Source organism: Bacillus sp. es.036, from assembly GCF_002563635.1.
GTDB lineage: Bacteria > Bacillota > Bacilli > Bacillales > Guptibacillaceae > Guptibacillus.
Window position 1 is genome coordinate 1436740 of record NZ_PDIZ01000001.1, and the last position, 115343, is coordinate 1552082.

Genomic DNA, 115343 nt, shown 5'->3' on the forward strand with positions numbered 1-115343 from the left:
GAGGAAGCAAAAATAGTGAATAATACGATACTAAATTCAGCTGGTATGTATGGTGAACATATTGGAATTATTGAAGTTGATGTCTCAAATGAAGGCGTAGAACTACTAGCTTCTTCTACCATATCAACAGCTAACGCGGTTGAAGATAAAGAAATACAAAATATATTACAAGTAAGTAGGGAAGAAGCAATCGCTCAGCTAAGTAAACCGCTTTATGCTGTTAGCAAACCATTGTGGCATGACGTACTTGAGGAAAACCCGATGACTAATCTAATCGCAGATGGGTTGAAAGACCGTTTTGATTGTGATCTTGGGCTTATAAACAGCGGAATTGCAAATGGCGGTCTCGTCGACTATGTTTCCAATAAAAAGTTAATTGAAATTTGTCCATCTCCACTAAATCCTACATACTTTGAAATTCTAGGAAAAGACCTTTACTCAGCTCTTGAAAGTTCATTAAATAGCTCGGTTTGTATGGCTGATGGAAAAGGACCTGGTTTTCGAGGGAAGTATGTAGGACGGCTTCATGTATCTGGTGCAAAAATTCAACATAATCAAAATCAAATTAAGATGATTACGATTAACGATGAAGCTTTCGATCCCGACCGGTGGTATCGTGTAGCTTCATCAGATTACTTGCTAAGAGGTTCTGGGTATCCAGAGCTAGCAAACAATCGAAACTTTCATTATCAACCAGATGAAATAAAAGATGTTATTAGAGAATACGCCGAGAAGGAAGCTTTCGTAACAAATGCTTACAAGAAGCGTTGGGTGTAGACTATTTCCGTCTTAAGTCGGAGTAGCTCGTACTCTAGCCGTTTCCAGAAAAAGAAAATGAATCTAAAACTTAGTCCACATCGAAAGGAAGAAGATAAATGCGCGACGAACGATTAAGTCAGTTAGCTAAGACGCTAGTCCATCACTCCATTGAAGTTAAGATTGGTGAACGCGTGATGGTGACGGGTCATCAAATTGCCAAACCGTTAATACGTGAAATCATTAAGGAGATTTATGCAGCTGACGGGGTGCCATTTGTTGAATTACGTGATGATGAAATAGACGTTCACTTGGCTGAATTTGCAACACAAGAGCAAGCAGAGATTCAAAAAGGATGGTATGCGAAACAACTAGAAGATGTTCAATCCTTTATTCACATTCGAGCTGAAGAAAATGATGCGACATTGTCAGAGCTTGCCTCTGATGCAATGAAACTGTATGGAGAAGTTTTCAAAGAGATCGACCATAAAATGGTGAATGAAAGAAAGTGGGTACTTCTTGATTATCCAACGCCAGCAGCAGCACAAAAAGCAAAAATGGGGACACTTACTTATCAAGATTATTTGTTTGAAGTGTGTAGTCTTGATTATAAACGAATGGCGAAAAAGCAGCTGCCGCTTTTTGATTTAATGGAAAAGACTGATCGAGTAAGGATCGTTGCACCTGGTACGGATCTCTCATTTTCTATTTTAAATATCCCAACTATCGCTAGCCACGGAAAGAAAAACATTCCTGATGGAGAAGTGTTTACATCACCCGTACGCGAGAGTGTAAATGGCGTTATTTCATTTAATACACCTTGTTCGTATCGAGGGATTACCTTTCACAACGTAAAATTAACGTTGGAGAAAGGTAAAATTGTCCATGCGGAAGCTGATCAAACAGACAAACTGAACGAGATCTTAAATCTTGACGAAGGAGCACGCTATATTGGGGAATTTGCTATCGGATTGAATCCACTAATTAATCATCCAGTAGGGAATACCTTATTTGACGAGAAAATAAATGGTAGTATCCATTTTACGCCTGGACAAGCTTATGATAATGCAGACAATGGAAACCGCTCAATGATTCACTGGGATATGGTTTTGATATTACGGAATGAGTATGGTGGGGGAGAACTGTATTTTGATGATCAACTCATTCAAAAAAATGGGGTTTTTATGACAGATGAGTTGCTTGATTTAAACCCAGAAAATCTTAATCAAAAAGAAGCAGTACGCTAATCAGCAACCACAGGCAGAATGATGCTTGTGGTTTTTTTATAATAATTAAGTACGATTAATGTATGGGATTCAATTAAACTTAAATAATTTAGGATAGATAGGGGAGAGACAATCCAACATTTTAGTCCTAATGAAGCACATTCAAATAAATAAAATCAGTTTAACGAAGATCGGAAAAAAACAACGGAGATTATAAATTTCAATTACCGTATTAGATTAATATTTTAAATAAATTTTATAAAGAAATATCGCAAAAGATAAACTAAGTCAAGAGAAAAAGCAGACCGAATTGGCCTGCTTTTCATTAAGCTTTATATGTTTTACCAATATACTGAACAATTTTACGTAACTCTGTAACTGTTGGACGACCAAAAGGACTTGTCTGTCTTTGCTGATAGAGAAGTACGCCTTTCTCGTCAATTAAGAAGTAGGCTGGCTCACCATGAGCACCATGATCTTCATAAGGATCATCTTCACGGTGATAGTGAACATCATATGCTTTAAGTGCCTTGTACTCCTCATCTGCGAGTACTGGAAAAGAGAGGTTCTTTTCTTTCGCCATTGCTTTTAGATCTTCGAATTTATCAGTAGAAATGGTGGTGATGTGAACATTTTTACCTTCGAAAAAGCCAGTGCTTTCTTCAAGATTTTCAAGATCACTCACACAGACAGGACACCAAGAACCTCTAAAGAAAATAACAAGGTGCCATCCACCTTTTTCTTTTCGATATGATTCAAAAGAATACTCTTCGCCATTTACTGATGGTAGTGTGAAATTTGGTACTGCGTCTTTCAATGCAAATTTAGACAAACTATTTCCTCCTTTGAATAGAAACAATCGCCTTATCATGTAAGGCAACTCTTATCATATCCCGAATCGAGAATGAATGATGTAAGAAACCTTCCTCCTTTATAATACAAAATAATTGACAAAAACAGAAAGCAACAACCAGATTTTTACTTTTAAAGTTCATTTTGAACGAATGACACAATATGCACGTAAACAAAAGTAAATGCTTCTATTCTCGCACAATGATACAAAACATATATTTTGTATCATTATGAAAATGAATGAAAGCTTATTTTTAAGGGTTTTCCTCTTTTACAGGAGAGGACAGAAGGGTATAATGACACATAATGAGCAAAATCTTATCATTAATGATACATATTGAATAAAGAAAGAAGGGTGCCTTGATGAACACGGTTCAGCCGATTCGAGATCCTCAGAAGATAAAATTAGTAAAACAAAACCTGCGAAAGCGAAATTCCAGAGATTGGTTTTTGTTTAATATGGGAATTAACACTGGTTTACGGATTAGTGATTTACTTCCTTTACGTGTTGGTGACGTTCGTAACCAAACCCATATCATCATAAAAGAAAAAAAGACCGGAAAATCAAAACGCTTTCCAATTAACTATGCACTTAAGGAGCTTATCGAATCGTACACGTTTGATATGGAAGAACGAGATTTTTTGTTTCCGTCAAACAAAACAGATTTACCTATTCAAAGAGGTCAGGCTTATAAGATTCTAAACCAGGCTGCAGCAGAAGCAGGGCTTTCTGAAATAGGAACGCATACGATGCGAAAGACGTTTGGTTACTTTTACTACAAACAGACGAAAGATGTGGCAATGCTTCAAAAGATCTTCGGCCATTCAGCACCATCGATTACCTTAAGATACATCGGAATTGAGCAAGAGCAGATGGATGAATCACTGTTTAACTTTAGTTTGTAAAATTACTTCAAAATCGGTACATGTTATACTTTTTTTGAGAGGAGGGGAATTAAGCTCATTAAAAGCAAATTAGCGTTAATGATTTAATAGGTTACTATATTAATGAAGAAACACGGAGGAAGGTTGCGTTTTGGTTTCGCTTACAATTTAAAGGGAGGTTTTGTCATTGGGAAAAAAAGAGCATCGAGATCCAACGGAAGCGTCCATACATACTGATTTTAAACACAATATGACATATGGAGAATACTTAAACCTTGATAAGATACTTGCAGGGCAGAATAGGTTATCCGACCATCATGATGAAATGCTTTTTATCGTTATTCACCAGGTAAGCGAATTATGGATGAAATTAATCTTGCATGAACTAAGAGGGGCAATTGAAGCAATCAAAAAAGATGAATTATCAACTGCTTTTAAAATGCTTGCGCGTGTTTCGAAAACTCAGACCCAAATCATCCAGGCTTGGGACGTTCTTTCAACGTTAACCCCGTCGGAATACATGCAGTTCCGCGATTCTCTCGGACAGGCTTCTGGTTTTCAGTCTTATCAATACCGTATGATCGAGTTTGCATTAGGCTATAAAACACCTCACGTGTTAAAGATTTATGAGAAAGATAAAGAGCTTCACGAAGAACTAAAAGACGCTTATCAAGAACCCGGTATTTATGATGTAGCGATTAAAGCTCTATCAAGGGCGGGATTACCTATTGATAAGGACGTTCTTCATCGCGATGTGAACGAAACATACAGAAAGAATGACTCAGTGATGCAGGCCTGGCTGACCGTATATCGAGATGTAGAAACGTATTGGGACCTATATGAACTAGCTGAGAAGCTTGTTGATATTGAAGATTGGCTCCAACAATGGCGTTTCCGTCATATGAAAACAGTCGAAAGGATTATCGGATTCAAACAGGGGACAGGGGGCTCGTCTGGCGTTGGTTATTTAAAGAAAGTACTGGATCATCGCTTTTTTCCTGAGCTTTGGGACATTAGAACAGAGCTTTAATATAACGTAATATTATTATGTAAACCATCGTTAAAAATGCCCTTTTGTTAAGGGCATTTTTTTATATTAATACTTCTTGTAACACGTTATCAGTTTCTAAGAAAGAGAGAGCCTTTTGTTGGAAGGTTTGATCATGGAGATATGTGTAGCGACTTGGTTTTACTGATGGTGCGAATAAAATCGCCTCTGCCAGAGTTGACTTTTGAATCTTTTCTTCTTTTACATATTGAAAGAAACCTGTTCGCTCAAATACTTTTTTCATTCGTAATGCTCGATGGTTTTGGACGTTTGCCATAATGTACGTAGCAAGACCAACTTGAATCCCATGCATATAAGGTTTCGACAATTGTTTGTCAAGAGCGTGTGAAATTAAGTGCTCTGAACCACTAATTGGAGCACTATTTCCACTAATCACGGTGGCCACACCGCCCATGGTTAAGGAACTTACAAGCTCTTTAATAAAGATTGGATTTTGAAGATCAGTCATCGGCGTTCGAATGAAGCTATTGACCGCTTTTTTACTAAGCATCGCTGCGAAAGCATTTACATGTCCCTTTCCATGCCTTTCTTCAAATTCCCAATCATACAGAGCCGTAATGTTACTCATTAAGTCACCAACTCCTGCAAGTAAGAAATGAGAAGGAGCCTGTTGAATCACTTCAAGATCCGCAATAATTCCAAAAGGCACCTGTGCAGGAACGGTCGTCTTTTTTTGATTCACGATAAGAGAACAATTGCTGCTAGCAAAACCATCATTGGAAGCAGATGTTGGCATGCTGATAAAGGGGAGTTTTCTAGAAAATGCAATATACTTTCCGTAGTCAATAATCTGACCGCCCCCCATAGCAACGACAACATCATAGGAATCAAGGGTAAAAGCAAATGAAATGAGATCCTGAATGGTTTGACCGGGTTCCATTTTTTGAACGTTTATCGTCACGTGTTTCGATTTCTGAAAGGACTCGGCATAAGCATCGTAAGTAAACGCATCAAACAAAAACAGGGCATGATGAAACCCGTGTTTATGAAGAATAGGATCTAGCTGATGACGGATACCTGAACGAATCTCCAAAATAGAAGGAATCGGAATATTCGTTAATGCATGCATGCTTAAACGGTACCTTTCTCATGCAAAAATTCTTCTATCTGTAAAAACGAATCAACCGCAACATAAGGCACATTATTTTCCTTTAATAAATCTTGAAGTGCATCTTTAGCAAAAGTCAGATCGGCAACTTTCGCAGGATGCGAATCGGGTTCGCTGTCACCAGCAAAATAAACAACATCATATGTTTCCTTTAATTCTGCAATTACTTTCGATTTATCAATGCCGTAACGTCTTGAATAGTGTTTATGATTTTCATCAATCGACAAATGGACATTTTTATCTTCATAATATCCTTTATTTGAGAATACCGGTACGTCTTTAATGCCATAATGCTCGAGAATATGATGAATGTAATAATCGGTGCCGGCACTTAGTATATAGAAATCCCCACCGCTTTCCTGAACCGTTCGAATGAAAGAGGGAACGTGCTCATCAATGGGTAGCGAGAGAATGTCTTGAATAATTTGCTCTTCATGCTGGTCAATCGATTGAAATACCTGGCTAAGAAAATCAATATCCTGCATTTCACCGGCTTTCCATTTCTTATACAATGGTTTACCTTCAGGATAGTAAGTGTCAATCACAAGCCAGTAGAAATCCTTTTTTGAAATCGTTCCGTCAAAATCTGACACAAAAGCCCATTTTTTCATTTATGTATCCTCCTCGTATGATAGCTGATCTCTTAAAATTGTAGCATGCTTTTGGATTCAAAAGAAATTCAATTCTTTTAGAACAATAACGTACAACAGCATTAAATTGTGTTAAAATGATTTTTAAAAAGTTAAACAATTCAATTTAATCTGAAGGAGTGCGAGAATGAGTAAAACAATCAGCAAAGTCCAGGTGGAAGATATCATTATCGCAAACCAGGTTTTAAAAGAAGTCGTTGTTCATACACCGTTACAGCGGAATGAAATACTCTCCGATCGCTATAACTGCAACGTTTATTTGAAAAGGGAAGATTTGCAAAACATCCGTTCTTTTAAAATAAGAGGGGCATATAACCTTATTCAGAGCTTAACAATGGAAGAGAAGGAAAACGGGATCGTATGCGCTAGTGCTGGAAACCATGCACAAGGTGTCGCTTTCTCATGTAAGACGCTCGGCATTCAAGGTCACATCTTTATGCCGGCTACCACGCCAAGACAAAAGATTTCACAAGTTGAATTATTTGGAGGCTCCTACGTTGAAGTGATTTTAACAGGAGATACGTTCGATGATTCCTTCCATACAGCTAAAGAGTTTTGTAACAAACAAGACAAAACATTTATTCATCCATTTGATGATTATCGAACGATTGCAGGTCAGGGAACCGTTGGCCTCGAAATTATGAATGACATTGATGAAGTTGACTACGTGATGCTCGGCATTGGCGGAGGTGGACTTGCTTCTGGTGTCGGATCGTATATTAAAAGCATTAGTCCAGATACGAAAATCGTTGGAATTGAACCCGAAGGTGCTGCAGGAATGAAACGTTCGATTGAACACGATAGCGTCGTACCCCTTGACTTTATCGATAAATTTGTAGACGGTGCAGCGGTGAAACAAGTTGGCAAACTGACGCTGGACATTTGCAAGCATCTTCTTGATGATGTTGTTCTAGTACCAGAAGGAAAGATTTGCACAACTATTTTGGAACTATACAATCAGAATGCGATTGTAGCTGAACCTGCAGGTGCTTTGTCGATCGCTTCACTCGATTTCTATAAAGATCAAATTAAAGGAAAAAACGTTGTTTGTGTCATTAGTGGGGGGAATAACGATATTAACCGGATGCAGGAAATTCAGGAACGCTCCTTGATTTATGAAGGGTTAAAACACTATTTCATTGTCCATTTTCCTCAGCGGGCTGGCGCCTTAAAGGAATTTATGGCGGATGTATTAGGACCAACTGATGATATTACCCGCTTCGAATATACAAAAAAGAACAACCGAGATCGAGGACCAGTCTTAGCAGGGATCGAACTTAAGCATAAAGAAGATTATGAACCTTTGATTGAGCGTTTAAATCGAAAAGGGTTTTCTTATATTGAAATTAATAAAGATCAGGACCTCTTTAACCTACTTATCTAAAACGCCTATAATGGGCGTTTTTCTTCGTCAGTGCTTTCTAGTATAAATGGGGCGCTTCTTTCTATATGATAGGAAGAGATTGTATTAAAAAGAGGTGTGCAATGAAACTAAGTATACTTGACCAATCACCCATTTTTCATGGAGAAACGGAAGGGGATGCTCTACAGTCCTCAAAAGAATTAGCTGTTCTCGCCGATCGTCTTGGCTATACCCGATACTGGGTCACAGAACATCACGATTTAGAACATGTAGCTTGTCCTGCACCTGAAGTACTCTTAAGCTATATTGGCGCGCACACAGAGGAAATCCGCCTAGGTGCTGGAGCGATTCTCCTTCCGCACTATCAACCATATAAAGTCGCTGAAGTTTTCCATACGCTTGCGACGCTATTTCCAGGTCGTATTGATCTTGGTCTAGGAAGAGCACCAGGTGGATCTGCCGAGGCAACAACGGCTCTATCCCCACGGTTCCTCGAAGAAGTTAGGAAGATGCCAGAAAAAGTGGAAGAATTACTTCGCTTTCTTAATCATGATTTTCCGAAAGACCATATGTTTCATAACGTTCAAGCAAAACCTGTTCCGAACCAAAGGCCTGAACCGTGGTTACTTGGAACAGGTAAGAAAAGCGCATTACTTGCTGCAGAAAATAACATGTCCTATGCTTTTGGTTATTTTATGAGTGACCATGATGGAATGGAACTTCTCAACACGTATCGAACCAATTTTGTTGGCGAAAGGCCTTATACGATTTTAGCGGTTTCCGTTATATGTAGTGAAACCACCGCACGAGCAGATGAACTTGCCAATTGGACACACGTTGTTAATGAAGCTCGTACAAAAGGGGAAAAAGCTCTCATATCCGTTGAAGAGGCAAAACGCGTTTCCCTTCCTACTAAATCCAATACAAAACTCATTAGCGGATCATTTGAAACGGTAAAACAGAAGCTAATGAAGCTTGAAAAAGAATATGAACCAGATGAACTTATGATTACGACGATCACGCCTAATCGTGAGGAAAGGTTGACTTCTTATCAGCTTCTAGGTGAAGCTATACAGAAAGAATAGATGATTTTTCACTAATACGAATAAATCTGTTATGATAGAGTTTGGTTTCTTTTGTTTTTATAACACACGTTACGAACTGTCAGCATTTGAACAGTACAAATAGATAAGAAAATAAAAGGACGGATCACGCTAGAAGAGGAGACCGTACATGACTCAATCACTACCTTTCGAAATTACAAAGGAAGATTCTTTTTACGAGAAGCTTGGAGACTATGTTGGCGATGTATTTTACGACATTTTACCTGAACATGGTTACGAGCTTCGCGATGAACAGATCTTCATGGCTTTTCAAATTGAACAAGCCTTTAAGAATAAGAGCGTTGTTTTTGCCGAAGCAGGCGTAGGAACAGGAAAAACGTTTGTTTATTTGCTATATGCGATTTGCTATGCACGGTATACACGAAAACCTGCCATTATTTCCTGTGCGGATGAAACGCTTATTGAGCAGCTCGTAAAAGAAGGCGGAGACATTGAGAAGCTTGAGAAAGCTCTTGGGTTAACCGTAGATGTTCGCCTCGCTAAAGCAAGAGAACAGTATGTTTGTGTAAAAAAACTAGATTACCTTTCACATCGAACAGATGATGAAGATATTCTGAGCGTTCACGATGAAATTCCAGAGTTTGTCTATGAACCTGCTGCGTCGATGAAATCATTCCATCGATATGGCGATCGCAAAGAATACCCTTGGGTACCAAATGATAAGTGGGAAAAAATCGCCTGGGATCCGTTACAACAGTGTTCAACTTGTGATTGGCGCCATCGATGTGGACAAACATTAAATCGTGAATACTATCGACATGCAAGTGATTTAATCATTTGTTCTCATGATTTTTATATGGAACATATTTGGACGAAAGAATCACGCAAACGTGAAGGACAACTTCCATTGCTTCCTGAAGCAAGTACAGTTGTTTTTGATGAGGGACACCTCCTTGAATTCTCAGCACAAAAAGGATTAACTTATCGCTTTCACTCTGAGACCCTCTCAAGTATCCTGACAGGATACATGGACCAGGATGTACGGGAAGAATCCCTCACACTTGTCGAAGAGATTCTTGAGCTTCATGATAACTGGTTTGCTCATCTCAGTGACTCAGCAATAGCCGTAGAAGGTTCAGTTCGTAAGGATGTACCTCGTACAGAAACAATGATTGAAATCGCAAAAGCCATTGCTGAAAAGGTTGATGCATTATTGGAACAGCTTGTTTTTGATTCTGAGCTTCATGTGATGGAAGATTATCACGTCAAGATCATGGAAGAATATCTCGAATTTTTCGCTTATGGATTAAGAACGTTACTTCACGATGGAGAAGGGATTCACTGGCTTGAGGAAACAGAGACACAAACGTCGCTTGTGATTATGCCAAGACTTGTAGAAGACATTTTAAGAAAAGAAGTATTTTCGCAAAAAATTCCTTTTGTCTTTTCATCTGCAACGTTATCTCAGGCAGGGGATTTCTCTTATACAGCAAGTAGTCTTGGTATTCAAAAATACGCCTCATTTTCTGTGAATTCTCCATTTGATTATGAGACACAAATGAAAATGAACGGAACGGTTTCTCAATCTGAGAAAGAGAAATGGGAAGAAATGGGCCATGCACTCAACCATAACAAAGGCCATTCTTTATTGCTATTTTCATCACTTGAAGAAATGAACCGATTCCGCAACTGGGCCGATCAAGAAAGCTGGAATTTCACAATCATCTATGAAGGCGATCGTGAAATCAGTGAAACAGTAAAAGCTTTTCAGCGAGAACATTCCACCGTTCTATGCTCGTATCATCTGTGGGAAGGACTTGATGTACCAGGTGAATCGCTTACGCAGGTGCTTATTTCATCCTTGCCATTTCCACCAAACGACCCGGTATTTCAGGCGAAGCGAAGTCACTCAGAAAATCCAGTAAACGAAGTGGATCTTCCTTATATGTTGCTACGTTTACGACAGGGAATTGGTCGATTAATTCGAAGCAGTGCGGATCGTGGGTCTGTACGGATTTGGATGACAGAAGAACAAATCACCACATACGAAAAGCAAGTCCAAGAAGTGTTGCCATTACCAATTAACTGGAATTAAATCAAAAGCTCTTTCTCCAATGAGAAAGAGCTTTTTTCAATAGGAGTTGGTATGATAGGTAGAGGAGGGATAGAATGAAAACAAATTGGGAAAGACACCAAGCGATCATTCATCTTCCAGATGAAGCCATTACATCAATAGTAAAAAGCTATCATCCGAATGCGAGCATTACATCAACGAGTTACCTTTCTGAGGGCTTAAGTCACACAAATTTGAAAGTCGACATTGCAAATGAAAAGCCTGTAGTTATTCGAATAGCTAGAGATTCTGAGAGTTTATTACGTGAAAAAGAAATCCATCACATTCTTCCTACACGTGTACAAAGACCCGATTTTCTGCACTCGACTAAATGGAATGGGTATAATATTGGACTTTTAGAATGGAAGAAAGGTGTGTTACTACGAGATCAGCTGACGAATTCTTCAGCGCGCGAGATCGGAGAAATGGGGAAATCAATAGGTGAGCAGCTTGGCTGTATTCGGGAAAAGCGTTTTACTACATATGGATTTCTAGACCCGAACCTTATCGTCAGGGAAGAATTTCGGTTAACTCCTCAGTCATTCATCACGACAATCGAATCGTTTTTCAACCATCATGCTTCTAAATGGTTACCGGAACATTTGCCTGAGAAAATTATCGAATTTGCAAAGGGAAATGCGCCCTTACTGCAAAAAGATCAGAGTGGAGCCGGACTTGTTCATGGTGATTTTAATGGATTGAACATCTTAATGACAGGAACGGAAGTGAATGCCATTCTGGATTGGGAATTTGCATTATCAGGGAGTATTTATTTTGACATAGGGAACTTGCTTCGGTACGAATTCAATCACATCGACTCATTTGAACAAGGTTTATTTGAGGGGTTAAAGAATAAAGGGATTTCCCTACCGGAGCAATGGAAAAAGCTCGCGAAGCTTGCTGATCTTGTAGCGCTATGTAGCTTGCTTGACAGAGTTATGTGTGGAGAAAATAGAGTGAAAGATATTACGCGCCTTATCAATCAAACGATTCACTCAGAATAGTTAAAGAGAGAGGGAAAAGACATGAGAATAGGTTTTATTCGCCACGGGAGTACATCATGGAATAAAGAAAAGCGGGCTCAAGGCAGCTCGGATATTCACCTTGATGAACAAGGTCGCCGTGATGCAGCTAAGCTAGGTGAGTCACTCTTAAATGATGAGTGGGATATGATCGTTTCAAGTGATCTATCACGTGCAAAAGAAACAGCTGAAATTATCGGGCGGTTTCTTCATATTGATGTTAAAACGGATCCAAGGTTGCGGGAAGCTGGCGGAGGACAAATTGAAGGCACAACGGAGCTAGAGCGAATAGAGAAATGGGGAGAGAAATGGCGTGAGTTAGATCTCGGTATCGAAAAAGAAGAACTCGTTGTGGCAAGAGCGCATGAAGCATTAAATGACTTACACCACCAACATCCAGGTCAAAACATTCTTATCGTAAGCCATGGATCGTTTCTTCGACATTTCTTTAAAAGCACACTACCTGAACTAAATCATGAAAAGCATATTGTGAACACATCTTTAACGGTTTTAAGAAGAAAAGGAGACGAGTGGTTAAATGAACTTTATCACTCAACAAGTCACCTTGAATAACAAGTAAAGTTGTCTATAGCTCCATTATGCATCTTTAAAAGGATATTCGATTAGCATCAAGAAGTCTTTCAGTGTGTGTAACTTACTTAATGGAGGGAATGAACGATGAAGCTTCCTAACCGTATAGCAGAAGATTTATCTCTTATCGATCTGTACGACCTGTCTCTCGAACAGCGGACAGGTTGTTATGTCCTGCATGAAGAAGAACTAACCGTTATTGAAACAAGTGCAAGTCCTTCGATTTCACACTTAATTAGCGGGTTAGAAAAATTACATATCGACCTGAATGAAGTGCGTCATATCATTGTGACGCACATTCATCTTGATCACGCCGGCGGAGCAGGCCTGCTGCTAAAGAAATGTCCCAATGCGCGTATTCTTGTTCATTCAAAAGGAGCACGACATTTAGAAAACCCAACTCGTTTAATTGAGGGAGCTAAAGCAGTTTATGGCAAACGATTTAAAGAGTTATTTGAACCGATTCTGCCAATACCAGAAGAACGCTTAGTGATTTTAAAAGATTACGATAAAATTAAGATTGGTCAGAATCGGGTATTAACATTTATCGATACACCTGGACATGCAAAACACCATTTTTCCATACATGATTCCAAAACGAACGGCATGTTTGTTGGGGACACACTAGGGGTTTATTATCCACAACTCGATGTCGAAGTATATTTACCCTCAACCTCACCAAACCAATTTGATCCAGATGATATGCTAGCATCTGCTGATAAAATCATGTCTTTTCATCCTAGTCTTATTTACTTTGGGCACTATGGTCAGTCTAACAACCCGGATGAAGTCATTCGGCAACTAACAACATGGTTATCTGTGTTTTTGAGAATAACTGAAGAAGTAACAAGTCAAGAACAGAAGAATGATGAGCGATCAGAACACCTTTTCAAAGCGCTTCTAAGTTATGTTCAAGCCGCTTTATTCAAACAAGGCGTGCCTCTTGATCATCCCGTTTATCAATACATCAAGATGGACTTACACGTGTCGGCACTTGGCCTATTGGATTACGTTGATCGAAAAAAAAGTAAGAACCACTTAGGGGGATCTTAAGTGGTTTTCTTATGGATACTAAGCAAAACCGTTTATGATATAGTGAATAAGTCTACAGACCAACGTGTGGAGAGGTGCTATGCTAAAATCCAAATCAACGATTCAATCATTTCGTTATATTTTTATCACATACGTAGGAACCATCGTCTTATTTGCCATTCTTTATTTGCTGCCTTTTTCGCATTACGGGTCACTACAAGCGGTTGATTCGCTTTTTATCTCAACAAGTGCTCTTAGCGTAACGGGTTTATCTTCAGTAAATATTTCGACAGACTTCACTCGAATTGGACAGGCATTATTGATTATTGAAATGCAGCTAGGCGGCATTGGCATACTGGTTCTAGTCAGCTATCTTTTTCTTATGATGGGAAAGAAGCTAACGATGTCCAGCATGCTTTTAATTTCTAAAGACCAAAATCAATCGCAGCTAAAAACCATTCGTTCGTTAAGTTTGTCGGTATTAATGATTGCGTTAACAGTGGAAGCCATTGGATTTAGTCTCATGTTCAATGCAATTAGTGAACAATATAACTCCGTAAAAGAAGCGGTCTTTGTTACCGTTTTTCACAGTGTTGCAAGCTTTACGAATGCAGGATTCGATTTGTTTGGAGATAGCTTAATTTCTTATCAGCATAATTGGCTATTGCTTTTAACGTCCGCTACAATGATTTTCCTTGGTAGCCTTGGATTTCCCACCATCGTCGAATACATATTAGGCTTTCGTAAAAAGAAAAGTTTATTTACAAAAGTAAATATTAGACTACATAGTTCACTTTTTCTCATTGGACTTATGGTGTATTTCTTTTTAGAGTACAACGGCGTATTTAATCATTTATCTTTATGGGATAAGTTCGTAAATGTGGTTTTCCTTTCAGCCACCTCCCGAAACGGGGGGTTAACGACTGTCGACATTTCAACGCTTGATATCACGACTGTCCTTATTTTAATGAGTTTGATGTTTATAGGTGGATCTTCTTCTAGTACAGGAGGAGGACTGCGCTTAACTACTTTTGCAGTACTTCTCGCAAAGATGGTATCTGTCGCAAAGTCGGAAGAATACACTACTTTATTTAAAAAAACCATTTCTCAGGATTCCATTAATAAATCCTTTCTTATCTTTTTAAGCTTCATCTTTTTATTTGGGTTTTCGACCATTGTACTTTCCTATTTTGAATCTCAAGAAATCCTTTTGGTGGCTTTTGAAGTCATTTCGGCGTTAACGAATACCGGATTATCAATGGGCATCACTGGAGAACTTACAGGGGTATCAAAGCTATTATTATGCATGCTTATGATTATTGGGCGTATTGGCGTATTTAGCTTCATTTACGCTGTATTTAAAATCGATAAATCTAGAACACGTTACATCAAAGAAGATCTGGCTGTTGGATAGAAGGAGTGAGGAACGATGCGTAAACAATTTTTAGTAATCGGTGCAGGAAGGTTTGCAAAAGGCATCATCCGTGAGCTATATGAGCAAAAATGTGATGTTGTCGTGTGTGATAAAGATGAAGGACCATTAGAAGATATTGACGATTATACGACCCACTCCATTGTCGGAGATTTACGTGAAAACCGCGTGATGGATGATCTTAATGTTGAGCAATATGACGCCGTATTTGTCGCGATCGGTACGGACGCGTATTCAGCGATTTTAATTACGAACAGACTTCGTGATCGGAAGGCAAAAAAAATTATTACAAAAGCAGTTAGTCGCGAAATAGGTGAAATTTTATCTAACTTAGGAGCAGATCAGGTCATTTATCCTGAAGAAGAAGCAGGGATGAAAGTAGCGAAACAAATTATGATGCCAAATGTGCTCGAGTATATCGAAATTACAAAAAACGTATCGGCTATTGAAGTTGAGGTTCCGGAAGAACTAGTTGGAAAAACGCTTTTCGAACTCGATTTTTCTAGAAAATATGAATTGAACGTCTCCCTTATCTTGCGGAAGGAAGCACCTATTTTGAGTCGCTATGCAGAAGTCGCGTTCCAAAAAGGGGATGTTATCTTAATGGTTGGAGAAAATAAGAAAATCGAGCGCTTTAAACACAAATTTTCAATCTGAATAAGTAACTCAATAGGAAATGAAAATCCGCATAGTTTTGCGGATTTTTTTATGAAAATACAAAAAAATAAAAAAACATTTGAATGCGTTTACATTGTTGTCCTTTCAGTACAAATCGCTTACTTTTGCATAGAGATCAGGTGTCATAAAAGATGACAAGAATAAAATTTCTTGTTTATAATAAGTTTATTGAAATATTTTTAATATTTGGTATTAAGTTTTTATTAGAAAGGTTGATCGGACATGACAATTGATACGGCACATTCAACGCAACAAAGTCACCACGTTGCCCTAAGGCGTGACATTAACATGCTAGGAAGCCTTCTCGGTGACGTTTTAGTGCAGCATGGCGGCAAAGAACTTCTTGATATGGTTGAATCGATTCGTGAGAAGACGAAATCCCTCAGAACAGCTGCAGATCTCGAAACTTCTCAGCAGCTGAAGGAAACCATTCAGACGCTTCAACCACCTATGAGGAAACAAGTCATTCGTGCATTTGCTCTATATTTTCACCTTGTAAATATCGCAGAACAAAATCATCGTATTCGAAGACGCAGAGACTATCAAATGTTGGAAGAAGAACAGTCTCAGCCTGGATCCATTGCGCACGCAATCTCTTTACTTAAGAAGAACAATGTACCGGGTGAGCTGATTGAAGATACGTTATCTTCTCTATCACTCGAACTGATTTTAACTGCGCATCCAACTGAAGCAACAAGACGCTCAGTCCTTGAAATTCATAAACGTATTGCGAAATCATTACAACAATTGGATAATCCGCTGTTAACAAAGCGAGAACAAAAAGCATTAAAAGCGGATCTACTTAACGAGATTACAATCCTTTGGCAAACTGATGAATTACGACATAAAAAACCTTCCGTTATGGATGAAGTGAACATGGGGCTGTTTTATTTTGAAGAAACCTTATTTGAAGTGTTACCTCAAATCCATCAGGAATTAGAAGAGTGTCTACAAGAACATTATCCTGATGCTAAATGGGAAGTACCGAATATATTAAAATTTGGCTCCTGGATCGGCGGAGATCGAGATGGAAATCCATTTGTAACGCCAGAGGTTACCTGGAGTACACTAAAACGTCAGCGAGAAGTGGTCATTTCAAAATATAAAGAATCAGTGAAAAATTTAATGAGACAGCTAAGCCAATCCACAAACCGCATTTCTATATGTAGTGAGTTGATGGAATCCATTGAGGAAGATAAACGTCAACTTCCAAACGCAAAAGAGTGGGGCGTTCCACACGAGGCTTATCGTGTTAAATTGGCATATGTATTAGAAAAGCTCACTCAAGTGAACGGTGAGAACGGATACAAAAATACGGAACAATTTATCGCAGATTTAAAACTTATTAGCAATAGTTTGCGTCAACATTTTCCGGAAGGTGCCCATTTTTCTGAACTAAATAAACTCATTCGTCAAGTATCCCTTTTCGGATTTCATCTCGCTACGTTAGATGTTCGAAATCATAGTGGTGAACACGAGGGAGCAATCGCAGAAATTTTAAGCCGCGTCAATATGGCAAATAATTATGCAACACTTGAGGAAGAAGAAAAAGTTCAACTACTTACTAGTATTTTAGAGGATCCACGTCCTGTTTTATCGACTTATGAGGACTACTCTGAAAAAACCCGAAAAATCATTGATATCTTTACAATGATTAAAAAAGCTCACCAAGAATTCGGTACAAAGGCAATTTCTGTTTACTTGATCAGCATGACCCGTTCAGCAAGTGATCTTCTTGAAGTGCTTGTTCTTGCAAAAGAGGCGAACATTTACCGATTGCATGCTGATGGAAGTGTTGAAAGTGATTTAAATATTGCGCCTTTACTTGAAACCATCGATGACCTAAAAGCAGGACCTTCCATTATGAAGAGGCTTTTTGAACTCCCGGTCTATAAAAACCACTTAGCCCAGCTCGACAACCGTCAGGAAATTATGCTTGGGTATTCAGATGGAAGTAAGGATGGAGGTACACTTACAGCTAACTGGAAGCTTTATCAGGCCCAGCAAGAAATTAGCAGCATTGCTTCTGAAAAAAACCTTCGTCTTAAATTCTTTCATGGACGTGGTGGAGCACTCGGTCGTGGTGGTGGCCCACTTCGCAGAAGTCTTTTGTCACAACCTCCAGAAACATATACAGCTGGGGTTAAAATTACAGAGCAAGGTGAAGTGCTTTCTTCTCGCTATTTGCTTTACGATATCGCTTATCGAAGCTTGGAACAAGCAACAACGACATTACTTACTTCTGCGGTTTCTGGAATTGAAAAAGATCAGCGTCAGGAAAAATGGCACAAAATGATGGAGGAAATGTCATCTGTTTCACTTAAATCTTATCAGTCGCTTGTTTTTGAAGATGACGGATTCCTTGCTTACTTCAAACAAGGAACTCCACTCCCAGAACTTGGCGCATTAAACATTGGTTCACGCCCTATGAGCAGAAAAGGAACAGATCATTTTGATGATTTACGTGCAATTCCATGGGTATTTGCCTGGACCCAAAGCCGTCAACTTATGCCAGCATGGTATGCTTCTGGCACTGGTTTAACGAAACTTGCCGCAACAGAAGAAGGCTTAAAGAATTTAAAAGAAATGTATCAAAACTGGCCATTTTTTGCTTCTCTTATCGATAACTTACAAATGGGTTTAATGAAAGCAGACCTTTCTACAGCCGAGAAATATATGTTCTTAATCGATGATGAACAACTTGCAAACCGCATTTTTGGTAAAATTGTTGATGAATATCATCTTACAAAGGATGTTATCTTAACCATTACAGATCAAGAAGAGCTTCTTGACGGTACGCCAAATATTAAAGATTCCATTCGTTTACGTAACCCTTATGTTGATCCATTAAGTTCGCTTCAGGTTGAACTAATTTCAACGTATCGTTCTAAGGGTAGCGAGGACGATGAGCTATTGAAAGAAATTCTGTTAACCATTAACGGCATTGCGGCTGGCCTTCGAAATACAGGCTGATACAAATACCCCTCTACATGTAGAGGGGTATTTATTGTAAAGAACGTGCACGGTTCTCGCTATTTACCACAAATACTTTTCCCTCCTTTAGAAAAACTAAGATAGTAACAAAATCATCTAAAGGAGGGCAACGCATGTACAAAAAGATCATACCTTTATTATTGCCAGGATTACTGCTTCTCGGAGCATGTAACGCCAATAACAACGATGAAGAAGCGTTAAATATAAATAAAACAAGCGCGCCTACAGAGGGAATTCAACGGATAAACAGTGGTCAACTTACAATTGATCCCAACTCCTATAGTACAGAAACGCCAAGTGCAAAATTCCCTCATGGAGAAATGGTTCAAGATGGGCAATTTGAATTCAATGAAGTTCTTCCAGGTGTAGATCCGCGAGAATATTTACCCGAAGGTTTCCCAGAACAATATGGCATTGGAGGCAAAGAGGAACAACAGCGTCAACAAAAGGTGAGACCAGATCAAAATACTGGTCAAGCTCAGCCAAATGAAAATGCTGCTCCTGAGCAGGAAGAAGCCAATAAAGAAAAATCACCTACTTCAGAGCCATCAGGTGAAATTACAAAAGAGATTCAACAGGTTATCGACTTAACAAACGCTGAACGAAAAAAGCAAGGACTATCTCCACTAAAAGCCATGCCATCATTAAGTGATGTTGCTCAGGAAAAATCACGTGACATGCAGCAAAAAAATTACTTTTCCCATACAAGTCCCACTTATGGTTCTCCATTTGACATGATGAGGGATTTCGGTGTTGACTTTAACACTGCTGGTGAAAATATTGCTCAGGGACAACAAACTCCCGAAGCCGTTGTTGATGCCTGGATGAAGAGTGAAGGTCATCGAAAAAACATTATGAACAGCAGTTTTACTCACATCGGAGTGGGACTTGCACAAGATGGGCATTATTGGACGCAAATGTTTATCGGAAAATAATGAGAACAAAGAAAAGGGTCACATTTGTGGCTCTTTTCCCTTTTCTAGATAAATATTTAGAAATTACATGAAGAAGAAGGAAGTGGATTCATTTTGTCGAATCAAGATACTAACCGGTCAGTAAGTATGTGGTTTATCAAAATCGAGTTACAAGGAGAGATTACGTATGGATTTACGATTAACTGACGAACAAGTAATGGTGCAAAAAACAATTCGGAAATTTGTAGAGAACGAATTAATTCCATTAGAAAATGATGTGCTTCGTAATGAACGAGCAGGAAAGCCAGGAATTTCTGCCGAAAAAATGGAAGAGCTTCAGCAAAAAGCAAAAAAAGCAGGCTTTTGGGGCATTAATACACCAGAAGAGTATGGCGGGGCTAACCTTGGTCAAATGATGCTGGCGATTGTGATGATGGAGGTTTCTAAAACGTTTGTCCCGTTCCGCTTCGGTGGATCCGCTGATAATATCCTTTATTACGCAAATGACGAACAGAAAGAAAAGTATCTTTTACCAACGATTAATGGTGAAAAGAAATCTTGTTTTGCGATGACAGAGCCTGGCGCTGGATCGGATACGCGTAATATTAAAATGACGGCCGTACGTGATGGGGATGAATGGGTTCTTAACGGTGAGAAAACGTTTATTACTGGTGGAAATGAAGCTGATTTTGTCATGGTGATTGCGATTACTGATAAAGAAAAACATGCCGCAACAGGTAGAGACGGAGTTACTTGCTTTATCGCAGACCGCGAGATGGGTTGGAAGTCCGAATACATTCACACAATGGGAGAATGGGGACCGGCAGGATTAGTGTTTGATAATGTAAGGGTACCAAATGAGAATATTTTAGGTGAAGTTGATGGAGGTTACAACCTCGGTCTGGAATGGATTGGTTTTGCGCGTTGGATCGTCGGTGCAACAGCTGTCGGAGCTGGTGAACGGTTACTTAAAATGGCGATTGACTACGCGAATGAAAGAGAAACGTTTGGTAAACCAATCGCAGAACGTCAGGCAATCCAATGGCAAATCGCAGATTCTGCTGTTGAGATTGAAGCTGCTAAGTGGCTCGTTTTAAACGCTGCTTATACGCTCGATGAAGGAAAAGACAATCGCCAGCTCGCTTCCATGGCTAAGCTCTATGGTTCAAATATGGGCAATCGCGTTGTTGACCGTGTCTTGCAAATTCATGGAGGAATGGGATATACAAAGGAGTTACCAATCGAACGCTGGTATCGTGAAGCTCGTCTTTGGAGGATCTATGATGGCACAGACGAAATTCAACGCTTAATCATTGCTCGAAACCTCTTGAAAGGACATGTAAAGGTAGGACAATACGCTTAGGAGGGTGTTTATGTTTGAATCACTTATTGGTACACGATCAACTCCTGTAAAGAATATCGTGGAACGCGGCTCTTTAAAAGCGTTCTCAAAATCGATTGGGGATGAATCACCACTTTATCTTGATGAGTCAGTTGGAAAACGCTCAAGGTATGGAGAAAACATTGCACCGCCTACATATCCCCGAGTGTTTGATTATGGTGAAATTCAAGGCTTCGACTTGCCTAATGTCGGATTGATTCATGGAAAGCAATCTTTCCACTATGAGCGTCCGCTTTTGGTAGGGGAAACCGTCATGTGTTCCACTTCGCTTGAAAAATATTATGAGCGCAATGGAAAGAGTGGTTTACTCGGATTTATTTTATTAAAGAGGTATGGAGAAGAGCCAGGAGGAAAACTTATTTTTACAGAAGAGCAGGTAGTGATTATTACTGAAGCTGTAAGAGAGGGGATGAGCTCTTGAACATAGTAGAAGAATTTAGTGTTGGAACTCCATTGGAAATCAAGCTCCCCCCAGTCTCCAGGTTAGATCTGATCAAATATGCAGGCGCATCTGGCGATTTCAATCCAATTCATACGATTGATGAAGAAGCTACTAAAGCAGGACTTCCGGGTATTATTGCACATGGGATGTGGACAATGGGTAACTTAGCGAAATTGTTCACTCCATACTATGAAGAGGTCTTTCTTGAAGATTATTCTGTAGCCTTCAAAGGAATGGTTTTCTTAAATGATGTGCTTACACTAAAAGCTGCTCTCGTATCGATCCAGAACGATCGTTATTATTTTGATGTGGCTGCACTTAATCAAAAAAACGAAGCAGTTGTAAAAGGCTCTGCCGTTTTAAAAAGGTTTTAATCAAATAAGCGTGCACAAACGAACCTTTTTAGGTTCGTTTCTTTTTTGTTCTTTATTAAATTCAATTAATTCCGAAACTTATTTTATTCCAAATCGTAGAAGAAGAGAGAGGAAGATACATACTTACCACCAATAGGAAAGGATGATGAACAGATGATGGAATTTATCGGGTTAATAATTTCCGGTATTATTTTGTTTTTATTACTCTTGGCAGGCGGTATCGGATTTTTCATTTTCAAAAGGCGTTATAAAACCGCCTCCTCTAATCAGGCGCTGATAATCACAGGGCCAAAGCTAGGAGACGCAGAGAAAGATAATCGCATTTTCGTCGATGACAATGGTCGTAGTATGAAGATCGTACGTGGTGGCGGTATTCGATTAAAGTTGTTTCAAACAAGTACCCCGATCGACCTTACCTCATTTCAACTAGAAATTGCTTCACCAAAAGCATATACATCAGAAGGCGTTCCAATTCGAGCTACAAGTGTCGCAGAAATTAGCATAGGCAGTAGACTTGAAATTGTTGCGAATTATGCAGAGAAATTTCTAGGCAAACCACAAAAAGAGAAAGAGCGTGAATTAAAAGAGGTTCTTGAAGGTCATCTTCGCGCCATCATTTCATCGCTTACAGTCGATGAAATCTACAAAGATTTTAATTCGGTCAATAAAAAAGTGAAGAATATTGCTGAAGAAGATCTCAAGAATCTAGGATTTGAAATTACTTCTTTTGCTCTAAAAGAATTAAAGGATGATGACGAAGAGAACGGATATTTAGAAGCTCTAGGACGTCCACGTATTGCAGAAGCTAGAAAAGATGCCGATATTGCAGAGGCTAACGCCAGACGTGAAACCCGTATGCACAAAGCGAAAACGGACCAAGAAGCAGAAGAAGATGAAATAAGACGTCAGATTGAGATCGCCCGTTCTCAAAAAGACAAAGATGTGAAGGAAGCGGAGTACAAAGCTGAAATTGAACAAGGAAGGGCGCGTTCTGAGCAGTCCTATAACCTTGAGCAAGCAAGACTTAATCAGAAAGTGAAAGAAGAAGAGATGCAGGTTCAATTCATTGAACGACAGCGCCAAGTCGAATTAGAACTAGAAGAACAAAAGCGAAGAAAAACGCAAGCTGATTCGAATGCCTACGATATTCGAGCAAATGCAGAAGCGGAAGCGGAACGCGATCGCATCGATGGACAAACGAAAGCAGAAATTGAAAAGCAAAAAGGTTTGGCTGAAGCTGAAGTGATTCGTGAACGTGGTCGTGCTGAAGCTGAAGCTAAAGAACTAATGGCTCAGGCAATGGAGAAATATGGCGATGCTGCGATTATTGAAATGCTTGTCGACATGTTGCCGAAATATGCGCATGAAATTGCTCAGCCACTTTCTCAAATTTCTGAGATGAAAGTCATTGATATGGGTGGCGGTAAAGGTTCCACTCAGATTACAGACAATGTAACAAAAACAATGACAGGTCTTCAGGCAAGTCTAAAAGAATCAACTGGAATGGATTTAAAAGCCATGCTTGAGAGTTTTGTCTCAAGAGGACATTACAATTCTTTCGATACAAAAGGTTATCCTACAGAAGAAGATGAGAGCGCCGATTCAGGAATGGAAGAAAACGCTTATGAAAGCGAAGTAGCCTCAACATATGAAGAAGAATTGGAAGAGGAAAGAACAGAATGTCCTGAAAATGAAGAAAATGAACAAAAAGAATAACATATGAAGAAAGCCTGGCTAAGTCCAGGTTTTTCTTTTGAATACCTGAATGTTGATTGACGCTTTTTATGGAATAGTGGTAAAGTGATGATGTTGTTATCAGAAAAGTTTAAATTTTACATATGAACGGAGGACTGTCACATGAATATCGTATCTTTGCTAGCCACCTTTCTTGATGATGATCAGATAAGCGTAAATGCCACTGTGTTAGAGCAGCATAGTAAAGACGAATCTTATCATACGCCACATGATCCAGACGTGGTCGTTTTTCCAAAAACGACAGAAGAAGTTAGTAAAATTTTAAAGGCAGCAAACGAAAATCGAATACCTGTTGTTCCATTTGGTCTAGGTTCTAGCCTAGAGGGTCATGTGATTCCTTATCAAGGTGGAATCTCTATCGATTTCCAATTGATGAACAAGGTTCTTGAGGTACGACCGGAGGATTTCCTCGTACGGGTGCAGCCCGGTGTCACCCGTTCACAATTAAATAAAGAATTAAAAAAGCACGGCTTATTTTTCACCGTTGATCCAGGTGCAGATGCCACACTAGGTGGAATGGCCTCAACTAATGCTAGTGGAACCACCTCTGTTCGGTATGGGGTCATGCGAGATCAAGTTCGTGATATGGAAGTTGTCCTTGCAGATGGTAGGGTTATACATACTGGAAGCAACACAGCAAAATCGTCATCTGGTTATCACCTGAATGGGCTTTTCGTTGGCTCTGAAGGGACTCTGGGAACATTTACAGAACTGACTCTCAATGTCTATGGGATTCCAGAAGCCACACTTGCAGGTAGGGTCGTTTTTCCAACAATTGAGCAAGCGGTTTCAACCGTTACAAATATCCTTCATGCTGCAATACCAGTCGCAAGAATTGAACTGGTCGATGCGCGTTCCGTTCAACAAGTGAACAAAACAAATGAAACGAACTACATTGAAAAGCCAACGCTATTCATAGAATTTCACGGTAATGAAGCTGGATTGAACCAGGATGTTGCGTTTGCTAAAAGCATTGCTGAAGACAACCAGTGCGAAGAATTTATTTTTGAACATGATACAAAGAAACGAGCTCTCCTCTGGGAAGCTCGACACAACCTGGCTTACTCATTTAGTCATGGATCACCTGGTAAGAAAATGATGGTAACGGATGTGTGCGTTCCAATTTCAGAGCTAACTGGTGCTATTACTGATGCAAGAAAAGCAATTGAAACATACGGATTGGACGGTGCGCTTCTAGGTCATGTGGGAGATGGTAATTACCATGCGATCATTATGATTAATCCTGATGACCCTGTAGAGCTTGAGAAAGCTACAAAACTAAATCAGCACCTTGTTCACTATGCGCTCGAGCGAGGAGGCACGTGTACGGGAGAACATGGAGTAGGTACAGGGAAAGCGCAATATCAACAAAAAGAACATGGAGCTGCTTTGGATGTAATGTTAGCAGTTAAACACACTCTTGATCCGAACGGCATTATGAATCCGGGTAAAATATTTGCTATTGATAAAGTATCAAGCTAGCTTATCTACATCCCCTTAATTCGTTTGAGGGGTCTTTTTTAATATGTAAAAAAGGAACTAACGTTGTACTTCGAGAAGTAAGTGAAGATCATTAATGTAAGCGATTTCAAATAGGAGGAATTTCATACATGTCTATTTACAATCTTGCTGTTATTGGAGCAGGTACGATGGGGAGAGGGATTGCTTTTTCAGCAGTTCTAGCTGGTCTTTCTGTCACTATACAGGATGTAAGTGATGCGGCTCTTGAACAATCAAAAAAGTATATGGAAGAACAATTTAATCGATTAGTCAAAAAAGAGAAATTTACATACTCCCACGCAAAAGAACGATTGGAGGCTGTCAAATATACAAATGAATTGCGTGAGGCGGTAAATGAGTGCGACCTCGTCATCGAAGCAGTTCTTGAACTAATGGAACTCAAAACAAGTATCTTTAAACAACTTGATGAATATGCACCAGATCATGCTATCTTAGCTACCAACACATCCACCATGAGCCCCACCGAAATCGCTGCCCAAACAAAGAGACCTGACCAATGTCTTGCCCTTCACTTTTTTAATCCCGTGCCAAAAATGAAGCTAATTGAAGTCATTTGTGGTTTAGAAACTTCTGAAGAAACCATTAGCCAAGCCATGGCCTTTGGGAAATCCATCGGTAAAGAATGCGTTCGAATCAATGAATTTCCAGGCTTTGCTGTCAGCCGAATGAATTGTCTAATCGGCAATGAAGCGATGAACATGGTCATGGAGGGTGTTGGTACACCAGAAGACATCGATAAAGCTATGAAACTAGGGCTAAATCATCCAATGGGGCCTCTTGAACTCGCCGATTTAGTTGGACTCGATACAAGGCTTCGCAACATGCAATATTTATATGAAACGCTTGGTGAAAAATATCGACCATGCCCGATTTTAACGAAATACGTTAAAGCCGGTCGACTTGGTAGAAAAAGCGGAAGAGGATTTTATACATACCATTAAAAAGGAGAGAAAATGATGGACTTTCAATTAGATCAGGACATTCAGTTTCTTAAAACCAACATCCGAAATTTTGTTGAAAATGAAGTCGAAAAAGTTGCCATGACGATTGAGCGCGAAGATCGTATTCCAGAACGGATCATTGAGCTTTCAAAAGACATGGGCCTATTTGGTTTAAGTATTCCAGAAGAATATGGAGGCTTAGGAATAGGCATGGTTGGAAAATGCGCTCTTTATGAGGAATTAGGGAAAACACACAATGGTTTTACCACATTAATTGGGGCTCATACAGGCATTGGCTCTGTTGGAATTGTTGAACTCGGCAATGAAGAACAAAAGCAAAAATATTTACCCGATATGGCAATCGGAGAGAAAATTGGGGCTTTCGCTTTAACAGAACCGTCTGCTGGTTCAAATGCTTCAAATTTAAAAACGACAGCTGTTAAAGAAGGTAATAAATATATTTTGAATGGAACAAAGCACTACATTACGAATGCCACTGAAGCAGATATTTTTACTGTAATGGCAGCAACTGATCCATCAAAAGGCGCAAAAGGAATTACTTCATTTATTGTAGAAAAGGACTTTCCGGGTTTTCAAGTCGGTGCGGTTGAAGAAAAAATGGGTTTAAAAGGATCTCACTCCGCCGAACTTATTTTTGATAATTGTGAAGTACCAGAGGAAAATGTGCTTGGTGAGGTTGGTAAGGGATACGTCAATGCATTGAAGATTTTAGCTAATGGACGTGCCGGTCTCGCTGCACGAAATCTGGGATCTTCTCAGAAGCTCCTGGATTTGAGCATGAATTATGTACAAGAACGCATCCAGTTTGGCGTGCCGATTATTGAACATCAGGCCGTCGCGCACATGGTTGCAGAAATGGGTGTAGAGATTGAAGCACTCCGATCGTTTACCTACCGTGTAGCGTGGATGGTCGATCAGGGTGAAAAAGTCATTAAAGAAGCGGCTATGCTTAAGTTATACGGTTCTGAGGTCTATAACAGAGTTGCAGACAAAGCCCTTCAGGTGCATGGAGGAATCGGCTACATTTCGGATTATCCAATCGAGCGGTATTTTCGAGATGCACGTATTACACGCATCTATGAAGGTACTTCTGAGATACAAAAGAACATTATCGCGAGTCAGCTAAGAAAAGAATATAGCTAAAGGAGGATTAGGAATGAGTGAAAACATCGTAATTGTTGAAGCAGTTAGAACGCCTGTCGGACGGTACGGTGGCGTGTTGAAAAACTTTAATTCGGGTGAGTTAGCCGCTATTGCCATTAAAGAAACGATCGCAAGAGCAGGGATTACGCCCGAACTTATCGATGAAGTTATCCTTGGTGAAGTACGTCAAACAACGGAGTCGTCGAATGTTGCCAGGGTTGCTGCTTTAAGAGCAGGGGTGTCTGCTGCTTCACCCGCATTTACAATTAATCGACTTTGCGCTTCTGGAATGCAGGCAATTGCTTCAGCTGTTCAACAAATCCATTCCAGGCAGGCTGAAATCCTTATAGCTGGAGGAACAGAGAGTTTAAGTAACGCACCTATTTATTTACGTAATAGTCGTATTGGTGGAGATAAAACCACATTGATAGACTCCAATTTGGAAGCTGGTCAACAGCCAGTTGAATTATACGGAAATCATTTAGGAATGGGTATTACTGCAGAAAACGTAGCGGAAAAATACCAGATTTCTCGAGAGGATCAGGATGCTTTTGCTGCTGAGAGTCAGCGACGTGCGGCAGTAGCCATCGAGAATAACGTATTTGCTGAAGAAATCGTACCAGTTGAAGCAAAGTCACGACGACAGACCAACCTTGTTAACCATGATGAACATCCGCGCCCAGGAACAACGATAGAAAAGCTTTCGATGTTAAAGCCAGTATTTAAAGAAGACGGTTCGGTTACTGCTGGAAATTCATGCGGTAGAAACGACGGAGCGGTGGCGATGCTTGTGATGACGGAAGCGAAAGCACGTGAACTTCAACTTCAACCACTTGCCCGAATTATTGACTGGGCTACCTCGGGCATTTCACCCGAAATCATGGGGGTAGGCCCTGTTCCGGCTGTTAAAAAACTTCTAGAACGAACAGGAAAGCAGTTAAATGATATCGGATTAATAGAATTAAACGAGGCATTCGCTGCCCAGGCGCTCGCGGTTATCCGAGAACTTGGGCTCCAGTCAGATAAAGTAAATGTAAACGGTGGGGCCATAGCGCTTGGTCACCCCCTTGGGGCAACAGGTGCACGCATTTTAACATCTCTTATGTACGAAATGAAACGAAGAGATGAGCGTTTCGGTATCGCTACACTGTGCGTTGGTGGTGGACAAGGAATGGCAATGATGGTAGAGAATATGGTTAACTAGAAAAGACGGGATGGGTAGTGCACCCCGAAAGTTAGAGTTAAAAACTAACTTTCGGGGTGTTTTTGTATGGCAAAGTATAGTGAAAAATTTAAATTAGAAGTGGTAATGGAGTATCTCCAAGGATCTCTGGGATACACTTTATTAGCCAAAAAGTATGGAATGCCTCATAAATCCCCCATCATTGGTTGGGTTCGTGCTTATCAAACCTTTGGAGAAGAGGGATTGAAGAGAAAGCGTTCAAGACAAGTCTTCCCTGTCCAATTTAAGTTAAATGTATTAAACTTTATGAAACAGACAGGCGCTTCTTATCGGGAGACTGCGATTGCCTTTAAAATGAACAATCCTTCGTTAATTGCGAATTGGTCTAGTACATTACGGAAGGAAGGAATCGGAGGCCTCCAAGAAAAAGCGAAAGGACGGCCACCTATGCCAAAAAATCACAAACAACAATCATCGAAATCAGAAAAAGAGTTAACGCGTGAAGAACAACTAGAACGCGAAAATGAGCTTCTGCGATTAGAGATTTCCTATCTAAAAAAGTTAAAAGCTTTTCAGGAGAACCCGAATGCCTATCTCGAAAAGCACAAGCAGCGCTGGTATTCGAACTCAAAAAAAAAGGATTCAAATTAAAGGACGCTTTGCGGAGAGTAGCCATTCCCGAGGCCACCTATCATTACCAGGTAACGCAATTAAAGAACGAAGATCCAAATAAAGAGTGGAAAGAAGTGATCAAGGAACTCTTCCATAAGCACGAGGGAAAATACGGATATCGCCGCATTTACTTAGCGCTTCGAAACCAGGGATATGTCATCAACCACAAAAAAGTGCAAGGAATGATGAGTGAGTTGGGATTGAAGTGTGAAAAATTCACTCGGAAATCCCGGTATAAATCGTACAAAGGTACGGTTGGAAAAGTGGCTCAAAACCGATTGAAACGCAGATTCAATACGTCCGTCCGTCTCCAAAAAATCGTCACAGATGTGACTGAATTTAAATGTAGAGGAAATGAAAAGCTTTATTTGAGCCCGATGATGGACTTATTTAATGGAGAAATTGTTTCTTTTGGGATTTCCAACCGACCCGCACTCAATCTTGTTTTAAAGCCTTTGACTGAAGCGTTAGAAACCATTCGAACGGAAGCCAAATACCGGACCACCATCCACTCAGATCAAGGCTGGCATTATCAGCACAACACGTGGGTGAAGACATTAAAGAAGAATCGAATCTTCCAGAGTATGTCCAGAAAAGCAACCTGTGCCGATAATGCGGCCATGGAGAACTTCTTCGGGATTCTCAAACAAGAAATGTATTATGGAGAAGAGCTTGTCTCTTATGAAGAACTGAAAAGAAAACTTGAGGTATACGTGGACTATTATAACCATGAACGCGTAAAAGCAAAATTGGCTGGTTTAAGCCCGATACAATATCGAACTCAAACCAGCCAAACAGCTGCATAATAAAAACTCTAACTTTTAGGGGTCACTACCATGCCGTCTTTTTTTTATTCAGCCGATACTGCTTTACACACTACTCATTAAGCAAAAAAATAACGAACTAAAGGAGGTCAAAAATGAAAATAAGACAATACGAACCTAAAGACTTAGATTCAATCATCGAATTATTTCAACAAACCGTTTATAACATTAATCGACAGGATTATTCAGCGAATCAAGTAAATGCATGGGTGAATTCAACGACTAAATCAAAAAGGTATTCAAAATGGGCACAAGAATTTGGGCAGAATTTCACTTATGTAGCTGAAGAAGAAGGAGAAGTTGTTGGCTTTATTGACATGACCGCAGCCGGCTATCTTGATCGATTATATGTGCATCACCATTTTCAGAGAGTGGGAATTGCTACTCTGCTTCTCTCAGAAATTGAAGCAACTGCACAAAAGCATAAGTTATATAAGCTCACAACAAAGGCAAGCATTACAGCACGTCCATTTTTTGAAGCGCAACGTTTTCAGACAATTAAGAAACAAACTGTTGAAATAAGCGATCTCAAAATAACAAACTTCGTAATGGAGAAAAAGTTGAATTTTTTTAGAGGGAATTCTAGCGTGAAGATTTGAAATAGTCTATCAATAAGATTTAACAGTTGTATTAAACTTAAAGAGAAATTGCTTTGTAAAAGAAAGGATCTTTGAAAAGGGGGACGGTTAAATCGGCAGTCAGTGCATCTCATCATCTATATTTAATTTGAAATTCTTTTGAGTATCCAATAGCGGCAATAATAGCCCCAGCCGTTTGAGCATAACTTCCTAGCGCCAAAATCTTCTCTCCAAGTTTGACCCGTTTTCTTTTAATAAACAAAAGCCCAATTGTCTCTATTGAGAGCGCATAAGTTTGAATGGTCAATCCTGTTGTAATTAATCTAGCATAAGCGGATTGACTTAGGCTTGATCCTTGAGCTTCAAAGCCAGCACCGATTGTTTGAACCACGCCTCCAATAATATCAATAGATAGACCTTCATCTTGGTCTAAGCTAAGGGCTTGAGAGCCTCCCACCACATTAGAAGCATTACCCGCCGCCTGTAGCCAGGAACCGAGAATCCCTAGCATTTCCTCCTGCTTACCCCTTGATAAATTCGTCCGCCCTATAGCTTGAAGCGAATCTCCTGTTGCCTCAATCGCATTCCCAATCGCATAAAGGTCGCCACCAACTTCATCAATAAGTTCTCCTTTTTTCTCCAATGCAACAAGTGTATTTCCGATCGAAACAATACCTGCTCCTAGAACTTGTATCCAAGCTCCTATCAGTATAATCGAATCACTGTACACCTCCAATATTGCATCCTCTCCTTATCATTTCTTCATCCTATTCAACAATAAGAAGCAATGTTTGTATACTTATTTTCATAAATCATGAAATGGCTTCATAGTAGAGTAAATATTTCTCTTTATGCTGGAAAATTCCACCTAAATCTAACAAGTGCACCTTCCGTTTTGTGGAAATTATTACCTTCAATAGACCTACAAATATACCACAAGATTAATGAGAATAGTTCTCAAGCATCATTGAATATGATAATCATTCTCACTTATAATGGTACTTGCAACGCATTGAAAATGATTATCATTTAAAAGGATGGTTCTATATGACTGTTAAAGATTTAGCTAATAGCCAGACACTACTTGCCCAACAAGAAAGAAGAGAATCGAATGCAAGATCTTATCCAAGAAGGATACCGATCGCCATTGATAAAGCCGAAGGCATTTTTGTTACAGACGTGGATGGAAAGCGATACTATGACTGTTTGGCGGGTGCAGGAACACTTGCACTTGGACATAACCATCCTGTAGCGATAGAAGCAATGGAGCAGATTCTTCGCGATAAACGACCATTACATACATTAGACATTACAACGCCAGTGAAAGAAGAGTTTGTGAATGAAGTGTATTCAAGCTTACCAGAACAATTTGCCAATCGAGCTAAAATCCAGTTTTGTGGCCCTACTGGCGGGGACGCCATTGAGGCAGCTTTAAAATTAGTCAAAACAGCAACTGGAAGAAGCAGCATCCTTACTTTCCAGGGTGGGTACCATGGTTCTACACATGGGACGATGGCGATCAGTGGGAATCATGCTCCTAAACAATATGTTCAAGGCTTGATGCCCGATACTCACTTCATGCCGTATCCTTACGCCTACCGATGTCCATTCGGAATGAAGGATGAAGAGGGACACAGGGTTTCAAGTACTTATATCGAAAATCTACTCGATGATCCAGAAAGTGGCATTCTTCCTCCGGCTGCTATGATTCTTGAAGTCGTACAGGGAGAAGGAGGTTCAGTTCCAGCTCCAATTGAATGGCTTCAAGAAATTAGAAGAATCACGAGTGAGAGAGGAATCCCTCTCATTATTGATGAAATTCAAACAGGCATCGGTCGAACGGGTAAAATGTTCGCATTTGAACATGCAGGGATTGTACCGGACGTTATTGTGCTTTCAAAAGCAATCGGAGGAAGTTTACCTCTTTCCGTGGTGATCTATGATCAAGATCTTGATAAGTGGAATCCGGGTGCGCACATTGGTACTTTTCGAGGAAACCAAATGGCAATGGCTGCTGGGACTGCTTCATTGAAATTTATTAAAGAGCATGAACTTCACAAGCATGCAGCTGCAATGGGTGAACGAATGATTGATGCACTAAAAGATATGCAACACCAGTTCCGTGAAATTGGGGACGTTCGAGGAAGAGGGTTAATGATTGGAGTAGAAATCGTAGACCCCAATCAGGTTCAATCTTCTTCAGGAAGTTATCCATCTCACCCTGCATTAGCAAGTCGTATTCAGAGAGAATGTTTTAATCGAGGTTTGATTTTAGAAGTTGGAGGGAGAAATGGCAGTGTCGTAAGACTTTTACCTCCACTGATTATAACGGATGAGCAAGTTTCAGATGTCCTCACAATCATTGAAGAAGCAGTAAAAGTTGCTGTGGAGTCAATCGAATGACAATAACGAAAAAAGAAATTAAAGCAAAAGTAATGGAAGAACTCTTTCTTCATAGTGGAGAAAGTGGACAAGCTTCTTTTCAAAAGGAAATGACCGAAATGATCGCCATCATCAGTCGAACCTTTCAAGAAGCAACCGCTCCATACATTGGGAAGCAACCCAAGATGGTTCAAGATGAAATCGCATCACTGTTTAAGTTTCCTAGTGAAACCCAAAATTTCACCGAACTTTTGCAAGAAATAGCGGAACCGATACTAAAAAATAGTCTTCAAGTTTCTCATGAAAAAAGCATCGCTCATTTGCACTGTCCTCCGCTCATACCAGCTATTGCGGCGGAGCTTGTGATTAGTTCTTTCAATCAGTCTCTTGATTCATGGGATCAAAGCACAGCTGCCACATATTTAGAACAGGAAATGATCAAGTGGCTGACAAAGAAATTTGGCTATACAGCCAATTCTGATGGCACATTTACAAGTGGCGGAACCCAATCAAATTATACAGGACTTTTGTTAGCGAGGGATGAATTTTGTTATCGCAAGTGGGGTCGGGATGTCAAGCGTGATGGGTTACCATCCCAATTTCACAAATTAAGAATTCTTTGCTCTGAGGACGCGCACTTCACCGTACAAAAAACAGCTGCTCAGCTAGGGCTAGGAGAGAACGCTGTAATAAAGGTAGAAGTTGATGAGTACCACCGGATGTCGCCGATGCACTTAAAAAAACAATTGATAGATTTAAAAGAAAAAGATCTTTTACCTTTTGCGCTTGTCGGAACTTGTGGCACGACTGACTTCGGGAGCATCGATCCTTTAGTTGAATTAGCCACGATCGCAAAAGAGGAAGAATTATGGTTCCATGTCGATGCGGCATATGGTGGAGCACTTATACTCTCTGAATCTTACAATTGGAAGCTAGAAGGAATTAAAGCGGCGGACTCCATTACAGTTGATTTTCATAAGCTTTTCTACCAACCAATCTCATGTGGCGCTTTCCTTGTGAAAAACAGCCAGTCCTTTCGTTTTCTGAATCATCACGCTGATTACTTGAATCCAATTGAGGATGAAGGGGAAGGAATTCCAAACCTAGTCAACAAATCAATTGTTACGTCCAGAAGATTTGATGCTTTTAAACTTTTCCTCTCGTTGAAAACCGTTGGAATCAGTCTTTTTTCTGAAATGATTGACGCTACTTTTTATCTGGCCCAAGAAACAGCGAATTACTTATCTCATCAACCTAATATAAAAGTTGAAAACAAAAACCCAGAACTTAACACGGTGATTTTTCGATTTGAACCACAGACTTCTACAGGAGATGTGTGCAAGTTAAATCGAAAAATACAGCAAGAAATGCTGTTTGAAAGCAAAGCAGCCATTGCTAAAACATCGGTGAATGGTCGAACCTATTTAAAATTCACCATGCTTAACCCTAGAACAAAAATGGAGCACATTTATGAGATTGTAGAAGAAATTCAAACACTAGGATCGAAATGGAGGGACCACACGTGAAATTTGCCAAAGACTACGCCGAACAAGCTACGATGCAGAGCTTCCTAAATTGTTATTTACGCGAAACTAGCCATTTTACTGAAATAGAAAAACCTGAAGCTTTACGAGAGATATCAGCTCAGAAATTCATTTCCTGTTCACTAGAAAACCAGGGAATTGAGCTGATTTTACCAGTCTCTTATTGGTCTCTAACTGGACGACACATCTTTCAATTCCCATTGGTTTATCGCATAGGAAATGGCGCATTTAACTCGCTTGATTATCTTACATTAACCACGTTAATAGTTAAAGAACTCCTGATCAATCAGAATCGAATAGATGCAGAAGATGAATTGATTATGCGGATCATATTAAGCTGTCAAAACATGAAATCGTATATTGAAGAAAGATACAAGGACAAAAAGCGCTTATCGGATGAAACCTTTGATTACATTGAAGCAGAACAGTCTCTCTTACTTGGACACCTGCTACACCCAACACCCAAGAGCAAACAAGGTTTATCAATAGAAGAAGATCATCTGTACTCACCTGAATTGAATGGTGAATTTCAACTTCACTATTTTAGTGTTCATCCATCAATCATCTTAGAAGATTCTAGTTTATCACTATCCGCAAGTGAACTGATGAGAAAAGAATTAAAAGAGGATGAAACCGTTAATCAAGAATGGCTTCATCAATTTGAGAAATGGACTCTTATTCCCGTGCACCCACTTCAAGTCAATGTTCTCTTAAAAAACAAACATGTGGTTCACTATATTCGAAAAGGCAAACTTGATTATCTAGGGCCAGTAGGGAAGATGTATACGGCTACTTCTTCATTTAGAACGCTTTACAGTCATCAGTCTAAATATATGCTGAAATTTTCGGTTCCCGTTAAAATAACAAACTCACTTCGAGTTAACCAACAAAAAGAGCTTGATCGAGGCGTTGAAGTTTCTAGATTACTGAAAACAACGTTAGGAAAAGAACTAAAGAGATGTCACCCAAAGTTCGATATCATTCGTGATCCTGCTTATTTGAATGTCGCAATTCCGGATCTTGAACATGGTTTTGCAGTTGTCATACGAGAGAATCCTTTCTATAAAAATAGCGAAAACACGAGCTTAGTCGCTGCTCTTTGCCAGGATCATGCGTATGGCGGGAATGCTCGTCTACATTCTATGATCACTTCAATTGCGAGAAGAGAAGGACGTGCAATTGAAAAAGTAAGTTTAGAATGGTTTGATCGCTATTTGTCTCTCTCTCTTGATCCGATGCTATGGCTTTATCGCAACTATGGTATTGCTCTTGAAGCCCATCAGCAGAATTCCGTCATTAAATTATCGGAAGGTTATCCATCAAGCTTCTATTACCGAGACAATCAGGGCTATTACTTCAGCGAATCTATGGCTGATAAGCTCTCAAAACTTCTGCCAGATTTAAATGAGAAAAGCGATACCATTTGTACTGATGAAGTAGGAAATGAACGTTTTCGCTATTATTTCTTTTTCAATCATTTATTCGGATTAATTAATGCGTTTGGAGTAAACGGATTGATTAAAGAACAACACCTAATAGATCTTTTAAGAGAACGTCTTCTCAGGTATGAGGCGTCATCATCTCTTGTAAAAAGTTTACTAGAAGAGCCTGTTTTGCCGTGCAAAGCGAATTTATTAACTCGCTTTTATGACATGGATGAGCTCGTGGGCTCACTGGAGACACAATCAGTTTATACAATGGTCAATAATCCAATTGCACAGGAGGTTACAGTAAAAAATGGCTTATAAGCACGTTGAAATAGATCAAGAATATAAAACCATCTCCTTTTCTGAAGTGAGCTTTGAACGTGATGTACATATGATCCATCGGTGGATGAACGAAGCACATGTTTTCCCATTCTGGCAATTAAATATACCGTTAAAAGCCTATAAACGTCATTTGCTGAAAGCATTAAAAGACAAGCATCAGAATCTTTACCTCGGTCTTATAAACAACGAACCAATCAGCTACTGGGAAGCTTACTGGGTAGAAGGAGATATCATGGAAAGCATGTATGAAAATAAACCTTATGACCAAGGTATTCATCTCTTAATTGGAGAAACAGACTTCCTTGGTAAGGGATACGCCCTTCCGCTTCTTCGAGAAATGGTGTCTTTACAACTAAAGGAGAAGAGGACAAAAAGAGTGATTGCTGAACCAGACATTCGAAATAAGAAAATGATTCATGTGTTTGAAAAATGTGGCTTTAGGCCGCAAAAACCGATTAAGCTTCCTGATAAAACAGGATTATTAATGATTTGTGAGCGTGATCAGTTTGAAAGGAAGTGGAGGAATGAGTGAACACGTATATGATGCCATTGGCATAGGGATTGGACCATTTAATCTGGGTTTTGCTGCCCTAACAGACGAGCTTGATGAGGTAGATGTCCTTCTGTTTGATCGGAAAGAAGCGTTTGATTGGCATCCTGGAATGCTGATTGATGGAACCACTTTACAAGTACCATTTTTCGCTGATCTGGTCAGCATGGCTGACGTAAAAAACAAATTTAGCTTTCTAAACTACTTACAAATTCAACATCGCATGTATCATTTTTATTTTTTGGAAAAGTTTCATATCCCTCGAAAAGAATACAATCACTACTGTCAGTGGGTATCTAAGCAACTTGATTCTTGCCGATTTGGTTATGAGGTGGTGGATGTTTCACTACATCAATCAGGAAAAGGAGAATCTGTTTATCTTGTGCAAGTTCAGCATGTTAGAACACTAGAAATTGACACGTTCCTTACAAAACATCTCGTGATGGGGATAGGCTCAGTACCTTCCGTTCCTAAACCATTCAAGTCTATGCTCAGTGAAACGATTTTTCATTCATCAGATTACATGGAGAAGAAACAGCGAGCTGTACAAGGGAAATCGATTGCTGTCGTCGGCTCAGGTCAGAGTGCAGCTGAGATCTTTTTAGACTTAGCTAAAGAGCAGGAAAAGCACAATTATGAATTAAGCTGGTATACAAGATCAAACGGGTTTTTCCCAATGGAATATTCAAAACTTGGTCTAGAATATTTTTCACCAGATTACACGGACTTCTTTTACAGACTTTCACAAGAAAAGAAAGATGGGCTACTGAAAGATCAAGCATTGCTTTATAAAGGAATTAGCGCGGAAACGATTTCTGAGATCTATGATGTTTTATATGAGCAATCGATTGGAAATCAACTGCCGGCTCATCTACAAGCAATGAGCCAAATAAACCATCTGGAGATGAATGAAGAGGTATGCATCGTGCAAGGAAGTCATACCGTGACAAAGGAATCGTTTGATTTTGAATCTGAAGTCATCATTCTTGGTACTGGCTACACACAGAACATGCCAAGCTTCTTGCCAGAATCCCTATTAAATAAAGATCAAAAAAATCGTCTTGAAATTACAGAAGATTATCGTTTGAGCACGAAACATAACAGTAATAATGAGATTTTTGTACAAAACGGTGAACTTCACACTCATGGGGTTGGGGCACCTGACCTTGGGCTTGGCGCTCATCGAAACGCCGTGATTATTAATCAAATCGCTAACAAAGAAGTGTATCCCGTTCAGCCCCAAAATGTCTTCCAATCTTTTGGAGTGGTCAAAAAACCTGTATTAACAACTAATTAGAAAGTGGTGAACGTATGTATTTTGATAAAGACTTAGATCGTATTTTATCAAAAGAAAGCTGGGAACGAGTGAATCATAAACTTCTCGGAAAAATGCTTTCAGAATTTATGTACGAGGACATGATTACACCTGAAATCATTCAAGAACAAGAAAATCATAGCCTTTTTGAGCTACGTGTTTCTGCCAAGAAAACATATCAGTTCCGTGCAGCAACTCGTCTATTTGATAGTTTCGACGTTGATTGGAAATCGATTCGTCTCTTTTCGGACGGAAAAGAAGTGAAGGTAGGAGCCATCGCTTTCCTTCTTGATATTCAACCGCTGATCGGTATGTCGGCTGAAACGACAGCTCACTTAATAAAAGAAATCAATCAAACCCTTATTGCAGATGCTCATCTGTTATCAAATCGCATCTCCTCTGATGATTTAGTTGAGGAAGACTATGCTAGATTAGAAGGCTACATGACTGGTCACCCTTGGATCACCTATAACAAAGGACGGATTGGATTTGGCTACGATGATTACTTGGACTTTGCCCCTGAACATCAGAATGAAGTAAAGCTTTCCTGGATCGGGGTTAGTCGTGAAATAAGCTCTTTTCAATCCGTTAACGATCTAACTTTTGATGCGCTCATAAATTCTGAGCTTAGTCATGATGACCTTCGAAATTTCAAGGAGATTTTACTATCCAAAAGGCTAGATCCTAGCAACTTCCTCTTCATGCCAGTTCATGAGTGGCAGTGGAAAAATGTTTTGATTCAGAATTTTGCAGAAGAAATTGCGAATCAAGCGATTGTACCGCTCGGGGAATCTAGTGACTCTTACCTTCCTCAGCAATCCATACGGACGTTTGTCAATCAATCTCATCGAGACAAGCATCATGTTAAGTTGCCAATGAGCATTTTAAATACTCTCGTCTATCGAGGTTTACCTACAGAACGAACGCTCATCGCACCGCAAATCACCGAATTTATAAAAGGAATCTATGAAAAAGACTCGTTCTTAAGAGAGGAATGTAACGTTATCTTACCAGGTGAAATTGCGAGCATTAACGTTGACCATCCTTATTATCAAAGGCTTGAACATGCACCGTATCAATACAAAGAAATGCTTGGGGTTATTTTTCGTGAAAGCATCTACACATACCTCGAAGAAGGAGAACAAGCCATTACATTAGCCGCATTGCTATATGAAGACCATGACGGTAAAGCCTATATTCAAAGTATGATTGAAAAGTCAGGGATTTCGACACAAGAATGGGTAACTCAATTTTTTGATGTCACGATGAAACCGCTGCTGCATTATTTGTACCAGTATGGCACGGTCTTCTCGCCGCATGGACAAAACACCATTCTCGTATTGAAAGAGTACAAACCGTGCCGACTCGCTGTAAAAGATTTCGTAGATGACGTTAATATTAGTGATCAATCATTCCAGGAGTTAAGTAGACTGTCACACGAGTTAAAAACGGTTCTTCGCAGTGAACCACCAGAGGGACTTACGCAATTTATTTTCACAGGATTATTTATTTGTCATCTGCGCTATTTAACAAATATTCTAGAGCACAACGAAATGATGTCTGAAGATAAATTTTGGAAAATTCTCGCGGAAACGATTCATGCCTATCAAGCTAGGTTTCCTCACTTAGAAGAACGGTTTAAGCTATTTGATTTCTTCCAACCATCATTTACGAAGCTATGTCTCAATCGAAATCGCATGGTCCAAGAAGGTTATTCGTCTGGTGATGATCGGCCCCACGCATCCGAATTCGGTAAAGTAAACAATGCACTTTCTTATTATAAAGGAGTAACAAAATAACAGAGTGACGGGGGTAATCCCCGTCCTTTTAAGGAGATAGGTAGAATGGCTTTCGAATGCTCGATCACCGAAGAATCCGGTCGGACCATTTCTTTTCGACCAGTGAATGAAGAAGATGTTCCTATATTACATAAATGGATGCATCAGAAACACATTTACCCATTTTGGAAGTTAAATTTGCCACTTGAAGAAATTAAAATCTGGGTTAAAAACTCAATTTCGTCACGACATAAACGCGTTTTTATGGGCTATCTGAATGATGAACCTGTTTGTTACGTCATTGGATACGATGTGAGGCAAGACCCAATAAGACATTTTTATTCGATTGAACCAAGAGATATGGGAATGCATTTGCTTATAGGACCTAGACGACTATTAAACAAGGAAGACGGGGAAACAATTATAAGAGCCATGACATGGTTTTTGTTTGAAAAGTTTGGTGCAAATAGAATGATTGGAGAACCTGATTATCGAAATAGGATCGTCATTCCAATACTAAAAAAACTCGGTGCAAATGTGGTAAAAGAAATTCAAATTAATGAAAAAAGAGCAAAACTCGTGATTGCGAATCGGAACGAGTTTCATCAAAACATAAGTGACTCCAACATCACTTCTTCATTTCATCTATTAAATTCCCCAGATCATGAGTGGGAAGTTTTTAATGAGGCGGTCAAACATGGATCATCGTAAACTTGATCCACAATCAGAAAAACTACTTAAGCGAATCGCTGCAAGAATGAATGAATTGCAACATCCTCCTCTTGGTTCTCTAACGCCAGAAATGTCACGTTACTACTATAACGAAGCTCGCGCATACTTTACACCTATTCCTTCAACTCAAATATGCTCAGTTGAAAGAAGAATCGGCAGTCATCAAATTCCAATTCGTATTTATCAACCAGAAGGTTTTCATAATCTTCCTGTATTCATCTACATGCATGGTGGCGGGTGGGTTTTTGGATCACTTGATAGCTGTGAATCTTTTTGTCAATACATAGCAGAGAAATGCAAATGTATCGTAGTTTCTGTAGGGTATCGACTTGCGCCTGAACACAAATATCCTGCCGCATTGATGGATACAATTGATGCAGTTCTCTGGACGGTTGAACAGATTTCATCCTATGGAGGAGACATCAACAGACTGTCCATCGGCGGTGAATCTTCAGGTGGGAATTTAGCCGCTGCTGCTTGTATTGCACTTCATCAAAAAGTAGCGATTCATCATCAATTTTTAATTAATCCAGTCACAAATTATGCATTTGATTCTCCTTCTTATCTTGAAGATTACCAATTTAACTTAACAGCTGAGAAAATGAAATGGTTTTGGCACCATTATCTTACAACCTCTAATGATGGGAAAGAACCTTTTGCTTCTCCTTTACAAGTAGAAGAAAAGATAGCTAAAAACCTTCCTCAAGCTTTAATCGTTACTGTTGAATATGATCCTTTAAAAAGTGAGGGAGAAGCTTATGCGAATAAACTAAAAAGAAATGGTGTAAATGTTACCCACCTTCAGTATGAAAAACTTGTTCATAGTTTCATCAATATGATTGGAGAAGTTAATATAGCTAAATCGGCTGTCGATGAGATGCTTCTTCATATGAAAGAATTTCTTTACGCTAAGGAAGCAAAAATTCCATCTATGAAACCGGTTTAATCCGTTAACTAAAGGGAAACTACCATGTAATGACAAGTTTTGTTAATGGAGGGAAATCATGAAGTATCGAAAGTTAGGACAAACCGACTTAAAGGTAAGTGAAGTTAGTTTTGGAACATGGGCGATTGGCGGAGCGTGGGGCAAGACAAATGACGCCCTAGCTCTCGAATCACTTCAATACGCCATCGATGCTGGCGTTAATTTCTTCGATACGGCAGATGTATACGGAGATGGTCATAGTGAAGAGCTTTTAGCTAAAGCGACAAAGGGACAGGAAGATAAGATCCATATTGCAACAAAATTTTGCCGTGCAGGAGATATCTATGATCCAGCTACTTACTCTGAAGAAAGTGTACGTTCTTACTGTGAAGTGAGCTTAAAACGATTGGAACGCGATCAGATTGATCTGTTTCAAATCCACTGTCCGCCAATTGAAATAGTAAAAGATGGAGCTGTATTTCAAGTATTAGATAAGTTAAAAGCAGAAGGAAAAATCCGTTATTACGGTGTCAGTGTCGAAACCATTGAAGAAGGGCTACTATGTCTTGAATATCCAGGCGTAAGCACATTGCAAGTTATTTTCAACCTTTTTAGACAAAAACCTTTAGAAGAGTTATTTCCTAAAGCGCATGAACAAGGGGTTGGAATCCTTACTCGTGTGCCGCTTGCAAGTGGTTTATTAACTGGGAAATTCAAGAAAAACTCATCATTCGAAGAAGATGATCATCGTCACTTTAATCGAAACGGAGAAGCCTTTAATGTTGGGGAAACCTTTGCAGGGATTGAATTTGAAAAGGGCGTTGAATTAAGTAGTGAAATCGATTGGATTGCTCGTGATCGTGAGAGTATGACAACCGCAGCCTTAAAATGGATCCTTGAACATAAGGAAGTCTCTTGTGTAATTCCTGGCTTTAAAAATAGTGACCAGGTGAAACAGAACCTTAAAGCGGTAGAAGTTCCTGATTTTACGAAAGAAGAGATGGAGAAGCTTAAAGCGTTCTATGAGCAAGAAGTTCATGGACTAATTAGAGGAGCTTATTAAATAAAGGAAAGGAGTTTTAAAGATGGCAAATCCAATTGAAATTGCTAATATTCGAATTGAGCAGGATAAAGATAAAAGCCGGCGAGCTTATATCGCTGATTTCAAAGAACCTATACACTATGGAGTACATGGTGGTGTAAAAGATTTTTACAAAGCCACACCGGAGGTAGAACAACCCTCGACCCTCGATCATATTGTTGCAGCAGCTGGCGGCTGACTAACCGGTACATTATCCGGTGCGCTGGAAGCGCGCCACATACCAACTTATCCAAATAAGGTATCAGGAAAGTTTGAAGGAATCATTGAAGCGCCAGATGGCGTTCTTAAAATCACAAAAATTCGCTGTCACTATAAGTTAATTATTCCTTCTGAGAAGCGGAATGCAGCTGAAAGAGCGCTTAATGTGTTTGAACGAGGATGTCCTGTAGCACAAACGTTAAAAGGCTCCGTCGCTTTTGAACATGATTGGGAGATTATAGAAGAATAAACGAAAGGCTGATGAATAAAACCATTCATCAGCCTTTCTTATTGGAGGTATTGTATTTTCCAGAAAATTTTTTTAAATGATCAGACTCAATTCGTCTAATCTCTTAACGAATAAGTATTGGACAAGCTACTAATCCTTCTCCCGTAACTCAATAGATTACTTATGGAATAATCCGTGTATTATTTCAGCTCAACAACCGGTTCAGCTAGATTAATAAACTCTTTCACAGCAAAAGGCAAATATTTATTTCGTTTCCAAATCAATCCGAGTTCTAAGTTTAAATTAGAATGTCTAAGCTTTAACGTTTTAATCCTCTCATTATGAATTGAATTGGCAATTTTACTCGGTAGAAGTGCAATACCCAGTTTCGCTTCTACCATTTCAATCATAAAATCTTTTTGTGAGCTTTGACATACGATGTTAGGATAAAATTCATTCTTCGAGCATTCTTCTAGAATTCGATCATATAAAGTGAAGTCATCTCGATACAAAATAAAGGACTCATATTCGAGATCAGCAAGGTGGATTTCAGAGTACACTGCTAACGGATGCTCATCATGAACGATTAACATGAGTGGATCTTTGATAACCTGTATTGCTTCAAAACTACTATTTTTTAAAGGTGTGTTACAGATCAATCCAATATCAAGAGAACCGTCATCAACGCCTTGTTTTATCATTTTGGACCCTACTTCAGTGAGTAGGATTTCTACTGTAGGATAAAGTGCCTTAAACTGGCTGATTATCTTTGAAAAAAAAGCTGCACCGATGATAGGAGGAATCCCGATTTTGATTTCCCCTTTTTTTAATTCTGTAATATCTGAGAGCTCTGCTGTTAGGTTTTGAAAAGCATGAAGAACATGCTTGGCATTGACCAAAACAGCCTTACCAGCATCAGTCAATTCTAATTGCTTAGAACGATAGAAAAGGGGGATGCCAAGCTCTGTTTCTAGATTCTTGATGGCTTTACTAATCGATGGTTGTGACACATGAAGTGTCGATGCTGCTTTTGTAAAACTTAGCTGTCTCGCCACTTCTGAAAAATACTCAAGATGACGAATCTCCAAACCTAATCACTCCTACTGCCGCGATATTTTATGCAAAATTCTGAATTATAACCTTAGGGCATACTCAATATGCCAAATATGTATTATATTAATAACTATTTTTATTATAAGATAATACATAACAAAAGGACAGTACCACCTCGAGGTCCTGTTATCTTTACAAGGAGGAAATACAATGGAAAAGTATACGAAGATCGGCTCTTTACAAGTAGCCACTGAACTCTATAACTTTATTAATTCCGATGTTATTCCAGGTACAGACGTTTCAAGTGATCAATTCTGGAATGGATTCGGTGAAATTGTGAAAGACCTCTCTCCTAAAAATAAAAGACTACTTTCAATTCGTGAGGAACTTCAACAAAAAATCAACGAATGGCATCAAGCAAATCCTAAGTACAGTTTCGAGGAGTACAAAACGTTTTTAACAAAATTAAATTATATTGAGAAGCAAACGGATGAATTTACGATAACCACCACAAATGTGGACGATGAAATAGCTGTTCAGGCTGGACCACAACTAGTTGTGCCAGTAAACAATGGACGTTACGCAATTAACGCTGCGAACGCAAGATGGGGAAGCCTTTATGACGCATTATATGGAACAGACGCCATTAGCGACGAAAACGGAGCAGACAAAGCTGGCAACTATAATCCAGTTCGTGGACAAAAAGTAATTGCGTATGCAAAACGTTTTCTTGATTCAGCAGTCCCATTAAAAGAACGAAGCTATTCCGATATAAAGCGTTTTTCGATAGAGCAAGGAATGCTCAAAGTGCACTTTTCGGACAATAATGAGAGCGTTTTATTAAATTGGGATCAATTCGCCGGGTATCAAGGTAATGAAAATAATCCCGATGCCATTCTATTGAAAAACAATGATATTCACCTTGAAATTCAAATTGATCCATCCAATCCAATCGGCAAAACGGATCCTGCAGGCATTAAAGATGTATATGTAGAGTCTGCTATTACAACGATTATGGATTTTGAAGATTCAGTTGCTGCAGTAGATGCCGAGGATAAAGTACTTGTATATCGAAACTTTCTCGGCCTAATCAAAGGAGACCTTGTTGCATCCTTTTCAAAAGGAAAAAAAACGATATCACGAACACTGAATCCTGATCGTGAATATGTCTCCCCAGATGGTAAAGAATTCTCACTTCGTGGCCGCTCACTCATGTTTGCCCGTAATGTTGGTCACTTAATGACAACAAATGCCGTACTCGATCAATCAAACAGCGAAGTTCCAGAGGGTATCCTGGATACAGTCATTACAGGACTTATCGCAAAGCACGACATTCTCAAGAATGGCAACTATCAAAATTCATCTAAAGGTTCAATTTATATCGTAAAACCTAAAATGCATGGTTCAGAAGAAGTAGCTTTTGCTAATGAATTATTTAATCGAACAGAAGATCTACTTGCATTAAAGCGAAACACAATGAAAATAGGCGTAATGGATGAAGAACGTCGCACAACCCTCAACCTTCAAAACTGTATTCGAGAAGTGAAGGAACGCGTTGTCTTTATTAATACTGGTTTCCTAGACCGTACAGGGGATGAAATTCATACTTCGATGGAAGCAGGTCCTGTTATCCGTAAAAATGAAATGAAGAACGCCACTTGGTTACAAAGCTATGAGAAATCAAATGTGCAACAGGGGTTGAAAACAGGCTTTTCCGGTGTAGGACAAATCGGGAAAGGGATGTGGGCTATGCCAGACTTGATGGCAGACATGTTAGCGCAGAAAGGAAGCCAATTACAAGCAGGAGCGAATACGGCTTGGGTACCTTCACCAACTGCAGCTACCCTTCATGCCCTTCACTACCATGAAGCCGATGTTCCTAATATCCAAAGTGAATTAGCAAAGACCAAATCAACCTATCAAGATGACATTCTTCAAGTACCAATCGAAGATAAGAACTGGAGTAAACAAGAGATTCAAGAAGAGCTTGATAATAATGCTCAGGGCATTCTTGGGTACGTGGTTCGCTGGGTCGAGCATGGTGTAGGTTGTTCAAAAGTGCCGGACATTCGAAACATTGAACTTATGGAAGATCGCGCAACCCTTCGTATCTCAAGTCAACATATGGCGAATTGGCTACATCATGGCATTTGTACAGAAGAACAGGTATTAGAAACAATGAAACGAATGGCCAAAGTTGTAGACGAACAAAATGCAAGTGACCACGATTATCGTGCCATGGCTGCAAATTACAAAGATTCTGTTGCATTTCAAGCGGCTTGCGACCTGGTTTTTAAAGGATTGGAGCAGCCAAGCGGATATACAGAACCTATTTTGCATAAACGTCGACAAGAAGCAAAAGCAAAGTTGTATGCCAATAAGTAACTTATCTTGCAAAAGTGGCCTTCGGCTACTTTTGCACTCTTTTACGCAAAAATAACTGAAAAATCAAAAAAATTCGTTTCAACTTGTCTGATATGTGACTTCTGAAAGGTGGTTATTATTTTGGAATTTAAGCGTATTTCTTCTCAAAAAATATCTGAGAAAGTTGAAGAACAAATAGTAAAACTAATTAAAGAAGGTAGTTACAAAGAGGGTGATAAGCTCCCCTCTGTGCGAGAGCTTTGTGATTCCCTTGATGTAGGTCGTTCAGCTGTACGTGATGCGCTGACAACACTAAAGGGGAGAGGATTAGTAGAAACAAGACAGGGTGAGGGAACGTTTGTGACAGGGTTCAATCCCAAACGTTATTTTCAACATATGTTGATGCCCCATCAGAAGGAATTGGAATCTCTCTTTCAAGTAAGAGAGATTTTAGAAACGAGCATTGTCAAATTAGCTGCAGTAAATCGGAAAGAACAGGATCTCATTGCCATGAGAAAAACACTCAATCACATGAGTGAATGTCAATATGATGAAAGCGGTTATCATGATTGTCAATTTCATATGGCAATTGCTAAGGCTTCAGGAAATAGCATTTTACAAGAATTACTAGAATCGATCTCATCCACAATGGCTAAATCAATGGCAGATTTCCATAGTTTAATTGCTTCAAAACCTGAACTGATTCATGACATCCATCATCAGCACGAATTAATCATGGATATGATCGTTTGTGAAGATGCTTCAGGTGCAAACGAAGCCATGTTACTTCACCTATCCTATGTAAAAAAGCATATGAGAAAAGGATTTTCGATTCGCTCTGAATTTATTGAAACAATTTGAAGGGAGGGAAGAATTTGGACGAACTGCTGATGGAAGGCCCGTTGACCAAATTGGCAAACCGATTTGGCAATATTACGCCTCATATACTATATCCAGAGACGGAAGACGAAGTTGCAATGATTTTACAAGAAGCAAATAGAAACGGAAAGAAGCTCGCTATTGTAAGTGGTGGAACTAAACTGGGATACGGAGGGACAAAGCCTGATTACGACTTTACTCTTTCTCTAAAGAAATTAACCGGTATTGTTGAACATACAGCAGGAGATATGACAGTAACAGTAAAACCTGGTACTACCATGCAGAACCTCCAACAATTTTTGAGGCAACATAATCAGATGGTCCCATTAGACCCAGCTCACTCATCAGCTTCCACTATTGGTGGGGTCGTTAGTGCTAATGAAAGTGGACCTAAACGCTTGAAATACGGGGCTGCACGTGATCACGTAATTGGCATGCGTATTGTTTATCCTGATGGCAAAATAATTCGTACAGGCGGAAAAGTTGTAAAAAACGTGGCCGGCTATGATATGAACAAATTGTTTATTGGCGCGATGGGAACTCTCGGAGTCATTACAGAAATCACATTAAAGTTACGTCCACTTCCAAAACACTCAAGTACCGTCACGTTAAGTGTACAAGAGGATGCACTTAATGATTTAAAATCATTCATTATACAAATTCAGGACTCTACGATTGAACCTGTTTCTCTTGAACTTATTAACCCAATGCTATCCAAGAGTTTATTTCATAAAGATGAGTATCACTTAATAATCGCACTTGAAGATGTTAAAAAAGCTGTCCTTTTTCAAGAAGATTGGATTGATGAAAACAAACCAACAGAAGCAATGATGAACGTTTTAGAACAGCCTGAAGACTTCTGGACAATATTTAATGAGCTAAAACCAAACAGTCAAAACGATTTTCATGATACGAATTCTGGTGTTATGAAAGTCGGAACAACCAATATGGGAGTATTCCCACTACTTCAGGAATGCGATCGATTGAATCATGAAGGTAACGTGCAGATTCTTGCACACGCAGGAGTTGGACATGGTCTTAGTACAATTATCGTCTCAGGGCTCCCTGAAAACGTCGTTCAATGGATTAGCTACATCCAGGCATTTTCTGAGAAACATGGTGGGTACGGTATAGTAAAACATCTTCCTTTCGAACTTCGGGAACAGTTGGAAGTCTGGGGACAGCAAAAAGGTTCTTTCTCTTTAATGAGAGGAATAAAACAGAAGATTGATCCCAAAAACACGCTGAATGAACAGCGTTTTATAGGAGGGATATAGTATGAGTTTAAGAGAAAAAGAACTAATGAAGAACTCACCCCCTTGTTCATCTAACAGTTTAAGTAATTACCTGTGGGAGGACCATCCTGATGAGGAAAAGTGGGCAGACTGTGTACATTGTGGCATGTGTCTTGAATCATGTCCAACCTATTTAGAGACAGGGCAGGAACAACATTCACCACGAGGACGCGTTCATCTTATTAAATCTGTCGCTGAAGGAAAGCTTGAAGTAAATGAACAATTTATGGATCCCGTATTTCAGTGCCTGGATTGTCGTGCATGTACAACTGCATGCCCTGCAGATGTTGATGTCGGTGGGTTGATTGAAGAAGCACGTGGTCAGGTAAGGCAGGCAATGCCTTTAAAAGGAGTAAAGCGAGCCGTCAGTAGCTTCTTCTTAAAAGGTATATTTCCTCATCAAAGTCGTCTCCAAGCAGCTGGCGGATTATTAAAATTCTATCAAAAGAGCGGGATTCAAAAAGCGGTTCGATCGACTGGAGTCCTCGGTCTTATGCCTGATCATCTTGTAGAAATGGAAGCAGTTATGCCGGAGATTCATCAATCGACCCATCAAAAGTATAAAAATGTTGATATTATCCCTGCAAAAGGAAATTCGAAAGCACAAGTTGCAATGTTGAAGGGATGTATCATGGACGTGATGTTTAGTGATATTAACCAATCAACCATCAACGTACTTACGCATAACGGAAATGATGTTGTTCTTCCTAAAAATCAGACGTGTTGCGGTGCTTTGCACATCCACGCAGGTGACCGAGAAACCGGAAAGAAACTTGCCAAACAAAACATTGAAGCATTTCAAGATGCAGAAAAAGTCGTGGTTAATGCAGCAGGATGTGGATGTGCATTGAAGGAGTACCCGGAGCTTTTCCGACATGATCCAGAATGGAAAGCAAAAGCAGAAGTTTTTTCTAAGAAGGTGGAGGATATTTCAAAATATCTCTATGATACAGGATATGAGAAACCGCTAAGTGCAATCAACAAACGGATTACCTATCACGATGCCTGTCACCTTGCACATGGTCAGGGCGTTCGTCATGAACCAAGGCAGCTATTAAAAGATATCCCGGGTGTTGATTATGTTGAACAGCCAAATGCAGATACCTGTTGCGGCAGTGCCGGAATCTATAATATTACAAATCCCGAAATGGCTTCCGCTGTTCTAGAACGAAAAATGGAAAATGTACCTAGCGACGTTGAGATGATTTCGATGGGGAATCCGGGATGTATGCTTCAAATGGCAATGGGGGTTCAGAAATACGGCCGTGGCGGAAAAATAGTACACACCGTTCAGTTACTTGATTGGGCCTATCAAGAAGATGAAATGAAAGGAGTGAAAGATGGTGTTATTGTCGAGAAAGAAGAAACCAACAATAGACCATGACATTCTTGCTCTCTCGAAAATTGTAGGGACCAAATCCATTCTACATCATAAAGAAGATCTATTATCCTACGATTGTGATGGATTTACGATTCATAAAGCGATGCCTAAAGCTGTGATTTTCCCTAAAAACACAGAGGAAGTATCAGCTGCTGTTAAGTATTGTGCTAGTCATAACATCCCTTTTCTCGCTCGCGGTGCTGGAACGGGATTAAGTGGAGGAGCGATTCCCCTAAATAATGAAGTTATCATCAGCCTTGTGAAAATGAAGAATCTTTTAAGTGTCGATTATGAAAACAGAAAGGCAGTGGTTCAGCCTGGATTTGTGAACTTAAAACTAACAAACTCCATTTCTCATAAAGGGTATTACTATGCACCAGATCCTTCTAGTCAATACGTTTGTACAATTGGAGGAAATGTAGCTGAGAATGCTGGTGGGGCGCACTGTCTGAAATACGGAGTGACTACGAATCATATTCTCGGTCTTGAGGTTGTGCTTCCAGATGGAGAAGTGATTGAAATCAGCGCTAACGGTGTCCTTGATACTCCCGGATACGATATTCTCGGAATCCTAACAGGGTCAGAAGGCACATTAGGGATTGTCACAAAAATCACCGTCCGAATTCTCAAAAACCCGGAATCAAAGAAAACTGTTCTGGCTTATTTTGAACGAGTGGAAGATGGAAGCCATGCTGTTTCTGACATTATTTCAGCAGGTATAATACCTGCTGCGCTCGAAATGATGGACCAAACCGCGATTGAAGGAGTAGAAGCAGGGGCTTTTCCCGTTGGACACCCCTCTGATATTGAAGCTCTTTTATTAATAGAAGTAGATGGGATCGCTGAAGGGATTGCTGAACAAATTGAACAAATCTTGTCTGTTTGTGAGAATCATCATGTACGTGACGTCAAAGTAGCACGTGATGAGGAGGAACGCGGCCGCTGGTGGGCAAATCGAAAGACAGGATTTGGAGCGATGGGAGCCATTTCACCAGATTACCTTGTTCAAGACGGTGTTATTCCAAGAAGTAAACTTCCTGAAGTCCTTAAAGAAATAAGGAATATAAGCAAGGAGTACAACCTTCGAATAGCGAATATTTTCCACGCAGGCGATGGCAATTTGCATCCGCTTATCCTGTTTGATTCTAGAATTGAAGGAGAAACAGAAAAAGCATTACTTGCGGGTACAGCATGCCTGAAAGCCTGTGCAGATGCAGGAGGATCCATTACAGGTGAGCATGGGGTTGGAATAGAGAAAAAAGAAGAAATGCGATTTATTTTTAGCGATGAAGAACTTGAAGCTCAAACTTCCATCAGAGACGTATTTAATCCCAATAACTTATTGAATCAAGGAAAGCTTTTCCCAACTCCAAGCAGATGTATGGATATTAAAAAGGTGGTCAATGAAACTTCACTTACAAAATCAACATAAAGGAGCTATTAATATGAAATTTGGTAGATTTAATTACAAGGATAAGATTCAATTTGGTGTAATCGAAAAGAATAATGTCACGGTAATTGAAGGAAACCCACTTACGAATTGGTCCTATACAAGTGAGAAAGTCTCATTAGATGACATTGAGCTACTTGCTCCAATTGCACCAAAGAACATTATAGGAATTGGGGCGAACTACGTCGATAATAAACAATCACTCCCCAATCAAATCCCTGAGATGCCAGTGTTTTTCTTCAAGCCAGCAACCTCAGTGATTGGACCTAGTGAACAGGTGATCATTCCAGATCAACTACACGAAATAAAATTCGAGTCTGAACTTGCGGTAATAATTGGGAAAGAAGCGAAGAATATCGACAAAGAAAACGCACTTGACTACGTTTTTGGCTACACTGTCGGAAACGATGTAACAGCACCTCAATTTTTCCATGAAAATGGTCACTGGACGCTTGGAAAATCTTTCGACACATTTACGCCGCTAGGACCCGTTATTGAAACAGAATTAGACCCTTATGACATTCACGTAACAGCAAAGGTAAACGGGGACTTGAAACAAAACAGTCCAACAGAGTGGATGATTGTTCCGATAAAAGAAATGATTGCTTATCTTTCAACGGTGATGACATTACATCCTGGTGACGTGATCCTTACAGGAAGTCCTACTGGAGCGCATTTTGTAAAAGACGAAGATACCGTTGAATGTTTTATCGAAAAAATCGGTTCTCTAACGAATACGTTCAAGCATGCCTCTACTCGTGTTCACGTCTCCCACAAATAATCCTGGGAGTTCTTCTGGGTCGTGCTAAAACTAGCTTAAGATTTGACTGTCTTCAAACAGATTACATACAACTATACGAAAATAGACAGAATCGATGAAAGAAAGGAGAAACAGGTTTCATTACCAACAAATATAACTATTGGAGGATGAGCAATGAGTACAGGATTATTAGCAATTCTTTCGTTACTCCCGATTGCTGCAGTAGGAATTTTCCTTGTTGGGTTACGATGGCCAGCAAGTAAAGCGATGCCAGTATCATACATCGTCGCAGTTGTACTAGCTCTATTCGTATGGAAAGTTCCGGGCGCTACTGTTGCCGCAGCATCGGTAAATGGGTTAGTTGTTGCCGCTACTTTGTTATATATCATCTTCGGAGCCATTTTACTCTTAAATACACTACAAGAAAGTGGTGGAATAAAAACGATTCGAGAGGGCTTTATTGGTATTTCACCTGACCGTCGCATTCAAGTCATCATCATTGCATGGTTATTTGGCTCATTTATTGAAGGATCTGCTGGTTTTGGTACCCCGGCAGCAGTAGCTGTGCCGCTTCTTGTCGGTCTCGGATTTCCTGCTATGGCTGCCGTTATTGCAGGTATGGTGATCCAAAGCACACCTGTTTCATTTGGTGCAGTTGGAACGCCAATTCTTGTCGGTGTTCAATCTGGTCTTACTGCTGACGCTAGCATCACGAACGATTTCCTTGCTCTTGTAACAATGGTAGGAGGGCGAGTCGCCATTCTTCATGCTATCGTAGGTACACTTATCCCTTTATTTGTTGTAGCACTTATGACTCGTTTCTTTGGTAAAAACAAATCATTTCGGGAAGGGATTAAAGTCTGGAAATTTGCTTTGTTTGCTGCTTTCGCTATGACGATTCCATACGTTATAGTCGCAAATGTCTTAGGTCCAGAATTCCCATCAATGATAGGGGGGTTAGTTGGACTCGCTATTGTGGTCACAGCTGCGAAAAAAGGATTTCTCATGCCACCTGCAAATGAACAATGGGATTTTGATGATAAAGAAAACTGGGATCCTTCCTGGTCAGGAAGCATTGAAATTAAAGATATTGCTCATAAAAGTGGACATATGTCGATGGTCCGCGCGTGGACACCATATATTCTAGTTGGTTTACTTCTTGTAGCAACCAGATTGAAAGCGCTACCATTAATCGATTGGTTTCAAGCTTGGACGGTTTCAATACCTAATATTTTTGGTACTCAGATTTCGTCAAGCTTTCAGCCGCTTTACTTACCAGGCACGATTTTTATACTTGTCTCACTAATCACTTTTGTCATTCATCAAATGAATACGACTGCTTATGTTCGAGCATGGAAACACTCTGGTAAAACGATGATCGCTGCTTCAACTGCACTCGTCTTTACTGTTCCTATGGTTCAAGTATTCTTGAATTCCGGTGGTGGAGGGGCAGGATTTGATAAAATGCCGCTAGAACTCGCTAACGGTGTTGCAGCTCTAACAGGAGATTTTTGGCCTCTTTTTGCTTCATTCATCGGTGGTATTGGCGCATTTATTGCCGGTAGCAATACGGTCAGTAATATGATGTTTTCCCTATTCCAATATGATGTTGGAGCTCAAATAGGTGTAGATGCAACGTGGATTGTCGCTCTCCAAGCTGTAGGGGGCGCAGCAGGGAACATGATCTGTGTTCATAACGTAGTTGCTGCTTCTGCAGTCGTAGGACTAGTAGGTAAAGAAGGGGACGTTATTCGAAAAACGCTTATCCCATTTGTTTATTATGCAACGATGGCTGGTGCACTCGGTTATTCAATTGTGTGGACTTCTGAAAAGGGAATATTTAATCTCGGAACGATACTCACCACCCTTATTGGAGCTGCAGCGATTTATATCATTGCAACGAATCACTCTAAAAGTACCGCTATTACCGTTGATAATAACCCTTATAAATCCATTAAATAATCAAAAGCACCTGCCACATTACATGGCAGGTGCTTCTGTATACTATGAAGCTTTTGATTCAATCAATGATTCTTTTTCAGGCTTTCTTATAGATGAAGCATGAAAAACGAGATTTAACAGAATAGCCATTACACTTCCAGCGACGATTCCATTGTCAGTAAGAATTTGAATGCTAGCTGGGAGCTGTTCGAACACGGAAGGGGCAGCTGTAACACCAAGACCTATGCCAATTGAACAGGCTATAATAAATAAGTTTTCTTGTGAGTTAAAATCAACTCGCGTTAGCATTTTTATACCATATGCCATCACCATTCCAAACATGACAAGCATCGCTGCTCCAAGAACCGGTGCAGGAATAATTGTAGTAACGGCTCCAATTTTTGGAACAAGGCCAAGAACAACTAACATTCCACCAACGAGGTAGATGACCTGTTTTTTCTTAATACCTGAAAGCTGGATCAAACCCACATTTTGGGAGTATGTAGTATAAGGGAACGCATTAAACAAAGCCCCTAGAACAATTGCAATACCTTCAGCACGGTATCCCTTTTTCACATCTTGCTCTGAAATCTCCTGTTCACAAATGTCACTTAAAGCAAAGTAAACACCTGTAGATTCTACGAGGCTTACGAGAACAACAAGGATCATTGTTAATATAGCTGTAAGTTCGAAGGTCGGCACACCAAAATGAAGAGGTTCAATAAGGTGAAACCAGGAAGCATCTTTAACAGGAGCTAGATCAACTAAACCCATGAAACTGGCTACAATCGTACCTACCACAAGACCTATTAATATGGCGATAGATCGAACAAATCCATTTGATAACTTTGTTAACACAATAATGAAAAGTAGCGTCCCTAGTGCAAGCGAAATGTTTTGCAAAGAACCATAGTCTCCAGCACCTTCTCCACCTGCCATATTTCCCATCGCAACAGGAATAAGAGTTATCCCAATAACGGTAACGACTGATCCGGTTACAACTGGAGGGAAGAATGCGATTAATTTACTAAACACAGGGGAAATCAGGATAACAAATATTCCCGCTGCTAAAATAGCTCCATAGATAGCTGTTATCCCGTATTTTCCACCAATTGCAATCATTGGTCCGACTGCAGTAAACGTACAACCAAGAACTACCGGTAAGCCAATGCCAAAGAAACGGTTCTTCCAAACTTGTAAAATAGTCGCGATTCCACACATAAAGATATCGATTGAAACAAGATAAGTTAGGTCACGTCCACTTAGCCCAAGTGCGCCTCCAACAATTAGAGGAACAACAACAGCACCCGCATACATGGCGAGAACATGTTGAATACCTAGAGAAGTGTATTTAAATAGATTCATACATAATCTCCTCTTCAGTAAACGTTACCTTGCCAGCTTCTAATTCGGATATCATAGCAAGTGACTCAACTCGATAACCCTTTTCCCGTAATCGTTTTCCGCCATCCTGAAATGCTTTTTCAATTAGAATTCCAATCCCTGCTGTAGTAGCTCCAGCTTTAGCAACAACTTCCAATAATCCTTCAGCAGCTTGTCCATTCGCTAAGAAATCGTCGATAAGGAGAACATGATCCTGCTCAGATAGAAATTTACTAGAAATAGAGATTGTATTGGACTCTTGTTTTGTATAAGAGTAGACTACCGCAGTTAATAAATCTTCGTTAAGAGTAAGCGACTTTTTCTTTCGAGCAAAAATCAAAGGAACATTTAGTGTTAAGGCAGTGAATACTGCTGGTGCTATTCCTGAAGATTCCAATGTTACAACTTTTGTGACCCCTAAATTAGCAAATCGCTTTGCAAACACTTCTCCAATTTCTTTCATTAATTGAGGGTCTACCTGATGATTTAGAAAAGTATCCACCTTTAAAACGCTATCAGATAGTGCAATACCCTCCTGTTTAATTTTCTTTTTTAAATTTTCCATGTTAAATCCTCCTTTAATACAAAAACCCGAAGAACATCTTACCCACTAAAGAGTGAGCAAAATATCCTTCGGGCCTGCAGAAAAAAGCATTTCTAGCACAGAAGTTTGCTCACTCATAGTCGGATCATTTACGGTGAACCGGTAGAAACTTGCAAGCCATATTCTTGCGGTTATATGAGTGATGATGTTCATAAGGTTATGAATGGTATTATAAACCAACATCAAAATCGTTGTAAAGAAAAACTTAACAATACTAGATTGAGAACACATTTATGTTCGTGTTTTGCACAACTAATCTAAGTTAACTGCTAATTATTAGTATTCCATCCATTAGAAGGCCGGATTCATTGAATCCGGCCTTTGTTAGGTTTAATTTAACCCTTCGTTATGTCAGAAAGAAGTTTGTAAGACTTCTTCCTTTTCTCGTGATCATAGATTGATGAAATAACCATCATTTCATCCGCTTGAGTCTCATCAAGGAACTCTTGCATTTTCTTTTCAACGGTTTCCGGTCCACCTACAATGGAAGTGGCGAGCTGTTGATGAAGAGCTGCTAATTCATATTCACTAGCATTCAATTTCTCAACTGGCGGCTGCATGGGTGCTTCGTGATTGCGAATTAAGTTAAGGAACTGCTGTTGAAGCGTTGTAGCTAGGAAGTTAGCCTCTTCATCAGTATCTGCCACAATTACATTGACGCCTACCATTGCGTAAGGCTCATCCAATACTTTTGAAGGCTTAAAATGACTTCGATAAGTTTCTAAAGCACTAATTGTATTTTTTGGTGAGAAATGACTAGCGAATGAATAAGGTAGACCTAGTTCTCCAGCAAGCTGAGCACTATATAAACTTGATCCAAGTAGCCAAATTGGAATATCTAATCCTTCACCAGGAACGGCTCGAACAGGAGAAGTACCCTGACTTAATGTAGGATCGAAGTAAGATCGTAGTTCACCGAGTAGATCTGGGAAGTCCTGCCCCATTGATCCTTGTCCTCGTCTTAAAGCGAATGCAGTTCGCTGGTCAGTACCTGGGGCACGACCGAGACCTAGATCAATTCGGCCTGGGAAGAGTGATTCTAGTGTTCCAAATTGTTCCGCAATAACAAGTGGTGAATGATTCGGAAGCATAACGCCACCTGAACCGACGCGAAGAGTGGACGTTCCTGCAGCCACATGTCCAATGACGACTGACGTAGCTGAACTTGCGATAAAGGGCATATTGTGATGTTCTGCAAGCCAAAAACGATTGTAGCCTAATTTTTCTACGTGCTGAGCTAAGTCTCGTGATCGGTGAAGAGCATCTGAAATCGCACCAATTTCTTTAACAGGCGCTAAATCTAGGACAGAATATGAAATATCTTTTAATTGTTTTTTCGTTTGGTTAGACATACGTTCATCTTCTTTCTTTTTAATAGATTTCTTACTTCTATAAAAACCCAATCCCAATTCTATCAGGGGCGTCTTGTAATAGAAAATAATCCGCTCATTAACACGTATGTCAAAGGCATTATCTGTACATACTAATTACTAGAATTGATTAGTAGGAGGGAAGAGGATGGAAGATTCTCGTTATCGAATCATGTTTACCTATCGGATGAGAAGCGTTGGGTTTCTCTGTTTACATTGTTTTGATACGATTGAAAAACAAATCGTTACTGTACCTGTTTATAGTGGTTATAATGGAGTGGAGATCCATCACGATTCCATGCAGCGGTTTCCAAAAGAATTACTTGAAACGCTTCGTAATGAAAAAGAGAAGATTGACGATGGATTCTATTCCATACGAACCTGGGACGTTGAAAATCTTGGATAAAAACAAATGAGCCGATGTTGCATGCACTGCACCATCGGCTTTTGTTTATTTTTAAGGCATCAAGTTAAAACACCATAATCGCAATCCATCCAAGTACTCCAGAAGCAACCGCATAAAACAACATAGGCCCCATCGTCATCCGAATAATCGTTCCTTCTTTCCCGACCATTCCGACAACAGAAGCAGCTGCCACAACGTTTAAAACACAAATCATATTCCCTGCATTAGCACCTAATACTTGAAGTGAAAGGACAAGTTGTTCATTCATTTGAAGCTGATCCGCTACGCTAAATTGAAAGAGTGAGAACATCATATTGCTAAATGTCGCACTTCCAGAAATGAAGGAGCCGAGTGCACCGATAAACGGGGCAACAAGTGGCCAGGCATCGCCAACTGCGTTCGCTACAAGTGTCGCAAGCTCCATTGGCATGCTCAGGAGATTAGAACCATTAATACCAGAATTGATAAAAATCCGAACCATAGGAACCGCTGTTCCAAGCGCAACGACTGTCCCAACCATTGTTTTTATTGATTCTATCATTGTATTTTTCACAGCTGTTCGTGTCATTTTATGCAGAAAGATGGTAACGACGATAACAACGATGAAAATAGTTCCAGGTAAGTAAAAAGGTTCAAAAGAAGTACTGATCTCCGTTCCGAGAATGTCTTGCCAGCCTATCTTAACGGACCGGAGCCATCCTTTTATCGGAAGAAAATCTAACCTCGTAAGCACTAATAAAATCGCAACGAGCAAATAAGGAATCCAGGCTACACCTAATGAAAGAGAATGGTGAGGCTTCAAGTTCGTTTGGTTTACATGGTTGAAATCCCAGGGCTCATCAGGAAGAAGAAAGCCTCTTTTGGCAGCTGGAATCACGATGGAAAGGCCAACAAGCCCACCAATAATAGAGGGGAATTCAGGTCCTAGAAAAGTAGCTACAATAAAAGCAGGTACGGTAAAGCTAAACCCAGCAAATAAGGCGAACTTCCATATAGAGAGCCCCTCTTTCCAAGAATGATTTTCACCGAAAAAGCGCGTTAACATCATCACTAAGATTAAAGGAATTAACGTGCCGACAAAAAGGTCAATCATGACAGCACTTTGAGTAATGGCCTGAAGGTACTCTCCCATTGACTGACTACCAATGGAAGTTGCTACTTGATCTGCAACGGCTGGTCCCTGTCGAAGCCCCTGATCTACACCAACGATAATAGGTGTTCCAACCGCTCCGAATGAAACAGGACTACTATCTGCAATAAGCGCCATCGTAACGGCGGAAAGGGGAGGGAATCCAAGAGCAACTAGAAGCGGAGCACCAATTGCAGCTGGCGTACCAAACCCTGCTGCTCCTTCAATAAATGCACCAAACAACCAGGCAATAATAATGAGTTGAACCCGACGGTCCATCGATATGCCCATAAATCCCGCTCGAATCGCATCAATCGCTCCACTGTTTCGTAACGTATTTAAAAGCAGAATCGCTCCAAATACAATCCAAATAATCGATAAAGCAATGATCAGCCCTTCCAAAGAAGCTGCCACAATTTGTATAACTGGTATTTTCCAAATGAAAAAAGCTACGACTGCAGTAAGTAGTAAACTTCCTGGCATGGCGGTAGTAGCCGGAAGGCGTAGTAGAACAAGCAAGATAAATACCGCAAGAATCGGCGTTAATGCCGCAAAAAGTTGGAGTCCATTCATTTTTCTCACCTTTTCTACGAGGTTAATGTGATCTCTTTCACATATAGCTTATCTAAAATCACCTAAACATTAAGTGACAAACATCACACTTTAAAACAAACTGGGAAAAGAAAATCTGTTAAAATAGCTTTGAATCAATAATGAAGGAGCTGATATTATGTTAAAAAAAGTCGATTACTTTTTCTATCCAGTTGACGTTACCCAGCCTACTGGGGCAGAAGTGACGTATTATTGGGAAATTAGCGTGGCGGAATACGAAGGAAAAATCTATGCGTATGCGAAGGCGGACGAATTTGGAAGAAAAATTCGCTGGCACCAAAGTGATCAGCCTGATAAAGAAAGTGCCCTTACAGTCATTCAAGAAAAATGTAAATCTCAAAGCAAGTAAGCAAAAAGCTAGCGAACTTTGCTAGCTTTTTTAGCACATCGTAACCTATCCAGGTTGTTCATTTTGGCATGCGTTCGATACATTCAGGGTACGATGAAGAAAAATGGCCAACAAGATAGGATGACGAACGCATGAACCAGAAAATCATAATCCTTAGCACACTTTTATTAGCGCATATTCTCTTGTTTTTAAGCTTTGTTCACTATCCAGAAACGTTTTGGCCTGTTTTTACTGTCACACTTGCGATTTTAATTTTCCTAAGTGTGAAAACAGGAACACTTTCGTTTCGAAAAATAACAATTAGCAACTGGTGTTATATCCTGATTAGTGCCATCTTGCTTTATGCGATTTCGTATATTGGAATAGAAGGAATCAAGTGGGTTTATCCCTCATTATTTGAAGACATGGAACGCTTTTACGATATTGTGGAACCAGTTAAAGCTTGGCATTTTATTAGTCTTATTCTAATCGTCATCCCAGGAGAAGAGATTTATTGGAGAGGGTATATCCAGCAACAATTAAAACGGTATAAAAAAGGAGACACCATTTTCATTGCAACCATTTTATATGCGACAGCCCATCTGTACTCAGATGCCTATTTATTAGTAGCAGCAGCAATAGGCGGCGGAATGGCGTGGGGATGGCTATATGAAAAAACAAAAAATTTTTGGGTCCCACTCCTATCGCATATTCTTTTCGATCTTCTTATTCTCGTTTTTATTCCGCTACTTTAAGGAGCAAACGACTTTTCCTAATGGGGAAGGTCGTTTTCTTTTTCACTAATTCCTACAAATGATGTCACTATTCTAGACTAAGCGGTTGCGACTTGGTTATACTTCTAGTAGTATTAGAATGAATGGCTAAGAATTGAAAAGAGGGTTATAAATGAAAGAATCGATATACGGATTAACGTTTGATCAGCTAACTGAATGGTTGCTAGAACGTGGTCACAAAAAATTCCGTGCCTCCCAAGTTTGGGATTGGCTCTATAAAAAACGTGTTAAAGAATTTTCTCAAATGAATAACGTAAATAAAGACTGTATCAAGCTTTTGGAAGAGAATTTTGCTATCCAGACATTAACTCAAGAAATCAAGCAGGAATCTTCTGACGGTACGATCAAGTTCTTGTTCAAACTCCAAGACGGAAACGTTATTGAAACGGTACTCATGCGTTTTCATTACGGTCAATCGGTCTGTGTGACGACACAAGTAGGTTGTAATATCGGTTGTTCCTTCTGTGCAAGTGGACTTCTTAAAAAGAGCCGTGACCTTACAAGTGGAGAAATTGTTGAGCAAATTATGAACGTTCAGCACGCCCTTGATGAAAAGGCTAATGAAGAACGCGTAAGTCACATTGTTATTATGGGAATTGGGGAACCATTTGATAACTACGATAATATGATGGACTTCCTTCATATCGTTAATTCTCAAAAAGGTCTTTGCATTGGCGCTCGCCATATCACGGTTTCTACAAGTGGACTTGCGAAGCAAATTTACGATTTTGCGAATGAAGATTTACAAGTGAACCTTGCGATCTCACTTCACGCGCCTAATGATGAGCTTCGAACCAAGATTATGAAAATCAATAAAGCTTATCCACTTGGAAAACTAATGCCTGCAATTGATTACTATCTTGAGAAAACCAACCGCAGAATTACGTTCGAGTATATTATGTTGAGAGATGTTAATGATCACGTAGAAGAAGCGAAACAACTCGCCAATCTACTAGCTGATAAGCGCCATCTTTCATACGTAAACTTGATTCCATACAACCCGGTTGATGATCACTCTTATCAGCGTAGTGAAAAAGAATCGATTCTTGCGTTCTATGATACGCTTAAGAAGAACGGCATTAACTGCGTGATCCGTCATGAGAACGGGACAGACATTGATGCAGCTTGCGGTCAGCTTCGTAGTAAGCAAGTGAAGAAACTAGAAAACGCAGGAAAATAGCACGAATGAAAAGACGCTCACCATAAATGGTGGCGTCTTTTTATATGCAAAGGCAATCACACCAACCATTTTTTAATGCATACACTGAAAACAAGCTAGCTTGAGTTCAACTTGTAAGTAAGGAGACAAAATATGAAAGGGTTAATGATTGTTTTTAGTTTACTATGCATCTGGATTGGATCTGGACTATACACGGATTATCAACGTGAAAGCCTACCTTTTGAGTTAATGGGGGAAGATACAAGCATAAAGTCTGGATATAACGATATTTATATTTTTAGAGAAAATAAACAAATTACTTCGCTTGAAGTGTTCGATCAAACTAGAGAACGGGTAAAAGTATATCAAATAGATGATTTAAAGGACCTATACCCATCAGCTTCTTATGTAAAAGGAGAAGTGAAAGAAGGAAAACTCTATCTTTTATACGATGAAGGCGGAAAAGTTGTTTCCAAAAGAGTTGTAGTTGGTGCCAGAGGATCTTTATCATTTATGCCTGAAAGAAAATAAATTTTCCTAACAAATCGCCAATTCGTTTTCAGGATTGGCTTTTCTTCTTATAAGAATTAAGTTGATCGGGTCATCACAACAGCAATACCTGTTATAATGGCGTTACTATTGCATAGAGAGGGATTTATATGACAAAGAGCCTTACGAACTCTGAGAGAGATCAATTACTGCAAGATCTTACATTTGACCAACAATCATATCTTATGAATACTCTTAAACGAGGTAAAAAAACAGCTTTTGCCAATGTGATTGCTCAAAGTAAAGGAAGAATGATTCCAAACGGAGCTACTGATGAGGAAATTGGAATGTTGCTTGACGATTGGATACTAGACGATTATCTGGATGCAGGTGCTGTCTCAGAAGATCTAAAATGCGAATGTGGTCGTGCATTACGCTATCAATACATTGTTCGACATGTAAAAACTGGTGAAGTGCGTCGTTTTGGGATTAACCATTTCGAAGAACACACTGGCTTACCAGGTACCATCGTAAAAGAAGTTGTACAAGGTTTTACAAAAATTGATTATGAGTTAGATGAACTCTTATTAAAAAAGCAAAACGGCTCGCCTACATATGATATCCCTGAAGGTTTGAAGCTACCAACCGATATTGAAGAGCCACTTTCCTTACAACTTCCGTTACTTGATCGACAAGAAAAACGGTTAAACAGTTTAATCAGGGGTTACCGTGAAGAAAAGGAAGCGTTACAGAGAGGTAGTAATACGTTAGAGGCTTTAGATATCCCAACACAGAAAAAAGAAGACTTGCAACCTAAAGAAACTTTATCTCAAGATGAGTTACAAGGCTCTTTTGATTTGTTCGCTGACGAAGCGAAAGAACCTTTACCCGTTAACAACGTTGAGAAACCGAAAGAAACTTATTTTGTGGGAGATCTTTCGTTTCCAACTCAGGAAGCGATAGACGGCTATATTCAACAAGGTACAGAGAGTGCGTTGATGATTTGCGAGCTCTTAATCAAAGAAGGAAAAGTTCAAGACAAACGCTACTCGACAAAGAAACCGAAAATTTACTATGCAGTTTGCACTTATCTCGATTCTTTTGTGTCTTCTGGATCCATGTCTGTTGAGCCGCTTGGACGTGAAGATCGCATCTATCGATTAAAAAGCGGACAATGATCCTGACATTTCATAATTATCAGATAAAGCATTGACATTTCAATATACCAGGTCTATAATTTCAAACATGTTCAAAAATTAAATCAATACTCTTATCAAGAGTGGCGGAGGGAATAGGCCCTATGATGCCCGGCAACCTTTCAACTTCAGTTGAAGCTGGTGCCAAATCCTACAGATGATGTCATCTGGAAGATAAGAGGAGGATTCTGTTAGCAATCCCTCTTCTTATTTTTTAAGAAGAGGGATTTTTTATTTTACAGAGAATAAGGAGCTGTTACACATGAAAAGAACACTTGAACAACGCCTGCAAGATGGCCCAGTCATTTGCGGGGAAGGTTATCTGTTTGAATTAGAACGACGTGGTTATCTCCAAGCAGGATCATTCGTGCCAGAAGTTGCCCTAGATAATCCTGAAGCTCTTAAACAAACCTATCGAGATTATATGCTTGCAGGATCTGATGTCGTGCTAGCTTTTACGTATAATGGCCACAGAGAGAAAATGAGAATTATTGGAAAAGAAGACTTGCTAGAGCCGCTAAATCGACAAGCCATCCGCCTCGCTAAAGAGGTAGCGAAGGAACATCCTGAAGAAGAAGCACTTGTAGCAGGGAATATATCCAATACGAATCTATTTGATCCAGAAGATGAAAATAGTAAAGAACAAATACGGTCTATGTTCTCCGAGATGGTAAAATGGAGTAAAGAAGAAGGCGTTGATTTCATTAATGGGGAAACATTTTATTATTACGAAGAAGCGAAAATAGCCTTAGAAGAAATTCAAAAACAAGATCTTCCAGCAGTTATTACACTTGGACTTATGAGTGAAAACATTTTAAGAGACGGCTATACCGTTGAGGAAGCTTGCCGGTTGTTAGAAGAACATGGAGCGCTAGTTGTTGGAATGAACTGCTTTCGAGGACCTGCTACAATGCAGCCATACATCGAGAAAATTAGACAGTCTGTTACTGGATATGTTGGCGCACTTCCAATTCCTTATCGAACAACAGAAGAACATCCAACATTTTTTAACTTACCTGACGGCGGATGTGCCTGTACATTGCCAACAGAGACAACCTTTCCAACATCTCTCGATCCACTTTATTGCAACCGTTATGAACTAGCAGAATGGGCAAAAGAAGCAAAAAGTGTCGGGGTAAATTATTTTGGACTATGTTGTGGTGCTTCTCCAAGTATGTTGAGAGAAGTCGCTGAAACAGTAGGTAGAACAGCTGTGAATTCTATTTACTCTCCAAATATGGAGAAACATTTTCTGTTTGGATCAGATGAATCGTTAAAGAAAAACAATACGGCTTATCGACAGAAGGCATAGATGATGACAAAACGGAGCGGGAAACCTCTCCGTTTTTTACTGCAAAAAGAATAGGCCTGTAACGTATTGGCAATAACGATAAAAAGAAAGTGAAAATGGAACCAATACAGATATGTCTGCATGTAATAAAACATCAATACATTTTACGATTGATCCCGGCCCGATTTTTGTTATAAAAGCAGCTTTCCACAATGAAAAATCTTGCTTTTTATATCTTTAGCGTAAGATTCATTTAAAAATAGTAGCTTCTTTTGTCAAAATGATCATATTCAGACATCAGTTGTGTTATTATTTTAAATGTGTTTGAATATGTGACACAACGAAACTCTAATGAAATCATAACAAAAAGAACTTGTTTTATAAGCGAGGTAGCCTATGGATAATCAAAATGTAATAAATGAACTCCGCTCGATTTTGCCAGAAGCGGAATTGAAAATAAATGAGCCTTTAAATGCCCACACCTATACGAGGATGGGTGGGTGTGCAGATGTTCTTGTTTTTCCTAACACAATTGAAGATGCAAGAGCAGCCGTAGAATATGCTTATCAAAAGAAATATCCTTTAACGATACTAGGGAAAGGATCAAATGTAATCATTCAAGATGGTGGTATTCGCGGTATTGTCTTGAATCTGTCTTCTTTAAAATTGATTGATAAAAAAGACAAAAAAGTGATTGCTCAAGCAGGCGCTCGAATTATTGATGCATCTGAATTTGCGCGTGATGGAAAACTTAGCGGTCTTGAGTTTGCATGTGGTATACCAGGTTCTGTTGGTGGAGCTGTTTATATGAACGCAGGAGCATACGGTGGAGAGATAGCTGATTGTCTCGAAAGTGTTCTCGCTGTAACGAAAGAAGGAAAGTTAATTAAATTAACCGCTGATGAACTTGATTTATCTTATCGTCACAGTAACGTAGATGAAAAAGGTTTGCTTGTTTTAGAAGCAACCTTCGCTCTAAAAGATGGCGACTATAATGAAATCAAAGCGATCATGGATGACCTAACTGAGAAGCGCGAAACAAAACAGCCGCTAGAATATCCTTCTTGTGGTAGTGTATTCAAACGTCCTCCTGGACTATTCGCAGGTAAATTAATTCAGGACTCTGAGCTCCAAGGTACTCGAATCGGTGGGGCGGAAGTTTCTAAAAAGCATGCTGGATTTATTGTAAATATCGATAATGCTACTGCAACAGACTATTTGGATGTGATTCATCACGTTCAAAGAACAGTAAAAGAAAAATTTGATGTCGAGCTTGAACGTGAAGTACGCGTTATTGGCGAACCACCTGAGCAAGCATAAAGAGAAGTCAGCCACTCAATTGAGCGGCTGTTTTTTTGTGATTTATTTAAGATAGACAACTTTTGATCATACTGTGAACAAATAAAATCTGCACGATAAGTGCACAATTTCCAGATAAAGTAGTCTTTGATGGTAAATGAAACCAATCATAGGAGGGTATTCATGAAAACAAAAAAAGTTATTTTAGGATTAGGATTATCACTATCACTTATTCTTTCAGCATGCGGAAACAATAACGAGGGAATAAACCAGGAGTCCGGAAACAATCAATCGACTTCTAACTCTTCAGCAAACTCCGAGAATCACATGGAAGAGATGGAACACTCCGGCTCTTCAGAAGTACCTGAAGGGTTAAAAAGGGCTGAAAATCCTACATATCCAGAAAGCAGTAAAGCAATCATTGAAACAGATCATATGAAAGGAATGAAAGGTGCAGAAGCCACGATCTCAGGAGCTTTTGAAACTACCTCATATGTTGTTTCCTATATGCCTACGAATGGTGGAGAACTTGTAGAGAATCACAAATGGGTGATCCACGAGGAACTTGATCAACCTGATAACGCGCCTTTAACACCCGGGACAGAAGTAACGCTTAATGCTTCCCATATGAAAGGGATGGAAGGAGCAAATGCAACAATTGATTCAGCCAACCAAACTACTGTTTATATGATAGACTATATGCCGACAACTGGAGGCGAAGAGGTAACCAATCATAAATGGGTAACGGAAGATGAATTATCTCCTATTGAGCAATAAAGTTTATAGACGCTGCGCAATAGCGAATGAATAAGACAACACATAAAGGATGAATTGTTTTGAAGAAACATTGGATAATAGTTTTGGGGGCACTGCTTCTCATTATTGCAGGATGTCAGGAAGAAAACTCAAAACCAGTAGAAAGCAATGATGAGGTAAAGGAAACCCAAAAGAAAGAAAAAGAAACGGCATCGTTATCAGAATCAAGCTTTTATAAACCGACTTCACGCAAGCAAATTAACCATGTTCATGGAATCGGGTATCCTGGCAATCAACATGAATTATTCGTGGCGACTCATCTTGGACCGCTGATTTATCTTGATGGAACCTGGTATGAAGCTAAAGCAAACAACAATGACTATATGGGCTTCCAGGCCGCGTCTGATGGTTTTTATAGTAGTGGACACCCTGGCGAAGAATCAGATTTACCAAATCCGATTGGATTAATCAAAAGTACTGATCGAGGAAAGACGCTAGAGCAGCTAGGTTTTCAAGGAGAATCCGATTTCCACTATTTAGCGGTAGGCTATGAAACGCACAGCATTTATGCTGTAAATCAACAGGAGAACAGCGAAATGGACATAGGGGTTTATTATAGTGAGGATGCAAGTGAATGGAATAAAGTACAACTAAAGGGCATTCCAGATCAAATTAATGGGATTTTTGCTCACCCTAGTGATGCTAACGTCGTAGCCATAACTTCGCCAAAGGGACTTTACCTTTCTGAAGATCAAGGAGAGTCGTTTACACCAATTACAGAGGGCAGCTCTATCACCTCTATGGTTTTTCTTAAAGACCGTATCATCTTCGTCAAACAGGGAGCAGCTAGCCAACTTGTGTCCTTTAAGAACGGAGAAGAAACGCCCATTTCTATGCCGAACAAAATAGAAAAGGCGATTGATTATCTCGCGGTGAATCCACAAAATGAAAATGAGATTTCTTTTCATACATCTGATGGTAGTCTCTATCAAACAAAAGATGCCGGGGAATCTTGGGTCACTTTAATCGATCAGGGTAAAATAAACTAATTGCGCCCTCATGTCTCCTACTTAAACTTTCAACATTTCCCTCAAATTATCCAGAATTTGTGCAGAATTAATGAAATTTACATTTTAACAACTTTATTTCGTTTTCACGTTTATTATCAAGTAAATAGGAAAATATGACAGTGTATTACATTATGAAGGAGGAATTTAATCATGTCACACGAAAAGTACGGTTCAATGATTCAAACACTCCACGAATGTATGACGGCATGCAATCATTGCTATGACGCTTGTTTAAAAGAAGAAGATGTAAAAATGATGGCTGAGTGTATTCGTTTGGACAGAGAATGTGCGGATATCTGTGGATTTCTTGAACAAGCCCTTGTGAGAGGAACCCCATTTGCCTCTGAACTTGCTCAAGCATGTGCTACCATTTGTGAGGCATGTGGAAATGAGTGTAAAAAGCATGATCACAAACATTGTCAGGATTGTGCAGAGTCATGTTTTAAATGTGCGGAAGAGTGTAAGAAATTAGCAGCATAATTGTAGAATAAGTTAAGAAGTCTGTTGAATCATTAGCAGGCTTCTTTTTTTATTACCAATTTGTTCATCTTGAAACAAAGCAGACAAGCTGCACACTTTCTCGATATAATGCTGATAGAATAACTGAAGATAAGGAGAGAGAAATGAGGTTGAAGAGAAAAAGTAAATTAGCAACAAAATTAGGTCTGTTTTTTCTTACAAGCATCTTACTCCTTGAGGGGATTTTGTTTTTGGTACTATACTTCGGGTTTTTAAATGAGCGGATCATGGCTGAAACTGATGCCCTTTTAGCGCGGGGAAACAGTCATAGAGATGTCCTAGAAAAACATTTCGATCGTGAAACAATGGAACACGTTGCGCTAATGGAATCTGAAGCTGAAACTCAAGTAATTATTACAGATGAAAGGAATAGTGTTCTCGTTCATTCGAATACTGTGACGTCTATGATCAGAACAACCCTTTCCTCATCATCTCCTCTTCCAGTGTCAGGAGATATAGTGGAAGGCGATTGGGGAAATGAACCTTATGTTATGACCGGTTCTCCCATCGTCGTGAATGATGAGCTTGTCGGAAACGTCTACATGATCCTCGATACAAAAAGTATTCGCGAAGTACGCGATCATTTAACAACCCAATTTTTGATCATTAGTGGACTCGCACTTTTCCTTACGGTTATGACCATTATTTATCTTTCTAGAATTATTACACGTCCCTTGATCGAGATGAAAGTAGCAACGCAACAAATGAGCACAGGGGATCATGATGTCTCCTTAAAAGTCGATCGAAACGACGAATTAGGGGAACTAGCGAAAGGGATTCAAAGCTTATCAGATGATTTACTACGATTAAAAAACGATCGCAGTGATTTTCTAGCGAACATCGCTCATGAATTAAGAACACCTTTAACTTATCTGAATGGTTACGCAGATATCGCTCAACGAGAAGAGTTATCTTCTACAGAGAGAAATACTTACCTTTCAATTATTAAAGAAGAATCAGAGAACTTAACTTCTCTCGTTCGAGATTTGTTTGATATGGCAAAAATGGACCAACAAGGATTTGTGATTAATCGAGACGAAGTCGAATTGTGTTCGTTGATTCATCAGGTAAGAGAGAAAGTAAGCCCTGCTTTTGAGGATAAGGGGATTGATCTTATTGTGTCCTGTCAGAATAAAATCCTTCTCGATATTGATTCTACAAGGTTTTCTCAAGTGATTTTAAACCTTTTGGACAATGCTTTGCATTATAGTGAGTCAGGAAAAACGGTACTTATCGAAGCTCATTCTTTTCAAAGCGACGTGATTGTTAGAGTAATTGATGAGGGAGAAGGGATTCCCGAGAAGGATTTGCCTTTCATTTTTGAACGTCTCTATCGGGTTGATAAGTCACGTTCAAGAAAGTATGGAGGTTCGGGACTCGGTCTTGCTATCGCTAAAGAAATTATTGAGAAGCATGGAGGTAGTATAAAGGCGGAAAGTCAAAAAGGAAAAGGGACAACGATCACGATTGTTTTGTTAGGAGTTGAATAACGTGAAAAATGTGCTGATTGTAGACGATGAAGAGCGGATGGTAGAGCTAATCTCTCTTTATTTGAAACCACATGGGTACACCATTTATGAAGCATATACAGGCATAGAAGCACTACATAGATTGACTGAATACAAAATAGATCTCGTTTTGTTAGATATAATGATGCCCGACATGGACGGCTTTGCAACGTGTGAAAAGATAAGAAATCAATCAGATGTACCCATCATAATGTTAACAGCAAGAGAACAAAATGAAGATATTGTTAAAGGATTCAAGTTAGGCGCAGATGATTACATCACAAAACCGTTTGACGAACGTGTTCTTCTTGCTAGAATGGAAGCTTTGGCTCGACGCGTAAAACAAGTCAATCAAAATCAAGTGGTCTTCAAAGGACTAACATGGGATGCAGACAAACATCTCGTATCATATTATAGTGTGCCTATTCCTATGACTCCCATTGAATTTAAGTTGCTTGGCCTATTCTTAAAAAATCCCGAAAAAGTATTTAGCCGAGAACATCTGATCCAGCTGATTTGGGGATTTGAATCAAACACAGAAGGACGCACGATTGATTCACATATTCGAAATTTGCGTGATAAGTGTAGAGCGGTTAACTTTACTATCGATGAGTTTTTGGTGACCATTTGGGGTGTAGGCTACAAATGGAAAAAATTCTAATTATCCTAACGCAAATAGTCAATTGTAGTTTGTTCACATTTTCAGTATCAATGCTTTACATACAACAATAATTTTCAAATAGCATAGTGAAGTCCATTTGGAAAAACGAACCAGTATATTAGGTGAAAGTTGAATTAAACTAATCAGTGTAGCTAATGACTAATGTTAGAAACACGTCTTTTAACTTTTACCTAAGGAAGTGACATGAAGTGAATTATAAAAAACGTAACACCCAAAAAGGAAAAGGCAAAACCGCTACGGTTATGGCATTAAGTGCTCTTGGTGGAGCGGCAGCCTATGCCCTTACCAATCGTATGCAAAACGGTTTTGGCGGCATGCAGCAGCATTCACAGCAACATTCTTCACATCAGGCACAATCACATTCTCAACAGCCTCAACATCAACACCAGGATCCTGAATCCTTGAAGCAAATGGCATCTGCTCAAGGAATCGATAATGATGCGATCGCAGAATTCACAAATGCGATAAAAGACGATTTGCGATAAGTGAAGCACTCCCAAGTGGGGGTGCTTTTCTTTAACTAATAAAGCGACCTAATCATCCTAGAAGAAACGATATATCCTCAAGGTGCTTTTCAAGTATGAGCACTTCTTTAAGAGACAATCCGTGATTGTAAGAATAGAAACATTTATGATTAAGAAAATGCATTTCTCGCATATTCTCTAAATAGTTGGCGTCGCCCATATCTTTTTCCGAATCTGATCCGTTATAGCAGTGAGAGGACATAAGGAGTGATGTAGATGCATACGGAGGTTGATAAAGAATATTGTAGCCAGAAACAATTGGAACACATGATGGCAAATCTTTATCGTTATTGTTACCATCTGACCCAAAACAAGTGGGATGGTGAAGAAATTGCTCAGGAGACGATTTATAAAGCATTAAAACACTACCGGAATGAGAAGTGGAATAATGCCCTTCTAAAAAAGATGGCCTATCATCAATGGATTGATCGCATTCGAAAGCGTAACAAAGAAGCGCTTTTTTCTGAAATTGACTTACAAGATGACGGAATAACGGTAAATGAATGTTGCTCCGAATGGCTAGAAAAACTTTTAAAACAACTAACGCCAAAACAGTTTATTACTTTTGTATTGAAAGAAGCCTTTCAATACAAAATATCCGAAATTGCCGTTCTTCTTAATATGTCAGATACCGGTGTCAAAGCATTGTTAAACAGAAGCCGCTTAAAAATGAAAAAGCGATCCGACACAGGGGTTGATTCCTTTTGGCCTGAATCCATCCAAGAATCGTTTCTACACACTACAGTTCATTCCATTCATATGCATGATCCAAGTGAGCTGATTAAAATGATTCCAATTCTGCTCAATCCTAAGGTATCAACATTCAAAACAACGTATGCTTCACTTTCTAACGTCCTCTCACTAGCTGCATAATAAACGGGATTAGGGAGGAAATGTTGTGAATATACCTTATGTTATCGAACAATCTAGTCGTGGTGAGCGATCGTACGACATTTACTCAAGGTTGTTAAAAGATCGAATTATCATGGTTAGTGATGAAATTAACGACGCTATGGCAAACAGCATCGTGGCACAGCTATTATTTTTAGCAGCGGATGCTCCTGAGAAGGATATCTCACTCTATATTAATAGCCCGGGTGGATCCACGTCAGCAGGATTTGCAATCTACGATACGATGCACTATATTGCGCCAGATGTGAAAACCATTTGTACTGGAATGGCTGCTTCGTTTGGAGCGATGTTGTTACTTGCAGGTACAAAAGGAAAACGATATGCCTTGCCAAACAGTGAAATCATGATACACCAGCCTTTAGGTGGAGCTCGAGGGCAAGCAACTGATTTAGAAATCTCTGCAAAACGTATTCTTAAACTAAGACAGCATATTAATCAAATTATCGCAGAAAAAACCAATCAATCACTTAATAAAGTCGCAGTAGATACGGATCGGGATTATTTTATGAGCGCTCAAGAAGCAAAAGAGTATGGGATTATCGACGAAATCATTCAAAAAGCAAAATAGATGGACTAAAGGGACGGGAAACCGTTCCTTTTTCAGTTCGCAAAAGGTCAACGAGTTTCTGTGTAGAATAGATAGATTGAATGTGTTCGTATTACGTGAAAAGGAGTGTGTAAATGATCAGTCAAATCGGTCAAATTATGCTATACGTGGATAATCAGGATGAGGCATTGGCATTTTGGACAGAAAAGGTTGGATTTCATCATATTGCAGAGGAAAACAATAGCGGGGGAATGAGATGGATCGAGATAGCGCCAACTCTGGAAGGAGCAACAAGCATTGTCCTTCATGATAAAACGTTTATAGCGAAGATGGAGCCTGAGCTTAATCTCGGAACACCATCCCTTATGTTTTACACGAACGATTTAGATCGTTTATACGAAAGTTTTCAAAGTCAAAAAATAACCGTTGGAGAAATTGTGTCGATGCCTTCAGGACGTGTTTTTAACTTTGCAGATCCTGAAGAACATTATTTTGCAGTAACGGAAAAGAACGAAGGATAAAAAAGACTGACTGTTTTTATTAAAGGTGTATCTGAACATCATCATTCATTTGATGATGTTTTTTTTCGTTAAATCCATAACTAAAATGATGATTAAATCCCAGAATTTTTGAAAAATAACTAGAAATGAAGGTAATCATTCATTATAATAAGTAAAAAGAAGTATTAACTTCATAAATGAAAGGAGCAGCTATGAACCAGCTTTCCATTAATCAAATGATCAAACAGCATTATCCTTCCCTATCTACCGGTCAAAAAAAAGTTGCAGAGTGGCTCACCCAAAATCATGAGGAAGGAGCATTGATAACCGCTTTTCAAATGGGAAGGAAAGTGGGAGTCAGTGAAACCACTGTCATTCGCTTCTCCTATGCACTTGGATTTAAAGGATATTCTGAAATGCAGGAATCCGTTCGAATGCATTGGTTAGGAAAAACTAGAACCAAACAAGTAGGAAATTCTTTAGATGTACAGGAAGTAACTGAACACACCCTTTTTAACGATATTGTGAAGGAAGAAACGGCTGTCCTACAGCAATTGTTAACCCAAATAGACAAAGACGAGATCTGGAAGGTGATTGATCGTCTCATTAAAGCAAAATCTGTTTACATTGCTGGCTTTGGAAGTTCGTACGGAGCAGCATACTGGCTGCATTATAATCTGAAGCAATTAAGGGAGGGGATTAGTCTTTCGAATTCAAGTGGCTTCTCACCTGAAGATCTTTGTGATCTCACTCAAGATTCTGTTGTCTTTCTGTTTTCATTCCCGCGTTATCGAAGAGAAGCGGTTGACCTTGCTACGTGGTCACAACAGCAACAGATCCCTGTCATCTCCATTACGAATCGGCAATTATCTCCCATAGGCTCGCTTTCAACACTTACCTTAACAACAGAGGAGAAGATGGAGTCAGGTCACCACTCTATTTCCTCAGTAATTAGTCTTTTAGAAATGATCCTAAAAGGAATACACTTCAAAGACCGTGATCGTATTAGTCTTCGTCAACAAAAGTTAGAACAGCTCTACAGTAAACAAAGCTGGTTTGTCGAATAACACGATAAGGAAAAGGTGGAATGTTTATGAATGGATTGCCAAAACCAAATGAAAACATCAATGTAACTTCTTATGACACAAAGGATATTTTAACGTTTTTAATCCCATCCTTGATTGGAATTCTATTGTTTATTGTCCCTATTAAGCAGGATGGAGGAATCACCATCCCTGTTGCGTTTTTGGCAGGATTAATCAATGATTCCATCGGTACTCTTATTCCAGCCATAACCGTTTTCATTATGGGTGCTTCGACAATCGGTTCGTTTATTGCTATAACAATGAATCCATCATTTATAACGAAAAGAACCGGTTTACATACTTTACTTCACGTAAGTCCTTTCTGGTTAATCGCTCGATTACTCGGAACAGTATTTGCCGGAATGACGCTTTTTAAACTAGGACCTGAAATGATTCACTCTGAAAACACTGGTGGACTTTTAATCTATGATTTAATTCCAATACTATTTTCAACGTTTTTACTAGCGGGTCTATTACTGCCACTTCTTTTAAATTTCGGATTACTCGAGTTTTTTGGAGCACTGCTTATTAAAATCATGAGACCCCTCTTCACATTACCAGGTCGATCATCGCTTGATTGCCTTGCTTCATGGGTAGGTGACGGGACAATCGGTGTCCTTCTGACAACCAAACAATATGAAGAAGGATATTACACAAAACGAGAAGCAGCTGTCATTGCGACTACTTTTTCAGTTGTTTCGATTACATTTACGATTGTCATTATTACTTATTTAAATTTAGAACAATATTTTCTCCATTACTACGCAACAATCATTATTGCTGGTCTAGCAGCAGCTCTTATTATGCCACGCATACCGCCATTGTCTCGGAAATCAAACAATGGGTATGAGCAAACAGAATTGAAGAAAGAAACAGGAATTCCAAAAAACATTTCATCAGCCAAGTGGGGATTTCAACAAGCTGTTTCAAAAGCTCAAAAGAACAAAGGACCGTTAAGCGTAGTAAAAGAAGGAACGCAAAACGTTTTAGATATGTGGTTAGGCGTGTTACCGATTGTCATGGCCATTGGTACGATCGCATTAATTACGGCAGAATTCACTCCATTCTTTACTTATTTAGGAAAGCCTTTTGAACCTATTCTAACGCTAATGAACGTTCCTGAAGCAAGAGAAGCAGCGCAAACCATGGTGGTTGGATTTGCCGATATGTTTCTACCTGCCGTGATTGGTAGCGGCATTGAAAGTGAATTAACTCGCTTTATCATCGCTTGTGTTTCGGTTACGCAATTAATTTACATGTCAGAGATGGGTGGATTGCTTCTTGGTTCGAAACTTCCAATTAGCATTTTCGATTTGATCATTATTTTTCTCATTCGTACATGCATTACCTTGCCGATCGTTGTTGGTATCGCACACGTAATCTTTTAATAGAAAGGAGCATTCTAGTGGAATTTGTAGATGAGCACCATGATGAAATATTAAAAACCTATGAAGAACTACATGAACTAGCTGAAGCAAGCTGGCAAGAAGAAGAAACTTCTCGTTATATAAAGGAAAAGCTATCAGACGCAGGGTTTCATATTCAAACATTTGAAGGACATTTCGGTTTCGTTGCAGAGTTTAATCGCAACAGTGCTCAAGTGATTGCGCTTCGTGCCGATATGGATGCATTAGTTCAAGAAGTGGAGGGCATTGTGAAGCCAAATCATTCATGTGGGCATGACGCGCATAGTACGATGGTGTTATTTGCTGCGCTCTCCCTTATCAAACAACCTATGAAGCACACCATTCGTTTTCTTTTTCAACCAGCAGAAGAAACGGCTGAAGGGGCCTTAAAAATGATCGATGAACAGCCGCTGAAAGATGTCGTTTTTCTTGGAGGCATTCACTTACGTCCGGCGATGGAAATCCCTTTTGGAAAAGCCTCTCCTGTTATTTCTCATGGATCAACCACGAGTATAAAGGGATGGATTGAAGGTGTACCATCTCACGCCGCGCGGCCAGAAAAGGGAAATAACCCACTCGAAGCAGCCGCGGCTATGATTCAAGCTCTAAAACAAATCCGATTAGACGTACCAGACGCTTATTCGGTGAAAATCACTGAACTTCATGGTGGTGAAGCTTCCAATTCAATTCCATCGAAAGCGCGGTTCACACTTGATCTAAGGGCAAGATCCAACGAGACGATGACACAACTTATTGAGCAAACGAATCACGTCATGACGAAAGTGGCCGAATTAACGGAAACAGAAATCACTTCCGCCACTGCCGAATTTTCTCCTGCAGCTGTGAAACATGAACATGCAATTGACCTTGCGACAAAAGCAATAAACGCCACTTTAGGTCGTGAAAATGTCGTAGCTGAATGCCCATCACCAGGAGCGGAAGATTTTCATTTCTATTCGTTGAAACACCCTTCAGTCGCTTCAACTATGATTGGACTCGGCTGTAACTTACTGCCTGGATTGCATCATCCGAACATGCATTTTAATAAAGAAGCCTTAATGGATGGAACGAAGATTCTAATCCAATTACTTTTAGAAGCTGATCAACAGAACTGGCTAGAAAGAAGGTAGCAAAATGAAGACACAACCACTTATGATTCGTACCCTTCATTCCGTGGAAGAACTTGAAGAAGTTAGACGTTTAGAAACAATTGTATGGAGCTTTGATGACTCAGTTCCCGTCAATCAAAGTATGGCAGTCGTGAAAAATGGCGGATTTATTTTAGGAGCCTTTTATGAAGATCAGCTCATCGCATTTCAATATAGTTTTCCAGGATTTGATGGCAAGAAGGTTTATCTCGTTTCTCAAAGTTTAGGAATTCATCCTGATTTTCGTAAAAGAGGAATTGGCGAGAAATTAAAGATGGAACAAAGAAAAACAGCCGCCAATATGGGCTACGATTTCATAACATGGACTTACGATCCATTAGAAACGGTGAATGGATCGCTGAATTTAAATAAGCTAGGAGCCGTTGTAACGTCGTATCTTCCTAACGTGTATGGCCTAATGAATGATAACTTGAACGCCGGAATACCGACTGACCGCTTTTTAGTTGAGTGGCATACGAAGGACCATAAGGGCATGCGCGAGTTAGAACAAATCCTGCCTCATGCTCTGATCACGGGTGGTGATACTCGTTTTTACCATCCTGATAAAGTAGATCTTTCTATCACTGCTAAGAAAATGTATGTGCCTGTGCCTGGGAATTTTCAAGAAATTAAAAAAATGAATCTACCACTTGCAAAAGCGTGGAGGGAACAAACGGGAATCGTGTTTACCCATTACCTTGAGCAGGGGTGGTATGTAACGGATTTAGTAAAAAGTGAAGGCAACACCAATTTATATTTATACCTCTTAGAAAAAGGTGAATCATATGAAAATTAATAGCATCATCCTAAGACACATAAAGATGGACCTTTTACACCCTTTTACGACAAGCGTTGGAACAGAGCGGGATAAAGATATCATTTTAGTTGAAGCCACAACGACGTCTGGACATTCAGGATGGGGAGAGTCGGTAGCCATAATGGAACCTATTTATAACGAAGAAACCGTTCAAACCAATTGGCATATGATGATCGATCATTTAATTCCACTGCTTTCTGATGAAAAAATTAACCATCCAGATGAAGTGTCAGAGCGTTTTAAGAAAATTCGCGGTAACTACAACGCAAAAGCAGCGATCGAATGTGCGATATGGGATCTTTATGCGAAGGTAAATCACATGCCACTTGCAAAAGCACTTGGTGGTGTAAAAAAGAACATAGAAGTCGGGGTCAGTGTAGGCATTCAATCTTCACAAGATAACATTTTAAAGCAAATTGAAGATTACGTAAAAGAGGGGTATAAGCGAATAAAAGTAAAAATCATGCCTGGTTGGGATGTTGAGATCATCAAACTAATACGCCATCACTTTCCATCCATTCCACTGATGGCAGATGCGAACTGTGCCTATACGTTACAGGACATTGACCATCTGAAGAAGCTCGATCAATTTGATTTAATGATGATTGAGCAACCGCTCGCACATGATGACATTATTGATCATGCGAAGCTACAGTCTCAACTAAACACACCTATATGCTTAGACGAGAGCATTCATAGTTTAGAAGATGCTAGAAAGGCGATTGAACTCGGCAGTTGTCAAATCATTAACCTTAAAGTAGGACGAGTCGGTGGACTGACTGAATCTAAGAAAATTCATGATCTTTGCATGAAGCATAGTATCCCGATGTGGTGTGGAGGAATGCTTGAAGCTGGAATTGGACGAGCTCATAATATTGCGATTACCTCATTAAGTAACTTTTCACTTCCTGGAGATACAGCTCCATCATCTCATTATTGGAAGCGAGATATCATTAAACCGGAAGTTGAAATGATCAACGGGAACATTCACGTACCTGAGAAGCAAGGAATCGGATATGAACCTGATCGAGATTACATTGACAAATTGACGATTGTTCAGAAAACCATTGAGGTGAATTAGTGAAGTGTAAAGAGAAGCCACTTACCTAGCGTGAGTGGCTTTTTTATGCTGAATGGTATTTGATGCTCATTGCCGAAAAAGAATATATCAAAATATAACAACCAAAGATGGCAATATACGTATAAAGAAGTGCATTTGAAGTTAAAAGTGTTCTTTTTACGGGGTTGAGAACACTTGTTCCCTTAACTGGATCAATCGAATTTTTATTTGATAATACATCAATCATAACTGTAAATATTTATTGCACATTTTTGACAGCGTTTTCAATAAAAGGTATACTTCTATATAAAGTTAATAGCTGTCATGAGAGCAAGAAGACACGTTACATTCTTTGAATGTTCATTCAAAGTAAATCTAATGTGTCTTCTTTTTTTACTCTTAAAGCATATTGTAAGTAATAATACGCGACATTCTTACCAGTATGGAGGTAATTCACAGTTAAGTAAGATAAGCAGATGTATCATTTTTACTGTTAATGGGTTCAAGTCTTAAATGAGATTAATCGTTACGTAACATTATTCTTGTAAAATACTTAGCAACAGGGGGATAAGATGAAAAACAAGAAAACGCTCATTTGGTTAGTGGTTGCTTTGGCGTTCATTTTGATTGGTAGTTATGTAGCTTCTCTATTTAACAGTTCGAGTGGACAGGTAGATGTTTCACGTATATACTTTGATACTCCAAGGGGAGAGCTTTCAGGTCTATTGTACAAACCTGATGGTGCTGACCAAACCCCAAGACCAACTCTCGTCACAACACACGGCTATCTTAACTCTGGGGAAATGCAGGATGCTCAATCAATTGAAATGTCTAAGAGAGGATATGTCGTTTTAGCTTTAGATCAATACGATCATGGACACTCAACAAACACAATGGAAAAACCTGTCCCGTTTTTCTCATTTTGGCCAAATGCGATTTATGATGCCGTGCAGTATATGTATGATCAGAAATTTGTTTTAAAAGATGAAAATGGTAACGGTATCATTGCTGCTTCAGGCCACTCAATGGGTGGATTTTCTACAACAAATGCGGTCATTTTAGATGAGAAAGATTTTGAGACAACAGGCATTAGAAAAATTTATAGCAATCTTACGATGGGTTCTGATTATCAATGGGTACAGGCACTTGAAATGAGTGCTGAAGACATTAACAATGCCTATGGTCCAAGAACATCAGGTAAAATTGCTGCACAATATGATGAGTTCTTCTTTGATGCTGCAGCTACAGCGGCTGGGAAATCTGTCGTAAAGAAAAATTATGTAGGTACAGAAGAAGGTGCGGGATTCTTAGGAAATCCAGATAATCCTGAGGTAGGGAAATTTTACGAAGTGAATGGCGGAAAACGTATCATTTACCAACCAAATGAAACCCACCCATGGAATCATTTTTCAAAACAATCTACAGAAAACGCAGTAGACTTTTATGATGAAGCTTTTGCTGATTATGGTGACATTGTCACGATTGGTAAAGATGGTCAGACATGGATGTACAAAGAATGGTTTTCGTTTGTAGCCTTAATTGGTTTCTTTTTACTCTTTGGTCCAGTCATTTCACTATTATCAACATTACCTTTCTTTAACAGCATTTATACGAAAGTACCATCACCACTACCAGAACCAAAAACAAATGGCGCGAAACTAACAAGCTTCTTAATTATAATATTTGCTGGTTTGTTCCCAGCACTCTTTTTCCCTGCATTATATAGTGGGAATGTTGACGCAATGAGACTTTTAAGACAATTTAGTATGGTTGTTATCGCCGTTTCGGCTATCGTGTTAATTTACTCATTTGTTAAAAATTCCGAGCGTGGTGTTAAATCGATTTCGTTCATTATGCTTGGATTAGGGGTTATTCAATATATTTATTTAAGAAAACAAAACGATTTCCTTATGACAACAGAGTACTTTGCTGCGCCAACAGTAAACCCAATTGCTTACTGGGCCATTAATGTAGCAATCGTGACATTGATGATCATGGTGTGTTACCACTTCGTTTCGAAAAAACCAGAAGGGGCAACGATTGAAAACTACAGTCTTAAGGTAAGCGTGAAAACAATTATTGCTTCACTTCTAACAGCAGGCGTAGCTATTGTGATAGGTTATGCGGTACTTTATTTTGTTGATACTGTTTTCAAAACCGATTTCCGCCTCTGGACATTTGCTGTTAAAACATTTGAAAGTCAACATGTCATCGCAACTTTAAAATATGCACCACTTTTCTTAATCTACTACTTTATTGTAGGGCTCTCTGTGAATATGAATACGGCTAGCGCTAAATACGAGGGACTAAAAGGATACGTGATAGCTGCACTACATTTTGTAGGCGGTCTCATTCTTTACCTAGGTTACCATTATGGATTGTTGTTTATCACAGGAACAGCTGGTTATCCTTCAGAATCACTTTCTTCAATCATTATGATTGCTCTTGTACCAGCACTGTTGATCGCTTCAATCTTCAATCGATACTTCTATCGAAAAACAGGTAATGTCTATGTAGGAGCCTTCCTAAATACGTTGTTAATCACTTTAATTACAATAGCAAATACAACGCTTTATTCCATCTTATAATTAATCGTCATAAGACCAGACAAAACCAACCAAAGGACCTAAAGCCCTATGGTTGGTTTTATTTATGTATGTGTAAAGAATAGATTTTTGGAAAAGTCATTAAATAAAGTGAACAAAAAGATGGTTCATCAAGAATATAAAAATGGATAGAAACGATGAGATAGAAGAGAGGTAGCGGTTTTTTAGGATGTTTCTTTGATCCAAGGTGAACTAAATTCTAAAACAAAAAGTTCATTCTGAAACGAGCTTTTAATACCTAATAAAACATTTATTGGATAAAAGTGCTCAAAATCACCTCGGAGAACATTTGTTCGTATTGTGTAAATAAACTAATTTACAAAAGAGGTAAGGAAAGAAATTAAATGAAAAGCCACAAATAGATTCGTAAAGATCTAAGAGTGGCCTTATTAACTCGTTTACTAATATGAGATTGATTTTTTTTATAAATATCTCTTAGGAATTTTATATACTTTTTCCCCAACGGATACCATTTATTAAATGGTGATAGTGGTACCATCAAACTTTGTAAGACAGAAGCCTTCGAATTGTTCGTTATACGTTTTTCTATAATCTCGTAAGATCCCGATAGCTACCTGTTCTCCAAGCTGTAAACTGTTAAGTCCTTCACTGCTATAGTGTACACCTGCTCCGTCTCTTCCAAGGGCAACATTCATCGCTAATTTATTCAGTTCTCCACCAACTGTAAGGGGAGGTCCTTCATACGGATCCAGTGAAAGACCATCACTGCTTGCCATAACAGGAGAAGGGATCACATAGGTTTCATCAAAGAAAGCCTTAAGCATCGTAACCATAGCGCCTATGAACGTACCGTGTCCAGCAGGATAAGATGGATGAGTAGGACAACCTTCTTCATATGCTTGTGGGAGGAGATATGTGGCGTATTTTTCAAAAATTCGAGTTACTGCCTTTGATTTTAGTACATCTGGATGAATAGGATAATCAGCTGCCCCGATTAATTCATTATGAATACGTCCTCCAAATTGCTCCGGACGTAAACGGCGATGTACGAGCCATTTCTGGAACCAGGCTGCTTCCAAACCCGGTCGGGCTGCTCTTGTCACAAAATCTAAGGCATGTGGTGCACCGAAGGTTGAAAATCCAAGCTGCGTATCGGAATTAAGGTAAGGATTATTCGAGTCCCATGCTTCCTCGCCAAAGCTGAGTAGAATGAGGCCTGCTGTCAATCCAGTCTCCACCGTAATATCCCGGTGAACGTATTCCGCTAAATCTCGTATATTTCTGATATAACGAGGAATAGGGTCAAATTCATTAAAAGTGGGTGGTGCAGAGCCATTTTGAACGGCCAACCAATTCGGATAGGATATGAGATGATCATCATTCGGAATGGTCGTCTCGTATCGTTGGGCGACGGTATTCGAAACATATGGGACGTCTTTCCATAGGAATTGTGAGATATATGGTCCCACCAAAGCACCTTGAATATCTCCACGGAATAACGTTTTTGATGTAACTTTTCCATCGATTTTCGGACCACGAAAATCAGAAAGGTTCGTTAAATCCTCGGCTGCTTCCATCGTTAAAGGGTCCGTATCATAATCAGTAAACGGAACATCCCTACAAAGAGCCAGCCAGTAAAGCTCCACCATTTCACCTGCTGCTTCTGCGCTGCTGAAGGCTGGTGGAGGTGGGGTGACAAGCTGATGACTATCAGGTCCGGCCATTTCGTAAGCGTAAGCCGCTTGCGGATTGACAAGCTTTCTTTCACCGCCTAGTGGAATCCTCTCGAAATCATCCGGGTTTCCTGATTTCAAAGCTTTTATATAGTCGTTATACGCATCTAAATCTACCTCTCCAAGATCGTTATGCGGTAAAGCTTTTGAAAAACTGGCAATCTTGTTCGGATATCTTTTCTCATCACCATTACAAGTGAGAGACTACAAACGCATTTTTTTGTGAAATTTACTTGCTTTTACTCGGATGATAAAGGCTTTCACACGTCTAGCCATAGGAGGAAGAGGGCCAATCTCACAGCTGAATTTCTTGATAGGCCTCAAGCACCTATAAAAGAATGATTTTATTCTATTAAACATTTGTATCCTACTTTCCATATGGTATTACACTATTTTATGTATAAGGTAAAAATCGGAAAGAGTCACGAGACTAGATATCTCAAAATTTGGCATTTGAAATTATTATGTATAATTAAGAGAAAAAGCTTAATTCTAACTTGTGGATGTTATAACGAACCGTTGTTGCTGTGGTTCCACATGAGCGGAAATGGAAGTGGTAGAGAGACTCTCGTGGTCTAATTCTTGCAACGTCTTCAGATCAACCTGAATGCTGCTGACTTGTAGCAAACAAGTGGCAAATGTTTGGATCAAATTAGGGACGTAAGAGAAGGTTATTTATCGGCGTTTTTTTATTTAAGTTTACATAATATATATTATAGGAAGTCACCGAATAATAAATAATTCCGTCTCAATCGTTAAGTAAACTTAAGATATTGAGACGGAATTGAAAAATTATTCGATTTCTAAAATACGTGATATTTCATCACTTAAATCAAAATGACTAATTAAATATGAATTAAATACTTTGTTATCATTATCATTTCTTGAAACGACCACATTGTTTTCATCTAACTTAATTCTAATTTCTTTTCCTGTCTTTAAATAAATAATGAAGTCTGCATCATCAACCTGAACTCGATGATTTGCTAATTGTGTTAAATCAGATCCATCAAGATTGTTAACCCAATTGACAAGGTACGATTCATCTTCGTTTGATGTAATAATTTCTTCTTTTTGCTGTTCGCTTCTATGTACCTGTATTTCGTAAATATTCTGTTCATCGATCTTTTGATGCAAGCTGCTTTCAATGCTTGTGGCACTTGCAGTGTGCGCATATTTATCGTTTTTGTAGTCTATATAAACTTCAGCTGATTTTAGGTAACCAAATGCGAGAACAGAGAAAAGTAGGATGGTTAGAAGTCCTTTTGATGCTTTTTTCATACAAATCACCCGCTTTCCTTTTCCAGCTATCACTTAGGTGAAACCTCTTCTGCTTCACCTCTTTTATCATAACAAAATTTAAAAAGAATGCACTCAATTATGGGAGTTTTTTTATAATTTTCTTTTCACTTTTTCGTCTTTAATAGTACTATTGATTGATTTTCGAAATAACGATAACAGTTTAAAGGGGTAACCCATTATTTAGCGAATTAGTGTTATAGTCTCATAGAATCTTTACTTGTTACGTTCCTTTTATTTATCGACTGATCAAACGAAGGAGATATGCTCATGCCGTTTTTTATTGCCGTCCTCCCTCCTCCTCAAGTTATGAACAAAATTCAATCTTTTCGGCAAAAGTGGGATTATACTGAAACCTCTCCACCTCATATAACGGTTAAAGCATCTAGCGGTCTTACAGCAACGGAAGATTGGGTTCCTACAATTGAACAGATTTGCCGAGGATTTCCCGCTTTTGAATTAAAGCTAGGCGCACCAGCTACATTTGGCACATCTGTATTATTTAATACGGTCTTATGCAAAGAGATTATTACTCTTCATTTGTTGTTTGTAGATGCGATTAAACCATCTCTTCATGAACAAAAACAGCACTATGAAGTAACGGACTTTATCCCGCATTTAACAATTTTACAAAAAAACAAACAAATGTCAGACGATCACTTCTTTAACATAAAGCAAGATGCCGAACACACCTTAGACGAGTTTGTACCATTTATTGTTCCATCCGTTCATATTTTTTCAATGAATAAGTCTCATACATATACACCCGTACTTGAGTTACCTCTCCGCCCGTTAAAAAAAAGGAATTTTCTTATGTAACTATATTTTAAACGCCCTGGAATTCCCAGGGCGTTTTACTTCGCTATTTTTTTGAATTTATCGCTTTTTCCAATCGTTCTAATCCCTCTTGTAACACTGATCGCGGGCAAGCAATATTAATACGTTCAAATCCCTTCCCGCCTTCTCCAAAAATATAGCCTTCATCAAGTGCTAGCCTTGCTTCCCCTTGCACAAACTGCTCAAGTTCCTCATGAGACATGTCAAGTTTATTAAAGTCTAACCAAACAAGATAAGTACCCTCAGGCTCAATCACATCGATTTGCGGAAGTCGCTCATTTATAAATTTAGTAAGGTAGGAAAGATTACCTTGTAAGTACTCCATAAGTTCATCAAGCCATTCTTCCCCGTGGTTATAAGCCGCTTCTACTGCAGTGATTCCAAATGGACTAGGAGCAAACAAACCTAATTTCCCCATATACGCGTTAAATTTCTCCCGCTTTTCTTCATCAGGGATAATAATTGTCGAAAGCTGCATGCCTGCTAGGTTAAATGTTTTGCTTGGTGCAATGCATGTAATCGTATTAGCTGCAATTTCATTTGAAAGAGATGAAATTAACGTATGCTGATACCCCTTAAAAATAAGATCAAAGTGAATATCATCAGAGACGATTAATACATTGTGAGCGAAACAAAGCTCAGCAAGCTTCATAAGTTCTTCTTTTCTCCAAACCCTTCCTACAGGATTATGAGGATTACAAAGAAGTAGCATCTTCACTTCCGGATCGGCAAGCTTCAGTTCGAGATCATGAAAATCCATCTCATATTTGCCGCTTCTTCTTACAAGTGGGTTATCAACTACTTCCCGCTCACTCTTCTCTACCATATCTCGAAACGGATAGTACACAGGAGACTGGATGACCACTTTCTCTCCCTTTTCCGTATACGTATTAACCGCTGCCGATAATGCAGGCACAACACCTGGTGTAAATACAATCCAATCCTGCTGAATTGACCAATTATGCCGTCTATTCAACCAACCTTGAATCGCAGACTTTGTGTTTTCTGTTGGCATCGAGTAACCGAATATCCCATGCTGAATGCGTGTTGTGAGAGCATCAATGACGGGTTGTGGAGCTCGGAAATCCATATCCGCTACCCACATTGGCAAAAGATCTTCTTTTTCAAAAATGGCTTCAGTATGATCCCACTTTACTGAATGTGTATCAAATCGATTAATTCGTTCGTCAAATACGTTCATCATGTGCCTCCAATTGTTCAATAGTCCATCTTTACTTTATCAAATCTTAACTTATCTGTCAGAGTTCTTGCTTATGCATAATAGCTAAAACCCCTTTACCAAAGACAGCTAGCTACAGTGATGGTAAAATGAGAAGTAATCTTTAATTCCTTTTTTGAAAGAACGGATAATAGCTGACCAATAAAGTGAGGGTTTACCTTATGAATACACTTCACCATGCATTTTGGAGTTATTTCTTTTTCCGAAAGAAAAGCAGACGAACGATTAAATACATTGTCATCGGTGGCATCGCACCTGATATTATTTATTATGTGATGTTTTTATACTTATTAATAGAACGTAGTATTCAAAAAATCATGAATCCCCAAATCAACCTCTCTGTGCATTATTTTATCCATGGCTTATTTGAACATCCTGTAGTTGTTGTACTCCGCCAATTAGGTCATTCGATTGTCATCTGGTTACTTGCCTTTATGCTATTGATGATCGTTCATCGAGGCTTTAAGGTGACGCCTTTTTCTGGATTTGTGTGGGGATGGTTCTTGCATGTCATTGTTGATTTTTTCACACATGTAAGCGATGCTGTTCCGATTTTTTATCCGCTCAGTTATACGATTATTCCTGGAGTTGTCTCTTATTGGAACCGTGATTATTACGGTGCCGAGTTTAGTTTTACACATGGCCTGCTTCTCGTATCTACAATCATTTATCTTATCATGGACCGTCGACGAACTAGGAAAGCTTCAAAACAGGCTAAAAATAAAGAAATACAGTCATAAAAAGGAGCAGGCGTTGTCTAAGCAGCCTGCTCCTTTTTCTTATTTACCTAATGACGCGTTTTTCTTCCACTCTATTGCGAATTAAGATTGGTATAACTGATAGTAAGATGAAGACGCCAACAGCGAGCGCAATAACTTTTGGATCACCTGATACAAGGCTGCTTCCTAAAAAGTTGTAAGCAAATGTGCCAGGTATAATACCAATTAGCGTACCGAAAAAGAATGAAGTAAACCGTATTTTAGATAAACCAGCAGAATAACTAATTAAATCAAAGTTAAATAGCGGAACGAACCGAAAAAATAGAACATAGAAAAATCCATTTTTCTCAAGCTGTTCTTGTAACTTTCGTCCTTTGCCCTGCCAATCTTTGTTGGCGATTGACTTTCCTAGTTTTCTAGCAACGATAAATGATAAAACCGCTCCTCCAGTTGCTCCGATTACGGTATATATTGTACCGAACATTGATCCAAACGCTAGTCCTCCCGCAATTGATAACACGGACGCCGGAAAGAAAAGCAAGGGGCGTATCGTGTAAATAACCATGTAGACAATTGGAGCAAGTATACCGAATGATAAAATCCAATCTCTGATTTCTTCCACTCTAAAATTAAGATAAGATCGGCTGAACCAAATTAAGATCACGATCGTTATTAGGATTAATCCCCATTTTAATACTCCCTTTTGACGCTTCATCTCCCCATCCTCTCTGTTGTATTCTTCTCATAAATAAAACATACATGAAAATGTTCAACAGGTCTGTAATATGGCTTACATTAGTAATAATAACAACCTATCCCTTATGAAATCATCACCTGGTTGTATAGCATAATAATGGTTAGGATAATGAGACAACTTGTTATGAAACCTTCTCCTTTCGAAGCGGTTTTCAAATAAAGTGGGAAGCGAACGCGAAGCGGAATAGGATAAAATAATTGAATACCTCTTACTGTCATGGCATCGAGCACAATATGACTTACAATCCCTACTAAAATACCAGTTTGAATAAGATGATCATATTCAAAGGTGAACGTTGACGTTAACCAATAAATAAGAATAATAAAAAGGATACTGTGTGTAATCGTTCGATGACCAAAAAAACGGCTGATCCCTTTCGATAAGGCTCTAGCTCTTCTGCCTGTCCATGACCCTGGATGACAAATGTCTGGCAGAAGGCCACCGAAAAGACAGGCTCCATAGAAAACAATCAGCTCTGGTGCATCGAGCTTGTCTGTTATGTAGTAGCTTTGCGCGGCAACACCTAAGCAAATACCGCCAATCGCATGGGTTTTCCCCTCCATCTCATTCCTCCTTCATCTGTGTTTTCTTGTTTGTTTGATTGGAAAGTGCCATTTTAGAGGGGTGGCAATCATATGTTCGCATACCAATTAGTATATCACAAATTTCCTTGTTCATATATAAAGAAAACCCGCTTTTTAGGCGGGTTCTCTAGATTTTATATAGGCTTATGAACTTTCTTAATTTCCACTGCATCGCCCGTTTCACTCACGTCTACGACAAATGATCCGTTGCTATACCGATCATTTGGTCGATATGTTGCTGGATCTACCTCTATTGGTTCTCCCTTTTTCGTTCGAACCATAATGAGATCTTGTTTTGTTACAGCTGCAGCTCCAATGACACGGTGAGGATTTGATTTCAGTTCACGTAACATCACAACACCGCGTTTTGCTCTCGTTGTAATTTCAAATTCACTTAGCTGCATTTTCTTCACAGCCCCTCGATGTGTGGCTAGGAATATGTCGTGCTTCGCAGTTGGTTCATAAATAATTCCGCTCACGACGAAATCGTCATCTTTTAAGTTAATGCCTTTTACTCCGCTCGCCCGTTGACCAACTAGACTAATTTCTTCTTCTTTAAATCGGAGTCCATATCCAAAATGTGTAGCAAGGAAAACTTCTTTACTTCCATTAGTGGAGTATACGTCTATCAACTCATCTTCTTTTTTCAACTTTAGCGCCATCAGTGGTTTAGAATACCGCTGTGCTTTGTATTGAGAAAGCTCTGTTTTCTTAATCATGCCCTGTTTCGTTACAAAGACTAGGTATTGATTTTCTTTAAACTCTTTAATTTCCATGGCTTCAATAATTCGCTCGTCAGACTCGATTGATACAATGTTAGCGACGTGCTGCCCAAGATCTTTCCATCTGATTTCAGGTAGCTCATGGACAGGCAAATAAAGATAGCTTCCTTTGTTCGTAAAGAGCAAGATGGTGTGAGTTGTATTACTATCAAATTGACGTAGAAGCGTATCGGTTTCCTTCATTCCAAAGTCTTTTCCGTTAGATGCTGCATATGAACGTGGACTTGTTCGCTTCACATAACCATCTTCTGTCACGGTTACAATCACGTCTTCAGAAGGAATCATCACTTCAAGATTCACTTTAATATCTTCAATTTCGTCTTCTAAAACGGTCATGCGATCATCCACGTATTTCTTGCGAATTTCAAGTAACTCTTTTTTAATGAGATTGACAAGCTTTTTCTCGCTACCGAGAATCGTTTCAAGCTTATTAATCAGCTGACTTAGCTCTTCCGATTCCTTTTGAAGCGTCGTAATATCGGTATTGGTCAAACGGTAAAGCTGTAAATTCACAATCGCTTCAGCCTGAGCATCTGTAAAGTCGTATTGCGCCATTAAATTGGTTTTAGCATCACGCTTATCTTTTGATGAACGAATGGTGGCAATTACTTCATCCAAAATCGAAATCGCGCGAATTAAGCCTTCGACAACATGTTGACGATCTTTGGCACGTCTTAAATCATATTCAGATCGTCGAATGACGACTTCCTTTTGATGCTCAATATAGGCCTTCAAGATTTGCTTTAAACCCATTTGCTTCGGTGTCTTGTTGTAGATCGCTACCATATTGTAGTTATACGTAATTTGAAGATCTGTTGCTTTATATAAATATTTTAAAATGCCGCTTGCATCGGCGTCTTTTTTTAACTCAATAACAAATCGAAGCCCCGTACGGTCCGTTTCGTCACGCACTTCTGAAATGCCTTCAATTTTGCGATCAACACGAAGTTCATCAATTTTCTTAACAAGGTTCGCTTTATTGATTTCATACGGGATTTCTGTCACAACAATTTGCTGACGTCCTCCACGTACTTCTTCAATTTCTGCCTTACCTCGTAAAATAAACTTGCCTTTACCAGTCTCAAATGCTTTCCGAATGCCTTCTGTTCCCTGAGCGATTCCACCTGTTGGGAAATCAGGTCCTTTAATAACACCCATTAGCTCTTGTAGCGTAACGTCAGGGTTCTCCATTTGCATAACGGCTGCATCAATGACCTCACCAAGGTTATGCGGGGGGATGTCTGTTGCATACCCTGCTGATATCCCAGTTGAGCCATTGACAAGCAAGTTAGGAAAGCGCGCAGGCAAAACGATCGGCTCGTTTTGTGTATCGTCAAAGTTAGGTGCAAATTCAACCGTATCTTTATCAATATCGCGAAGGAGTTCAGATGAAATGGCTGCTAAACGTGCTTCTGTATAACGCATGGCAGCCGGTGGATCTCCATCAACACTTCCGTTATTCCCATGCATCTCCACAAGAATGTTACGTACCTTCCAATCCTGAGTCATTCGGACCATAGCGTCATACACGGATGTATCTCCATGTGGATGGTAGTTACCAATAACGTTACCAACCGTTTTCGCTGATTTCCGAAACGGTTTTTCTGCTGTATTACCTTCATGATGCATTGCATAAAGAATCCGGCGTTGTACAGGCTTCAGACCGTCCCTTGCATCGGGCAGGGCACGGTCTTGAATAATGTATTTACTATACCGCCCAAAAGCGTCACCAAGGACATCTTCAAGCGGTAGATCTAGAAATTTTTCTGCGTTAGCCAATGTTACGCCTCCTCTTCAATAATGGAAATGTTTTCATTCTCGATGATATTTGTATCTTCATTTAATCCGAAGGCCACATTCGATTCAATCCATTGTCTACGCGGTTCGACTTTATCTCCCATAAGAACGGAAACGCGTCGTTCGGCACGAGCAATATCTTCAATCTTCACACGAATTAACGTGCGGCTTTCGGGATTCATCGTTGTTTCCCATAATTGATCGGCGTTCATCTCACCAAGACCCTTATAGCGTTGAATCGTGTAGCCTTTCCCAACCTTTTTCATCGCTTTTTTCATACCTTCTTCATCCCATGCGTACTCAACCACTTCTTTCTTTCCTTTTCCTTTACTAACTTTGTAAAGAGGTGGAAGCGCAAGAAAGACTTTTCCATGCTCCACAAGTTGTTTCATGTAGCGGTAGAAAAACGTTAATAGAAGCACCTGAATATGAGCGCCGTCAGTATCAGCATCGGTCATGATAATGACTTTGTCATAGTTTGCATCTTCAATATCAAAATCAGGACCAACTCCCGCTCCAATCGCATGAATAATGGTGTTAATCTCTTCGTTTTTAAAAATATCCTGCAACTTCGCTTTTTCTGTATTGATTACTTTTCCACGTAGTGGAAGAATTGCCTGTGTTCGTCGATCGCGTCCTTGTTTTGCAGAACCACCAGCAGAATCACCCTCAACAAGGTACAGTTCATTTTTCTTCGGATTCCGTGAAGTGGCGGGGGTAAGTTTACCGCTAAGAATGGTTTCTTTGCGTTTCCCTTTCTTACCCGATCGCGCATCTTCACGTGCTTTCCTTGCTGCTTCACGTGCCTGGGCGGCTTTAATTGACTTTTTAATGAGCATCTCACTAATGGATGGATTCTCTTCTAGAAAATACGAAAATTGTCCGGAAACAATCGCATCAATCGCTGACCGCGCTTCACTTGTCCCTAGTTTACTTTTCGTCTGACCTTCGAATTGAAGCAATTCTTCTGGAATACGGACAGAGACAATTGCTGTAAAGCCTTCTCGGATGTCATTTCCTTCAAGGTTCTTGTCCTTTTCTTTTAAAAGATTCACTTTCTTTGCGTAGTCATTGATCACACGTGTAATGGCCGTTTTCATACCTGACTCATGTGTCCCGCCATCTTTAGTTCGGACATTGTTTACAAAAGAAAGGACATTTTCTGAAAACCCGTCGTTGTATTGAAATGAAAAATCCAGTTCAATGCCGTTACTCTCTCCGGTAAACGTGACAACTGGATGAAGTGTTTCTTTATCTTCATTTAAATAGTCGATAAACGCTTCGATACCGGTTTCATAATAGAAGACCTCTTTGCGGTCGTGACGCTTGTCATCTAGTTCAATTTTCAATCCCTTTAATAAAAACGCTGCTTCCCGCAGGCGTTCACTTAATGTATCGTAATTATAATTTAATGTACTAAACATGATTGGATCCGGTTTAAAATGAATCGTCGTTCCCGTTTTGCGCGTTTTGCCGATATTTTCAAGGGTTGTTGCTGGTTTCCCGCCATTTTCAAAACGCTGTTTAAAGATAAAACCATCTCGATGAATCGTTACTTCTAACCATTCGGAAAGAGCATTAACGACCGAGGCCCCAACACCGTGTAACCCACCGCTCGTTTTGTAGCCACCTTGTCCAAATTTACCACCTGCATGGAGGATGGTTAAAATGATTTCTGGAGTTGGTTTTCCTAGTTTATGCATACCAACAGGCATCCCACGACCATTGTCTTCGATGCTAACACTATTATCTTCATATAAGGTAACGTTGATTTCATCTCCATGGCCAGCAAGAGCTTCATCAACTGAATTATCTACGATTTCATAAACAAGATGATGCAAGCCTCTTGAGTCAGTGCTCCCGATATACATTCCAGGGCGCTTTCTCACCGCTTCCAGTCCTTCTAGAACCTGGATTGAATCATCACTATATTCCTGCTTTTGTTTTGTTACCATGTTTTTCCCCTTTCAACTTGCTGTATAGACTAGCCTACCATATGAGAACGGGTGTTTCTATCTTTTTTGTACCCAATCCGTTTTTTAAAGCATTGCCAGATCTGATTGTTTTTAATAGTCGGGTAGTCTTTTACAGCCTCTTACTGCGTTCGTTTCATTCATATGATCTCTGACTATCTTAACAAAAGGCAGGCACTCCCACCCATTTGTTAAGATAGAAACCCACTCATTCTTAACGTATTAAAAAATCCTGCACATTGGCAGGAGAGAAAAAAACATCGAACCGTATTGTACCTTAATGTTTATTCTTCATCAATTGTTTTCACGACATGCACGTTACCTTCTTCATAACCGAGTGTAACGATATGACCTTCTTCAACCGACTCCCAATCAGACTTATCGGCTAAATAAGGAGTTTTATTAACAATAAGATAATAATAAGGTTTTTCTACCGGCGCGTTTGTCGCCTCTACTGCATCTTCATTTGTTAATTCTTCATCATCTTCATTCATGTTCGTATCTGTTTTCTGGTCCACTTCTGCTGTTACTTGTGGTTTCTCATATCGAATTAGTTTTTCTTGAACCTCTCCAGTTTCATAAGCAAGGTTCTGATCTTGTCCATTTGCAAAGGCCGTGCTTATGGCAAGTACGAAACAAAGCAATAAAACAGACAGAATGGTTCCTCTTAGCATGTTCATATAGAGGCTCCTTTCAACATACTTTCGCTCTAAGTTTACCATAAATTTTTTATAAAGTAGTACGTTTTCTAATATTCCACTGGATCGTTATGTTCTTAAGAAAGGAATTCAACTCATAAACGATTGGTAATTACTTACTCTATTCAAACAAAGCAAACAGCATTCTCATAAATTCCCCGAACTGATTAAGTTAACTCTTTTTACTTTTTCGGTGTTAAATAAGCTGGAATTTACTAATTAAAACTTCTGTTACTTTGAAATATGATTGAATTAAGTTAACTTCGCTTAATTTAAGTTAACTAAAATAAAATATATGTTGACACAAATGACTTTTTCTTTTACGATTCTTTATAGTGATAATGAAAGCGAGGTTCAGTCATGAGGAAGATGAAAACAATTGATTTAGTTTATGCAGGAATGTTTGCTGCATTAATGGCGGTAGGCGCAAATATTGCTCAATTTCTCGTAGTAGGCGGCGTACCCATTACTTTACAAACGTTCTTTGCGATTTTAGCAGGTTTATTATTAGGTAGTCGGCTTGGATCTATTTCGATGATTGTCTACACGCTAGTTGGCCTTGCGGGTGCTCCGGTATTTGCTCAATTCACAGGTGGTCCCGGCGTTTTATTTAAACCAACATTTGGATTTATTCTATCTTATATTTTAGTAGCATATGTAGCAGGTAAAATTGTTGAATCAAAATCTAGACCCACTTTCATAACGTTTATGATTGCTAGTTTCACTGCATTTATCTTGAATTATGTCCTTGGTACAAATTATATGTATTATGCGTATAAATTTTGGGCTGACGCTCCTGAAGGATTTACTTACGGTATGGCATGGTTATGGATGCTGGCCCCGCTACCTAAAGATATCCTGTTATCCGTTGTAGCTGCCCTTATTTCACCTCGTATTTACGCTGCCGTTTCGAAAACATCCAAGCGTCCACAGGTAGCTTAACAAGTCATTCCTCTATTCCCAATAGATGAATATAAATGTACCGCCGGTAATCTACCGGCGGCTTTTTTATGGTTACCTTATTCATTAACGGTTTGCTTTGACTTACCTGAATTTAAGAATAGTGATACGACAAACATCAATACAAGGAAAACAATGACAAGGCTGAATCCACCTTTTGCACCAAACGCTTCAGAAACAATACCGATGATATACCCCGCGATACCACCACCTATACCAGAAGCCACATAAATCAATCCTAGTGCTGTACCTGGATTTTTTGAAATAGTTGTTCCAAAAGCGGTTGCGGTTGGGAATAATGTTGAGAAAAACAGTCCCGCTCCTGCAAACAAGTACGGAACTTGATTTGCAAAAAAGAAGCTAATAGCAACGATGATCACTGAACCTAATGAGAATGAAATCATAATTAAGCGTTCGTTGATTTTGTTGGCAAGATAAGCGACACTTAGTCGGCCAATCATAAAGAAAACCGAAAATAGCGAAAGAATGGTAGCAACCATATCCGATTTTGCTTCATTTGAAATCCCTCCAAGTTCAAGAGATTTTAAATAGGGTGGAAAGAAGTTTGTGAATGAAACTTCAGCAGACACTTCGAAAATCAAGAAGAACATTAAAAAGATCATCTGCGCATCTTTTAACATAGGAATAAATGCTTTCAAATTGATTTTTTCCGCTTTTCCATCTGGGAATTTAACAGACGTTACATAGAAAATCACAAGTATGTTTAGAATAGCAATCGCAAGATAGAAATAGCGCCATGAAGCAAACTGGAACATGTAGTTTAGAATTTGAGGGAAAATGATCATACCAAGCCCATAAATACCCATTGCCAAATTAAACATTTGGTTTTGCTTCTCCGGATAAGCAGCGGGTACAATCGCGTTAGACGCAACGCCCAGCGCACCCAAACCAAATCCGATTAACATATAAAAACCTAGAAAGAAAGTGATGTTTGGCGCAAAGCCTGTCCCCGCAAAACCGAGTCCCATCACAATTGTGGCGAAGATCACCATTATTCTTAATCCTTTTTTGTCGGTTAAATAACCAAAGATTAAACTAGCGAGCGTAAATCCAAGTTGAAAAATTAAAACAACGAGTCCAAATTGACTCATATCGAGACCGATATCTGTTTCAACTTTATCGAGCACAATTCCCTTTGTATTTGTTACCCCACCTGACACGAACTGGGTAAACAACAAAATAATTAATGCATGAATACTTTTTCCTTTTGACATTGCCTGAACCTCCAAAAATTAATCTATGACAGGGGTTTCCACGGGTATTCTGACTTAAAACTTGCAAATATTTTCCGACTTTTTTAGGTGAGCGTTTCCATCACCGCCATAAATGAGATAGCAAGCCATAAAAAAAGTTGTAGAGGAAATTCCTCTACAACTTACTTCATTGTATACACGGTGAATGTAGCGATAAAATAGATCACTACGATTAAGATCGATGGCAACATGTAAAAAAGGGTACTCCGTTTGTTCTTTCTTGTAATGCTATACAAAATAACGAGCACAACCACAATAGAAGAAACGGTTGTTATCACATTTGATGGACTCGCATGCTGAAAAATATTCGTTTTAATGTAGATCGCATCCGTAAAGGAAAGTAGCATAATGTTAAATGCGTTACTTCCGAGAAGTGAACTTACCCCCATGCTATAGTTTCGTAGTTTCAACGCAGTCGCAACACTTACTGCATCAGGTAAAGAGGTACTTGCCCCAACAAGGAAAGACCCTACAAAAGATGCACCAAGCCCCGTGCTTTCTGCAATTCGATCGGCTGTCAATGTAAGAACTGTTCCTACGATCATGATGCCAAGAGCAGAAAGAATGAACATCGTAAGAACTCTTCGGTAAGAAAATTCTCCGTATTTTTCGTTTTTTCGGCTTTTTCTTTTTACTTTTTCTTCTGTTTGTTTATTTATCCATTTCACACCAACAAAATATACAAGCACTAAGATAACTGAGCTATATCCGATATGAAAAATACTTGCTGGAAGTGTGAGCGATAATCCAGCAACCACTATAAGCGTCATCACAATCACAAGATAAATATATAGTTTACTTCCTAGATCAGTTTGTCCCATAATCTGTTCACGACGATAAACCATGTCGAGGACAGCTAGAGCCAATAGGTTAAATAAGTTGCTCCCAAGTAAATTACCAATAGCTAGATCTGGACTATCAATGGCAATTGCGGTTACACTCGAGGTTAATTCAGGCAGAGAGATTGCAGCACCAATAATTATTCCCATAAAAGCAGAAGATGTTTTCGTTTTTTCACTAATGGCGTCGCCGTACATAGCGAGGCGTGTTGCAACAAAATACGTTGCAATAGCGGCTAAGATAAATAGTAGAATGGTTAGATATATATTCATTGACGTTCTCCTTCGAAAGTTCGTTATCACCTTCACCATTACCTTCGCTTCACAAAACTAAACTACTACTTTAAGAATGTATTAAAAATGTAATGGTTCAAAATTGTTGATTATTGATCATTAAGCAGCAAGAATTAAGATGTAAAACTCGATCTCCACCTTAGTTAAATCATTCATTTGCAGCCATTCTCTCCTTCATTCATATAAAAAAAACCCACTCAAATGATAAGTAGTTCAGTTTTGGAGTGCAAAAAGTGTAATTGCCTATCGATTTGAAGGTCGATTTGATACTCTTTTTTCGTAGCTGTAACTTCAGGTGTCGAAACAAGTGTATTTAGCTACCAAAACGGGCTAGAATTCTAATAACGAAAAAGAACACAAAAATAAAACAGAAGCCTAAACTTCCAGATAGTTACCCTTCAAGTATATAAAAACCCTCTGAAAACATTCAGAGGGTTAAACAATTATTTTACACCTTTCATCAATACCTGAATCTTAGGTGAAAGCAGGAATAGAGCAATACTCAATACGATTGCCATACCACCGATTGCCCCGAAGTACAGCGTTTCTGTTTCTGGTGTATAGAAACGAACAAGTTGTGCATTCAACGCCTGTGCGGCAGCTGAAGCTAAGAACCAAAGACTCATCGTTTGAGCAGAGAAAGCTTTTGGAGCTAATTTGGTTGTGGCCGAAAGACCTACAGGTGATAAGCATAGTTCACCAAGTACAACAATCAAATAGCTAAGCACAAGCCATAATGGACTTACTAGTGAATCTTCTCCACCGAAGTATGCAGGGAGTAGTATCACTAAGAATGATAAACCAGCAAACAATAGACCGAACGAAAACTTCTTCGGGATCGATGGCTGACGATGACCAAGTTTCATCCACATCCAAGCAAACACTGGGGCTAATAGAATGATAAATAACGGGTTTAACGATTGGAACCAAGCTGGAGATATACTGATTCCCATGAATTCCAGTTCAGTTCGCTTATCTGCGTAAACTGCAAGGATGGTTGAACCCTGTTCTTGAATTGCCCAGAACATAACCGCTGCAATAAATAATGGAATATAAGCGATGACTCTGGAACGTTCCGTTTGTGTTGTTTTAGGACTATAATACATTACGGTAAAGTATATGGTTGGAACAACAATCCCGAAGATACCTACTAAATTAATAAATACGTTTAATGTGAATAAGCCTGCAGGAATTGTAATACCTAAAATGATAGTAAGACCAACAACAACTAACCCTGCAATTAATCCATATTTCTTCTTCTCAGCTGGTCCAAGCGGGTTTGGTACATAAGTACCAGCAAGCCCAAGATTCTTTTTCTTTGTGATCAGGAATACAACAAGACCTATGAACATACCGACGGCCGCAACCGCAAATCCCCAATGGAATCCTTTTGTTTCCATAAGTTTACCCACGATTAGTGGAGCTATGAATGCACCAAGGTTGATACCCATATAGAAAATACTGAAAGCTGCATCGCGACGCGTGTCACTTTCGCTGTACATTTCACCGACAACAGTGGAAACATTCGGTTTTAATAATCCTGTTCCGACAACGATCAATACCATGGAAACAAAGAACATCGCTAAACTTCCTGGAAATGATAAAGCAATATGACCAAACATGATGAATATTCCACCGTAGAAGACGGCTTTAGACGTTCCGAATATTCTATCTGCCAACCAGCCTCCGATTACTCCGGACATATATACAAGTGAGCCATAAATCGACATGATGGCTAAAGCTGTGTTTTGCTCTAGACCCAGACCGCCTTTTGAAACCTCATAGTACATGTAGAATACGAGAATGGCGCGCATTCCATAATAGGAAAAGCGCTCCCAAAATTCCGTAAAGAATAAAGTGAATAATCCCTTCGGATGTCCAAAGAACCCTTTTTGAGGCACGCTATCCACAATTTTCTGTTTATTCATTGATGACATGTTACTACCTCCCTTATTCCTTTACTATAATATTTTAATATTTTAATAAAGTCAAAAAGAGTTTATAAATCGTCAATATAACTACTATTCGGTCTTATATTTCAAATATTTAATTATTTTAAAATAATTAAAAAGTTACAGGGGTGTTAAATATGAACATAATAAAATAGCATGCCGTCCAATTTGAACGGCATGCTTATCAATATCCTTGTTCTTTCTCAAAAAATGAGCAGAATTACATTCAAATAACTCTATAAATCATAGTCATCAAATATTCTCTTTGTTTTATTGGACGATTACTACTTTTCCAGCAGGTCTTAAAACAACTTTTACATTATCATAGAAGAAACATAGAAGGCTCCTTTAAGACTTTGTAATGTTGCCATTCATAAGGTAGTAATTGGTGATATTGTTTTTCTAAATAGCGATTATCAACTAGGAGTAATAGACCATGATCCGATTCAGTACGAATGAGCCGTCCCCCTGCCTGGAGCACACGATTCATGCCAGGATATACGTACGTATACTCGAACCCATTTTTCCCATCTTGATCAAAATAGGTTTTCATTAATTGGCGTTCCGTATCAAAGTTTGGCAATCCAACCCCGACCACCACCACACCTGTTAAACGTTCGCCTTTTAAATCAATTCCCTCAGAAAAAATTCCACCTACTACAGCAAACCCTACTAAACTTGTCTCACGATCAGACGAAAACTCGCTTAAGAAACCTTCTCGTTCCTCTTCTGTCATGCCGCTTTTTTGTATCATCGTTTCTGTTTGAGCGGGAGCGGTAAATGCGCTATACACTTCTTCCATGTACCCATATGAAGGGAAAAAGAATAAGTAATTCCCCGGCTTCCTTTCAACAACATTTTCGAGAAGGGAAACAAGTGATGGCAACGTTCGTTCTCTGTCCCGGTATTTCGTGGAAAGGGGAGCGATCAATACTTCCGCATGCTCACGCGGAAATGGAGATGGAATTCGTACCGCATAATCCTCTTCTCTCCAACCGAGCATATTTTGATAATATGAAAAAGGACTAAAAGTTGCTGAGAAAAAAACGTTCGCTCGAAATCCTTTCCTCATTTTTTGAAGCAGATTGGAAGGATCAAAACAAAAAAGCTTGATTTTCACCTCTAACTTTCCTGCCTCCACATAGGTAATAAAGCGTTCGTCGTAAAGCTTTGCAATCCGAATAAAGTTCTGCGCTAAAAAGTACGTTTCTAAAAGAAGCTCATCACTTCCTTGTTGTAGCAACTCTTTCTCACTTTCTTGTACAAACGTATCAAGTTGCACAATAAGTTCTTCATCCACTTCTGACAAAACGAGAGATCCATTTTGAGTCGATTTCCGATAATCCAGGAACGTACGGTTAAGCTTAGCTGCAACATCCGAAATAGCGTTGTCATGATTTTTATAAGCGCGCTTCAAGTTTAGAAATGGGGATTTCGTTAATTCTGCTGAATACATTTCTCGCGCACGATCGACAAGATTATGTGCTTCATCAACTAGTACGGTCGTTTGCTTCTTTTGTTCATCAATTAACCTTTTTAGCGAAACGCGAGGATCATATAAATAATTATAATCACAAATAACCACGTCTGCTGTATAAGACAAATCAAGGGATAGTTCAAAAGGACATAATCGATGCTTCTCTGCATATTGTTCAATTACTCTTCGGGTAATACGCGTTTCATTGTTTAAAAGATCAAGCATTCCTTCGTTTATTCGATCGTAATATCCATCGGCGAATTCACAATAATCCTTTTGACAGATTGTTTTTTCTTTAAAACAGATTTTATCTCTTGCTGTAATGGTTACGGAAGAAGTGTGGAGGCCTTTCTCCTCCATAAGTTGAAAAGCTTCCTGTGCGGTTTCCCTCGTAATGGTTTTCGCGGTAAGGTAGAAAATCTTTTTACCAAACCCTTCCCCCAATGCTTTCATAACAGGAAATAGCGTACTGATCGTTTTCCCAATCCCAGTCGGCGCCATCGCAAACAGCGTCGCTTCCTCCTGTACTGTTTTATAGACGCTTCCTGCTAACTTTCGCTGACCTTCTCTGTATGTATCGAAAGGAAACGAAAGAGCTTTACAGCTTTCGTTTCGCATCATAGTATGTTTCTGCTTCCACTTAGCAAACGGGGCATATTGCTCAATCATGCGCAGCATGAAAGCTCGTAGATCGCTTGCTGTTAGATCATGTTGGAATCGAATGATGTCATTTGATTCTGACTGAATATACGTTAATTGAATGGTAATCTGATCAAGGTTATATTTCTCAACAGCCATATACCCATAACATTTCGCTTGTGCCCAGTAAACGGGGTGTGTCTGTTCATTCACATCAGAGAGCGGGAGTGATGTCGATTTAATTTCATCAATCATATAGAGATCACCGTTCATTAGGAGACCATCGCACCGTCCTTCGATATGAAAGGTCATTTCTTCGTAATGGAACCTGGTATCAAACGGCACTTCCTTTTTATCCAATTCACCATACGTTTTTTGAACCATCTGATGAAGTCGCGTTCCTTCCGTCATAGTTGTCGCTGTTCGAAAACGATGATCAATACTTCCACTTCGTAATGCATACTCAACAAGTGGTCGTACTGACACATTAATGATTTCATCCATCTTATCACCTATTATTTTCGTTTATGCACTTTCATTAAGAGACCACCTTTGATCCGTAGGGAAACAAGTGGCTCTGCTAGTACAGGGCGATCGTGCAGTTTTTGAAGATGAAAGCTTTTTCCTATTGTTGAAAATATTAATTGAGCCTCATAAGTAGCGAATTGACTTCCGATACAGCTTCGAGGTCCTCCACCAAATGGGAAATAAGCAAATGGGGCATGCTTCTCTTTCATTCGGTATAGGGAAAACTGCTCCGGATTTTCAAAGAATGAGGGATTGCGATGCATAACGTAGGGACTAATCAAAAACGATGACCCCGATTTAAATTGATACCCCATTAGTTCAACTGGTACAATCGCTTCTCTTAATATGACCCAGGCTGCAGGGTAGAGTCTTAACGTCTCTTTAAAAAACAGATGTGTAAGATCGTGTTGGTGAATACCTGATTCTCCTGCCTCTTTCCATTCCTTTAAAAGCTGCTGTTCAATTTCCTCATTTTTTGAAAGTTCATACCACATCCATGATAGCACGTTTGCAGTTGTTTCATGGCCAGCAATAAGCATTGTTAAGATTTGACTTCTCACTTCTTCGCTCGAAAGAGGAGATCCGTCAGTATAAGTTGATTCTTGAAGGAGTGAAAGTAAATGATCGCCTTTGGGTGTGTTTTGAATTAGCTGATCGGCCAGTTCATTTAAGCGGTTATTTCCTAATTTGTATTGTTTGTTCCGCTTAGTAGGCACAAATTCTGGTGATGGGAAAGGGAGAAATAAGTCAGATGCAGATTTCTCGATAATATGGGTCACTGCTGTGACAAGTTTGATACTTTCTTTCTTTGAGATATCTTGACCAAACATGGCTTTCATAATAATTCTTAGCGTTAACCTCATCATTTCTGAGCTAATACAAATGACTTCTCCATCATCCCACCCATCGATAAACCGTTTTGTTTCTTCGAGGATGATTGAGATATATTGAGTCATTTTCTCTTTATGAAAAGCAGGCATCATCATTTTTCGCTGCCGCGCATGCGTTTTGCCTTCTGAGGTTAATAGCCCCCGCCCAATCGTTTGGCTCAATAACGAAGCGGAGCTCCCTTTTTGAAAAGATTCTGCATTCATAACAAGGATTTGTTTAACTGCCTCAGGTTGATGCACGATAAAAGAAGAAGCACCGAGCTCTACGAAATCCGCTATATCACGGGTTTTTGATAAAAAACCTAATGGATCCTTACGAAAAGAGATATAATTCTTCAAACGTATACCAGATAACTTTTCAACACTCACGTAAACCACCACTCACTATTTTTCTCTATTATAGAAAGAACTGGATAGTACTTGCAATTTATAAGAGGTTACGATGCAAAAATGCTCTCGCTAATCAGCGAGAGCATTTTTGCTTATTTGACATTAATTGACCAGTTACCGTTTCGGAAAATCGCTTCCGTCGTCCCATCTGCTTTGACGCCGTCAATATTGAGTTCTCCAGAACCCATCATAAAATCAACGTGCGTGATGCTGTTATTTACACCATGACCATCCAATGCATCATCATCCATATCAGCTCCGCCTTTAACACTACTCGGATAAGCTTTTCCAAGTGCTAAATGACAAGAAGCATTTTCGTCGTATAACGTATTAAAGAAAATAAGGCCTGATTGAGAGATAGGCGATTGGTGCGGAACGATCGCAATCTCACCAAGTCTCCGCGAGCCATCATCCATGTTCAATAGATTTTCAAGCGTTTCATAGCCTTCTTCCGCTGAAAAATCCACAACTTTACCATCCTTAAATGTTAATGAGAAGTTATTGATTAAGTTACCGCCATAACTTAATGGTTTCGTACTAGAAACCGTACCATTCACCCCATATTTATGTGGTAACGTAAAAACTTCTTCGGTTGGCATATTTGCATTAAATTCAATGCCCTGCTCAGAAATGGAAGATCCGCCTTTCCATATATGCCCTTCAGGTAGTTCAATTTCCAGATCAGTACCAGGTGCCTTATAAGCAAGTTTCTTGTAGTTTCGATCATTCAGAACACCTCTTGCTTTAGCAAGAGTAGCGTTGTGATCATTCCAAGCTGCAATTGGATCTGTTTGATCGACACGCGTAATGGTAAATATTTGGTTCCAAAGCTTTTCAACAGCATCCTCTTTTGATGATTCTGGGAAAATTTTCTTTGCCCATTCTCCATTCGGGATCGCAACGATGGACCATGTGATCTTGTCGTTCATCGTATACTTACGGAAATTTTTCATTGCTTCGCCACTCGCTTTATTTGAAGCAGAAATGCGTGATGAAGCAATCCCTTTTAATAAATCAGGATTTGTGGAGCGAATTGAAAGAATAGCAGCGCCATCTTCAGCAAAGTGATCGTACATTTTCACACGCCATTCAGGGACATTTCCAAGCACATCTTGGGCGGCATTCTCATACCATAAACGGTCAAGATCGTCGTCACTCCAGTTAATATGTACAGTCTTCGCTCCTATTTCGTAGGCTTTTTTTACAACGATTCGAGTAAATTCTGCACCTTCAATAGAGGAGTTAATTACAAGCATTTGATCTTTTTGTAAATTAACCCCTCTTTTAAGAGCAAGTTCAGCATACTTTTCTAACATGATTTGTTCTGGCAACATAATTCCTCCTTCGAATCCTTACGATTACTTAAAATTTTAACAAAACAGACTCTTTCTGTCTTCTTAATCCTGATGATTAGTTTAAACTATTGGAAAGTAGTGTGAAAAATGACAAATATGACGTTCAATGATGAATGTGTTTGCGATCATACCATTACAGTATTTGGAGCGGGAGAAGTAAGTGCTGCACCCGATAGAGCGGTCGTTGTTACTGGAGTTACAACAACTTCAGAACAAGTAGCAGAAGCTCAAGAAGAAAACGCTGCTCTCATTTCCTCCATTGTATCGTCTCTTCATTCTCTCGGTATTCCATCAGAGAATATTCAAACAACCGATTATCGGATTGAAGAAAACATACGCTATGAAAACAACGTGAAGATTTTTCTTGGTTACAAAGTAACGCATCTCCTTAAAGTATACGTCGAGCCAGTGAGCGATACTGGAGCGGCGATCGATGCAGCAGTAGCCTCAGGAGCAAACGTAGTCTCGGATATTCGTTTTGAGTTAAAAGATCCAACGATCGCCTACCAAAAAGCTTTAGCCATTGCGATTAAAGATGCAAAGGAAAAAGCTAAAACAATTGCACACGCAATTAACATTGTCCTTCCACATTCACCACATCAAATTGTTGAGCTTAGTTCATTGTCGCCTTCCCCACGGATGTTTAGTGACGTTCAAGCAACTCAAATCCAAACAGGTCAATTAGTGATAACCGCTCAGTTAAAAATGAGTTATCTTCTTAAATAAAAAAAGGGCGTTCTAAACGCCCTCATCTTACTTCGTCATCGCATGTTCTACTTTAATGCAACGATCCATGATGACTTTAATATCATGTTTCTTTCCATATTCATACGCTTCTTCATTCATCACGCCGAGTTGGGCCCAGAAAACATCCGCCCCAATTTCAACGGCATCTTTCATAATATCTGGAAGAAACTCACTTCGTCTAAAGACGTTAACGATATCAACATGACCTTCAATTTCTTTAAGTGAATCTACCGCTTTTACTCCAAGCGCATCATCAATCGTTGGATTAACTGGGATAATGTCGTAACCAGCATCCATCATCGCCTGAGATACCATAAAAGAGGTACGATTAGGGTTGTTCGATAAACCTACAACAGCAATTCGCTTCTTCGTTTTTAGAATGTTACCAATCTCTTCCCTTGATGGGTTTTGAATCGTCATTTACGCTCGCCCCTTTGTTTTTTTGTATAAGTCCATTATAAAAGATGTCCGACCACAGCAACACTATTTCGCTCAAATGCGGAAATAGAACCATTCCTCTTATGATCAGCTAGGGGCACATAGGGGATATTTTGTCCTGCATCCTTGGCCTTTATGTAAGCTGAACGAGGAGAAAGACTTTTTTAATTTTGAATTAACTTCTCCCATACTTTCTCAAATACTATAGCCTCTGGCTACGGTACATATGCACTTATTTGATGTTCCGCAAAATACTCCCCATCTCTTTCGATGCCCGTGTTGTGTTATCTAAAGAAAACAGGATATGGAAAATTTCTGTCTGGAAAACAGGCTTTATTTATTCGCCTCGCACCATATGATGAATTTCAGCCTCTTCAGCTCGGTAAAGATGAATTCGTTTCGTGGTCAATTAAAGCATGACGCAATTTACGATCTCATAATTTGAACTTCTTTGGTAACTCTGAATGGATTTCCTTCAAAAAATCCTCTCGCGTCATACTGATTTATTCCATTATTCCTAATGAGGATAGAGTCGCACATCACTCAAGGGTTGCTTCTCCAACTATACCTTCTCTTGTAACAGACTTACTTTTCACATACCCTGATCGATTATAGGCTAAAACAGTAAATTCGCTAGTCATTCTTTCCTTCTACTCATAAAGTGAGCCACCAATCCCCGATAGCAATACGGTTGACATAGCATGGTAATTAGAAAGAAAATATTTAACAATCACATTTTTGGAGGTTGCAACGGATGAATCCCTCATTTCCATTCCCTCCCGTTACCCAATCGCACCTTAAAACGATAGGTAGATCGAACAATAATTAGGTTTATTCTTTTTTTCAAAAAATGAGTCGTGTCACGAGAATAGTTTTGCTATAATTTCTCTTAACTAATTGAAGGGAGAAGGTAATATGTTAAAAATTCTGGAGCTAATGTCAATACACAGGAGGGACGAATGGCTTTAATGTAAATGACTCCCTCCTGTCTTTCCATTATCAGAACTTACAATGAAAGTTGGAGGATCATGTCTTCATTATCAACACGTAATCTGACCCTATTGTTCTGGGTACACTTTTTTGGAACGATTAGTTTCTTACAGCCCGTTTTAACCTTATTTTATATAAAAAATGGATTAAGTGAGGCAAACATTCTTGTTCTTTTAATATGCTGGAGCGGTGCTGTATTAATAGGAGAAATTCCAACAGGTGTTTTCGCAGATCGGTTTGGTGCTCGAGTGTCATTTCTAACAGGTTCCATTATTAAACTAAGTAGTATTGGTATCCTTTTACTTGCTAATAGCCTCGAAATGTTTATGCTATTTAGCGTTTTAAACGGATTATCGGTTACTTTTTTCTCCGGAGCGGACGAAGCGCTAATATACGAGTCATTAAAAAAAGATAATAAACAGCAAAAAATGGATGAAGCTATGGGCAAAATCCAATCAGCAGGGTTTATCGCTATGATGATCGCTGTTCTGTTTGGCTCATTTTTTGCAAGAGACCTTGAACAAGAACAGTTTCAGCTGCTGATTCTATTAAGCATGGTCTCCTATATCGTTGAATTCGTTCTTTTGCTCTTTATTCAGGAGCCTTCTGGTAAAGTGAGTATACCCGGAACTTCGATCGAAAATGTTTTGGAAGGTGTACGAGTGATAAAACAAGCACCGCGGCTTTTAGTTATGTTTTTGAACGTAACACTCGTCTTTATCCCAACAGTTGCGGTTTTTGAGAAATTTGACCAACCTCTTATGATCGGTTCAGGACTTCCGGTATACTTTATCGGACCAGTTTACGCCGTAGGTGCTTTACTCGCATTCTTTTCTTCAAGAAGTATCGGTATGTTAAATAAAAATCTTTCTTATTCAGTTTTAATGTACACGTCCGGTCTTCTTTCCGCTTTCGGACTGTTGTTGGCTGCTCTATTTCAAAATCAGCTATGGATAATTTTGTCCATGGTATTGTTTTTAAGGTGGGTTGGTGCTATTCGCTATCCGATCTATTCCAAGTTAAGCAACAACATCATTCCATCTCATGTAAGAGCGACAACGATCTCACTCCTATCTATACTTGACTCGTTATTTGACCTAGTGATTTTTTTGTTATTAATTTCTTTTGCTGCGGAAGGTATTCAGGGTGTTTTATTTGGCGGAGCAGCGGTAGCCCTAATTGGATCATCACTTCCAATTCAGCAACGAGAGAAATTGCGCTCCAGCCCGATAAATCGGTAAATAAATTTCCAGAATGGTTTGCAATTTAGAAGTGCCGGTGCTATTATATATTTAAACCATTTTACTATTAATATATTTAGGATTTAAATTAGCTGTAGCTTCGAAAGAGGGTAACAAAGTTAAATCCTCTTCCAAAAGTTGCAGTTTTTTAATGTAAACGTATTACAATGGTAAATGGTGAATTTTAAATTATGTACGATGAGGTACATTAGGAGGCAATTTTTTATGCAAAACGGTAAAGTAAAATGGTTCAACGCTGAAAAAGGTTTCGGTTTCATCGAAGTTGAAGGTGGAGACGACGTATTCGTACACTTCTCTGCAATCAACGGCGAAGGTTTCAAAACACTTGACGAAGGCCAAGAAGTTAACTTCGAAATCGTAGAAGGTAACCGCGGACCACAAGCAGCTAACGTAACAAAAGCATAAATCGCTTTACAAGCCCCCGACGAAACTTTCGTCAGGGGCTTGTTTATTTACTATAAATAACGAGTGTGGAACTCTTCCAAGTGTTCATAACATCGGATAACGGTAGACATTGATAAGGATGAAACATCGTTTGTCCATTTTTGTTTAGCACGTGTGCTCCGCTAATAGCATAACAACCATGAACAGCTTGATTATTTTGAAACCACACAAGAACGTCCTGAGGCGTTACATGATTTCTTGCCTTAGCATGATAGCCATAGCTATTGAGTAAAGAAAGAAACTCCTTCTCTTTCACCCACGTTTTGGTATATGTTTGAGCGGCTTCCTTATCAAGATTCATTAAAGTAAACGAAAAGCAATTAGGTCCGTTACTACTGATAAACGTGTTAATCAATTCGCTACTCCCCATCTCCTCACCAACTTTTAAAGAAGACGATGAAACGAAATTCCTTGAAATCATTTCTAACAATTTAAATCTGAATGATAGGGGTAACTGTCTCCAGCTCCACCCTTGAAATACAACGATTTTTTCTTTTTTATACATTAAACAACAATCATCCAAAATAGCTACAGTGGCTGGATCGGAATCGAGGGTCAGGAGATCTTTATACTTAAAATAATAACCTCTCCCGTATTCCACTTGTGATAGAAGAAGTTTTTGCTGTTTGTCCTTATCAAGCGATAAAAATAACTCGTTTGAAACTTTAGCTATCCACTCGGCCTCATGGTGAACATTCCATGTTAGAAATGAAGTTCTCTCATCAAGACTTAACGTATCATATCCTTCTTTTCTAGAAATGACTTTAAATTCCCTAGGCTCCTGCTTAAAGAAAAAAAGATCATATCCCGGCACAAATCGTTTATCCCACATTTCTAAGACCCTACTCGATAATCGGTTATTTTCTACCCATACCACTTCGATTTCTTCCTTTCGCCTTTTGTTAATGCAAACTTTTCAATAAGATGAAAGCTTTTTATAAAGAACCAGCTCATCATGAATTGGAATGTCATGCTCTCCAATTAGCGGAATTTCAGGCTTTGCTTGTCGAGCCCGATCGACTGCCCCTTGAATAACTTCTTTTATCCGATAGCCTTTTCGTTGATAGAAGTTTAAAGCACGCATATTATCATTTGTGGTAATCACTCTAATGAGCGGATATTGATATTCTACTGCGATTAACTCTACCATCATAATTAATCGTGAGCCTATCCCCTGATTTTCTAAAACACTATCAAGAGAAATAATTTCAATAACACGATCGTGACGCTTAAATGTGACAGCGCCAATTATTTTTCCGGTTGAACTGCAGGCTACAAATCCCTCTAATTCGTGAAGTTTGTATGTACCTGTCGAGATGACCATTTCTGAACTTCCCCACGATTCAGTAAAAAATTTTGTCACTTGTTTTTGATGCATACAAGAGAGCGGCTGAATTCGATATGTAGCAAATTCATTAACCATTAAGAAACAGTCATTCCACTTACCTTCGTGGTATTCATGATTCGGAAGAACACCTACCTTTGTAAACCCAACATGCTCATAACAGCGAATCGCTCTTTCATTCCATTTTTGTGGGTCCATTACAATCATAGATCCTTTTAAAGTCGTTTCAATATAATAAACGACCGATTGAACGAGAATTTTCCCAATGCCTTGATTCCAATACGACGTTTCACCTATAAACTGATCCATACCATAAGTGCTTGTAGGAAGTGTGATCCCATCAACCTCTATCATTAAATAAAATTGGATATAACCAATTGGAGTATTCTTAAACAGCACCAGGCATCTTGTTTCATCGTCATCTAAAAAGAAATCTTCTAAAACTTTCTCGTACGTATACGGACGATCTTTTCCTTCGTAATAAGTTAATACCGCAGGATCTGTTAACCACTTTAAAAGGTATTTCCCATCTCCGTCTTTTAGATAACGGATGCTCACATCTCCATTTTTAATAATAGGATGCATTTAGATCCTCCTAACTGATTTATTCTTCTATAACTCCTTTTTACTTTATCGGAATAGCCTTACATAATATAAATGAAAGCTGGAAAAAATTTTTAGAAAAAAATGCACAATAATAGTAATAATATTATCCTATTTCGGGTATACTAATAAGTTTAGGATGTATCAATGTGATCTTTAGTATGTTACACTAAGAGAAACTTATTAGAGATGGGATATGATAAATATATATGGGAAAATACATGATTGACCACCAAAAACAAATTGTCCATAGGACAGCTTACGCTGGTGATGAATGTCATTTACCCGATACTCCGATTAAAGACCGAACTGAAGCCAATCATGAACAAGAATTGCTTGTTTACTTAAGGCAAAAAGGATACAGTAAATGTGCCTCATGCTTTTTTGGCTCAACCTTTGAAGAATCTTATCAATTCGAGAATCCACATAGACACGCATAAATATGGATGATGATAAAATAAATGAGAATAAACTTATTCTAGAGGCAAGGATGCCACATCCTTGCCTCTTTTCTTTACTTATCAACCTTAACTAACAGAATAACAACTTGATGTGATTCGCTTCGATAATAGTCGGTTTGTTTACGATTGATAACTTTCCATCTCTAATAACTTCTTTAATTGTTAGCGATTTCACGATATAATGCAATTGGTCGCTTTTTTCTGAACACTTTTTTTATTCAAGAGTTTGTATTTTCATGTTACATAAAAGGAGTTGATATGTTATATTCATAACTATGTTTTTATAAAAATACGTTTAGTTTGATAGAAAATCCGTTGCGAAACGACAGAGGTGACACTACGTGAACAGTACTCATCAAAGAAAAGTAACTTCAGAAGGTTTATTAAAATTCATAATTCCATCTCTCATTGGTATTTTCTTATTCATGATTCCAATCCCCAATGATGAAGGTGTTACCATTCCAATAGCGAAAATGGCTGGTTGGTTACAAGGCTTATTTGGAACAGCCATTCCTTTTTCTCTATCCGCTCTTATGACGATCATTATTTCGATAACTGCTTTACTAAGTGCCTATGCAGTTATCACAAAACCTGATTGGATAACAAATCGTCCATTTCTCACAAGTCTTCTTCAAGTATCATGGGTCTGGGTAATTGCTCGTGTTCTGGGCATGATTTTTGCCATCTTAACTCTTTATCAGGTTGGTCCTGAATGGATTTGGTCAGATGCCACTGGTGGTTTGTTATTAAATGATCTCATTCCTATTCTCTTTTCTGTATTTTTATTTGCAGGGCTCTTTTTGCCACTGCTCTTAAATTTCGGTCTGTTAGAATTTTGCGGTACGCTTCTTACAAAGATAATGAGACCGATCTTCACACTCCCTGGTCGCTCCTCGATTGATTGCCTTGCATCATGGATGGGCGATGGAACGATTGGCGTATTATTAACAAGCAAACAGTATGAAGAAGGCTATTATACAAAACGGGAAGCAGCGGTTATTGGAACGACCTTCTCAGTTGTTTCGATTACGTTTAGTATTGTCGTACTTCAACAAATGAAGCTTGAGCAATATTTCATTCCCTACTATTTAACGATCGTACTAGCAGGCGTTGTAGCAGCGGTTATTATGCCAAGAATACCGCCTTTATCGCGTAAGCCAGATACTACTTATGAAACAGCGGCTGAAGCACCGGATGACACTATTCCAGAGGGGCACTCTCGTTTTCAATGGGGAGTCCTTCAAGCAACAAAGACTGCTGAAGATAATCGCGCTTCAAATGTCATTAAAGGCGGCGTTCAAAATGTGCTCGACATGTGGATGGGCGTAATCCCAATCGTAATGGCTATTGGAACAGTTGCTTTAATTATTGCTGAAACAACGCCACTATTTAGTTACCTAGGTGCTCCATTCGTTCCGATTCTTAATTTAATGCAAGTACCAGAAGCAGCTGAAGCAGCTCAAACTATGGTAATTGGATTTGCAGATATGTTTTTACCAGCGATTATCGGTGCAGATATTGAAAGTGATTTAACCCGCTTTGTAATTGCCAGTCTTTCAGTTTCCCAGCTCATCTATATGTCTGAAGTTGGTGGTTTATTGCTAGGTTCTAAAGTACCTGTTCGATTTATTGATTTATTTATTATTTTTCTAGAACGTACGATTATTTCACTACCAATAATTGTAGTCATGGCACATATTATTTTTTAACGAGAAAAACCGGGACAAATTTGTTCCGGTTTTTTCTTTTTTCTTTTGATTGCTTTATAGTTGTTTTAATTACAGTTTTTAAATTATTTTACATAAAGTACGGTATATGAAATTTTATAAAATATCAAAATAAAACAGCAGCAATTAAGCCGCTGTTTCGTTTTACTTATTAAAATTAATCACAATTTTTCCTTTTGCATGATGAGATTCGCTTAGCTCGTGTGCTTCTTGGATGCCTTCTTGACTAAACGGGAAACGATGGCCAATCGTTGCTTTAATATGACCATTTTCCATCAAAGATGCGATCTCTTTCAACTGCTCTCCATTTGGCTCAAGCCATACATTCCCAGATCTCACGCCTTTTTCTTTTGCTTTCTCCTGATCAGGTTCACCAACGATTGAGACAAGGCGACCTCCACCACGCAAAACGTTAAAACTTTTTTCTTGTATGTCTCCTCCCATTGTATCAAGGACGACATCATACTCTTCTAATTCTTCCGAGAAATCATGCTCCCGATAATTAATGACTTTGTCAGCGCCAAGTGACTTTAAATATTCTTCATTTTTGCCACTGGCGGTAGTAGCCACATAGGCTCCTTTATACTTAGCAAGCTGAATGGCAAAGCTTCCTACACCACCAGCACCAGCATGGATCAATACTTTTTCACCCTTTTGAATATCAGCAAAATCAATTAAACATTGCCACGCGGTTAATCCTACAAGTGGTACAGATGCTGCTTCTTCATAAGAAATACGATCAGGAATATGGGCAAGCAAATGATCATCTACGACAACTTCCTCTGCATATGTACCATTTGCTGTTGTTGCCGGTCTGGCAAATACTCGGTCGCCTTCTTTGAATCCTTCAACCGATGAACCGACTTCTTTAATCACGCCAGCAATATCCCACCCAAGAATAATAGGAAAGTTAAAAGGAAGCATCTCTTTTAAATAACCTTCTCTTAATTTCCAATCAATCGGGTTAATTGAAGTTGCATAGCTCGTTACCACGACCTGATTTTTGTCCGGCGTTGGTGATGCCACCTCTTTTTCAACTAGCTCATCTTTACCGCCATATTGTTCGATTACAACTGCTTTCATAGTAGAAAACTCCTTTCAATCAATATCTCTCTACTATGTTCCCTTTCTTTCCTCTTTTCTAAACAGACGAACTGTCGATACGATCAAATTTAGATAAAGTAATCAAGTTTTGGACAGTTAGTATTCCCTGCCATTCTTTTTTAGCAATTTCCCAATGATTTTCAAATTGTCCCCATGTCCAGGTTGGTTCCCAGCTTCCATTCTCATGCTGATTTTCAATTAAATAATCTAAATTCACATTCAACTCCTGATTGAGTTCTTTAGCAAAGGGCGATTGCACAGAGTCCACCAGGAAAAGAGGCTGAACTCCATATTGATCCCATTTTTCTGGTCGATCCACAATGTATGATAATTTCTTTTCAATATTCTTGTGAATCTCTTGCTGGACTTCTGCGCCTGCTAGCCTTCCTAAGCGTAGATAACATTGCACCTCATGAATTTCATATTCATTTAATTGACTAAGATGATCCAGTACCATATTTAACGCCTCTTTTGTGACATGATGTTGCACGTTATAGTGGAGGAGATATCCAACGATCTCAGCGTCAGGATTAGCAGAATAGGAGGATTCCTTTTCAGATACATGCCACCACGGTGCATGCGGAACATCATTCACAAGATTAGGCACCGCCTGCCAACCTTTCCTATCCTCTCGAAAAGTTTCAAGGAAATACTTGGTACCGCTAACAATAAACGGATGGTGAGCGTTTACTCCAAGATGGCTGAGATATTGAAATGCTACCGTTGTGGCTAAGGGAGATGATTCTTGCAAACGAAAATCAGGCTCAATATGATTCCCAAAACCACCATCTTCATTTCGGAAAGCTTCAAGTTCGTGAAGAACTCTCTCTTTGTCTCCATTCCCTCTCCAGTATGCGAAAAACTCCCGGTCGAGCGGTCTTGCATGTAGCGCTATAAATTCACTTGCTTTTTCATACTGTCCCTCTGATAAGGTTTTCATATTTATCATTCCTTTCAATCTTTTCCTCACTTAAGCTATTTCTCTACGATATTTTTATCTCCTGCCTTCTTGAAATTATGACACTAAATAAGTAGAGTAATAGAAAGAAAGCGATTTCGAAAAAGGAGGATGATTATGAATATCATTATCATTGGAGCAGGTGCACTTGGTACATATTTTGGGTCCAGATGGATAGAAAGCGGTGCGAACGTGTCGTTTTTTGTACGTGAAGGAAGAAAAAAGCAAATAGAGCGTGAAGGATTACAGGTTACAAGTGTCAAAGGTGACACAAGAATCTCATCTCCTCTACTTCTGACAAACCCTTCTCAAGCTTCTTCACCTGATTTAGTATTGTTGGGCGTAAAAGGATACCACCTTGGTGAAACGATTCCAGTACTTAAAGAGTTTGTAGCAAAAGGAGCAAAGGTACTACCCATTCTAAATGGTATTGAACATATTTCCATTCTAAAAGAAAAACTTGGGGAAGAAGCCGTTTTAGGTGGATTATCTTATATTATTGCAACACTTGATAACAGCGGGCATGTCCATCATACAAGCGAACTCCATGAATTGATATTTGGTCCACTCCATCCATCACAAAAAGAAATTTGCGCAATATTAAAACAAATAAATGAACGTGCGAATTTCAACTCACAATTAACTTCTACCATCGAAGAAGAGATGTGGAAAAAATATATGTTTATTTCAGCTATGTCTGGTATAACCACAGCTGGAGATATACATACAGGAACCATTCGAGCTATACCTGAAACGCTCAAACTTGTTGAGAATGTGATGATGGAAATCAAAACTCTTGCTTCCTACTACGATGTTCACATTAATCAGGAAGAT

The 115343-nt window shown here is 39.2% G+C and carries 101 protein-coding genes, 1 pseudogene and 2 riboswitches (2 of these 104 only partly in view); of the genes and pseudogenes, 74 read left to right on the plus strand and 28 right to left on the minus strand.

The window, feature by feature from the left end; all coding sequences use genetic code 11:
- On the plus strand, window positions 1–777 hold the 3' portion of the coding sequence (locus tag ATG70_RS07395) for a bifunctional metallophosphatase/5'-nucleotidase (RefSeq protein WP_098443693.1). Its footprint begins 591 nt before the window's first position; the window shows 777 of its 1368 coding nt (coding positions 592–1368); its start codon lies off the left edge, out of view; its stop codon occupies window positions 775–777.
- Window positions 778–875: 98 nt separating this feature from the next.
- A complete protein-coding gene (locus ATG70_RS07400; protein WP_098443694.1) occupies window positions 876–2003 on the plus strand; it encodes an aminopeptidase in 1128 nt (375 codons plus the stop codon).
- A 304-nt stretch (window positions 2004–2307) separates the two neighbouring features.
- Here the strand turns inward: ATG70_RS07400 and ATG70_RS07405 are convergent, their stop codons facing one another.
- Window positions 2308–2814: a peroxiredoxin family protein gene (locus tag ATG70_RS07405; RefSeq protein ID WP_179886216.1), complete on the minus strand. Its 507-nt coding sequence runs from the start codon at window positions 2812–2814 to the stop codon at window positions 2308–2310.
- Between the two features lie 383 nt (window positions 2815–3197).
- Between ATG70_RS07405 and ATG70_RS07410 the strand changes: the two genes are divergently transcribed.
- Both ATG70_RS07410 and kynA read left to right on the plus strand, forming a co-directional pair.
- Window positions 3198–3740 carry a site-specific integrase gene (locus ATG70_RS07410; RefSeq protein ID WP_098443696.1) on the plus strand — a complete coding sequence of 181 codons (543 nt, stop codon included), beginning with the start codon at window positions 3198–3200 and terminating at the stop codon, window positions 3738–3740.
- A 166-nt stretch (window positions 3741–3906) separates the two neighbouring features.
- Window positions 3907–4749 (plus strand): tryptophan 2,3-dioxygenase, encoded by an 843-nt coding sequence (gene kynA / locus ATG70_RS07415; protein ID WP_257147638.1) that lies wholly within the window; start codon window positions 3907–3909, stop codon window positions 4747–4749.
- 61 nt (window positions 4750–4810) lie between these two features.
- On the opposite strand, the gene ATG70_RS07420 is transcribed toward kynA, so the two are convergent.
- A complete protein-coding gene (locus ATG70_RS07420) occupies window positions 4811–5857 on the minus strand; it encodes an iron-containing alcohol dehydrogenase family protein (protein ID WP_098443697.1) in 1047 nt (348 codons plus the stop codon).
- 2 nt (window positions 5858–5859) lie between these two features.
- Entirely contained in the window at window positions 5860–6507 is a 648-nt protein-coding gene (locus tag ATG70_RS07425) for an MtnX-like HAD-IB family phosphatase (RefSeq protein ID WP_098443698.1), read from the minus strand.
- A gap of 166 nt (window positions 6508–6673) precedes the next feature.
- Here ATG70_RS07425 and ilvA point away from each other — a divergent pair, with 166 nt between their 5' ends.
- The 21 genes from ilvA to ATG70_RS07530 all read left to right on the plus strand — a co-directional run bounded on the left by ilvA (window position 6674) and on the right by ATG70_RS07530 (window position 30626).
- Window positions 6674–7930: a threonine ammonia-lyase IlvA gene (gene ilvA, locus ATG70_RS07430; RefSeq protein WP_098443699.1), complete on the plus strand. Its 1257-nt coding sequence runs from the start codon at window positions 6674–6676 to the stop codon at window positions 7928–7930.
- 101 nt (window positions 7931–8031) lie between these two features.
- Window positions 8032–8994, plus strand: coding sequence for an LLM class flavin-dependent oxidoreductase (locus ATG70_RS07435; protein ID WP_098443700.1), 963 nt, complete (start codon window positions 8032–8034; stop codon window positions 8992–8994).
- A gap of 148 nt (window positions 8995–9142) precedes the next feature.
- Entirely contained in the window at window positions 9143–11068 is a 1926-nt protein-coding gene (locus ATG70_RS07440) for an ATP-dependent DNA helicase (RefSeq protein ID WP_098443701.1), read from the plus strand.
- 74 nt (window positions 11069–11142) lie between these two features.
- Window positions 11143–12090 carry an aminoglycoside phosphotransferase family protein gene (locus ATG70_RS07445; RefSeq protein ID WP_098443702.1) on the plus strand — a complete coding sequence of 316 codons (948 nt, stop codon included), beginning with the start codon at window positions 11143–11145 and terminating at the stop codon, window positions 12088–12090.
- A 21-nt stretch (window positions 12091–12111) separates the two neighbouring features.
- Entirely contained in the window at window positions 12112–12681 is a 570-nt protein-coding gene (locus tag ATG70_RS07450) for a histidine phosphatase family protein (RefSeq protein WP_098443703.1), read from the plus strand.
- Window positions 12682–12786: 105 nt separating this feature from the next.
- Window positions 12787–13752: an MBL fold metallo-hydrolase gene (locus tag ATG70_RS07455; protein WP_098443704.1), complete on the plus strand. Its 966-nt coding sequence runs from the start codon at window positions 12787–12789 to the stop codon at window positions 13750–13752.
- Window positions 13753–13831: 79 nt separating this feature from the next.
- Window positions 13832–15145: a TrkH family potassium uptake protein gene (locus ATG70_RS07460; RefSeq protein WP_098443705.1), complete on the plus strand. Its 1314-nt coding sequence runs from the start codon at window positions 13832–13834 to the stop codon at window positions 15143–15145.
- 15 nt (window positions 15146–15160) lie between these two features.
- The gene (locus ATG70_RS07465; protein ID WP_098443706.1) at window positions 15161–15820 is read left to right on the plus strand and encodes a potassium channel family protein; all 660 of its coding nucleotides are present in this window, start codon (window positions 15161–15163) and stop codon (window positions 15818–15820) included.
- A gap of 243 nt (window positions 15821–16063) precedes the next feature.
- The gene (gene ppc, locus ATG70_RS07470) at window positions 16064–18814 is read left to right on the plus strand and encodes a phosphoenolpyruvate carboxylase (protein WP_098443707.1); all 2751 of its coding nucleotides are present in this window, start codon (window positions 16064–16066) and stop codon (window positions 18812–18814) included.
- A gap of 134 nt (window positions 18815–18948) precedes the next feature.
- The gene (locus ATG70_RS07475; protein ID WP_257147639.1) at window positions 18949–19770 is read left to right on the plus strand and encodes a CAP domain-containing protein; all 822 of its coding nucleotides are present in this window, start codon (window positions 18949–18951) and stop codon (window positions 19768–19770) included.
- Between the two features lie 166 nt (window positions 19771–19936).
- A complete protein-coding gene (locus tag ATG70_RS07480) occupies window positions 19937–21112 on the plus strand; it encodes an acyl-CoA dehydrogenase family protein (protein ID WP_098443708.1) in 1176 nt (391 codons plus the stop codon).
- 10 nt (window positions 21113–21122) lie between these two features.
- Window positions 21123–21572 carry a MaoC family dehydratase N-terminal domain-containing protein gene (locus ATG70_RS07485; protein WP_098443709.1) on the plus strand — a complete coding sequence of 150 codons (450 nt, stop codon included), beginning with the start codon at window positions 21123–21125 and terminating at the stop codon, window positions 21570–21572.
- The gene (locus ATG70_RS07490; protein WP_098443710.1) at window positions 21569–21967 is read left to right on the plus strand and encodes a MaoC/PaaZ C-terminal domain-containing protein; all 399 of its coding nucleotides are present in this window, start codon (window positions 21569–21571) and stop codon (window positions 21965–21967) included. Before ATG70_RS07485 ends, ATG70_RS07490 begins: the two co-directional genes overlap by 4 nt.
- Before the next feature lie 153 nt (window positions 21968–22120).
- On the plus strand, window positions 22121–23683 hold the full coding sequence (locus tag ATG70_RS07495) for a flotillin family protein (protein WP_098443711.1): 1563 nt from the start codon (window positions 22121–22123) through the stop codon (window positions 23681–23683).
- 141 nt (window positions 23684–23824) lie between these two features.
- Window positions 23825–25204: an FAD-binding oxidoreductase gene (locus tag ATG70_RS07500; protein ID WP_098443712.1), complete on the plus strand. Its 1380-nt coding sequence runs from the start codon at window positions 23825–23827 to the stop codon at window positions 25202–25204.
- A 128-nt stretch (window positions 25205–25332) separates the two neighbouring features.
- Window positions 25333–26184, plus strand: a complete 852-nt coding sequence (locus tag ATG70_RS07505; protein ID WP_098443713.1) for a 3-hydroxyacyl-CoA dehydrogenase family protein — start codon at window positions 25333–25335, stop codon at window positions 26182–26184.
- A 15-nt stretch (window positions 26185–26199) separates the two neighbouring features.
- Window positions 26200–27348 carry an acyl-CoA dehydrogenase family protein gene (locus ATG70_RS07510; protein WP_098443714.1) on the plus strand — a complete coding sequence of 383 codons (1149 nt, stop codon included), beginning with the start codon at window positions 26200–26202 and terminating at the stop codon, window positions 27346–27348.
- Between the two features lie 13 nt (window positions 27349–27361).
- Complete coding sequence (locus ATG70_RS07515) at window positions 27362–28552, plus strand: thiolase family protein (RefSeq protein ID WP_098443715.1); 1191 nt, start codon at window positions 27362–27364, stop codon at window positions 28550–28552.
- A 66-nt stretch (window positions 28553–28618) separates the two neighbouring features.
- Window positions 28619–29182 (plus strand): helix-turn-helix domain-containing protein, encoded by a 564-nt coding sequence (locus ATG70_RS07520; RefSeq protein ID WP_098443716.1) that lies wholly within the window; start codon window positions 28619–28621, stop codon window positions 29180–29182.
- Complete coding sequence (locus ATG70_RS07525; RefSeq protein ID WP_142329564.1) at window positions 29068–30009, plus strand: IS3 family transposase; 942 nt, start codon at window positions 29068–29070, stop codon at window positions 30007–30009. The genes ATG70_RS07520 and ATG70_RS07525 overlap by 115 nt, the downstream gene beginning before the upstream one ends.
- 113 nt (window positions 30010–30122) lie before the next feature.
- Window positions 30123–30626, plus strand: a complete 504-nt coding sequence (locus tag ATG70_RS07530; RefSeq protein WP_098443718.1) for a GNAT family N-acetyltransferase — start codon at window positions 30123–30125, stop codon at window positions 30624–30626.
- 112 nt (window positions 30627–30738) lie between these two features.
- Here the strand turns inward: ATG70_RS07530 and ATG70_RS07535 are convergent, their stop codons facing one another.
- Window positions 30739–31335, minus strand: a complete 597-nt coding sequence (locus ATG70_RS07535) for a DUF6944 family repetitive protein (RefSeq protein ID WP_373560778.1) — start codon at window positions 31333–31335, stop codon at window positions 30739–30741.
- A 317-nt stretch (window positions 31336–31652) separates the two neighbouring features.
- On the opposite strand from ATG70_RS07535, the gene ATG70_RS07540 reads away from it, so the two are divergent.
- The 11 genes and pseudogenes from ATG70_RS07540 to ATG70_RS22965 form a co-directional block, all read left to right on the plus strand.
- Window positions 31653–33008 (plus strand): aspartate aminotransferase family protein, encoded by a 1356-nt coding sequence (locus tag ATG70_RS07540; protein ID WP_098443720.1) that lies wholly within the window; start codon window positions 31653–31655, stop codon window positions 33006–33008.
- Window positions 33005–34513, plus strand: coding sequence for a pyridoxal phosphate-dependent decarboxylase family protein (locus ATG70_RS07545; RefSeq protein WP_257147640.1), 1509 nt, complete (start codon window positions 33005–33007; stop codon window positions 34511–34513). The genes ATG70_RS07540 and ATG70_RS07545 overlap by 4 nt, the downstream gene beginning before the upstream one ends.
- Window positions 34495–36279, plus strand: coding sequence for an IucA/IucC family protein (locus tag ATG70_RS07550; protein WP_098443721.1), 1785 nt, complete (start codon window positions 34495–34497; stop codon window positions 36277–36279). Before ATG70_RS07545 ends, ATG70_RS07550 begins: the two co-directional genes overlap by 19 nt.
- Window positions 36269–36832: a GNAT family N-acetyltransferase gene (locus tag ATG70_RS07555; RefSeq protein WP_098443722.1), complete on the plus strand. Its 564-nt coding sequence runs from the start codon at window positions 36269–36271 to the stop codon at window positions 36830–36832. The genes ATG70_RS07550 and ATG70_RS07555 overlap by 11 nt, the downstream gene beginning before the upstream one ends.
- Window positions 36825–38147: a lysine N(6)-hydroxylase/L-ornithine N(5)-oxygenase family protein gene (locus ATG70_RS07560; RefSeq protein WP_098443723.1), complete on the plus strand. Its 1323-nt coding sequence runs from the start codon at window positions 36825–36827 to the stop codon at window positions 38145–38147. The genes ATG70_RS07555 and ATG70_RS07560 overlap by 8 nt, the downstream gene beginning before the upstream one ends.
- Before the next feature lie 14 nt (window positions 38148–38161).
- On the plus strand, window positions 38162–39964 hold the full coding sequence (locus ATG70_RS07565) for an IucA/IucC family protein (RefSeq protein ID WP_098443724.1): 1803 nt from the start codon (window positions 38162–38164) through the stop codon (window positions 39962–39964).
- Window positions 39965–40009: 45 nt separating this feature from the next.
- Window positions 40010–40654 carry a GNAT family N-acetyltransferase gene (locus tag ATG70_RS07570; protein ID WP_098443725.1) on the plus strand — a complete coding sequence of 215 codons (645 nt, stop codon included), beginning with the start codon at window positions 40010–40012 and terminating at the stop codon, window positions 40652–40654.
- Window positions 40641–41621 carry an alpha/beta hydrolase gene (locus ATG70_RS07575; RefSeq protein WP_098443726.1) on the plus strand — a complete coding sequence of 327 codons (981 nt, stop codon included), beginning with the start codon at window positions 40641–40643 and terminating at the stop codon, window positions 41619–41621. Before ATG70_RS07570 ends, ATG70_RS07575 begins: the two co-directional genes overlap by 14 nt.
- A gap of 58 nt (window positions 41622–41679) precedes the next feature.
- Window positions 41680–42663, plus strand: a complete 984-nt coding sequence (locus tag ATG70_RS07580) for an aldo/keto reductase (protein ID WP_098443727.1) — start codon at window positions 41680–41682, stop codon at window positions 42661–42663.
- A 22-nt stretch (window positions 42664–42685) separates the two neighbouring features.
- On the plus strand, window positions 42686–42880 hold the full coding sequence (locus tag ATG70_RS07585; RefSeq protein ID WP_098443728.1) for a hypothetical protein: 195 nt from the start codon (window positions 42686–42688) through the stop codon (window positions 42878–42880).
- Between the two features lie 21 nt (window positions 42881–42901).
- A pseudogene (locus ATG70_RS22965) lies at window positions 42902–43150 on the plus strand (OsmC family protein); the annotation flags it as partial.
- Window positions 43151–43329: 179 nt separating this feature from the next.
- Here ATG70_RS22965 and ATG70_RS07595 read toward each other — a convergent pair.
- The gene (locus tag ATG70_RS07595; RefSeq protein WP_098443730.1) at window positions 43330–44217 is read right to left on the minus strand and encodes a LysR family transcriptional regulator; all 888 of its coding nucleotides are present in this window, start codon (window positions 44215–44217) and stop codon (window positions 43330–43332) included.
- A gap of 175 nt (window positions 44218–44392) precedes the next feature.
- On the opposite strand from ATG70_RS07595, the gene ATG70_RS07600 reads away from it, so the two are divergent.
- The 7 genes from ATG70_RS07600 (at window position 44393) to ATG70_RS07630 (ending at window position 54273) form a co-directional block, all read left to right on the plus strand.
- The gene (locus ATG70_RS07600) at window positions 44393–46567 is read left to right on the plus strand and encodes a malate synthase G (RefSeq protein ID WP_098443731.1); all 2175 of its coding nucleotides are present in this window, start codon (window positions 44393–44395) and stop codon (window positions 46565–46567) included.
- Window positions 46568–46687: 120 nt separating this feature from the next.
- The gene (locus ATG70_RS07605; RefSeq protein ID WP_179886217.1) at window positions 46688–47407 is read left to right on the plus strand and encodes a FadR/GntR family transcriptional regulator; all 720 of its coding nucleotides are present in this window, start codon (window positions 46688–46690) and stop codon (window positions 47405–47407) included.
- Window positions 47408–47421: 14 nt separating this feature from the next.
- Window positions 47422–48702: an FAD-binding oxidoreductase gene (locus tag ATG70_RS07610; RefSeq protein ID WP_257147641.1), complete on the plus strand. Its 1281-nt coding sequence runs from the start codon at window positions 47422–47424 to the stop codon at window positions 48700–48702.
- A 1-nt stretch (window position 48703) separates the two neighbouring features.
- On the plus strand, window positions 48704–50104 hold the full coding sequence (locus tag ATG70_RS07615; protein ID WP_098443733.1) for a (Fe-S)-binding protein: 1401 nt from the start codon (window positions 48704–48706) through the stop codon (window positions 50102–50104).
- Window positions 50061–51533 (plus strand): FAD-binding oxidoreductase, encoded by a 1473-nt coding sequence (locus ATG70_RS07620; RefSeq protein ID WP_098443734.1) that lies wholly within the window; start codon window positions 50061–50063, stop codon window positions 51531–51533. The genes ATG70_RS07615 and ATG70_RS07620 overlap by 44 nt, the downstream gene beginning before the upstream one ends.
- A 13-nt stretch (window positions 51534–51546) precedes the next feature.
- Window positions 51547–52332: a fumarylacetoacetate hydrolase family protein gene (locus ATG70_RS07625; RefSeq protein ID WP_098445756.1), complete on the plus strand. Its 786-nt coding sequence runs from the start codon at window positions 51547–51549 to the stop codon at window positions 52330–52332.
- A 153-nt stretch (window positions 52333–52485) separates the two neighbouring features.
- Window positions 52486–54273, plus strand: a complete 1788-nt coding sequence (locus ATG70_RS07630) for an L-lactate permease (protein ID WP_098443735.1) — start codon at window positions 52486–52488, stop codon at window positions 54271–54273.
- A 42-nt stretch (window positions 54274–54315) separates the two neighbouring features.
- Here ATG70_RS07630 and ATG70_RS07635 read toward each other — a convergent pair whose 3' ends face one another.
- The 3 genes from ATG70_RS07635 to ATG70_RS07645 form a co-directional block, all read right to left on the minus strand.
- Window positions 54316–55617, minus strand: coding sequence for a nucleobase:cation symporter-2 family protein (locus tag ATG70_RS07635; RefSeq protein WP_098443736.1), 1302 nt, complete (start codon window positions 55615–55617; stop codon window positions 54316–54318).
- Complete coding sequence (locus ATG70_RS07640) at window positions 55604–56200, minus strand: xanthine phosphoribosyltransferase (RefSeq protein ID WP_098443737.1); 597 nt, start codon at window positions 56198–56200, stop codon at window positions 55604–55606. The genes ATG70_RS07635 and ATG70_RS07640 overlap by 14 nt, the downstream gene beginning before the upstream one ends.
- Window positions 56201–56296: 96 nt before the next feature.
- Window positions 56297–56398, minus strand: a riboswitch (purine riboswitch).
- 176 nt (window positions 56399–56574) lie between these two features.
- Window positions 56575–57591 (minus strand): LLM class flavin-dependent oxidoreductase, encoded by a 1017-nt coding sequence (locus tag ATG70_RS07645; protein WP_098443738.1) that lies wholly within the window; start codon window positions 57589–57591, stop codon window positions 56575–56577.
- Between the two features lie 166 nt (window positions 57592–57757).
- On the opposite strand from ATG70_RS07645, the gene ATG70_RS07650 reads away from it, so the two are divergent.
- Complete coding sequence (locus ATG70_RS07650; RefSeq protein WP_098443739.1) at window positions 57758–58015, plus strand: hypothetical protein; 258 nt, start codon at window positions 57758–57760, stop codon at window positions 58013–58015.
- Between the two features lie 64 nt (window positions 58016–58079).
- Here the strand turns inward: ATG70_RS07650 and ATG70_RS07655 are convergent, their stop codons facing one another.
- Window positions 58080–59717, minus strand: a complete 1638-nt coding sequence (locus ATG70_RS07655) for an L-lactate permease (protein ID WP_098443740.1) — start codon at window positions 59715–59717, stop codon at window positions 58080–58082.
- 157 nt (window positions 59718–59874) lie between these two features.
- On the opposite strand from ATG70_RS07655, the gene ATG70_RS07660 reads away from it, so the two are divergent.
- The 22 genes from ATG70_RS07660 (at window position 59875) to ATG70_RS07765 (ending at window position 81434) form a co-directional block, all read left to right on the plus strand.
- The gene (locus ATG70_RS07660; protein WP_098443741.1) at window positions 59875–60105 is read left to right on the plus strand and encodes a hypothetical protein; all 231 of its coding nucleotides are present in this window, start codon (window positions 59875–59877) and stop codon (window positions 60103–60105) included.
- 131 nt (window positions 60106–60236) lie between these two features.
- The gene (locus ATG70_RS07665) at window positions 60237–60839 is read left to right on the plus strand and encodes a CPBP family intramembrane glutamic endopeptidase (RefSeq protein ID WP_098443742.1); all 603 of its coding nucleotides are present in this window, start codon (window positions 60237–60239) and stop codon (window positions 60837–60839) included.
- Window positions 60840–60990: 151 nt separating this feature from the next.
- A complete protein-coding gene (gene rlmN, locus ATG70_RS07670) occupies window positions 60991–62058 on the plus strand; it encodes a 23S rRNA (adenine(2503)-C(2))-methyltransferase RlmN (RefSeq protein WP_098443743.1) in 1068 nt (355 codons plus the stop codon).
- A gap of 132 nt (window positions 62059–62190) precedes the next feature.
- Entirely contained in the window at window positions 62191–62568 is a 378-nt protein-coding gene (locus tag ATG70_RS07675; RefSeq protein WP_098443744.1) for a hypothetical protein, read from the plus strand.
- 128 nt (window positions 62569–62696) lie between these two features.
- Entirely contained in the window at window positions 62697–63704 is a 1008-nt protein-coding gene (locus ATG70_RS07680; protein WP_098443745.1) for a DUF3895 domain-containing protein, read from the plus strand.
- 89 nt (window positions 63705–63793) lie between these two features.
- Window positions 63794–63903: riboswitch (SAM riboswitch) on the plus strand.
- An 81-nt stretch (window positions 63904–63984) separates the two neighbouring features.
- Window positions 63985–65034 (plus strand): homocysteine S-methyltransferase family protein, encoded by a 1050-nt coding sequence (locus ATG70_RS07685; protein WP_098443746.1) that lies wholly within the window; start codon window positions 63985–63987, stop codon window positions 65032–65034.
- 375 nt (window positions 65035–65409) lie between these two features.
- A complete protein-coding gene (gene murB, locus ATG70_RS07690; RefSeq protein WP_098443747.1) occupies window positions 65410–66333 on the plus strand; it encodes a UDP-N-acetylmuramate dehydrogenase in 924 nt (307 codons plus the stop codon).
- A 162-nt stretch (window positions 66334–66495) separates the two neighbouring features.
- The gene (locus ATG70_RS07695) at window positions 66496–67089 is read left to right on the plus strand and encodes a YdhK family protein (RefSeq protein WP_098443748.1); all 594 of its coding nucleotides are present in this window, start codon (window positions 66496–66498) and stop codon (window positions 67087–67089) included.
- A gap of 59 nt (window positions 67090–67148) precedes the next feature.
- Window positions 67149–68117: a F510_1955 family glycosylhydrolase gene (locus tag ATG70_RS07700; protein WP_098443749.1), complete on the plus strand. Its 969-nt coding sequence runs from the start codon at window positions 67149–67151 to the stop codon at window positions 68115–68117.
- A 171-nt stretch (window positions 68118–68288) separates the two neighbouring features.
- The gene (locus ATG70_RS07705; protein WP_098443750.1) at window positions 68289–68618 is read left to right on the plus strand and encodes a four-helix bundle copper-binding protein; all 330 of its coding nucleotides are present in this window, start codon (window positions 68289–68291) and stop codon (window positions 68616–68618) included.
- 143 nt (window positions 68619–68761) lie between these two features.
- Window positions 68762–70147 carry a sensor histidine kinase gene (locus tag ATG70_RS07710; protein ID WP_098443751.1) on the plus strand — a complete coding sequence of 462 codons (1386 nt, stop codon included), beginning with the start codon at window positions 68762–68764 and terminating at the stop codon, window positions 70145–70147.
- Between the two features lies 1 nt (window position 70148).
- Window positions 70149–70826 (plus strand): response regulator transcription factor, encoded by a 678-nt coding sequence (locus tag ATG70_RS07715; RefSeq protein ID WP_179886218.1) that lies wholly within the window; start codon window positions 70149–70151, stop codon window positions 70824–70826.
- A 209-nt stretch (window positions 70827–71035) separates the two neighbouring features.
- Entirely contained in the window at window positions 71036–71332 is a 297-nt protein-coding gene (locus tag ATG70_RS07720; protein WP_098443752.1) for a hypothetical protein, read from the plus strand.
- A 255-nt stretch (window positions 71333–71587) separates the two neighbouring features.
- Window positions 71588–72244, plus strand: coding sequence for a sigma factor-like helix-turn-helix DNA-binding protein (locus tag ATG70_RS07725; protein ID WP_098443753.1), 657 nt, complete (start codon window positions 71588–71590; stop codon window positions 72242–72244).
- 25 nt (window positions 72245–72269) lie between these two features.
- A complete protein-coding gene (gene clpP, locus ATG70_RS07730) occupies window positions 72270–72851 on the plus strand; it encodes an ATP-dependent Clp endopeptidase proteolytic subunit ClpP (protein ID WP_098443754.1) in 582 nt (193 codons plus the stop codon).
- 113 nt (window positions 72852–72964) lie between these two features.
- Window positions 72965–73351, plus strand: a complete 387-nt coding sequence (locus ATG70_RS07735; RefSeq protein ID WP_098443755.1) for a VOC family protein — start codon at window positions 72965–72967, stop codon at window positions 73349–73351.
- A gap of 191 nt (window positions 73352–73542) precedes the next feature.
- Entirely contained in the window at window positions 73543–74397 is an 855-nt protein-coding gene (locus ATG70_RS07740; protein WP_098443756.1) for a MurR/RpiR family transcriptional regulator, read from the plus strand.
- 26 nt (window positions 74398–74423) lie between these two features.
- A complete protein-coding gene (locus ATG70_RS07745) occupies window positions 74424–75803 on the plus strand; it encodes a YjiH family protein (RefSeq protein WP_098443757.1) in 1380 nt (459 codons plus the stop codon).
- A 17-nt stretch (window positions 75804–75820) separates the two neighbouring features.
- The gene (locus ATG70_RS07750) at window positions 75821–76951 is read left to right on the plus strand and encodes an amidohydrolase (protein WP_257147642.1); all 1131 of its coding nucleotides are present in this window, start codon (window positions 75821–75823) and stop codon (window positions 76949–76951) included.
- A 4-nt stretch (window positions 76952–76955) separates the two neighbouring features.
- Window positions 76956–77765 carry a GNAT family N-acetyltransferase gene (locus ATG70_RS07755; protein WP_098443759.1) on the plus strand — a complete coding sequence of 270 codons (810 nt, stop codon included), beginning with the start codon at window positions 76956–76958 and terminating at the stop codon, window positions 77763–77765.
- Window positions 77755–78867, plus strand: coding sequence for an o-succinylbenzoate synthase (gene menC, locus ATG70_RS07760; protein ID WP_098443760.1), 1113 nt, complete (start codon window positions 77755–77757; stop codon window positions 78865–78867). The genes ATG70_RS07755 and menC overlap by 11 nt, the downstream gene beginning before the upstream one ends.
- A 551-nt stretch (window positions 78868–79418) precedes the next feature.
- The gene (locus ATG70_RS07765) at window positions 79419–81434 is read left to right on the plus strand and encodes an alpha/beta fold hydrolase (protein WP_098443761.1); all 2016 of its coding nucleotides are present in this window, start codon (window positions 79419–79421) and stop codon (window positions 81432–81434) included.
- 494 nt (window positions 81435–81928) lie between these two features.
- Here the strand turns inward: ATG70_RS07765 and ATG70_RS07770 are convergent, their stop codons facing one another.
- Both ATG70_RS07770 and ATG70_RS07775 read right to left on the minus strand, forming a co-directional pair.
- Window positions 81929–83227: a vanadium-dependent haloperoxidase gene (locus ATG70_RS07770; RefSeq protein ID WP_257147643.1), complete on the minus strand. Its 1299-nt coding sequence runs from the start codon at window positions 83225–83227 to the stop codon at window positions 81929–81931.
- 711 nt (window positions 83228–83938) lie between these two features.
- Window positions 83939–84460: a hypothetical protein gene (locus ATG70_RS07775; RefSeq protein WP_098443762.1), complete on the minus strand. Its 522-nt coding sequence runs from the start codon at window positions 84458–84460 to the stop codon at window positions 83939–83941.
- 255 nt (window positions 84461–84715) lie between these two features.
- On the opposite strand from ATG70_RS07775, the gene ATG70_RS07780 reads away from it, so the two are divergent.
- The gene (locus ATG70_RS07780) at window positions 84716–85264 is read left to right on the plus strand and encodes a 2'-5' RNA ligase family protein (protein ID WP_179886219.1); all 549 of its coding nucleotides are present in this window, start codon (window positions 84716–84718) and stop codon (window positions 85262–85264) included.
- A 43-nt stretch (window positions 85265–85307) separates the two neighbouring features.
- Here the strand turns inward: ATG70_RS07780 and ATG70_RS07785 are convergent, their stop codons facing one another.
- Window positions 85308–86483, minus strand: coding sequence for a MalY/PatB family protein (locus ATG70_RS07785; RefSeq protein WP_306472692.1), 1176 nt, complete (start codon window positions 86481–86483; stop codon window positions 85308–85310).
- A gap of 200 nt (window positions 86484–86683) precedes the next feature.
- On the opposite strand from ATG70_RS07785, the gene ATG70_RS07790 reads away from it, so the two are divergent.
- A complete protein-coding gene (locus tag ATG70_RS07790; RefSeq protein ID WP_098443765.1) occupies window positions 86684–87262 on the plus strand; it encodes a metal-dependent hydrolase in 579 nt (192 codons plus the stop codon).
- A 43-nt stretch (window positions 87263–87305) separates the two neighbouring features.
- On the opposite strand, the gene ATG70_RS07795 is transcribed toward ATG70_RS07790, so the two are convergent.
- The 5 genes from ATG70_RS07795 to ATG70_RS07815 form a co-directional block, all read right to left on the minus strand.
- Window positions 87306–87956 carry a TVP38/TMEM64 family protein gene (locus ATG70_RS07795; protein ID WP_098443766.1) on the minus strand — a complete coding sequence of 217 codons (651 nt, stop codon included), beginning with the start codon at window positions 87954–87956 and terminating at the stop codon, window positions 87306–87308.
- Window positions 87957–88060: 104 nt separating this feature from the next.
- A complete protein-coding gene (locus ATG70_RS07800) occupies window positions 88061–88561 on the minus strand; it encodes a metal-dependent hydrolase (RefSeq protein WP_098443767.1) in 501 nt (166 codons plus the stop codon).
- A gap of 155 nt (window positions 88562–88716) precedes the next feature.
- Window positions 88717–91143, minus strand: coding sequence for a DNA topoisomerase IV subunit A (gene parC / locus ATG70_RS07805; protein ID WP_098443768.1), 2427 nt, complete (start codon window positions 91141–91143; stop codon window positions 88717–88719).
- Between the two features lie 2 nt (window positions 91144–91145).
- Window positions 91146–93116 (minus strand): DNA topoisomerase IV subunit B, encoded by a 1971-nt coding sequence (gene parE / locus ATG70_RS07810; protein WP_098443769.1) that lies wholly within the window; start codon window positions 93114–93116, stop codon window positions 91146–91148.
- Between the two features lie 302 nt (window positions 93117–93418).
- Window positions 93419–93814, minus strand: a complete 396-nt coding sequence (locus ATG70_RS07815; RefSeq protein ID WP_098443770.1) for a hypothetical protein — start codon at window positions 93812–93814, stop codon at window positions 93419–93421.
- A gap of 378 nt (window positions 93815–94192) precedes the next feature.
- On the opposite strand from ATG70_RS07815, the gene ATG70_RS07820 reads away from it, so the two are divergent.
- The gene (locus ATG70_RS07820) at window positions 94193–94774 is read left to right on the plus strand and encodes a biotin transporter BioY (protein WP_098443771.1); all 582 of its coding nucleotides are present in this window, start codon (window positions 94193–94195) and stop codon (window positions 94772–94774) included.
- Between the two features lie 77 nt (window positions 94775–94851).
- Here the strand turns inward: ATG70_RS07820 and ATG70_RS07825 are convergent, their stop codons facing one another.
- From ATG70_RS07825 to ATG70_RS07850, 6 genes are all read right to left on the minus strand, one after another.
- Window positions 94852–96027, minus strand: a complete 1176-nt coding sequence (locus ATG70_RS07825; RefSeq protein ID WP_098443772.1) for an MFS transporter — start codon at window positions 96025–96027, stop codon at window positions 94852–94854.
- Between the two features lie 161 nt (window positions 96028–96188).
- Window positions 96189–97178 carry a sodium:calcium antiporter gene (locus ATG70_RS07830; RefSeq protein ID WP_098443773.1) on the minus strand — a complete coding sequence of 330 codons (990 nt, stop codon included), beginning with the start codon at window positions 97176–97178 and terminating at the stop codon, window positions 96189–96191.
- A 464-nt stretch (window positions 97179–97642) separates the two neighbouring features.
- Window positions 97643–99136 carry a peptide MFS transporter gene (locus ATG70_RS07835; RefSeq protein ID WP_098443774.1) on the minus strand — a complete coding sequence of 498 codons (1494 nt, stop codon included), beginning with the start codon at window positions 99134–99136 and terminating at the stop codon, window positions 97643–97645.
- A gap of 337 nt (window positions 99137–99473) precedes the next feature.
- Window positions 99474–101771, minus strand: a complete 2298-nt coding sequence (locus ATG70_RS07840; protein ID WP_098443775.1) for an ATP-dependent DNA helicase — start codon at window positions 101769–101771, stop codon at window positions 99474–99476.
- An 11-nt stretch (window positions 101772–101782) separates the two neighbouring features.
- Complete coding sequence (locus tag ATG70_RS07845; protein WP_179886220.1) at window positions 101783–103054, minus strand: cytochrome P450; 1272 nt, start codon at window positions 103052–103054, stop codon at window positions 101783–101785.
- 113 nt (window positions 103055–103167) lie between these two features.
- Window positions 103168–104409: an aminopeptidase gene (locus ATG70_RS07850; RefSeq protein ID WP_098443777.1), complete on the minus strand. Its 1242-nt coding sequence runs from the start codon at window positions 104407–104409 to the stop codon at window positions 103168–103170.
- Window positions 104410–104517: 108 nt separating this feature from the next.
- On the opposite strand from ATG70_RS07850, the gene ATG70_RS07855 reads away from it, so the two are divergent.
- Entirely contained in the window at window positions 104518–105156 is a 639-nt protein-coding gene (locus ATG70_RS07855) for an SIMPL domain-containing protein (protein ID WP_098443778.1), read from the plus strand.
- 27 nt (window positions 105157–105183) lie between these two features.
- Here the strand turns inward: ATG70_RS07855 and ATG70_RS07860 are convergent, their stop codons facing one another.
- On the minus strand, window positions 105184–105597 hold the full coding sequence (locus ATG70_RS07860) for a CoA-binding protein (protein ID WP_098443779.1): 414 nt from the start codon (window positions 105595–105597) through the stop codon (window positions 105184–105186).
- A gap of 1046 nt (window positions 105598–106643) precedes the next feature.
- Here ATG70_RS07860 and ATG70_RS07865 point away from each other — a divergent pair.
- Both ATG70_RS07865 and cspD read left to right on the plus strand, forming a co-directional pair.
- Window positions 106644–107846 carry an MFS transporter gene (locus tag ATG70_RS07865; protein WP_179886221.1) on the plus strand — a complete coding sequence of 401 codons (1203 nt, stop codon included), beginning with the start codon at window positions 106644–106646 and terminating at the stop codon, window positions 107844–107846.
- Between the two features lie 225 nt (window positions 107847–108071).
- Complete coding sequence (gene cspD, locus ATG70_RS07870) at window positions 108072–108272, plus strand: cold-shock protein CspD (protein ID WP_048309367.1); 201 nt, start codon at window positions 108072–108074, stop codon at window positions 108270–108272.
- Between the two features lie 43 nt (window positions 108273–108315).
- On the opposite strand, the gene ATG70_RS07875 is transcribed toward cspD, so the two are convergent.
- The gene (locus ATG70_RS07875; RefSeq protein ID WP_098443780.1) at window positions 108316–109188 is read right to left on the minus strand and encodes a hypothetical protein; all 873 of its coding nucleotides are present in this window, start codon (window positions 109186–109188) and stop codon (window positions 108316–108318) included.
- 39 nt (window positions 109189–109227) lie between these two features.
- A complete protein-coding gene (locus ATG70_RS22925) occupies window positions 109228–110241 on the minus strand; it encodes a GNAT family N-acetyltransferase (protein ID WP_306472693.1) in 1014 nt (337 codons plus the stop codon).
- Between the two features lie 820 nt (window positions 110242–111061).
- Between ATG70_RS22925 and ATG70_RS07890 the strand changes: the two genes are divergently transcribed.
- Window positions 111062–112429 (plus strand): YjiH family protein, encoded by a 1368-nt coding sequence (locus tag ATG70_RS07890; protein ID WP_373560757.1) that lies wholly within the window; start codon window positions 111062–111064, stop codon window positions 112427–112429.
- Between the two features lie 162 nt (window positions 112430–112591).
- On the opposite strand, the gene ATG70_RS07895 is transcribed toward ATG70_RS07890, so the two are convergent.
- Together ATG70_RS07895 and ATG70_RS07900 are read right to left on the minus strand one after the other, a co-directional pair.
- Window positions 112592–113530 carry an NADP-dependent oxidoreductase gene (locus ATG70_RS07895; RefSeq protein ID WP_098443781.1) on the minus strand — a complete coding sequence of 313 codons (939 nt, stop codon included), beginning with the start codon at window positions 113528–113530 and terminating at the stop codon, window positions 112592–112594.
- Window positions 113531–113588: 58 nt separating this feature from the next.
- Window positions 113589–114491: a hypothetical protein gene (locus ATG70_RS07900; protein WP_098443782.1), complete on the minus strand. Its 903-nt coding sequence runs from the start codon at window positions 114489–114491 to the stop codon at window positions 113589–113591.
- A gap of 135 nt (window positions 114492–114626) precedes the next feature.
- On the opposite strand from ATG70_RS07900, the gene ATG70_RS07905 reads away from it, so the two are divergent.
- Window positions 114627–115343, plus strand: the 5' portion of a protein-coding gene (locus ATG70_RS07905; RefSeq protein WP_098443783.1) for a ketopantoate reductase family protein. The gene runs 204 nt beyond the window's last position; 717 of the gene's 921 nt are visible here — the first part of the coding sequence; its start codon is at window positions 114627–114629; its stop codon lies beyond the right edge, outside the window.

What these genes read in the sequence shown, in the direction of transcription:
- ATG70_RS07400 (WP_098443694.1), top strand. Translation starts at nt 876, where the DNA reads ATGCGCGACGAACGATTAAGTCAGTTAGCTAAGACGCTAGTCCATCAC.
- ATG70_RS07410 (WP_098443696.1), top strand. Translation starts at nt 3,198, where the DNA reads ATGAACACGGTTCAGCCGATTCGAGATCCTCAGAAGATAAAATTAGTA.
- ATG70_RS07420 (WP_098443697.1), bottom strand. Translation starts at nt 5,857, where the DNA reads ATGCATGCATTAACGAATATTCCGATTCCTTCTATTTTGGAGATTCGT.
- ATG70_RS07425 (WP_098443698.1), bottom strand. Translation starts at nt 6,507, where the DNA reads ATGAAAAAATGGGCTTTTGTGTCAGATTTTGACGGAACGATTTCAAAA.
- ilvA (WP_098443699.1), top strand. Translation starts at nt 6,674, where the DNA reads ATGAGTAAAACAATCAGCAAAGTCCAGGTGGAAGATATCATTATCGCA.
- ATG70_RS07435 (WP_098443700.1), top strand. Translation starts at nt 8,032, where the DNA reads ATGAAACTAAGTATACTTGACCAATCACCCATTTTTCATGGAGAAACG.
- ATG70_RS07440 (WP_098443701.1), top strand. Translation starts at nt 9,143, where the DNA reads ATGACTCAATCACTACCTTTCGAAATTACAAAGGAAGATTCTTTTTAC.
- ATG70_RS07445 (WP_098443702.1), top strand. Translation starts at nt 11,143, where the DNA reads ATGAAAACAAATTGGGAAAGACACCAAGCGATCATTCATCTTCCAGAT.
- ATG70_RS07450 (WP_098443703.1), top strand. Translation starts at nt 12,112, where the DNA reads ATGAGAATAGGTTTTATTCGCCACGGGAGTACATCATGGAATAAAGAA.
- ATG70_RS07455 (WP_098443704.1), top strand. Translation starts at nt 12,787, where the DNA reads ATGAAGCTTCCTAACCGTATAGCAGAAGATTTATCTCTTATCGATCTG.
- ATG70_RS07460 (WP_098443705.1), top strand. Translation starts at nt 13,832, where the DNA reads ATGCTAAAATCCAAATCAACGATTCAATCATTTCGTTATATTTTTATC.
- ATG70_RS07465 (WP_098443706.1), top strand. Translation starts at nt 15,161, where the DNA reads ATGCGTAAACAATTTTTAGTAATCGGTGCAGGAAGGTTTGCAAAAGGC.
- ppc (WP_098443707.1), top strand. Translation starts at nt 16,064, where the DNA reads ATGACAATTGATACGGCACATTCAACGCAACAAAGTCACCACGTTGCC.
- ATG70_RS07475 (WP_257147639.1), top strand. Translation starts at nt 18,949, where the DNA reads ATGTACAAAAAGATCATACCTTTATTATTGCCAGGATTACTGCTTCTC.
- ATG70_RS07480 (WP_098443708.1), top strand. Translation starts at nt 19,937, where the DNA reads ATGGATTTACGATTAACTGACGAACAAGTAATGGTGCAAAAAACAATT.
- ATG70_RS07485 (WP_098443709.1), top strand. Translation starts at nt 21,123, where the DNA reads ATGTTTGAATCACTTATTGGTACACGATCAACTCCTGTAAAGAATATC.
- ATG70_RS07495 (WP_098443711.1), top strand. Translation starts at nt 22,121, where the DNA reads ATGATGGAATTTATCGGGTTAATAATTTCCGGTATTATTTTGTTTTTA.
- ATG70_RS07500 (WP_098443712.1), top strand. Translation starts at nt 23,825, where the DNA reads ATGAATATCGTATCTTTGCTAGCCACCTTTCTTGATGATGATCAGATA.
- ATG70_RS07505 (WP_098443713.1), top strand. Translation starts at nt 25,333, where the DNA reads ATGTCTATTTACAATCTTGCTGTTATTGGAGCAGGTACGATGGGGAGA.
- ATG70_RS07510 (WP_098443714.1), top strand. Translation starts at nt 26,200, where the DNA reads ATGGACTTTCAATTAGATCAGGACATTCAGTTTCTTAAAACCAACATC.
- ATG70_RS07515 (WP_098443715.1), top strand. Translation starts at nt 27,362, where the DNA reads ATGAGTGAAAACATCGTAATTGTTGAAGCAGTTAGAACGCCTGTCGGA.
- ATG70_RS07520 (WP_098443716.1), top strand. Translation starts at nt 28,619, where the DNA reads ATGGCAAAGTATAGTGAAAAATTTAAATTAGAAGTGGTAATGGAGTAT.
- ATG70_RS07530 (WP_098443718.1), top strand. Translation starts at nt 30,123, where the DNA reads ATGAAAATAAGACAATACGAACCTAAAGACTTAGATTCAATCATCGAA.
- ATG70_RS07540 (WP_098443720.1), top strand. Translation starts at nt 31,653, where the DNA reads ATGACTGTTAAAGATTTAGCTAATAGCCAGACACTACTTGCCCAACAA.
- ATG70_RS07545 (WP_257147640.1), top strand. Translation starts at nt 33,005, where the DNA reads ATGACAATAACGAAAAAAGAAATTAAAGCAAAAGTAATGGAAGAACTC.
- ATG70_RS07550 (WP_098443721.1), top strand. Translation starts at nt 34,495, where the DNA reads ATGGAGGGACCACACGTGAAATTTGCCAAAGACTACGCCGAACAAGCT.
- ATG70_RS07555 (WP_098443722.1), top strand. Translation starts at nt 36,269, where the DNA reads ATGGCTTATAAGCACGTTGAAATAGATCAAGAATATAAAACCATCTCC.
- ATG70_RS07560 (WP_098443723.1), top strand. Translation starts at nt 36,825, where the DNA reads ATGAGTGAACACGTATATGATGCCATTGGCATAGGGATTGGACCATTT.
- ATG70_RS07565 (WP_098443724.1), top strand. Translation starts at nt 38,162, where the DNA reads ATGTATTTTGATAAAGACTTAGATCGTATTTTATCAAAAGAAAGCTGG.
- ATG70_RS07570 (WP_098443725.1), top strand. Translation starts at nt 40,010, where the DNA reads ATGGCTTTCGAATGCTCGATCACCGAAGAATCCGGTCGGACCATTTCT.
- ATG70_RS07575 (WP_098443726.1), top strand. Translation starts at nt 40,641, where the DNA reads ATGGATCATCGTAAACTTGATCCACAATCAGAAAAACTACTTAAGCGA.
- ATG70_RS07580 (WP_098443727.1), top strand. Translation starts at nt 41,680, where the DNA reads ATGAAGTATCGAAAGTTAGGACAAACCGACTTAAAGGTAAGTGAAGTT.
- ATG70_RS07585 (WP_098443728.1), top strand. Translation starts at nt 42,686, where the DNA reads ATGGCAAATCCAATTGAAATTGCTAATATTCGAATTGAGCAGGATAAA.
- ATG70_RS07600 (WP_098443731.1), top strand. Translation starts at nt 44,393, where the DNA reads ATGGAAAAGTATACGAAGATCGGCTCTTTACAAGTAGCCACTGAACTC.
- ATG70_RS07615 (WP_098443733.1), top strand. Translation starts at nt 48,704, where the DNA reads ATGAGTTTAAGAGAAAAAGAACTAATGAAGAACTCACCCCCTTGTTCA.
- ATG70_RS07620 (WP_098443734.1), top strand. Translation starts at nt 50,061, where the DNA reads ATGGTGTTATTGTCGAGAAAGAAGAAACCAACAATAGACCATGACATT.
- ATG70_RS07625 (WP_098445756.1), top strand. Translation starts at nt 51,547, where the DNA reads ATGAAATTTGGTAGATTTAATTACAAGGATAAGATTCAATTTGGTGTA.
- ATG70_RS07630 (WP_098443735.1), top strand. Translation starts at nt 52,486, where the DNA reads ATGAGTACAGGATTATTAGCAATTCTTTCGTTACTCCCGATTGCTGCA.
- ATG70_RS07635 (WP_098443736.1), bottom strand. Translation starts at nt 55,617, where the DNA reads ATGAATCTATTTAAATACACTTCTCTAGGTATTCAACATGTTCTCGCC.
- ATG70_RS07640 (WP_098443737.1), bottom strand. Translation starts at nt 56,200, where the DNA reads ATGGAAAATTTAAAAAAGAAAATTAAACAGGAGGGTATTGCACTATCT.
- ATG70_RS07645 (WP_098443738.1), bottom strand. Translation starts at nt 57,591, where the DNA reads ATGTCTAACCAAACGAAAAAACAATTAAAAGATATTTCATATTCTGTC.
- ATG70_RS07650 (WP_098443739.1), top strand. Translation starts at nt 57,758, where the DNA reads ATGGAAGATTCTCGTTATCGAATCATGTTTACCTATCGGATGAGAAGC.
- ATG70_RS07655 (WP_098443740.1), bottom strand. Translation starts at nt 59,717, where the DNA reads ATGAATGGACTCCAACTTTTTGCGGCATTAACGCCGATTCTTGCGGTA.
- ATG70_RS07660 (WP_098443741.1), top strand. Translation starts at nt 59,875, where the DNA reads ATGTTAAAAAAAGTCGATTACTTTTTCTATCCAGTTGACGTTACCCAG.
- ATG70_RS07665 (WP_098443742.1), top strand. Translation starts at nt 60,237, where the DNA reads ATGAACCAGAAAATCATAATCCTTAGCACACTTTTATTAGCGCATATT.
- rlmN (WP_098443743.1), top strand. Translation starts at nt 60,991, where the DNA reads ATGAAAGAATCGATATACGGATTAACGTTTGATCAGCTAACTGAATGG.
- ATG70_RS07675 (WP_098443744.1), top strand. Translation starts at nt 62,191, where the DNA reads ATGAAAGGGTTAATGATTGTTTTTAGTTTACTATGCATCTGGATTGGA.
- ATG70_RS07680 (WP_098443745.1), top strand. Translation starts at nt 62,697, where the DNA reads ATGACAAAGAGCCTTACGAACTCTGAGAGAGATCAATTACTGCAAGAT.
- ATG70_RS07685 (WP_098443746.1), top strand. Translation starts at nt 63,985, where the DNA reads ATGAAAAGAACACTTGAACAACGCCTGCAAGATGGCCCAGTCATTTGC.
- murB (WP_098443747.1), top strand. Translation starts at nt 65,410, where the DNA reads ATGGATAATCAAAATGTAATAAATGAACTCCGCTCGATTTTGCCAGAA.
- ATG70_RS07695 (WP_098443748.1), top strand. Translation starts at nt 66,496, where the DNA reads ATGAAAACAAAAAAAGTTATTTTAGGATTAGGATTATCACTATCACTT.
- ATG70_RS07705 (WP_098443750.1), top strand. Translation starts at nt 68,289, where the DNA reads ATGTCACACGAAAAGTACGGTTCAATGATTCAAACACTCCACGAATGT.
- ATG70_RS07710 (WP_098443751.1), top strand. Translation starts at nt 68,762, where the DNA reads ATGAGGTTGAAGAGAAAAAGTAAATTAGCAACAAAATTAGGTCTGTTT.
- ATG70_RS07725 (WP_098443753.1), top strand. Translation starts at nt 71,588, where the DNA reads ATGCATACGGAGGTTGATAAAGAATATTGTAGCCAGAAACAATTGGAA.
- ATG70_RS07735 (WP_098443755.1), top strand. Translation starts at nt 72,965, where the DNA reads ATGATCAGTCAAATCGGTCAAATTATGCTATACGTGGATAATCAGGAT.
- ATG70_RS07740 (WP_098443756.1), top strand. Translation starts at nt 73,543, where the DNA reads ATGAACCAGCTTTCCATTAATCAAATGATCAAACAGCATTATCCTTCC.
- ATG70_RS07745 (WP_098443757.1), top strand. Translation starts at nt 74,424, where the DNA reads ATGAATGGATTGCCAAAACCAAATGAAAACATCAATGTAACTTCTTAT.
- ATG70_RS07755 (WP_098443759.1), top strand. Translation starts at nt 76,956, where the DNA reads ATGAAGACACAACCACTTATGATTCGTACCCTTCATTCCGTGGAAGAA.
- menC (WP_098443760.1), top strand. Translation starts at nt 77,755, where the DNA reads ATGAAAATTAATAGCATCATCCTAAGACACATAAAGATGGACCTTTTA.
- ATG70_RS07765 (WP_098443761.1), top strand. Translation starts at nt 79,419, where the DNA reads ATGAAAAACAAGAAAACGCTCATTTGGTTAGTGGTTGCTTTGGCGTTC.
- ATG70_RS07780 (WP_179886219.1), top strand. Translation starts at nt 84,716, where the DNA reads ATGCCGTTTTTTATTGCCGTCCTCCCTCCTCCTCAAGTTATGAACAAA.
- ATG70_RS07785 (WP_306472692.1), bottom strand. Translation starts at nt 86,483, where the DNA reads ATGAACGTATTTGACGAACGAATTAATCGATTTGATACACATTCAGTA.
- ATG70_RS07790 (WP_098443765.1), top strand. Translation starts at nt 86,684, where the DNA reads ATGAATACACTTCACCATGCATTTTGGAGTTATTTCTTTTTCCGAAAG.
- ATG70_RS07795 (WP_098443766.1), bottom strand. Translation starts at nt 87,956, where the DNA reads ATGAAGCGTCAAAAGGGAGTATTAAAATGGGGATTAATCCTAATAACG.
- ATG70_RS07800 (WP_098443767.1), bottom strand. Translation starts at nt 88,561, where the DNA reads ATGGAGGGGAAAACCCATGCGATTGGCGGTATTTGCTTAGGTGTTGCC.
- parE (WP_098443769.1), bottom strand. Translation starts at nt 93,116, where the DNA reads ATGGTAACAAAACAAAAGCAGGAATATAGTGATGATTCAATCCAGGTT.
- ATG70_RS07815 (WP_098443770.1), bottom strand. Translation starts at nt 93,814, where the DNA reads ATGAACATGCTAAGAGGAACCATTCTGTCTGTTTTATTGCTTTGTTTC.
- ATG70_RS07820 (WP_098443771.1), top strand. Translation starts at nt 94,193, where the DNA reads ATGAGGAAGATGAAAACAATTGATTTAGTTTATGCAGGAATGTTTGCT.
- ATG70_RS07825 (WP_098443772.1), bottom strand. Translation starts at nt 96,027, where the DNA reads ATGTCAAAAGGAAAAAGTATTCATGCATTAATTATTTTGTTGTTTACC.
- ATG70_RS07830 (WP_098443773.1), bottom strand. Translation starts at nt 97,178, where the DNA reads ATGAATATATATCTAACCATTCTACTATTTATCTTAGCCGCTATTGCA.
- ATG70_RS07835 (WP_098443774.1), bottom strand. Translation starts at nt 99,136, where the DNA reads ATGTCATCAATGAATAAACAGAAAATTGTGGATAGCGTGCCTCAAAAA.
- ATG70_RS07840 (WP_098443775.1), bottom strand. Translation starts at nt 101,771, where the DNA reads ATGGATGAAATCATTAATGTGTCAGTACGACCACTTGTTGAGTATGCA.
- ATG70_RS07850 (WP_098443777.1), bottom strand. Translation starts at nt 104,409, where the DNA reads ATGTTGCCAGAACAAATCATGTTAGAAAAGTATGCTGAACTTGCTCTT.
- ATG70_RS07855 (WP_098443778.1), top strand. Translation starts at nt 104,518, where the DNA reads ATGACAAATATGACGTTCAATGATGAATGTGTTTGCGATCATACCATT.
- ATG70_RS07860 (WP_098443779.1), bottom strand. Translation starts at nt 105,597, where the DNA reads ATGACGATTCAAAACCCATCAAGGGAAGAGATTGGTAACATTCTAAAA.
- ATG70_RS07865 (WP_179886221.1), top strand. Translation starts at nt 106,644, where the DNA reads ATGTCTTCATTATCAACACGTAATCTGACCCTATTGTTCTGGGTACAC.
- cspD (WP_048309367.1), top strand. Translation starts at nt 108,072, where the DNA reads ATGCAAAACGGTAAAGTAAAATGGTTCAACGCTGAAAAAGGTTTCGGT.
- ATG70_RS22925 (WP_306472693.1), bottom strand. Translation starts at nt 110,241, where the DNA reads ATGCATCCTATTATTAAAAATGGAGATGTGAGCATCCGTTATCTAAAA.
- ATG70_RS07895 (WP_098443781.1), bottom strand. Translation starts at nt 113,530, where the DNA reads ATGAAAGCAGTTGTAATCGAACAATATGGCGGTAAAGATGAGCTAGTT.
- ATG70_RS07900 (WP_098443782.1), bottom strand. Translation starts at nt 114,491, where the DNA reads ATGAAAACCTTATCAGAGGGACAGTATGAAAAAGCAAGTGAATTTATA.